Origin of the sequence: Allobosea sp. RAF48 (genome assembly GCF_052114025.1) — a bacterium.
Lineage (GTDB): Bacteria > Pseudomonadota > Alphaproteobacteria > Rhizobiales > Beijerinckiaceae > Allobosea.
Window position 1 is genome coordinate 1 of sequence record NZ_JBFRDZ010000001.1, and the last position, 110,574, is coordinate 110,574.

112 protein-coding genes and 1 pseudogene (1 of these 113 only partly in view) are annotated in these 110,574 nt (G+C 65.7%); 61 read left to right on the forward strand and 52 right to left on the reverse strand.

Annotated elements, in window-relative coordinates:
- Positions 1 to 22 precede the first annotated feature (22 nt).
- Positions 23 to 238 carry a hypothetical protein gene (locus tag AB4Z10_RS00005; protein WP_441468311.1) on the reverse strand — a complete coding sequence of 72 codons (216 nt, stop codon included), beginning with the start codon at positions 236 to 238 and terminating at the stop codon, positions 23 to 25.
- 59 nt (positions 239 to 297) lie between these two features.
- Here AB4Z10_RS00005 and AB4Z10_RS00010 point away from each other — a divergent pair, with 59 nt between their 5' ends.
- The gene (locus AB4Z10_RS00010; protein ID WP_441468312.1) at positions 298 to 549 is read left to right on the forward strand and encodes a hypothetical protein; all 252 of its coding nucleotides are present in this window, start codon (positions 298 to 300) and stop codon (positions 547 to 549) included.
- Positions 550 to 673: 124 nt separating this feature from the next.
- On the opposite strand, the gene AB4Z10_RS00015 is transcribed toward AB4Z10_RS00010, so the two are convergent.
- Both AB4Z10_RS00015 and ku (AB4Z10_RS00020) read right to left on the reverse strand, forming a co-directional pair.
- Positions 674 to 865: a hypothetical protein gene (locus AB4Z10_RS00015; protein WP_441468313.1), complete on the reverse strand. Its 192-nt coding sequence runs from the start codon at positions 863 to 865 to the stop codon at positions 674 to 676.
- 16 nt (positions 866 to 881) lie between these two features.
- Complete coding sequence (ku, locus tag AB4Z10_RS00020; protein WP_441468949.1) at positions 882 to 1,640, reverse strand: non-homologous end joining protein Ku; 759 nt, start codon at positions 1,638 to 1,640, stop codon at positions 882 to 884.
- Between the two features lie 122 nt (positions 1,641 to 1,762).
- On the opposite strand from ku (AB4Z10_RS00020), the gene ku (AB4Z10_RS00025) reads away from it, so the two are divergent.
- From ku (AB4Z10_RS00025) to AB4Z10_RS00040, 4 genes are all read left to right on the forward strand, one after another.
- Positions 1,763 to 2,563, forward strand: coding sequence for a non-homologous end joining protein Ku (gene ku / locus AB4Z10_RS00025; RefSeq protein WP_441468314.1), 801 nt, complete (start codon positions 1,763 to 1,765; stop codon positions 2,561 to 2,563).
- 81 nt (positions 2,564 to 2,644) lie between these two features.
- Positions 2,645 to 2,944, forward strand: a complete 300-nt coding sequence (locus AB4Z10_RS00030; protein WP_441468315.1) for a hypothetical protein — start codon at positions 2,645 to 2,647, stop codon at positions 2,942 to 2,944.
- Between the two features lie 15 nt (positions 2,945 to 2,959).
- A complete protein-coding gene (locus AB4Z10_RS00035; RefSeq protein ID WP_441468316.1) occupies positions 2,960 to 3,496 on the forward strand; it encodes a hypothetical protein in 537 nt (178 codons plus the stop codon).
- An 88-nt stretch (positions 3,497 to 3,584) separates the two neighbouring features.
- Positions 3,585 to 4,088, forward strand: a complete 504-nt coding sequence (locus AB4Z10_RS00040; protein WP_441468317.1) for a YciE/YciF ferroxidase family protein — start codon at positions 3,585 to 3,587, stop codon at positions 4,086 to 4,088.
- A gap of 105 nt (positions 4,089 to 4,193) precedes the next feature.
- Here AB4Z10_RS00040 and AB4Z10_RS00045 read toward each other — a convergent pair whose 3' ends face one another.
- On the reverse strand, positions 4,194 to 4,439 hold the full coding sequence (locus AB4Z10_RS00045) for a hypothetical protein (RefSeq protein ID WP_441468318.1): 246 nt from the start codon (positions 4,437 to 4,439) through the stop codon (positions 4,194 to 4,196).
- A gap of 1,036 nt (positions 4,440 to 5,475) precedes the next feature.
- Here AB4Z10_RS00045 and AB4Z10_RS00050 point away from each other — a divergent pair.
- Positions 5,476 to 5,997 carry a hypothetical protein gene (locus AB4Z10_RS00050; RefSeq protein WP_441468319.1) on the forward strand — a complete coding sequence of 174 codons (522 nt, stop codon included), beginning with the start codon at positions 5,476 to 5,478 and terminating at the stop codon, positions 5,995 to 5,997.
- A gap of 260 nt (positions 5,998 to 6,257) precedes the next feature.
- Here AB4Z10_RS00050 and AB4Z10_RS00055 read toward each other — a convergent pair whose 3' ends face one another.
- Both AB4Z10_RS00055 and AB4Z10_RS00060 read right to left on the reverse strand, forming a co-directional pair.
- Positions 6,258 to 6,578, reverse strand: coding sequence for a hypothetical protein (locus AB4Z10_RS00055; RefSeq protein ID WP_441468320.1), 321 nt, complete (start codon positions 6,576 to 6,578; stop codon positions 6,258 to 6,260).
- Positions 6,571 to 7,086, reverse strand: a complete 516-nt coding sequence (locus tag AB4Z10_RS00060) for a peptidoglycan-binding domain-containing protein (protein WP_441468321.1) — start codon at positions 7,084 to 7,086, stop codon at positions 6,571 to 6,573. Before AB4Z10_RS00060 ends, AB4Z10_RS00055 begins: the two co-directional genes overlap by 8 nt.
- 75 nt (positions 7,087 to 7,161) lie before the next feature.
- Here AB4Z10_RS00060 and AB4Z10_RS00065 point away from each other — a divergent pair, with 75 nt between their 5' ends.
- Both AB4Z10_RS00065 and AB4Z10_RS00070 read left to right on the forward strand, forming a co-directional pair.
- Positions 7,162 to 8,232 (forward strand): acyltransferase family protein, encoded by a 1,071-nt coding sequence (locus AB4Z10_RS00065; RefSeq protein ID WP_441468322.1) that lies wholly within the window; start codon positions 7,162 to 7,164, stop codon positions 8,230 to 8,232.
- A 161-nt stretch (positions 8,233 to 8,393) separates the two neighbouring features.
- Positions 8,394 to 8,591, forward strand: coding sequence for an SGNH/GDSL hydrolase family protein (locus AB4Z10_RS00070; RefSeq protein ID WP_441468323.1), 198 nt, complete (start codon positions 8,394 to 8,396; stop codon positions 8,589 to 8,591).
- 2 nt (positions 8,592 to 8,593) lie between these two features.
- On the opposite strand, the gene AB4Z10_RS00075 is transcribed toward AB4Z10_RS00070, so the two are convergent.
- On the reverse strand, positions 8,594 to 8,989 hold the full coding sequence (locus AB4Z10_RS00075) for an SGNH/GDSL hydrolase family protein (protein ID WP_441468324.1): 396 nt from the start codon (positions 8,987 to 8,989) through the stop codon (positions 8,594 to 8,596).
- Between the two features lie 163 nt (positions 8,990 to 9,152).
- A complete protein-coding gene (locus AB4Z10_RS00080) occupies positions 9,153 to 9,485 on the reverse strand; it encodes a hypothetical protein (RefSeq protein WP_441468325.1) in 333 nt (110 codons plus the stop codon).
- 381 nt (positions 9,486 to 9,866) lie between these two features.
- On the opposite strand from AB4Z10_RS00080, the gene AB4Z10_RS00085 reads away from it, so the two are divergent.
- The 4 genes from AB4Z10_RS00085 (at position 9,867) to AB4Z10_RS00100 (ending at position 11,853) form a co-directional block, all read left to right on the forward strand.
- Entirely contained in the window at positions 9,867 to 10,640 is a 774-nt protein-coding gene (locus AB4Z10_RS00085; protein WP_441468326.1) for a hypothetical protein, read from the forward strand.
- Between the two features lie 28 nt (positions 10,641 to 10,668).
- Positions 10,669 to 10,965, forward strand: coding sequence for a hypothetical protein (locus AB4Z10_RS00090; protein ID WP_441468327.1), 297 nt, complete (start codon positions 10,669 to 10,671; stop codon positions 10,963 to 10,965).
- A gap of 231 nt (positions 10,966 to 11,196) precedes the next feature.
- Entirely contained in the window at positions 11,197 to 11,421 is a 225-nt protein-coding gene (locus tag AB4Z10_RS00095) for a hypothetical protein (RefSeq protein WP_441468328.1), read from the forward strand.
- 204 nt (positions 11,422 to 11,625) lie between these two features.
- A complete protein-coding gene (locus AB4Z10_RS00100; protein WP_441468329.1) occupies positions 11,626 to 11,853 on the forward strand; it encodes a hypothetical protein in 228 nt (75 codons plus the stop codon).
- Positions 11,854 to 12,221: 368 nt separating this feature from the next.
- On the opposite strand, the pseudogene AB4Z10_RS00105 reads toward AB4Z10_RS00100, so the two are convergent.
- Together AB4Z10_RS00105 and AB4Z10_RS00110 are read right to left on the reverse strand one after the other, a co-directional pair.
- Positions 12,222 to 12,458 (reverse strand): annotated as a pseudogene (locus AB4Z10_RS00105) (SOS response-associated peptidase); the annotation flags it as partial.
- 454 nt (positions 12,459 to 12,912) lie between these two features.
- Positions 12,913 to 14,145 (reverse strand): class I SAM-dependent methyltransferase, encoded by a 1,233-nt coding sequence (locus AB4Z10_RS00110; RefSeq protein ID WP_441468950.1) that lies wholly within the window; start codon positions 14,143 to 14,145, stop codon positions 12,913 to 12,915.
- A 53-nt stretch (positions 14,146 to 14,198) separates the two neighbouring features.
- Here AB4Z10_RS00110 and AB4Z10_RS00115 point away from each other — a divergent pair, with 53 nt between their 5' ends.
- From AB4Z10_RS00115 to AB4Z10_RS00130, 4 genes are all read left to right on the forward strand, one after another.
- The gene (locus AB4Z10_RS00115; protein ID WP_441468330.1) at positions 14,199 to 14,576 is read left to right on the forward strand and encodes a DUF7696 family protein; all 378 of its coding nucleotides are present in this window, start codon (positions 14,199 to 14,201) and stop codon (positions 14,574 to 14,576) included.
- Positions 14,577 to 14,746: 170 nt separating this feature from the next.
- Positions 14,747 to 14,959 carry a hypothetical protein gene (locus tag AB4Z10_RS00120; protein ID WP_441468331.1) on the forward strand — a complete coding sequence of 71 codons (213 nt, stop codon included), beginning with the start codon at positions 14,747 to 14,749 and terminating at the stop codon, positions 14,957 to 14,959.
- Positions 14,960 to 15,396: 437 nt separating this feature from the next.
- Complete coding sequence (locus tag AB4Z10_RS00125; RefSeq protein ID WP_441468332.1) at positions 15,397 to 15,606, forward strand: cold-shock protein; 210 nt, start codon at positions 15,397 to 15,399, stop codon at positions 15,604 to 15,606.
- A gap of 116 nt (positions 15,607 to 15,722) precedes the next feature.
- Entirely contained in the window at positions 15,723 to 15,956 is a 234-nt protein-coding gene (locus AB4Z10_RS00130) for a hypothetical protein (protein WP_441468333.1), read from the forward strand.
- A gap of 715 nt (positions 15,957 to 16,671) precedes the next feature.
- Here the strand turns inward: AB4Z10_RS00130 and AB4Z10_RS00135 are convergent.
- Positions 16,672 to 17,166, reverse strand: coding sequence for an outer membrane protein assembly factor BamE (locus tag AB4Z10_RS00135; protein WP_441468334.1), 495 nt, complete (start codon positions 17,164 to 17,166; stop codon positions 16,672 to 16,674).
- Between the two features lie 135 nt (positions 17,167 to 17,301).
- Between AB4Z10_RS00135 and AB4Z10_RS00140 the strand changes: the two genes are divergently transcribed.
- From AB4Z10_RS00140 to sugE, 7 genes are all read left to right on the forward strand, one after another.
- On the forward strand, positions 17,302 to 17,847 hold the full coding sequence (locus AB4Z10_RS00140) for a ubiquinol-cytochrome C chaperone family protein (protein ID WP_441468335.1): 546 nt from the start codon (positions 17,302 to 17,304) through the stop codon (positions 17,845 to 17,847).
- Entirely contained in the window at positions 17,837 to 18,388 is a 552-nt protein-coding gene (locus AB4Z10_RS00145; protein ID WP_441468336.1) for a YceD family protein, read from the forward strand. Before AB4Z10_RS00140 ends, AB4Z10_RS00145 begins: the two co-directional genes overlap by 11 nt.
- Before the next feature lie 114 nt (positions 18,389 to 18,502).
- Positions 18,503 to 19,561 (forward strand): phosphate acyltransferase PlsX, encoded by a 1,059-nt coding sequence (gene plsX, locus AB4Z10_RS00150; RefSeq protein WP_441468337.1) that lies wholly within the window; start codon positions 18,503 to 18,505, stop codon positions 19,559 to 19,561.
- Between the two features lie 12 nt (positions 19,562 to 19,573).
- Entirely contained in the window at positions 19,574 to 20,551 is a 978-nt protein-coding gene (locus tag AB4Z10_RS00155) for a beta-ketoacyl-ACP synthase III (protein ID WP_441468338.1), read from the forward strand.
- 189 nt (positions 20,552 to 20,740) lie between these two features.
- Complete coding sequence (locus tag AB4Z10_RS00160) at positions 20,741 to 21,055, forward strand: integration host factor subunit alpha (protein WP_055726295.1); 315 nt, start codon at positions 20,741 to 20,743, stop codon at positions 21,053 to 21,055.
- Complete coding sequence (locus AB4Z10_RS00165) at positions 21,052 to 21,582, forward strand: MerR family transcriptional regulator (protein ID WP_441468339.1); 531 nt, start codon at positions 21,052 to 21,054, stop codon at positions 21,580 to 21,582. The genes AB4Z10_RS00160 and AB4Z10_RS00165 overlap by 4 nt, the downstream gene beginning before the upstream one ends.
- A gap of 158 nt (positions 21,583 to 21,740) precedes the next feature.
- Positions 21,741 to 22,058 carry a quaternary ammonium compound efflux SMR transporter SugE gene (sugE, locus tag AB4Z10_RS00170; protein WP_441468340.1) on the forward strand — a complete coding sequence of 106 codons (318 nt, stop codon included), beginning with the start codon at positions 21,741 to 21,743 and terminating at the stop codon, positions 22,056 to 22,058.
- Positions 22,059 to 22,067: 9 nt separating this feature from the next.
- Here sugE and AB4Z10_RS00175 read toward each other — a convergent pair whose 3' ends face one another.
- The 3 genes from AB4Z10_RS00175 to AB4Z10_RS00185 all read right to left on the reverse strand — a co-directional run bounded on the left by AB4Z10_RS00175 (position 22,068) and on the right by AB4Z10_RS00185 (position 23,740).
- Complete coding sequence (locus AB4Z10_RS00175) at positions 22,068 to 22,235, reverse strand: hypothetical protein (RefSeq protein WP_441468341.1); 168 nt, start codon at positions 22,233 to 22,235, stop codon at positions 22,068 to 22,070.
- Positions 22,236 to 22,305: 70 nt separating this feature from the next.
- Positions 22,306 to 23,268: a LysR family transcriptional regulator gene (locus tag AB4Z10_RS00180; protein WP_441468342.1), complete on the reverse strand. Its 963-nt coding sequence runs from the start codon at positions 23,266 to 23,268 to the stop codon at positions 22,306 to 22,308.
- Positions 23,269 to 23,314: 46 nt separating this feature from the next.
- The gene (locus AB4Z10_RS00185; protein ID WP_441468343.1) at positions 23,315 to 23,740 is read right to left on the reverse strand and encodes a DoxX family protein; all 426 of its coding nucleotides are present in this window, start codon (positions 23,738 to 23,740) and stop codon (positions 23,315 to 23,317) included.
- Positions 23,741 to 23,931: 191 nt separating this feature from the next.
- Between AB4Z10_RS00185 and AB4Z10_RS00190 the strand changes: the two genes are divergently transcribed.
- Together AB4Z10_RS00190 and AB4Z10_RS00195 are read left to right on the forward strand one after the other, a co-directional pair.
- Positions 23,932 to 24,864, forward strand: a complete 933-nt coding sequence (locus tag AB4Z10_RS00190; RefSeq protein ID WP_441468344.1) for a ring-cleaving dioxygenase — start codon at positions 23,932 to 23,934, stop codon at positions 24,862 to 24,864.
- A gap of 134 nt (positions 24,865 to 24,998) precedes the next feature.
- Complete coding sequence (locus tag AB4Z10_RS00195) at positions 24,999 to 25,622, forward strand: alpha/beta hydrolase (protein ID WP_441468345.1); 624 nt, start codon at positions 24,999 to 25,001, stop codon at positions 25,620 to 25,622.
- Positions 25,623 to 25,918: 296 nt separating this feature from the next.
- Here the strand turns inward: AB4Z10_RS00195 and AB4Z10_RS00200 are convergent, their stop codons facing one another.
- From AB4Z10_RS00200 to AB4Z10_RS00280, 17 genes are all read right to left on the reverse strand, one after another.
- On the reverse strand, positions 25,919 to 26,665 hold the full coding sequence (locus tag AB4Z10_RS00200) for a class I SAM-dependent methyltransferase (protein ID WP_441468346.1): 747 nt from the start codon (positions 26,663 to 26,665) through the stop codon (positions 25,919 to 25,921).
- A 238-nt stretch (positions 26,666 to 26,903) separates the two neighbouring features.
- A complete protein-coding gene (locus AB4Z10_RS00205; RefSeq protein ID WP_441468347.1) occupies positions 26,904 to 27,830 on the reverse strand; it encodes a DMT family transporter in 927 nt (308 codons plus the stop codon).
- A gap of 199 nt (positions 27,831 to 28,029) precedes the next feature.
- The gene (locus tag AB4Z10_RS00210) at positions 28,030 to 30,186 is read right to left on the reverse strand and encodes a sodium-translocating pyrophosphatase (RefSeq protein WP_441468348.1); all 2,157 of its coding nucleotides are present in this window, start codon (positions 30,184 to 30,186) and stop codon (positions 28,030 to 28,032) included.
- A 211-nt stretch (positions 30,187 to 30,397) separates the two neighbouring features.
- Entirely contained in the window at positions 30,398 to 31,198 is an 801-nt protein-coding gene (allE, locus tag AB4Z10_RS00215) for a (S)-ureidoglycine aminohydrolase (RefSeq protein ID WP_441468349.1), read from the reverse strand.
- A 31-nt stretch (positions 31,199 to 31,229) separates the two neighbouring features.
- Positions 31,230 to 32,432 (reverse strand): MFS transporter, encoded by a 1,203-nt coding sequence (locus tag AB4Z10_RS00220; RefSeq protein WP_441468350.1) that lies wholly within the window; start codon positions 32,430 to 32,432, stop codon positions 31,230 to 31,232.
- A gap of 36 nt (positions 32,433 to 32,468) precedes the next feature.
- A complete protein-coding gene (gene thiL, locus AB4Z10_RS00225) occupies positions 32,469 to 33,464 on the reverse strand; it encodes a thiamine-phosphate kinase (RefSeq protein WP_441468351.1) in 996 nt (331 codons plus the stop codon).
- A 151-nt stretch (positions 33,465 to 33,615) separates the two neighbouring features.
- On the reverse strand, positions 33,616 to 34,083 hold the full coding sequence (gene nusB, locus AB4Z10_RS00230) for a transcription antitermination factor NusB (protein WP_441468352.1): 468 nt from the start codon (positions 34,081 to 34,083) through the stop codon (positions 33,616 to 33,618).
- Positions 34,080 to 34,589, reverse strand: a complete 510-nt coding sequence (gene ribH / locus AB4Z10_RS00235; RefSeq protein WP_441468353.1) for a 6,7-dimethyl-8-ribityllumazine synthase — start codon at positions 34,587 to 34,589, stop codon at positions 34,080 to 34,082. Before ribH ends, nusB begins: the two co-directional genes overlap by 4 nt.
- Positions 34,590 to 34,774: 185 nt before the next feature.
- Positions 34,775 to 35,422 (reverse strand): riboflavin synthase, encoded by a 648-nt coding sequence (locus tag AB4Z10_RS00240; RefSeq protein ID WP_441468354.1) that lies wholly within the window; start codon positions 35,420 to 35,422, stop codon positions 34,775 to 34,777.
- The gene (gene ribD, locus AB4Z10_RS00245; protein WP_441468355.1) at positions 35,422 to 36,552 is read right to left on the reverse strand and encodes a bifunctional diaminohydroxyphosphoribosylaminopyrimidine deaminase/5-amino-6-(5-phosphoribosylamino)uracil reductase RibD; all 1,131 of its coding nucleotides are present in this window, start codon (positions 36,550 to 36,552) and stop codon (positions 35,422 to 35,424) included. Before ribD ends, AB4Z10_RS00240 begins: the two co-directional genes overlap by 1 nt.
- Positions 36,545 to 37,039: a transcriptional regulator NrdR gene (nrdR, locus tag AB4Z10_RS00250; protein ID WP_441468356.1), complete on the reverse strand. Its 495-nt coding sequence runs from the start codon at positions 37,037 to 37,039 to the stop codon at positions 36,545 to 36,547. The genes ribD and nrdR overlap by 8 nt, the downstream gene beginning before the upstream one ends.
- 42 nt (positions 37,040 to 37,081) lie before the next feature.
- Positions 37,082 to 38,383 carry a serine hydroxymethyltransferase gene (gene glyA / locus AB4Z10_RS00255; RefSeq protein ID WP_441468357.1) on the reverse strand — a complete coding sequence of 434 codons (1,302 nt, stop codon included), beginning with the start codon at positions 38,381 to 38,383 and terminating at the stop codon, positions 37,082 to 37,084.
- Positions 38,384 to 38,764: 381 nt separating this feature from the next.
- The gene (locus tag AB4Z10_RS00260) at positions 38,765 to 41,635 is read right to left on the reverse strand and encodes an autotransporter domain-containing protein (RefSeq protein WP_441468358.1); all 2,871 of its coding nucleotides are present in this window, start codon (positions 41,633 to 41,635) and stop codon (positions 38,765 to 38,767) included.
- Between the two features lie 250 nt (positions 41,636 to 41,885).
- Positions 41,886 to 43,130 carry a L,D-transpeptidase family protein gene (locus AB4Z10_RS00265; protein ID WP_441468359.1) on the reverse strand — a complete coding sequence of 415 codons (1,245 nt, stop codon included), beginning with the start codon at positions 43,128 to 43,130 and terminating at the stop codon, positions 41,886 to 41,888.
- 299 nt (positions 43,131 to 43,429) lie between these two features.
- Positions 43,430 to 43,942: a transcriptional regulator LdtR gene (gene ldtR / locus AB4Z10_RS00270; protein WP_441468360.1), complete on the reverse strand. Its 513-nt coding sequence runs from the start codon at positions 43,940 to 43,942 to the stop codon at positions 43,430 to 43,432.
- Positions 43,943 to 44,205: 263 nt separating this feature from the next.
- Complete coding sequence (locus AB4Z10_RS00275; protein ID WP_441468361.1) at positions 44,206 to 44,652, reverse strand: DUF6163 family protein; 447 nt, start codon at positions 44,650 to 44,652, stop codon at positions 44,206 to 44,208.
- Complete coding sequence (locus AB4Z10_RS00280; protein WP_441468362.1) at positions 44,649 to 45,704, reverse strand: enoyl-CoA hydratase/isomerase family protein; 1,056 nt, start codon at positions 45,702 to 45,704, stop codon at positions 44,649 to 44,651. The genes AB4Z10_RS00275 and AB4Z10_RS00280 overlap by 4 nt, the downstream gene beginning before the upstream one ends.
- 250 nt (positions 45,705 to 45,954) lie before the next feature.
- On the opposite strand from AB4Z10_RS00280, the gene hemB reads away from it, so the two are divergent.
- The 4 genes from hemB to AB4Z10_RS00300 all read left to right on the forward strand — a co-directional run bounded on the left by hemB (position 45,955) and on the right by AB4Z10_RS00300 (position 50,258).
- Positions 45,955 to 47,013 carry a porphobilinogen synthase gene (gene hemB / locus AB4Z10_RS00285; protein ID WP_441468363.1) on the forward strand — a complete coding sequence of 353 codons (1,059 nt, stop codon included), beginning with the start codon at positions 45,955 to 45,957 and terminating at the stop codon, positions 47,011 to 47,013.
- Between the two features lie 101 nt (positions 47,014 to 47,114).
- Positions 47,115 to 48,455 carry a branched-chain amino acid ABC transporter permease gene (locus AB4Z10_RS00290; protein ID WP_441468364.1) on the forward strand — a complete coding sequence of 447 codons (1,341 nt, stop codon included), beginning with the start codon at positions 47,115 to 47,117 and terminating at the stop codon, positions 48,453 to 48,455.
- A 27-nt stretch (positions 48,456 to 48,482) separates the two neighbouring features.
- The gene (locus AB4Z10_RS00295; RefSeq protein WP_441468365.1) at positions 48,483 to 49,727 is read left to right on the forward strand and encodes a threonine ammonia-lyase; all 1,245 of its coding nucleotides are present in this window, start codon (positions 48,483 to 48,485) and stop codon (positions 49,725 to 49,727) included.
- 57 nt (positions 49,728 to 49,784) lie between these two features.
- A complete protein-coding gene (locus tag AB4Z10_RS00300) occupies positions 49,785 to 50,258 on the forward strand; it encodes an RDD family protein (RefSeq protein WP_441468366.1) in 474 nt (157 codons plus the stop codon).
- Here the strand turns inward: AB4Z10_RS00300 and AB4Z10_RS00305 are convergent, their stop codons facing one another.
- Complete coding sequence (locus tag AB4Z10_RS00305) at positions 50,259 to 51,089, reverse strand: class I SAM-dependent methyltransferase (protein ID WP_441468367.1); 831 nt, start codon at positions 51,087 to 51,089, stop codon at positions 50,259 to 50,261. It lies immediately after the preceding gene.
- 146 nt (positions 51,090 to 51,235) lie between these two features.
- Between AB4Z10_RS00305 and AB4Z10_RS00310 the strand changes: the two genes are divergently transcribed.
- From AB4Z10_RS00310 to AB4Z10_RS00345, 8 genes are all read left to right on the forward strand, one after another.
- The gene (locus AB4Z10_RS00310) at positions 51,236 to 52,000 is read left to right on the forward strand and encodes an arginyltransferase (protein ID WP_441468368.1); all 765 of its coding nucleotides are present in this window, start codon (positions 51,236 to 51,238) and stop codon (positions 51,998 to 52,000) included.
- A gap of 113 nt (positions 52,001 to 52,113) precedes the next feature.
- Entirely contained in the window at positions 52,114 to 52,761 is a 648-nt protein-coding gene (locus AB4Z10_RS00315) for an RraA family protein (protein ID WP_441468369.1), read from the forward strand.
- 155 nt (positions 52,762 to 52,916) lie between these two features.
- Positions 52,917 to 53,231 (forward strand): UxaA family hydrolase, encoded by a 315-nt coding sequence (locus tag AB4Z10_RS00320; protein WP_441468370.1) that lies wholly within the window; start codon positions 52,917 to 52,919, stop codon positions 53,229 to 53,231.
- Positions 53,228 to 54,427: a UxaA family hydrolase gene (locus AB4Z10_RS00325; RefSeq protein ID WP_441468371.1), complete on the forward strand. Its 1,200-nt coding sequence runs from the start codon at positions 53,228 to 53,230 to the stop codon at positions 54,425 to 54,427. Before AB4Z10_RS00320 ends, AB4Z10_RS00325 begins: the two co-directional genes overlap by 4 nt.
- An 82-nt stretch (positions 54,428 to 54,509) precedes the next feature.
- Complete coding sequence (locus tag AB4Z10_RS00330) at positions 54,510 to 54,878, forward strand: hypothetical protein (protein ID WP_441468372.1); 369 nt, start codon at positions 54,510 to 54,512, stop codon at positions 54,876 to 54,878.
- A 34-nt stretch (positions 54,879 to 54,912) separates the two neighbouring features.
- Complete coding sequence (locus tag AB4Z10_RS00335) at positions 54,913 to 56,274, forward strand: PepSY-associated TM helix domain-containing protein (RefSeq protein ID WP_441468373.1); 1,362 nt, start codon at positions 54,913 to 54,915, stop codon at positions 56,272 to 56,274.
- A 151-nt stretch (positions 56,275 to 56,425) separates the two neighbouring features.
- Positions 56,426 to 57,451, forward strand: coding sequence for a DUF2336 domain-containing protein (locus AB4Z10_RS00340; protein ID WP_441468374.1), 1,026 nt, complete (start codon positions 56,426 to 56,428; stop codon positions 57,449 to 57,451).
- Positions 57,452 to 57,541: 90 nt separating this feature from the next.
- On the forward strand, positions 57,542 to 58,135 hold the full coding sequence (locus AB4Z10_RS00345) for an outer membrane protein (protein WP_441468375.1): 594 nt from the start codon (positions 57,542 to 57,544) through the stop codon (positions 58,133 to 58,135).
- 182 nt (positions 58,136 to 58,317) lie between these two features.
- Here the strand turns inward: AB4Z10_RS00345 and parC are convergent, their stop codons facing one another.
- From parC to AB4Z10_RS00360, 3 genes are all read right to left on the reverse strand, one after another.
- Entirely contained in the window at positions 58,318 to 60,564 is a 2,247-nt protein-coding gene (parC, locus tag AB4Z10_RS00350) for a DNA topoisomerase IV subunit A (protein ID WP_441468376.1), read from the reverse strand.
- Positions 60,565 to 60,797: 233 nt separating this feature from the next.
- Positions 60,798 to 61,559, reverse strand: a complete 762-nt coding sequence (gene recO, locus AB4Z10_RS00355; protein ID WP_441468377.1) for a DNA repair protein RecO — start codon at positions 61,557 to 61,559, stop codon at positions 60,798 to 60,800.
- Between the two features lie 139 nt (positions 61,560 to 61,698).
- Positions 61,699 to 62,082, reverse strand: coding sequence for a tautomerase family protein (locus AB4Z10_RS00360; RefSeq protein WP_441468378.1), 384 nt, complete (start codon positions 62,080 to 62,082; stop codon positions 61,699 to 61,701).
- Between AB4Z10_RS00360 and AB4Z10_RS00365 the strand changes: the two genes are divergently transcribed.
- Complete coding sequence (locus AB4Z10_RS00365) at positions 62,081 to 63,043, forward strand: LysR substrate-binding domain-containing protein (RefSeq protein ID WP_441468379.1); 963 nt, start codon at positions 62,081 to 62,083, stop codon at positions 63,041 to 63,043. The two genes, AB4Z10_RS00360 and AB4Z10_RS00365, sit on opposite strands and share 2 nt — an antisense overlap.
- Before the next feature lie 86 nt (positions 63,044 to 63,129).
- Here the strand turns inward: AB4Z10_RS00365 and AB4Z10_RS00370 are convergent, their stop codons facing one another.
- The 3 genes from AB4Z10_RS00370 to AB4Z10_RS00380 all read right to left on the reverse strand — a co-directional run bounded on the left by AB4Z10_RS00370 (position 63,130) and on the right by AB4Z10_RS00380 (position 67,691).
- Positions 63,130 to 65,343 (reverse strand): RelA/SpoT family protein, encoded by a 2,214-nt coding sequence (locus AB4Z10_RS00370; protein ID WP_441468951.1) that lies wholly within the window; start codon positions 65,341 to 65,343, stop codon positions 63,130 to 63,132.
- Between the two features lie 161 nt (positions 65,344 to 65,504).
- Complete coding sequence (gene rpoZ / locus AB4Z10_RS00375; protein ID WP_441468380.1) at positions 65,505 to 65,894, reverse strand: DNA-directed RNA polymerase subunit omega; 390 nt, start codon at positions 65,892 to 65,894, stop codon at positions 65,505 to 65,507.
- A gap of 87 nt (positions 65,895 to 65,981) precedes the next feature.
- Positions 65,982 to 67,691, reverse strand: a complete 1,710-nt coding sequence (locus AB4Z10_RS00380) for an ATP-binding protein (protein ID WP_441468381.1) — start codon at positions 67,689 to 67,691, stop codon at positions 65,982 to 65,984.
- A gap of 238 nt (positions 67,692 to 67,929) precedes the next feature.
- Between AB4Z10_RS00380 and AB4Z10_RS00385 the strand changes: the two genes are divergently transcribed.
- Positions 67,930 to 68,682 carry a pyridoxine 5'-phosphate synthase gene (locus tag AB4Z10_RS00385; protein ID WP_441468382.1) on the forward strand — a complete coding sequence of 251 codons (753 nt, stop codon included), beginning with the start codon at positions 67,930 to 67,932 and terminating at the stop codon, positions 68,680 to 68,682.
- Between the two features lie 52 nt (positions 68,683 to 68,734).
- On the forward strand, positions 68,735 to 69,136 hold the full coding sequence (acpS, locus tag AB4Z10_RS00390) for a holo-ACP synthase (protein ID WP_441468383.1): 402 nt from the start codon (positions 68,735 to 68,737) through the stop codon (positions 69,134 to 69,136).
- 109 nt (positions 69,137 to 69,245) lie between these two features.
- Here the strand turns inward: acpS and aqpZ are convergent, their stop codons facing one another.
- A complete protein-coding gene (gene aqpZ / locus AB4Z10_RS00395) occupies positions 69,246 to 69,971 on the reverse strand; it encodes an aquaporin Z (protein ID WP_441468384.1) in 726 nt (241 codons plus the stop codon).
- Between the two features lie 243 nt (positions 69,972 to 70,214).
- On the opposite strand from aqpZ, the gene lepB reads away from it, so the two are divergent.
- From lepB to AB4Z10_RS00420, 5 genes are all read left to right on the forward strand, one after another.
- The gene (lepB, locus tag AB4Z10_RS00400) at positions 70,215 to 70,982 is read left to right on the forward strand and encodes a signal peptidase I (RefSeq protein WP_441468385.1); all 768 of its coding nucleotides are present in this window, start codon (positions 70,215 to 70,217) and stop codon (positions 70,980 to 70,982) included.
- On the forward strand, positions 70,979 to 71,710 hold the full coding sequence (gene rnc / locus AB4Z10_RS00405) for a ribonuclease III (protein WP_441468386.1): 732 nt from the start codon (positions 70,979 to 70,981) through the stop codon (positions 71,708 to 71,710). The genes lepB and rnc overlap by 4 nt, the downstream gene beginning before the upstream one ends.
- On the forward strand, positions 71,703 to 72,620 hold the full coding sequence (gene era, locus AB4Z10_RS00410; RefSeq protein WP_441468387.1) for a GTPase Era: 918 nt from the start codon (positions 71,703 to 71,705) through the stop codon (positions 72,618 to 72,620). Before rnc ends, era begins: the two co-directional genes overlap by 8 nt.
- 17 nt (positions 72,621 to 72,637) lie before the next feature.
- Positions 72,638 to 73,183 (forward strand): sugar O-acetyltransferase, encoded by a 546-nt coding sequence (locus tag AB4Z10_RS00415; RefSeq protein ID WP_441468388.1) that lies wholly within the window; start codon positions 72,638 to 72,640, stop codon positions 73,181 to 73,183.
- 207 nt (positions 73,184 to 73,390) lie between these two features.
- A complete protein-coding gene (locus AB4Z10_RS00420) occupies positions 73,391 to 74,026 on the forward strand; it encodes a LabA-like NYN domain-containing protein (protein WP_441468389.1) in 636 nt (211 codons plus the stop codon).
- A 42-nt stretch (positions 74,027 to 74,068) separates the two neighbouring features.
- Here AB4Z10_RS00420 and smpB read toward each other — a convergent pair whose 3' ends face one another.
- Genes smpB through dapA form a run of 3 tightly spaced genes read right to left on the reverse strand, consistent with a single transcriptional unit; the run spans position 74,069 to position 76,131 of the window.
- Entirely contained in the window at positions 74,069 to 74,542 is a 474-nt protein-coding gene (gene smpB, locus AB4Z10_RS00425) for an SsrA-binding protein SmpB (RefSeq protein WP_441468390.1), read from the reverse strand.
- Positions 74,539 to 75,186, reverse strand: coding sequence for an FMN-binding negative transcriptional regulator (locus AB4Z10_RS00430; RefSeq protein WP_441468391.1), 648 nt, complete (start codon positions 75,184 to 75,186; stop codon positions 74,539 to 74,541). Before AB4Z10_RS00430 ends, smpB begins: the two co-directional genes overlap by 4 nt.
- Positions 75,187 to 75,237: 51 nt before the next feature.
- Positions 75,238 to 76,131: a 4-hydroxy-tetrahydrodipicolinate synthase gene (dapA, locus tag AB4Z10_RS00435; protein WP_441468392.1), complete on the reverse strand. Its 894-nt coding sequence runs from the start codon at positions 76,129 to 76,131 to the stop codon at positions 75,238 to 75,240.
- 171 nt (positions 76,132 to 76,302) lie between these two features.
- Between dapA and AB4Z10_RS00440 the strand changes: the two genes are divergently transcribed.
- From AB4Z10_RS00440 to AB4Z10_RS00460, 5 genes are all read left to right on the forward strand, one after another.
- On the forward strand, positions 76,303 to 78,381 hold the full coding sequence (locus tag AB4Z10_RS00440; protein WP_441468393.1) for a lytic transglycosylase domain-containing protein: 2,079 nt from the start codon (positions 76,303 to 76,305) through the stop codon (positions 78,379 to 78,381).
- Positions 78,382 to 78,637: 256 nt separating this feature from the next.
- The gene (locus AB4Z10_RS00445) at positions 78,638 to 79,795 is read left to right on the forward strand and encodes an amidohydrolase (protein ID WP_441468394.1); all 1,158 of its coding nucleotides are present in this window, start codon (positions 78,638 to 78,640) and stop codon (positions 79,793 to 79,795) included.
- On the forward strand, positions 79,792 to 81,087 hold the full coding sequence (locus AB4Z10_RS00450) for an MFS transporter (protein ID WP_441468395.1): 1,296 nt from the start codon (positions 79,792 to 79,794) through the stop codon (positions 81,085 to 81,087). Before AB4Z10_RS00445 ends, AB4Z10_RS00450 begins: the two co-directional genes overlap by 4 nt.
- Before the next feature lie 10 nt (positions 81,088 to 81,097).
- On the forward strand, positions 81,098 to 81,526 hold the full coding sequence (locus tag AB4Z10_RS00455) for a MarR family winged helix-turn-helix transcriptional regulator (RefSeq protein WP_441468396.1): 429 nt from the start codon (positions 81,098 to 81,100) through the stop codon (positions 81,524 to 81,526).
- 78 nt (positions 81,527 to 81,604) lie between these two features.
- Positions 81,605 to 82,498 (forward strand): alpha/beta fold hydrolase, encoded by an 894-nt coding sequence (locus AB4Z10_RS00460; protein WP_441468397.1) that lies wholly within the window; start codon positions 81,605 to 81,607, stop codon positions 82,496 to 82,498.
- A gap of 2 nt (positions 82,499 to 82,500) precedes the next feature.
- Here AB4Z10_RS00460 and AB4Z10_RS00465 read toward each other — a convergent pair whose 3' ends face one another.
- The 5 genes from AB4Z10_RS00465 to AB4Z10_RS00485 form a co-directional block, all read right to left on the reverse strand.
- Positions 82,501 to 83,274, reverse strand: a complete 774-nt coding sequence (locus AB4Z10_RS00465) for a hypothetical protein (protein ID WP_441468398.1) — start codon at positions 83,272 to 83,274, stop codon at positions 82,501 to 82,503.
- Positions 83,275 to 83,283: 9 nt separating this feature from the next.
- Positions 83,284 to 85,638, reverse strand: a complete 2,355-nt coding sequence (locus AB4Z10_RS00470) for an OmpA family protein (RefSeq protein WP_441468399.1) — start codon at positions 85,636 to 85,638, stop codon at positions 83,284 to 83,286.
- 271 nt (positions 85,639 to 85,909) lie between these two features.
- The gene (locus AB4Z10_RS00475; RefSeq protein WP_441468400.1) at positions 85,910 to 87,298 is read right to left on the reverse strand and encodes a porin; all 1,389 of its coding nucleotides are present in this window, start codon (positions 87,296 to 87,298) and stop codon (positions 85,910 to 85,912) included.
- A gap of 405 nt (positions 87,299 to 87,703) precedes the next feature.
- A complete protein-coding gene (locus tag AB4Z10_RS00480) occupies positions 87,704 to 92,005 on the reverse strand; it encodes a translocation/assembly module TamB domain-containing protein (RefSeq protein WP_441468401.1) in 4,302 nt (1,433 codons plus the stop codon).
- Positions 92,006 to 92,145: 140 nt separating this feature from the next.
- The gene (locus tag AB4Z10_RS00485; protein ID WP_441468402.1) at positions 92,146 to 94,158 is read right to left on the reverse strand and encodes an autotransporter assembly complex protein TamA; all 2,013 of its coding nucleotides are present in this window, start codon (positions 94,156 to 94,158) and stop codon (positions 92,146 to 92,148) included.
- 267 nt (positions 94,159 to 94,425) lie between these two features.
- Between AB4Z10_RS00485 and AB4Z10_RS00490 the strand changes: the two genes are divergently transcribed.
- A complete protein-coding gene (locus tag AB4Z10_RS00490) occupies positions 94,426 to 95,694 on the forward strand; it encodes a GGDEF domain-containing protein (protein WP_441468403.1) in 1,269 nt (422 codons plus the stop codon).
- 52 nt (positions 95,695 to 95,746) lie between these two features.
- On the opposite strand, the gene AB4Z10_RS00495 is transcribed toward AB4Z10_RS00490, so the two are convergent.
- Positions 95,747 to 96,502: a hypothetical protein gene (locus AB4Z10_RS00495; protein WP_441468404.1), complete on the reverse strand. Its 756-nt coding sequence runs from the start codon at positions 96,500 to 96,502 to the stop codon at positions 95,747 to 95,749.
- Between the two features lie 131 nt (positions 96,503 to 96,633).
- Between AB4Z10_RS00495 and AB4Z10_RS00500 the strand changes: the two genes are divergently transcribed.
- Positions 96,634 to 97,158: a DUF4142 domain-containing protein gene (locus AB4Z10_RS00500; RefSeq protein ID WP_441468405.1), complete on the forward strand. Its 525-nt coding sequence runs from the start codon at positions 96,634 to 96,636 to the stop codon at positions 97,156 to 97,158.
- 18 nt (positions 97,159 to 97,176) lie between these two features.
- Here the strand turns inward: AB4Z10_RS00500 and AB4Z10_RS00505 are convergent, their stop codons facing one another.
- Positions 97,177 to 98,442 carry an alkyl sulfatase dimerization domain-containing protein gene (locus AB4Z10_RS00505; protein ID WP_441468406.1) on the reverse strand — a complete coding sequence of 422 codons (1,266 nt, stop codon included), beginning with the start codon at positions 98,440 to 98,442 and terminating at the stop codon, positions 97,177 to 97,179.
- 270 nt (positions 98,443 to 98,712) lie between these two features.
- Here AB4Z10_RS00505 and AB4Z10_RS00510 point away from each other — a divergent pair, with 270 nt between their 5' ends.
- The 6 genes from AB4Z10_RS00510 (at position 98,713) to AB4Z10_RS00535 (ending at position 104,757) form a co-directional block, all read left to right on the forward strand.
- Positions 98,713 to 99,849 (forward strand): ABC transporter substrate-binding protein, encoded by a 1,137-nt coding sequence (locus AB4Z10_RS00510; RefSeq protein ID WP_441468407.1) that lies wholly within the window; start codon positions 98,713 to 98,715, stop codon positions 99,847 to 99,849.
- Between the two features lie 125 nt (positions 99,850 to 99,974).
- Positions 99,975 to 100,853 (forward strand): branched-chain amino acid ABC transporter permease, encoded by an 879-nt coding sequence (locus tag AB4Z10_RS00515; RefSeq protein WP_441468408.1) that lies wholly within the window; start codon positions 99,975 to 99,977, stop codon positions 100,851 to 100,853.
- A complete protein-coding gene (locus AB4Z10_RS00520; protein ID WP_441468409.1) occupies positions 100,850 to 101,857 on the forward strand; it encodes a branched-chain amino acid ABC transporter permease in 1,008 nt (335 codons plus the stop codon). The genes AB4Z10_RS00515 and AB4Z10_RS00520 overlap by 4 nt, the downstream gene beginning before the upstream one ends.
- A complete protein-coding gene (locus tag AB4Z10_RS00525) occupies positions 101,854 to 102,597 on the forward strand; it encodes an ABC transporter ATP-binding protein (RefSeq protein WP_441468410.1) in 744 nt (247 codons plus the stop codon). Before AB4Z10_RS00520 ends, AB4Z10_RS00525 begins: the two co-directional genes overlap by 4 nt.
- A gap of 100 nt (positions 102,598 to 102,697) precedes the next feature.
- Positions 102,698 to 103,435: an ABC transporter ATP-binding protein gene (locus tag AB4Z10_RS00530; RefSeq protein ID WP_441468411.1), complete on the forward strand. Its 738-nt coding sequence runs from the start codon at positions 102,698 to 102,700 to the stop codon at positions 103,433 to 103,435.
- A gap of 197 nt (positions 103,436 to 103,632) precedes the next feature.
- The gene (locus AB4Z10_RS00535; protein ID WP_441468412.1) at positions 103,633 to 104,757 is read left to right on the forward strand and encodes a zinc-dependent alcohol dehydrogenase family protein; all 1,125 of its coding nucleotides are present in this window, start codon (positions 103,633 to 103,635) and stop codon (positions 104,755 to 104,757) included.
- Here the strand turns inward: AB4Z10_RS00535 and AB4Z10_RS00540 are convergent.
- Positions 104,747 to 105,946 (reverse strand): MFS transporter, encoded by a 1,200-nt coding sequence (locus AB4Z10_RS00540; RefSeq protein ID WP_441468413.1) that lies wholly within the window; start codon positions 105,944 to 105,946, stop codon positions 104,747 to 104,749. The two genes, AB4Z10_RS00535 and AB4Z10_RS00540, sit on opposite strands and share 11 nt — an antisense overlap.
- A gap of 48 nt (positions 105,947 to 105,994) precedes the next feature.
- Between AB4Z10_RS00540 and AB4Z10_RS00545 the strand changes: the two genes are divergently transcribed.
- Positions 105,995 to 106,522 (forward strand): Lrp/AsnC family transcriptional regulator, encoded by a 528-nt coding sequence (locus AB4Z10_RS00545; protein ID WP_441468414.1) that lies wholly within the window; start codon positions 105,995 to 105,997, stop codon positions 106,520 to 106,522.
- A 153-nt stretch (positions 106,523 to 106,675) separates the two neighbouring features.
- On the opposite strand, the gene AB4Z10_RS00550 is transcribed toward AB4Z10_RS00545, so the two are convergent.
- Positions 106,676 to 108,109, reverse strand: coding sequence for an aldehyde dehydrogenase family protein (locus tag AB4Z10_RS00550; protein WP_441468415.1), 1,434 nt, complete (start codon positions 108,107 to 108,109; stop codon positions 106,676 to 106,678).
- A gap of 203 nt (positions 108,110 to 108,312) precedes the next feature.
- Here AB4Z10_RS00550 and AB4Z10_RS00555 point away from each other — a divergent pair, with 203 nt between their 5' ends.
- On the forward strand, positions 108,313 to 109,458 hold the full coding sequence (locus AB4Z10_RS00555; protein ID WP_441468416.1) for a CaiB/BaiF CoA transferase family protein: 1,146 nt from the start codon (positions 108,313 to 108,315) through the stop codon (positions 109,456 to 109,458).
- 10 nt (positions 109,459 to 109,468) lie between these two features.
- On the opposite strand, the gene AB4Z10_RS00560 is transcribed toward AB4Z10_RS00555, so the two are convergent.
- Complete coding sequence (locus AB4Z10_RS00560; RefSeq protein WP_441468952.1) at positions 109,469 to 110,095, reverse strand: glutathione S-transferase family protein; 627 nt, start codon at positions 110,093 to 110,095, stop codon at positions 109,469 to 109,471.
- 112 nt (positions 110,096 to 110,207) lie between these two features.
- Here AB4Z10_RS00560 and AB4Z10_RS00565 point away from each other — a divergent pair, with 112 nt between their 5' ends.
- On the forward strand, positions 110,208 to 110,574 hold the start of the coding sequence (locus AB4Z10_RS00565) for a bifunctional 2',3'-cyclic-nucleotide 2'-phosphodiesterase/3'-nucleotidase (RefSeq protein ID WP_441468417.1). 1,604 nt of this gene lie beyond the right edge of the window; 367 of the gene's 1,971 nt are visible here — the first part of the coding sequence; its start codon is at positions 110,208 to 110,210; its stop codon lies off the right edge, out of view.

Below are 110,574 nucleotides of genomic sequence, written 5' to 3' on the forward strand. Positions count from 1 at the left end.
GGTCGTTCGGCTGTTTCATTGGTCATTCGGGTTCGCGAACAGGCCGCGCTCCCTGTGAGAACAGCCCGCGCAGATACCCGCGCGAGACGGAACGATCGGCGTCGGCGAGCAGAACGTTGAAATCGTGCAGAACTGCCCGTAGCGCGGCCCGCTCGCTGCCGTGCTCAGCAACCAGATCGTTGATTTCGCACTCGATTTCGTTCGCGAAGTCGGTTTCTGGTGCGGGTTCGGGCGACATGGCTTGCGTCCTCGGGTATGAGAACATTATGAGAACAAACCGCGCCTAGGAGTCAAGCCATGAACGTCGACACCTTCTTCCTTCAGCCCTTCAAGACGCATCGGAAGAAGCTCGTCCCGGCTCAGCGCGTCCCGGCGAAAACCAAGCATCACGCGCTGAACGAAGGGGAGCGGTTGGGCCGGACGGCAGAGGGCGTCGCCGTCGTCCATGTGGTCGCGGATGATGAGACCGGCGAAGTCGCGTCGATCGACGTTCTCGCCCGTCACGGGGTCATCCCGGAGGAGTTCGAAGAGCAGATCAGGGCGCTATGAGACACCAAGTCTCACGCTTCGCCGGACCTACATCGGCCATCCACGCCCTGAGGATGACGACAAGTTCTGGACCGTCGTTCACCAACGGGCCCCGGTCGGTGTCGTCGTTCAAGAGCGCGGTCGGTCAGACGAACCGCCGCATTGGGGTTGGGTTATCCACATTCACGCGGGCAAGCACGCCAACGGCATCAGAGCCCACATGGCAGTCGAGGGAGAAGCCGCAACCCGTCAGGCGTGCCTTCCGGCCTTTCGCAAAGCCTTTGAGCGCTACATGATCTTCATCGGCGAAGAAGGGTGGGCCGCCCATGTCGAGCACATGAGGCGGATCGGTACTACCGGAGAGACCAAGGCATACTGACCTTCGGCGGCTCGACCTTCTTCTGGGACTTGATAGTCTTGCCGGCGAGCTTCGCCTTCACCAGTTCGGCGACCGCAGCCTCGTAGCGGTCATCGAAGGTTGAGGGGTCGAACGTTCCCCGTTTGGTGTCGATGATGTGCTTGGCGAGATCCAGCATCTCCTTCTGAATCTTCAGCTTGGGGATGCCGTCGAAGGCGTCCGATGCCGAGCGCACCTCATAGTCGAAGTTGAGAGTATGGGCGACGAGGCCGAGCCCCTGGACCCGGATCAGCAGTGCGCGATAGCGGCGGAACAGCACAGCGTGCGCGAGTGCGCCGACCTTGCTGGCCCGAAGCGCTTCCCTGATCACGGCGAAGGCATCATCGGCAATCTTGCCGTCCGGCGCCAGGTAATAGGGCTTGTCGAAATAGATCGTGTCGATGTCGACACAGGGGATGAACGCGGCGACGGCAAGGGTTTTGTTGCTCTCTGGAACCGCCTTGGCGATTTCCTCGGGCTCAATCTCGACGTAGCGGTCTTTGTCGATCTCGAAGCCCTTGATCTGGTGTTCGCGGTCGACCGGCTCATCCGTGACCGGATCGACGAATTCGCGCCGCACCCGATGGCCGGTATCGCGATTGATCATGTGGAACGAAATGCGCTCCGACGTGCTGGCCCCGGTATAGAGCGCGACCGGGCAGCTGATCTCGCCAAACTTCAGATAGCCTTTCCAGTTCGCCCGCGCCGCGACCATGACACTCACCCATACGCAACAACACGATTCAATGCCGGGCCGCCGCGCATGTTCCCGCCTCGCGGAACGGATTCGTTCGCCCGGCATTGAGTCCGTAGCTTCGTTGCCGGAGTTGCGTTGTCATGGCCGAACGAACCTATTGGAAGGGCTATCTCAAACTGTCGCTGGTGACCTGCCCGGTCGCGATGTCGCCGGCGACATCCGAAAGCGAGAAAGTCCGGTTCCACACACTGAACCGCGAAACCGGCAACCGGATCGTCAGCCGCTACGTTGACTCCGAGAGCGGCAAACCCGTCGAACCCGATCACCAGGCCAAGGGCTATGAAGCCGAAGCCGGCCGTTTCGTCGTCATCGAAGATGAGGAGCTTGAAGCGGTGCGGCTCGACACCGTCCGCACGATCGACATCGACAAGTTCGTGCCGCGCGACTCGATTCCGTGGCTCTATCTCGATAGTCCCCGCTACCTCGTTCAGGACTGCGATGTCGGCGAAGAAGCCTTCTCGGTGATCCGCGACGCTATGACCGCGTCCAAGATGGTCGGCATCTCACGCGTGGTTTTGTATCGCCGGGAGCGCGCGGTCATGCTCGAAGCCCGCGACCGCGGTATTGTGCTCTGGACGCTGCGCTACGGTGACGAGGTCCGCGATGAGAAGGCGTATTTCTCCAGTATTGAGCAGGAGAAGCCTGAGCCCGAACTGCTCGATCTGGCGCAGAAATTCATCAAGTCGAAGACCGCGGACTGGTCGCCGGAGATGGTCAAGGATCCGGTGCAGGAACACCTGCTTAAGCTGATCGCGTCGAAGAAGCGCCGGAAGGGCGCGCGGGTTTCTGCTACTCGCGAGGACGGACGGCCGGCCAATGTCGTCAACCTCTTCGACGCTCTGAAGAAGAGCCTCCAGGCTGACAAGTCGCTTCGGAGCTGAATTCGGACGGAACAGAATCGGCGCTCACCTCGTTCGAAGAGCATTCCGTGGGTCATTCCACGAATTTCGAGGTGTCCAGACATGAAGAAGATCTTGCTCGCGTCGCTGATCGCGGCGACGACCTCCTTTGGTGCGCTCGCTCAGACCGCTACCACTTCGCCAGTACCGTCACCGAAGGGTGATGCGGACAAGAATGCTCCGCTACCTGGCGCGAATAGCTTCACAGAAGGCCAGGCCAAGAGCCGTCTCGAGGCCAACGGCTATTCGCAGGTCGGCCCGCTCACCAAGGACGCCAATGGCGTCTGGAAAGGTAGCGCCACCCACGCCGGATCCAAGGTGAATGTGACCGTCGACTACCGCGGCAACATCACCCGCCAGTAATTTCGGAGAACCTACATGACCCAGACTCTCACGCGTTCCTACGACAGCTACGAGACCGCCCGTACGGTGGTGGAGGCCCTCGAAGCCGGCGGAGTGAGCTCAGCCGACATCAGCGTGGTCGGCCGGCACGCCAAGGCCGACGACAGCAATGCCGGTGAAGGCGCCGGGATCGGCGCGGCGCTCGGCGGGGCGGCTGGCCTGCTCGCGGGCATCGGATTGCTTGCCATTCCCGGGATCGGCCCGGTGGTGGCGGCGGGCTGGCTCGCCTCCACGGCCGCGGGTGCCGCGGCTGGTGGCGTGGCCGGCGGCATCGTCGGGGCCCTGACCAGCGCGGGACACAGCGAAGAAGATGCGCACTACTACGCCGAAACGGTTCGGCGCGGAGGCACAGTGGTTTCGGTACGGGTTGCTGACGAGCACGTTCCTGTGGTCGAGGCTATCCTCGACGGGGCCACGCCGATCGACCGGGATGCCCGCCTTGCCGAATACCGCGCGGCCGGCTGGAATCGGTTCGATGAAACGGCGGCTCCCCACCGTTCCACGGTGATCTGAACAAGGCTGGCCGACCCTCCTGGGAGGGACGGCCAGTCCGCATGAGCGACCAAGCGCTGGGGGATTTTCATACCAGATGGAGAGCGGCATGGGTTGGTTTTCCAAGGATATCGCCACGCTAGACGACCTCTTCGTTCATACCTTGCGGGACGTCTATTACGCCGAGAACCAGATCAAAAAGGCGCTGCCGGATATGGTCGAGAAGGCGACAAGCCCTGAGCTCAAGCGCGGCTTCGAAACGCATCTGCGCGAGACCGAGGGCCAAATCACGCGCCTGAAGGAAGTCTTCCGCCTGCACGGCGTCGAGGAGAAGGGCGTCACCTGTCCCGCGATCGACGGCATCCTCGAAGAGGCCAACGATATCGCGGGTGAGGTCGAGGACAAGCAGGTCCTTGATGCCGCGCTGATTGCAGCAGCCCAGGCGGTCGAACACTACGAGATTACGCGCTATGGCACACTTGTGGCCTGGGCGAAGCAGCTCGGTCGAAACGACTGCGCGTCGCTCCTGAAACAGAACCTCGACGAGGAAGACACCACCGATAAGAAGCTCTCGAAGCTCGCGAACGAGAATATCAACCGCAGGGCTGCTTGACTGTCCGCGCCCTCGCCTTTGTGGCGAGGGCGCCTCTCATCGCCGCAGGCCTGTCGCACATGCTTGGCAATCGTCAGGCGTCGCATTCAAAGCCTTCTTGAGGCATCAGTTCCTCGCGGCCATTACACCGAAAACCAGGCCGGCTAAGGCGGCCCACCCCAACGCTCGAAGGGGGCGTTGCCTTATTTCGTCCTCAAGCAATTGTTGGAGTTCGCTGCCGCGATCCCGCAAAGCTTCAACCATTTCATCGGTATGGATACCGACATTCTGAAGCTCCGATTGAGCTGCTGATGTCGCCAGGCCGGCGACCTCATCGGGTTGCGGCGGTGCTGCTGTCTGCTCCTTGGCCATTGATTTTTCTCCCGAGCTGCAGGCGCTTCTGCTCCGGGTGAGCGGTCCTCAAGCGCAAACGGGCATCGGAATGGATGGTGCACTCCCGCTCGGCGCGGCGTTGGCTGCTCAGGTAGCCAGCGCGAGTGGGTTTCGCATGGGCCTTACGCTCGCGACGATCTGGCTTAGCGGCGGCGCGGAACCGCTTCATCCATCGGCCGTTCATCTCCGGAAGGCCACTTTGGCCAGCACCGTGACGAACCCAAGGGGAGCAACCATGAACCGGCGAGGTTTCCTGAGTGCCCTGATAGGCGGAACCCTTACGAGCGCGGTGGCGGGGACTGCGTATGCGCAGTATTACGTGCCCTCCGAGCCTCCACCCCGTGAGTGGGACGACCGCAGGGACCGCTACGACCGCTACCGTAGGGATCGCTACGAACGTGAGCGGGAATGGGAGAGGGAGCGGAGGCGCCGCTATTATAATCGTCGCTGGCAGGACGACGAAGATGATGATGGCTGATCGGGGCGCCAATAGGTCACTTGCGAGAACCTGCGGAGTTTGCTGTGTTGTGCGGCGTGGAGCAATAAAGGCCCCGCCAGCCTGAGCTGACGGGGCCGATATCATGCGGCGGCAGATTGCCGGTATCGCTCGATGGCCCGCCGTGTCAGGTCATCTTCGTCTTCGTCGACATGCACCAAGGCCGCCAAGATGTAAGCCAGCCGAATACGCTCTTGCTCCTCACACGCGTGGGGAATGATCGATCTGACTTCGTCCCAAGCGGAATCCAAGGCCCCCTGCGCCCGGGCGAGATCAACGGGGTCACTAAGCGATGAGAACGGCATAGATCCCACCTCCGTAAGGATATACCGGACGGGGAAAATTAGCGCGCTGGTACGACATGGCAATGTCAAATCTTAAGCCCAGCCCCCTTTCGGAGGCCAGGCCGGGAACGTCGGCTCCCGACCCGTTGCGGACGCTCGCTGTCTTGTTGATTTGACACGCATCCTGGCAGTGAAATAGCCGTCGGACCTTGATCGTTCGACAGGCTTGGCGTTCATGACGAAATTACTCGCGGCAGCCTTTGCCATGTGTCTGTGGGCTGGTTGCCCCGTTATTGCCGATGTCGTCAATCTCGATGATTTTATTGGCGGAATCGAAAAGGCCGATAGCGAGACTGTGTGCAGAACATCCGCGCCCATGTCCGCCCTTTGGAAAGATGTACGCAATCGGTATGTTCCCGATCCGGGTGCGTCTCCCTCCGCGAGAGTGCAACTTCCCGCGCCCTTCGTGAGAGCATTCGGGAAGGCCGAAGTAGAAAATCGTGACGTTGCCGGCTATCGACGGATCCGTATCCCGCTACGAGGAATCTATCGCGGTCTTCGGACCGAACAACTGACCTTCGACATGGGTATCGAGAACGGGATAAGCGTCGTCTCAATTTTATTTGCTGCTTCAAGGCGAGAGGTTGAAAATGTCCTCGGAACAGATCTTGCTCGTGCAACCCCAACGTCGTTTGGAGAAGTAACGATTGTTAACCGCGGCGAGGCTGCTGAATTGGTTTGCGACCTCTCAACTTAGATCGATTTCGATCAGGAATCGCTCGCATAGGGGCCTTCCTTGGGACTTCTGCCGCACATTCAAGTAGCTCAGTCGGCTCGGTTCCCGATGTTACCTGTCGACCCGTTGCCGACGTTTCGAGCGTCCACTTATGGGGCCGACGCTGGCGATTCCAAATCCCCTCGACATCTCGAAAGCCGATCAACCAGTGGAGGAATATCTACGGAGCCCCTCGTCAGTTCGTCGGCCGCCGGCCAGTGCGCCTCCCGCCCCCGGGCCCGCTAACTCAGGTTGTTGCCCCAGATCATGACCGACAGGGAGAAGGTGATGAGGCCGATGACCGCCAGGATGAACGCGTGACGTCGGATTCCCGCGTCGCTGTGGTTCAAGCCGGTTAGCAGCGTTGCAACCGACCAGAGGCCCGTGAATGCCAGCAGCATCAGGGTGTAGACTGGGCCGGAGAGGTCATAACCGCCCCCTCCGATCGACGGATGTTCCGAAGAGCCGGGGCTGAGGCTCCAAACCAGCACGCCCACGACCACCGCGAAGCCGGCAATCCACGCATAGAATGCCCTGTCTTTCAATTGGTCCTCCTCAGCCATCCGACGGCCCGAAAGTAGATCGAGCCTTTTCGCTTGGCCCGATCTCAACCCAATTCGGAAGTTGGCGCGAACGCAAGCCGCCACCCCGAAGGATGACGGCGCCCACCGGGACCATGCCGGCGCCGACCTCGCGCCGCGCCGTCGCCAGACCATAGGCCAGCGTCTTGTCTCGACCGTCGCCGGTCCTCGTGAAGCCGTCGAGGATGCCCTCGATGCCCTTGACCTGACCGGAGGACAGCGACGTGCCGAACATCGGCGCCTTGCCCGATCGCAGGAAGGCGAAGAACTTTGAACGGTCGATGTCTACGGCCGGCATCGATTGCGGCTTGACCGCGATAGCCGCCATCAGCGCGGCCTCGGTCCTTGGCCCGACGATGCCGTCGACATGCAGGCCGTGCGAAATCTGGAAGGCCTTAACGACGGCCTTCGTCTTCGGGCCGGCGACGCCATCAACAACAAGCGAATAGCCGAGCGCGACCAGCGCCCGCTGCACTGCGGTCGTGTCCATGAAATGCTCCAGGCAAAGAAAAGCCGCCCGGAGGCGGCGTTGGTCGATTGGGTGGGAATGTGCTAAGCGGCCGGGATGCAGGGCCGCCTAGAGAATGTCCAAGCGCTGCGAGGCTTCGCAGCACTAGCCGTCGTCGTGGCCCATCTCGGCGGGCTCTATGCCGTCGACCCCTCTATCCCGAAGATTGAGGTGAGGGCCGGGGTTGCGGGCGTCGATATCTTCTTCGTGCTCAGCGGATTCATCATCGCCTGGATCACGCGCGACGAGGGTTGGTCGGCCAACCCGAGCTTTATCGCTAACCGCTTCTGGCGCGTGTTCCCGCTCTATTGGCTCCTGACGCTGCCCGAGCTGCCGTGGGCTTCCATCATCGCCTATGCGCGCGACGGCTATCTGTTCCCGAACTGGGACTACTATCTGAAATCGGCGCTGCTTATCCCTGCCTTCTCGCCCGGCAGCACGCTCCTTTATCCCGCTCTGAACCCGGGCTGGACGCTATTCTACGAGCTCGCGTTCTATCTGATCTGGTTTGGGCTCATGGTAGGCTCGCGCCGGCAATTGCTCGTTCGGCTGACCGCCGCCCTGCTGGCCCTCTATGCTTCCGGTTGGGTTGCGGCCGAGGAGTCTCCGTGGCGCGCTTTCGCAACGAATTCAGTCCTGTTTGAATTCGCCTTTGGCGTGGCAATCGCCGAGATCACCCTTCGACGAACCCGAGCCTTGATGTCGGCCCCCGTGGCCGTGGCGGCGATCGCTGTGTCGATCCTGGCGATTATCGCGCTCGATCATTTCCTCGATACGAATTACCGCCTTTTGACATTCGGCGTCCCCGCGGCCGCCATCCTCCTGGCTACGCTCGATCTGCAGCGGGCCGGAAAGATCGCCCCTCGCCTCCTATGCTTCATCGGCGATGCCAGCTATGCGATCTATCTCGCTCAGGCCGGCATGATCGCGGCCATCACTAAGCTTCTGGCGCCAACTTCACTGGTGTGGCCCTTGAAGCTGATGCTGATCGCCGGCTCGGCCGTCGCCGTCGGGGTCATCCTGCACTGGGCTTTCGAAAGACCGATCATGGATTGGCGGAAGCGCGTCAGGCGGGGAAGTAGAGTTCCTTCAGAGCCTGACGCGTCCCCGCAAAAGTCGCCCGCTTGATCGCCTTCAAGGACTTCCCGTATTGGGAAAGGCATTCTGTCGCGCTCAGAGCCGTGCTAGTGCCTCTCGGATGAGCGCACGGATTCCCGCGATTGATGGCCTGAGAGGCATCGCAATTCTACTGGTCATCTACCAGCACTTGTTCGCCAGTGCGGCTATGGATGGCGTGCGATCGCGCCTCGGCGACGAAGGCCGGCGGCGAGTGGGTCGACCTGACGCCGGTGCTTATCGACAAGTTTGGCCTGCTTGAGAACGAGAAGACCTATGACGGCATCCACCTGAACGCGGCGGGGTATCGCGCTTGGGTCGAGGTTATCAGGCCGCTTGTCGTGAAGAGCGGCCCCGCTGCTGGCCAGTGACTCTACCCGACGAGCGGCTTCAACGCGCTGACGATGTTCGGCACATGGTACTGCAAAAGCGCCGACAGTGTCGGGTGCACGCCATCCGGCATGTCAGTATAGTTGGCGGCAGGCCACCCCGAGCGGTTGTTGATCAGCCCAACACCCTCTAGGCTCGCCGCCGTCGCGTATTGAGCATAGTAAGAGGCGAGGTTCGGTCGGTCATCAAGCACGGGATTGGTGGTCACCAGAAAGACCGCCATCGGCGGGGCAGCCGTTTTGACCGCCTGCACGATCGCCCGAGTGTTGGCGAGGCTGGTTTCCAGAGACATCGCGTTTCCAGCGAAGCCGTCGTTGATCGCAAATTCGATCAGGGCCGCCTTGGCTCGGGTATTGATGACTCGCTGCACATTAGCCAAGCCCCAAGCCGAGTCGTGCTGGATTCGCCCAGGCTGTACATCCGAACCAACTTGCTGGCACCTGCCTGTAAGCGGTTCTGCACCTGAGGCTGCCACTCTCTAGAAACCTCGCTTGTGGTCAGGCTTGTCCCGAAGCATGCGACGTCGAAGACGCTAAGCGACATCAGTTATACTCGTCCCGGAGATCCTTCCAGCCGTGCGTGTACAAGTTGAGGAAAGCGTTCGTGCCACCATCGCCCGTGTAGATCTGCCGTGAGGCATTGGTGGTGACGTCGATCGTAAATCCGAATTGCGCTTGCCCCCCGACAGGGCGGTGGGACACGACAAAGGGGAACGTCAGGGTGGGGACGCCGCAGTCCGGGTCCCACGCGACGATCGCGCCAACTGAATCACCGGCGGTCATGAAAGCCAGACGGGCCTGGACCTTGATGCCTGCGGGAACGGACAAAGTCCGCAGGCCGATGGCCCCATGAGCTGCCGAGGCGATGTCATTCACAGGCGTCGTTAGTTGGAAGTGGTTGCCGAATTGCCGGAACCCCCTCGACTTGTCGTCGCGAGTAAAATGCGCCGCCTCCGGACATTGGCGCCTGCCCGCATGCAGTCGCAATCGGGCAGGCGATGGGGCCGAAACGTTCGACGAGAACGGCCTGAAGCGACGAGAGACCTATTGACCGCCAGGCCCCGCCCCCGCCCCGAGGGCACGCGCCGTGGCTGAGATGCTCGCCGACGCCCGGAGCCGATCTGGCGGAAAAGGCCAAATGACATGGCCTCGCCGCTTTATCCACGGCGTCGCACCATCCGACCTCCACGGATGGAGCATCGACCACCAATCCCGGTGCGACGGGCGGTCCTCGCGGGGCCGCCCGCTTTCGCCGGATTGACGCAGCGCGACGTCACGCTCCATGAATACGCGCACCGGGTGGCGCTGGAGGGTGAAGTGAGGCTTCTTCTCGCATTGGCGGTCGTGCTTGCGGCATGCGGTCCGGCTGCGGCTGAGAAAGTCCAGGCCGGCAAGCGCGGCGGGTTCTGGTGCGCCGATATTAATGACTTCGAGAAGACGCTGAAGGGCGAATACAAGAATGCCCTCGCGGCGGTCGGCCCTTCTTGCAAGATCATCGATGCGAACGCGACAGTCGAGGCGGATTCGACGGACAAGGGTGGTCGTCTCTTGTACGGCCTTGGCCGGTTTGATGGGAAAACCGCCGTGCCATTCGTGCTCTACCAGGACGATGTCGCTGCCCCGGCGCCGGCACCAGCAACGCCGGCCCGGGCACCTGCCTCGCCTCCCGAAGGGGCCGAGAAACGCACCTATAAGCGTGTCAGCCCGAGAGACGTGCGCAATGCGCCGGACAAATGGCAGGGGCGCGATATCGAATTTGCGAATGTTCAGGTCTATTGGACTGACGATGATGACGTTCGGATCACCGCCAACACCAATGTCATGCTGCTCGCGCGGAGCGTCAGCTCAACCGATGCCCGTTTCCTGCGCAGCGAGTGCAAGACCGAGTTGGAGGCCAGCATGCGCAAATGCCGGGTCACGGCGCGCTTCCGGTTAGATCGCTACAGCGAGGACAAACCAGTCGGGATTTTGAAGCGGACCGTCCTGGTCGCGCGTGACGTCGAGCTGATCCGGGCCGGGAAAAAGCGCTAACCCTCGGAGCGAGTGCTGGCTTGTCGCCATGCTGAAACATGCGACACTTCCAACGAATGTCGGCTTTGTCCTCATTCCAAACTCCAAAGCTGTGTTTCGTTACTCGCTCTGGACACAGAGTCTGCAAGAACTCCGAAATCACGCGCAAGTGAGCTGGTTCGACAATGAACCTCTTCCTCCGCCCGATATGCGCGAAAACCCCTTTCTCGGGCATCTGAACGAGCAGATCGACCACACCGTTCGAGAGGGGTACGATCTGCGTCAGATCGCTCTGTCTGAAATCGCAGAGCGAAAAAGCTGGCAGGCGGAGCTAGCTGTCGATTAGACTGCTCGGAATACTCCTGCGCCGGCCGAATGTCCTTCTGATCACCGCGTCTTCGGGAATAGCCCGAGCTCGGCCGTGCTCCAGGTAAGTGCTACTCGAAATAGTCGATACCAGCCCGCCCGGTACTCTGGCTCCGGCCGTCGACGACCGCCAGCAAGCGGCAACAAGCCCGCCTTTGACTCCGAGGACGCCAGCAGTGGATTGTCACACCTTCGGAACGGGAGAAAACCCATGGCTGAAAGCAATGAGCTTCCCGCAGTTCGGGTAGCCGGATTCCAAGTCTTCCGAGGGCCGGACGCCATCGCAGTTCGCTTCGAATTGATGACAGCGCCGGGCACCAAGGAGTCGGTCACCATCGCACTGACACCGACTGGGGCGCAGGAGTTGGCCAAGCAGCTCGCGCAGGAATCTACTGCCGGAACCACGGGAACAACGCCCGACACCTCGCGCCAGTAGCCACAGCTCCAGTCGAAGTCGTCGATCCCCTTGCGGCCGGCGCCCTGGCGCGGCTTGCTGAGAAGGGCCACCGCTCAAAGGAAGGCCGGCCTTATCGTCTGGCAACCATCCGGGCGCAGGGGAGTAAGGCTCCCGTAAGGACGAGCCCCCATAAACTCCCTCAGCAAGTCCGTTAAACGCAATGCTTTGCGAGGGAGCCTGATCATGAGCGATGACGGCGACAAATCTGTTCCGCTGAACGATGCCGAACTCGACGCCGTTGCGGGAGCCGGCAGCAGGGCCCGGACCACCATCAGCACCTTTAGCATGGTGGGCGGAGCTTTTGTGAAGTTGGCAGGATCGGTGCTTGGAAACGAAGGCATGACCCAACATGGTCGGGAAATGATTGCAGAGGCATCAGCCCGCTTGACCGCGCCCGCCAAAAAAACCTGACGTAGTGAGACTCGTCGGCGTCTGCCGGCTAGCACGGTTTCGCTAGAGGGGACGGCCGCTAGATCGGGCCGCGGCAGCCTCAAAAGCCTCTCTCGCATCAGAGACCGGCAGCTGATCTTTCATCGCAGCCATGCAGGTGGCGACAGCGAGGCGCCAGGCTGTTCGCCGCCTTGCTCGTTCCAACTGAGCAGGAATTCTGCGGCACGCTCGACGTTGGCGACGGCATACCTCACCCCCGCATTCTCGGCCGCGATGTAAACCGGAGGCGTGAACCAGTCGAGCGGCATGCCGCGACTACGCGCTTCGCGGCGAGGATTCCGACAGATCAAGGAGGCCTGCGCCGGCCGCTCAACCTCCGGGTCTCCGCCGTCCATTTTCACACCGCTGGCGACGATGTTCAGCGAGCCATCCGGCAAAGGTCGCTGCGGCGCCCACGCCTGTTCCCACGGCGCCGTCATCCAGGTTTCGCACTCCTCCGGCGTCGTGAGGATGACCGACATCGCCTTGGGATGGATGGCCTTCACCTCGGCATTCGGATCGGTGGTGAGGAAGGCATAGAGATCGGCCGTTACATCGCCCTCCTTCACCTTCCGCACGCTCCTCCACTGCGCGTGCCGGCGAAAACCAAGCACCACGTGCTCAATGAGGGCGAGCGGCTTGGACGGACGACCGAAGGCTTGGCGGTCGTGCATGTGGTCGCGGATGATGAGACAGGCGAAGTCGCGTCGATCGATGTCCTCGCCCGACACGGCGACATTCCGGAGGAGTTCGAAGAGCAGATCAGAGCACGATGAGACCGAACCTCACGCTGCGCCGAACCTACAATGGCCACCCCAGTCCAGCCGACGACGACAGGTTCTGGGGGGTGGATTGCGACGGCAATTACGTCGGCTCCCTCGTCCAGCACTGAGGCCGCTCAGACGAGCCTTCAGAGTGGCAATGGGCCATCCACATGCATGCCGGCCGCTTCGGCAATGGCGCTCGGCGGGTCACTGCGGTTAGCGGACGAGCCCAAAGCCGAGAAGCGGCCCTGCCAGACATCCGCCAAGCCATGGAACGCTATCTTGAGTCCGCGGACTGCTGCTCCCCTCGGCGCAAGCGAGCCTTCTGATGTTCCATGTAGTCGCGCGTTAATGGCACAGCGTCCTGCCGCCTGGCGATCTGCAGTTGGAAAACCACAACATCCTGATGCTCGAAAGCGGCCTGGCTCATCGCCAGGTAGAATTCCCACATGCGGCAGAAGCGCTCGTCATACAGAGCCGCAGCCTCCGCCCTGCGACTCATGAAGCGCTCGCGCCAAGCCTGCAGTGTCTTGGCATAGTGAAGTCGCAGCACCTCAACATCGGTGACGATCAATCCGGCTTTCTCCACCACGGGCACGATTTCCGACAGGGCGGGCAGATACCCGCCTGGGAAGATGTAGCGATTGAGCCAGGGATTGGGATGGTTCGGCCCGTCCGAACAGCCGATGGTGTGAAGCAGCATCACGCCGTCTTCCCGTAGCAGCCGGTGGCAGTTTTCGAAAAACGTTGCGAAGAAGCGCGGGCCGATATGCTCGAACATGCCGACGGAGACAATGCGGTCGAATTCGCCATTCACGTCGCGGTAGTCTTGCAAGGCGAAGCGTGCCCGCTCGCCAGCTCCAGCCTCTTGCGCCCTGCGATTTGCGACTTCGAGCTGCTCGCGCGAAAGCGTTACCCCGAGAGCTTCGCGGGCTTGCGCGACCTCGGTGAGGTAGAGGCAAAGCCCACCCCAGCCGCAGCCGATATCGAGCACGCGATGCTGCGGTTCGATCAGGAGCTTGGCGGCAACATGGCGCTTTTTGGCTAGCTGCGCGGCGTCCGGCGTCTCGAAATAGGCACAGGAATACTGCCAGTCCTGATCGAGGAAGAGCGCATAGAGCCTGTCGTCGAGATCGTAGTGATGGGCGACATTCTCGCGCGACCGGCTTCGGGTGTTGCGTGTCGTCAGATGCCGCAGCAGGAAGCGGCCCCGATCGAGCGCGCCTTCCCACCACCCCGGCGGCTGCTCGCGCGCGCCGGCCAATATCAAGGCGAGGAAGCCGTGAACCGAACCTTCTTCCACGCAAAGGCGCCCATCCATGAACAGCTCTCCAAGCTTCATTTCTGGGTCGGCCAGGAAAGCCACGATCGCGCGGGCATCCATGAAACGGATCGCAACCGGATCGCCGCTGCCGTCCCCGCATCTGAAGCTCCTGCCGTCTGGTCCGGTCACCTTCAATGTGCCGCGCGAGACCAGTTGGGAGAGGACGGAGCGAAGTATAGAATACATTATTGGATCCTGAGCGTCCGCATCAGCGCAAGGAGCATGCACGGCGCCGAACGATGCTATGGCAACTCCCTAACCTGCGCGATAGCGTCGCGGACGGCCAGACCATTTCGGACAGCACGCGAGTCTGCACGGCCGGCGCACGCCCTTCCCGCCTGTTCTCCATCCTCTCCGGCCGCGAGGTGTCCACGTGGCCCGAGCAATGGAAGCACGAGTGTGAAATCCGCTACTTCGCTGGCATGAAGTTCGGCGACTGCAACGAAGCTCTGCACGGCGTGAAGGATGGCCTGCGCGGCATCACGAGCACCGCTCGGCTCGTTGTCGATGACCAGCTACAATATCGGCCCGGAACTCAACCTGCCGTTCAGCGCGGAGGGCGTCGCCGACCTTCCTCAGGATGTGCCAGCGGACCAAACGAACGACTGATCGGTTGAGGAACGCAATATGGGCAAGGAAGCAGGCTCCAATGCCAGGATCAGCTCGAAAATTGAGTCGAGTCCCCGGATTTCATCAACTTGTCCCAGGTCGTTAGGGAGAAGTTCGAGGCCCTGCCGACGGAGGTGAACTTCTTCCGGATGCTGGGGGTCAAAGCGCAGGCACTCTCATGCCTGTCATCGATCTGACCAACGCGATCTTCAAGAATCTGAGGCTGTCCGACTACCACAAGGAGATGTTCGTCCTGCTCGTGGCCGGCGAGATCGAGCCGGAAACGGCACGCGGATTGTTCGAGTCACGGGCTGAAAAGCACGATCTTCTCGCGCCCGATGTCGCTGCGTTCATCGGCTGCCGAAGGGAAGGTTCACGCGGCCGTGCCTGATAAGGTGCCCGGCGCCGCCTAGCGGCCCGGGCCATTCGTCAAGCCCGGAAACGACTTCGCACCGGGCGGCTGTGGACTGGGCGTTTGCCGTTGGACTTGTGCTTGGCTTCTGGGCAGCCAGATAGCGTTGTCCGCCTCGAAGCGCCTGCTGATACCGATCTGAAGCGGCTGAGCATTGATATAATTTTCTCCGAATAAAATCCTCGACAAGGATAATTTAAACCGTTACCCTTGAAAGAAAAATTCGATCATTTGATAATTATCTTGCATTGATCGGCGATCTGGGGTAGGAATTTTTCTATCGAGATTGCTTGGACGGCCGTTGTTATTTTCGCGCTTTGGCGCGGCTCTGATAAACTCCCCCCTTTCGAAATCGTTCTGAACTCGTCGAACATTCTGTCGGCGAGCGACAGGTCTTGCCAAAAGGAGGGTTTCTCATGACCACCGGCACAGTGAAATGGTTTAATTCCACCAAGGGGTTCGGCTTCATTCAGCCTGATGACGGCGGCCAGGATGTGTTCGTGCACATCTCCGCTGTCGAACGCGCTGGAATGCGGGACCTGCAGGAAGGCCAGAAACTTGGATTTGAGGTCGCACGCGACAACAAGTCAGGCAAGATGGCCGCGGAACAGCTCCAGACTGCGTGATTTGGCAATGGTCGCCGCTGACCACGGATGTACTGGCACCAGCGACTACAGCCACTCTAAAGGCCGGGCATTCGCTCGGCCTTTTTGCATTCCATCTGGATCCGAACGGAAACCATGTGATCGAACTCTCGAAGCAGCGCTTGGCCGCTGACAACCAATTCTTGAAGATCCAAACCCGATCGATTTCTCACGCCAGAATCGTCTCCGAAACGGAGAGGCTGATCCAGCAGCGGGCAGACAACATGCTCAGGCAGCGTGGCCTGCGATTGGCCAAGGAGGCTTCCGACAGGCAGGCAGCACTCGCGGCGCAGGTCAGCATGAAAGCGCGGCGGAGGCCCGGCTTCAAGTAGCACCCGACTACGCTCGCCGATCTGAAAATTAAGAGCCCGCCGACGGCCTGAATCGCGATGGCAAAGTGTTTCGCGATCGTCCGTCTTGGCTGTGGGTGGCGAACCACTTCGCTTCAGTCACTGGCCGGCGAAGCTCATATGGCGCCCTCTTGTCGTCCTCGGAAGCATAGTCGAGCACGACGTATTGGGGCCCCGGTGCGCCATCCCGCTGAGCTATGCTCTCGCGGTTCACGAAGTGATCAGCCCGTACGACCTCTCCGGCATCGGTTTGTCGCATATATTCCGGAAAAGAACGCCCGGCAGCACTTCGACATAATTGCCTCGCAAGCCGGCGCGGCGCTGCCCCGCCCACGACCGCTTTGCGGCTGCCATTTTGCCTCAAGCTTTGACGCGGACTGACATCGTCGGATTGGAATCATTTTCTCCGGCTCACCACCAGCGTGCTACTGAACACTTCACACCCTGACGTCGTATAAGGTTCGAATCCTCTCTCCGGCCATAAAACCCCTGATTTTCAGCAGCTTGCAGGACGCCCCCATTCTGTGCGGCGACCGCAGCTGCGCGTTGACGGAGCCGGCTTTGTTCGCTTCTCGCCGAATCCCGCGCTCCGCCGGACCCGAATGGGCCCCTCCTCGGAATCCAGCGTTCCGGCCATAACGAAAAACCCCGCGACCAAGGCCGCGGGGTTTTTCGTGTTTGGAAGCGAAGACCGAACTCAGCTGCCGAGCGGGTTGAACTTGGTAACGCCGCGGAAGAGGTTCYGCAGGAAGCTCTGCTCCTCGCCGCCGGTCGCGGTCGTGCGGCTGATGAAGTCGAAGATCACGCCGTCCTGCAGGCCATAGCGAGCGATGCGCTCCACCTTGAAGCCCTTGTTGAAGTAGATCACCAGCACCTGCTGGTCGATGACCTGCGGATCCTGGAACTGGAAGCGACGCCGCATCGTTTGGCTGATGTAGTAGAAGGTGCGGTTGCCGACGGTCGAGGTCGTCGAAGGCGTGCCGAGGATTTGCAGCACCGACTGGACGTCCATGCCCGGCTTGATCTGCGCGACCAGCCCGTCATCCATCACGAAGCCGCGGGTGAAGGTATCGTTCATGCCGGTCGAGGTGGGCAGCACGAAGCCGCCCGCATCGGGCCCGCAGCCGGCAAGCAAAAGGGAAGAGGTCGCGAGGGCTCCGAGCAGAGCCGTGCGGCGGGTGATGTGGGTCATGCGGGCACGATCCAAGGCAGCACGGCTCGGGAAAACCCCAAGCCGCTTGTCAAAAGGGTGAGGGTTGGCGTAACGCCCGAGGATGGCTTTGGCAAGGCGAGGACGCCCGCATGAATGGCGGGCGGAGGCAAACAGGTGATTTTCGGGTTGTTTGGCAAGCGCGCCCAGCGGCGTGCACCTGTGGATGCGTTGTTCGGGCGCGTCGCCGAAGCGTCGCGCCAGCCTGGCCTGTATCTGGCAGGCGGCATTCCCGACAGCTTCGAGGGCCGTTTCGAATCGCTCGCCCTGCATGTCCTGCTGGTGCTGCGGCGCCTGCGCGAGCTGCCGCCCCCGGCCTCCGAGCTGGCGCAGGAGCTGGTCGACGCCTGCTTCTCCTATCTCGAACTGGGCTTCCGCAATGGCGGCGTCAGCGACATCGCGGTGCCGAAGCGGATGAAAAAGATCGGGCAGATGTTCTATGGCCGCGTCCAGGCCTATGAGGCGGCCCTGGCTGCTCCTGGGGTCGATGCCCTCGCCGAAGTCTTGCGGCGCAATGCCTGCTCGCCGGAGGACGCCCCGTACCTCGCCGCCTATGTCCGCGAGGCGCAGGCAGCCCTCGCGCGCTTCGATCTAACCGCGATTCTCGAGCGCGATACCTTGTTCCCGGCCTTTCCCCATGAGGAGGCTCGCCATGACGCCTGAGCACGCGCCAGCTTCGCCACTGCGCCATCCCATCCGCGTCGAGACGATCCGCCAGCGCGGTACCGAGGTCATGGTCCGAGCCGAGCCGGAGCAGGTCGCCCCGATCGCGCGGCTGCTCGGTCTTGCCTCGCTCGAATCCCTGGAAGCACGCTACCTGCTCTCGCGCAACGGCGACCGGGTGAAGCTCGAAGGCCGGATTGCAGCACGGCTGCATCAGGCCTGCGTCGTCACTCTCGATCCCTTCCCGGTCCAGCTCGACGTCCCGGTGAAGCTCGACTTCGTGCCCGAGGCAGAGGCTGCTGAGCACCGCGCAGAACGGGACGATGCCGAAATCGACATCGAGGTGCTGCTCAACGAGGACGATCCGCCCGAGCCGTTCGTCGACGGCATCATCGACCTGGGCAGCGTCACGCTCGAATTCCTGGCACTGGCGCTCGATTCCTATCCGCGCAAGCCGGGCGTGAGCTTCGAGGCGCCCGCCGGCGAGGCCGGTGCGGAATCGCCTTTTGCTGCCCTCGCGAAACTGAAACGCGGTGACTGAAACGCTCACTGGCCCTTGCGCTTCTTGCGGCATCCGTCCAAGTCGCTATTGTCCGGCCGGCTGTGAGCCGCCCCGGATCGAAGGTCGGCCATTTCCGGGATACGCCAGAACTCCATGACAAGACCGGTTACAATCGCGCTCGATGCGATGGGCGGGGACCACGGCCCCTCCGTCGTCATTCCCGGCGCTGCACTGATGCTGGAGCGCCGCCCGGACGCCCGCTTCGTGATCTTCGGCGATGAGAAGCAGGTGCTGCCGCTGATCGAGCAGCATCCGAAGCTCAAGGCGGTGACGACGTTCCATCACACCGAGGTCTCGGTGAAGATGGATGACAAGCCGAGCCAGGCGCTGCGCTACGGCCGCTACAAATCCTCGATGTGGCGGGCGATCGATGCGACCAAGACCGGCGAGGCCGATGTCACTGTCTCGGCCGGCAATACCGGCGCGCTGATGGCGATGTCGAAGTTCTGCCTGAAGTCGATGCCACAGGTCGATCGGCCGGCGATCGCGGCACTGTGGCCGACCCTGCGCGGGGAGAGCATCGTGCTCGATGTCGGGGCCACCATCGGCGCCGATGCACGCCATCTCGTCGATCTCGCGGTGATGGGTGCGGCGATGGCCCGCGTCGTCTTCGATCTCGACCGGCCAACCGTCGGCCTGCTCAATGTCGGCGTCGAGGAGATCAAGGGCGTCGAGGCGGTGAAGGAGGCCGGCCGCATTCTGCGCGAGAGCAACCTGCCGCACCTCTCCTATCACGGCTTCGTCGAGGGCGACGATCTCGGCAAGGGCACGGTCGACGTCGTGGTCACGGAAGGCTTCACCGGCAATATCGCGCTGAAGACCGCCGAGGGCACCGCCCGGCAGATCGCCTCATACCTGCGCGCGGCGATGAACCGCTCGCTCATGGCCAAGATCGGGTATATCTTTGCGCGCGGCGCCTTTGCAGCCTTGCGCGAAAAGCTCGATCCGCGCAAATCGAACGGCGGCGTCTTTCTGGGGCTCGAAGGCATCGTCATCAAGAGCCATGGCGGCACTGACGCCATCGGCTTCGCCAGCGCCGCCGAACTCGGCTATGAGATGGCGCGAGAAGATCTGATGGCGAAGGTCCGCGAGATGGTCGCCGCAAGCACGCGCCCCGAGCTGCCCGCCGCGCAGCCGGCCGACGCCGAATAGGGAACGGTTTCCTTGTCCATTCTGCGCTCACAAGTCGTCGGCTGCGGCTCCTATTTGCCCGCCCGCGTCGTCACCAATGCCGAGCTCGCCGAACAAGTCGACACCAGCGACGAGTGGATCGTCCAGCGTACCGGCATCCGCCAGCGCCACATCGCCGCCGATGACGAGCCGACATCGGTCATCGGTCTCAAGGCCGCGCAGGCAGCGATCACTGACGCCGGCATCGACCCGTCCGAGATCGACCTGATCATCGTGGCGACGGCCACGCCGGACCACACCTTTCCGGCGACCGCCACCCAGATCCAGGCGGCGCTCGGTATCCATGGCGGCGCGGCTTTCGACGTGCAGGCCGTCTGCTCGGGCTTCGTCTTCGCGCTGGCGACGGCCGACAAGTTCCTGACGACGGGCGGAGCCAGGGCCGCGCTCGTGATCGGCGCCGAGACCTTCTCGCGCATTCTCGACTGGGAAGACCGCGCCACCTGCGTGCTGTTCGGCGACGGTGCCGGCGCCGTGGTGCTCAAGGCGGTGCCCGGCGAAGGCACCCTCGCCGACCGCGGCATCCTGACGACCCATATCCGCTCGGACGGGCGCTACAAGGACAAGCTCTATGTCGATGGCGGCGCGGGCTCGACCAAGACGGTCGGATTCCTGCGCATGGAAGGCAAGGAAGTCTTCCGACACGCGGTGACCAATCTCGCCGAGACCGTGCGCCATACCTTCGCGCAGACGGGCCTTTCCGGCGCCGACATCGACTGGTTCGTGCCGCATCAGGCCAACCGGCGCATCATCGACGCCACGGCCGACAAGCTCGGCATCAGCCACGACCATGTCGTCGTCACCGTCGACCGCCACGGCAATACCTCCGCGGCCTCGATCCCGCTGGCGCTGGCGGAGGCGCATGCCGACGGCCGGATCAAGCCGGGCCAGCTCGTCCTCATCGAGGCGATGGGCGGCGGCTTCACCTGGGGCTCGGCCTTGATCCGCTGGTGACGCTGCGGCAGCAAATTCGCGGAAATTGTCAGATTTCATCGCCAATTTGGGTTGATTCAGGCCAAATCCGGCCCGGCAAGGCTGCTGGAGGATTGACCCGCGCGGCGCGGACGCCTAGCGTCCGCCATCCGTAATGGCGACAGGCCGGCGGTTGCCGCCGATGCCTGCAATACGCCTTGGAGGATATGAATGGCGGGGCAAACGGTCACTCGCGCGGATTTGTGCGAGGCTGTCTACCAAAAGATCGGCCTGTCGCGGACGGAGTCGTCGAAACTCGTCGAAGCCGTGCTCGACGAGATCTGCGATGCCGTCGCGCGCGGCGAAAATGTGAAATTGTCCTCGTTCGGCTCCTTCGTCGTGCGAGACAAAGGCGAGCGAATCGGGCGTAATCCGAAAACGGGCGTTGAAGTGCCGATCGAGCCGCGTCGGGTCATGGTTTTCAAGCCCTCGAACGTGATGAAGGCCCGCATCAACGGGCAGAGTGGCGAGGGTGAGACTGAGTGAATCTGGAGTTCCACGCCGGCGAAACCGAGGCCGAATTGGACACCAAGAGCCCAGATGCCTTCCGAACCATCAGCGAGGTCGCCGAAGACCTCGACATTCCCCAACATGTGCTCCGTTTCTGGGAAACCCGCTTCAGCCAGATCAAGCCGCTGAAGCGCGGCGGCGGACGCCGCTACTACCGGCCTGACGACGTCGCCCTGCTCAAGGGCATCCGGCGCCTGCTCTACGGCGAAGGCTATACGATCAAGGGCCTCCAGCGCATCCTGAAGGAACAGGGGCCGCGCCATGTCCAGGCGATCGGCCGCGGCGCGCCCATCGGCGCCGCCAGCGGAGCGCTTGCTGCGGCCGCGACCGAGCCCCCGTCCGCCATGCCGCCTGACGAGGCGGCCGGCTGGGTGCCGCCGCGTGCGCAGGTCGTGCCGGAAGGGCTCGACGACATCACCGTGCTCACCGCGGTCATGAAGGAGCTCGGCGAGTGCCGACGCATCCTCGAGCGCGCCCTGGAGCCGGCCGCCGACGCTTCCTGAGCAGCACTTGCGATCCAGCCTGAGGCGTTTGCATTCGCGCAGGTGGAGCCGTCCTTGATCACAGCGCCACGAGCCATAGCTTCAAGGCCCGAGGACGACCTCGGACAACTCCCCTATCGGGCACGGACGACCGCGCCCCATCGTCAAGGAGCGCCGGAATGGCTTGGCTCTATCTCTTTGTCGCGGGCCTGTTCGAGGTCGGCTGGGCGATCGGCCTGAAATATACGCAAGGCTTCACCCGGCTGGTGCCGACACTGTTCACGGCGATCAGCATGATCGTCAGCCTCGGGCTTCTCGGCCTGGCATTGAAATCCCTGCCGGTCGGCACTGCCTATGCGGTCTGGACCGGCATCGGAACGATCGGAACGGCGATTCTCGGCATCGTCCTGCTCGGCGAGCCCGCGGCCGTCCTGCGGCTCCTCTGCATCGGCTTGATCGTGGCTGGAATCGTCGGGCTCAAGCTGGTTTCGCCGTGAGGGTCCAACTCAGCGTCGCCAGGCCTCCGGCCAGTAGCCGCCGCGGTCCAGCGCGACGATCAGGATGACGACCGCGAGCGCCACCACGATCGTCATCAGCTTCGCATTCCACGGCACGCCCCGGCCAATCAACCAGATCAGGCTCAAGCCGATGATGAGAGGGATCAGGATCTCCATGTCGGGATCGTAGCCCGCCCAGCGGTCGCGCGGCAATCGCCCACCGCTTTGAAGTGCCCTGCCCCTCCGATCAGGCGCCTGCCTCTGCAATCGGCTCCTTCGGCGGCGGATTGCGCCCGATCGGGAGTTCGCCCTCAATCAGCGGCCGCAGCTTCGCGACCTCGACCGCAAGAAAATCGAGGAACAGCCGGACCCTCGGCGTGTGTCGGAGATCCGGATGGGTGAGCAGCCACAGATCGGCCGAGAGGTCAGGATCGGGCGGCGCCAGCCGCGTCAAGCCCGGGCGGGTGTCGCCGATGAAACAGGGCAGGAAGCTGACACCGATGCCCGCCTCGACCGCTTCCGCGAGCCCCAGCACCGTGTTGAGCTTGTAGACCACGCGCTCGGGCGCAACGTGGCGGGCGAGATAGCGGACTGCGCTGAGCATGGTGAACTGCTCGCCGAGCGAGATCCAGCTGCGCTCCCACAGGCTCTCCACGCCCGGCAGCGCGGCATCGGAAAAATCCGCGGCACGGCCATAGAGCGCCCAGGCGATCCGGGCAGGCTTGCGGCCGATCAGTGTTTCCGGCGGGTTGTCGGTCGCGCGGATCGCGACATCGGCGTCGCGCTTGGACAGATTGGCCGCCTGATTGCCGATCAGCACGTCGAGGCGGATATCCGGGCATTGCCGGAGAAACTGCGCGAAGAGCGGCGTCAGCAGGTCGACCAACAGGGAATCGTTGGTGGCAACGCGCAACTCGCCGGCGGGCTTGATCTCCTGCCCGGCGAGCTTGCGGGCAAAGGCAGTGATGTCGTCGTCGACGCGCCCCGCAAGCTGGACCATCTCCTCGCCGGTCGGCGTCGCGACATAGCCGCTGCGGTGGCGCTCGAACAGCCTGACGCCAAGAGCCTCCTCGATCTGGCCGAGGCGGCGGAAGACGGTGGAGTGATTGACGCCGAGCGCTGCGGCGGCCGCCGGCAGCGCTCGTTTCTCGGCGATAGCCTTGATCAGGCGAAAATCATCCCAGGCCAAGGGTGTCGCGGATTGATTCATCCGCGCACTCTTGGCCAAGCTTTCGGTCCCAGCAAGTGCCGCTTGCTCAGGCAATGGCGGGCTTGGCCTGCCAATCGCTGCGGCCGGACTTCAGCGCCAGCGCGCCATCGCCGATCAGGGCATGAGCGAAGGCGGTGAGCGCCAGGAAAGCAGGGTATTCCCAACCACCATTCGGGGCATTGAAGACCCAGCCGTTCGGGGCGTGGACCGAGAGTGCGCCGAGCAGGATCGGGATCAGCGCCAGCGAGACATAACGGCCGTAGAAGCCGACGAGGATCGCGATGCCACCGAGAAGCTCCGCCAGCATGATCGGCCAGGCGAGGAAGGCGGGCAGGCCGACCTGGCCGAGGAAGCCGGTGAAGCCGGCGGGGGTGAAGATCACGAGCTTGAGATAGGCATGGGCGATGAACATCAGGCCGAGCGCGACGCGCAGGCCAAGAGCGCCATAGGGAGCAAGACGAGAGTCGATCATTGGTGCCTCCTGAAAACGGGACCGGTTGGTCTCGAGGCAGGATTTTGGACAAGCGTGTACGCAAATCAAATTGTAATTTGACGCATCGTACATTGCATCATTGCAATGACATCCCTCTGGCGCTTTTCCGCTTCCGGGCCAATCTTTCGGCCAACAGGGCAACGGCCCACAGTTCACGGAGGATCCAAGCCATGCAGATCAACGGCATTCACCACGTCACCGCCATCGCCGGTCCGGCCCGCCGCAATCTCGATTTCTACAATCGCGTGCTCGGCCTGCGCCTCGTCAAGAAGACGGTGAACTTCGACGATCCCGGCACCTATCATCTCTATTTCGGCGATGCCGATGCGGCGCCGGGCTCGATCCTGACCTTCTTCCCGTGGGAGCATGCCGCTCCCGGCCGGCTCGGCGTAGGCGAGACCCAGGAAACGGTCTTCCGGGTTCCCGAAGGCTCGATCGGCTTCTGGACGCACCGCTTCGTCGAGCTTGGCGTGCCGCATGAGGCTCCGGCCAAGCGCTTCGGCGAAAGCGTACTGAGCTTCCGCGATCCGGACGGGATGAGGCTCGCCCTCGTCGGTCTGCCCGGCGTCGAGAAGGAGCCCGCCTGGTCCGAAGGCGGCATCGCGCCGGAGAACGCCATCCGCGGCTTCCACAGCGTCAGCCTGCTGCTGGCCGATGCGGCCCCGACGGGAGCGATCCTGAGCGATGTCTTCGGCTTCACCGAAGCGGCCCGCGAAGGCACGCTGATCCGCTACAAGGCCAAGGGCACCGCGATCGGCGGCGTGGTCGACCTGCGCGTTGCGGGCGGCTTCCTGCCGGCCCGCCAGGGCGCCGGCTCGGTCCACCACATCGCCTTCCGTGCCGGCGACGATGCCGCGCAGGAGGAGATGGTGCGCCGTCTCGCCGAGAACCACGGCATCCAGACCACGGAGCAGCGCGACCGGAACTACTTCCGCTCCGTCTACTTCCGTGAGCCCGGCCATGTGTTGTTCGAGATCGCGACGGATGTCCCCGGCTTCGCGGTCGACGAGCCGCCCGCCGAGCTCGGCCGGGCACTGAAGCTGCCGGCGGGTCTCGAGGCCCATCGCAAGCAGATCGAGGCGGTGCTGCCGGAGCTTGCCTGACCACACTCTGTCGCCCGGCCATCACCGGCGGGCGGCAGCGGACCACGCGGGCCGGATGGACCGGCCGCACGCCGACCGTTCTGCCCGCCGCTTCGGGGGCAGAACGGCTCCGCTTTACGAAGGGAGAAATGACCATGAGCGACCTGAAGACCGATACGGACTTCATCCACGTCTTCGAGCAAGGCAGCGACCCGGCCCGCAAGCCGCTGCTGCTCTTGCACGGCACCGGCGGCGATGAGCGCGATCTGCTCTCGCTCGGCCGCACGGTTGCGCCGGGGGCGAGCCTGCTCTCGCCACGCGGCAAGGTGCTGGAGGGCGCTGCGCCGCGCTTCTTCCGCCGGCTGGCCGAAGGCGTCTTCGACGAGGCCGACCTGCGCCGCCGCACGGACGAGCTCGCCGATTTCGTCCTTGAGGCGCGGGAGCGCTACGGGCTCCCCGCCCCGATCGCGATCGGCTTCTCGAACGGCGCCAACATCGCGGCGGCGATGCTGCTGCAACGCCCGGAGGTGCTCGCCGGCGCCGCGCTGCTGCGGGCCATGATGCCGTTCACGGACGCGCCGCGCAGCGCCCTCGACGGCAAGCCTGTACTGGTGCTGTCGGGCGCGCTCGATCCGATCGTGCCAGCAGCGAATGCCGAGGGGCTCGCTTGCCAGCTCGAGGACAGCGGCGCGCAGGTCGAGCATCGCGTCCTGCCGGCCGGGCATGGCGTCGGCCAGGCCGATCTCGGCCTGCTGCATGACTGGCTGGCGCAAGTCTGACAAAGGCGGCGGGTTCTCCCGCCGCCGCTTCGACGGATATCGTCAGCCCGTGAGCGGAACGATGATTGCCAAGGCCACGGCAACGACGACGAGGGCGCGCAGCAGCATGGCGCGGTGGCTCGAAAGCGGAATATCCGATGTACGCGACAGAGCGTGCATGACCGACTCCCATCAACGCGACAATGGCTGATGGTGACCTAGCGTTAGGTCGGTTGGCAAGCAGTACCGCCCGGGCAAAGGTGGATAACCGTGTTTTCAGGCTGTTGGCGTCGCCAGAATGACCGCCTGCGGCTGCGTCAGCCTCTGTCCTTGCGGACCACGGCATAGGCGTAGGTCGTGACGAAATTCCAGCCGGTCCGGGCCGCAAGCGCGTTGAAGGCGTGATCGAGCTGCTTCAGGCCGGGCATCCGATCGAAATAGCCATGCCCCCAGAAGCGCTGAATGTGGACGTCGGTGAACCCGGCCCGGTTGAGCATCGGCGTCAACAGCGCCGGATTGCCGCGGCACCAATCATAGAGCGCCGGAAATTTCGGGTCGCCTCCGCCGTCGCGCCGTGTCGGAAAGAGCGCATGAACAATGGCCCGTGACGCCGTCTCAGGCAGGATATGGTTCAGCGCGAAGACCGGCGCCCATAGCGTCGGGAAGAACGCAAGCGCGACACCGCCGGGCGCCAGCAGCGCGTGGATGTTGCGCCAGGCCTGCTCGACGCCGTCGATGTGCTCGAAGACCATGCGCGAGACCATCATGTCGTAGCTTCCGCGCGCGACATCCGGCTCCGAAAGATCGCCGGCAATATCGAAGCATGCCGTCTCCAGGCCCGGGGGCGTCAAGGCAAGCTCACCGGCATCGATATCGTTGACGATGAACTCGATGCCGGCGGCCACCGCCTGTTCCTTGGTGAACAGTGGATCCCGCCCGCCGCCGATCTCGCAGACGCGGCGCAGGCCGAGCTGGCGCGCCAAAGCGAGGATCGTCGGCTCGTAATTGTCCCATGCCCATTGCGAGTGCCAGTCCGGCACAACGCGGTCAAAGTACTCGGCCATGGAGCCCGTTGCGGGCCCGAAAACCTGTGAGGCCGGCTGCAAGCGAGCCGGCGCCATGCTTGCCAGGGACATGCTTGCTTTCGCCTCCGAGTGCCCACGCTTCGGCATCTAAAATGGCCCCGACCTCAGATTCCCGCAATCGTAGCCTTAATCCAGGGTTAACCGAAGGGGCGCCGGTCACCTGCGGGAAGGCCTCTCCGCATGAGGTGTCCCACCCAACGAACGGCACAAGCCGGGTTCAGCGCGGCGTGTCCGCGCGCCGTTCGGGCAATGTCATCGCCACCACTCCGAGCACGACGAGGCCCAGGCCGATCCAGGCCGTGGAACTCAGCCTCTCGCCGAGGACGACGATGCCGATGGCCACGCCGATCGGCACGCGCAGATAGGACACGGCCGTCGTTCCGACCGAACCGAGCGTGCGGATCAGGCGGAAATAGATCGCGAAGGCGAGAGCGGTCGAGAAGACCGAGAGCGCAAGCAGCGCCAGGATCGAATCCTGCGATGGCGCAAGCGTCCAGGGCCGATCGACGACCAGCGCCGCCGGGATCAGCAGGGCTGTGCCGGCCAGCATCGAGCCTGCGGCCGGAAGCAGCGGGTCCATGCCGGCGAAATTTCGTCCGAACAGGGCGGCGCAGGCATAGGCGATGGTCGCCGCGACGATGGCGAGTTGCGGCAAGACCGCATGGCCGAGACCGGAGAATGCATCGACGCCGACGATCAGACTGACGCCTGCGATGCCGGCCACGACTCCGAGTCCCTTGCGCCAATCCGGGCGCTGGCCCGGCTTCAGCACCAGCGAGATCAGGAAGACGAAGACCGGCGTGGTGCCGTTGAGGATCGAGGCGAGGCCAGCATCGACGCTGCGCTCGGCCCAGGCGATCAGGGTAAAGGGTACGACGCTGTTGAGCAGGGCCTGCGTCAGAAAGCGCCGCCAGGCGGTCGCGTCACGCGGCATACGCAAGCCACGAAAGCGAATGACGGCGAGCAGGATCAGGCCTGCGATCAAGGTGCGCGCCGCGATCAGGCTCAGCGGTGGAATCGTCTCCACGCCGATCTTGATGAAGGTGTAGGAACCGCCCCAGAGCGTGGCGAGCAGGAGCAGCAGGGCGAGTTCGGTGCTGCGTTTCGGCATGGCGGCCGGGCTGTCGAGCGCTTGCGTGGACATGGTCTCTCCTCGGGTTGGCGAGACCATGCCAGCAACGCCGCGCGACAGCATGCGGCAACACTACGGTTTCGGCCGTAGGTTCAGAGCGTGATTCAAGCGCCTGTGGAATTGATTCAATCCCACCTGATAAGCCCTTGTCACAAAAGAGGAACCCGCGGCTTTCGCCGCGGGTTCCGTCATTTCACGACGACGCTTCCGATCAGGAATGCGCCAGGATCGCCAGCAGCAGCAGGGCGATGATGTTGGTGATCTTGATCGCCGGGTTCACGGCGGGGCCCGCCGTGTCCTTGTAGGGGTCGCCGACGGTGTCGCCGGTCACCGAGGCCTTATGCGCCTCCGAGCCCTTCATATGGCGCACGCCGTCCTTGTCGACGAAGCCGTCCTCGAAGCTCTTCTTGGCGTTGTCCCAGGCGCCGCCGCCCGACGTCATCGAGATCGCGACGAAGATGCCGGTAACGATGACACCCAGCAGCATGGCACCGACGGCAGCGAAGGCCTGGTTCTTGCCGGCGATGGCGTTGATGACGAAGAAGGTCACGATCGGCGCCAGAACCGGCAGCAGCGAGGGGATGATCATCTCCCTGATCGCTGCCCGCGTCAGCATGTCGACGGCGCGGCCGTAATCCGGCCGGTCCTTGCCCTCCATGATGCCGGGCTTCTCGCGGAACTGCCTGCGCACCTCTTCCACCACCGAACCGGCGGCGCGGCCGACGGCGGTCATGCCCATGCCGCCGAAAAGGAAGGGGATGAGGCCGCCGAGCAGCAGGCCGACGACGACGAAGGGATTCGACAGCGAGAAATCGACGGTGACGCCCTTGAAGTACTGGAAGGTGGTCGCCCCCGCCTTGTTGGCCTCGGCCACGAAGAAATTCAGGTCCGAGGTATAGGCGGCGAACAGCACCAGTGCGCCGAGGCCGGCGGAGCCGATCGCGTAGCCCTTGGTGACGGCCTTGGTGGTGTTGCCGACCGCGTCGAGCGCGTCGGTGGAGTGGCGGACTTCCTTGGGCAGGCCGGCCATCTCGGCAATGCCGCCGGCATTGTCGGTGACCGGGCCGAAGGCATCGAGCGCCACGACCACGCCGGCCAGCGCCAGCATGGCGGTGGTGGCGATGGCGATGCCGAACAGGCCGGCCAGGCCGTAGGCGACGATGATGCCGGCGACGATGACGATAACCGGCGCCGCAGTCGATTCCAGCGAAACCGCGAGGCCCTGGATGACGTTGGTGCCATGGCCGGTGACCGAGGCCTGGGCGATCGAGACGACCGGGCGCTTGCCGGTGCCGGTATAGTATTCGGTGATGACGACGATGCAGAGCGTCACGACAAGGCCGACCAGCGCGCAGCCGAAGAGCTTGCCCGAGGTGAAGCTGACGCCCTGCACGGTGGTGAAGGAGGTCGAGAAGCCGCCGAACATCAGCCAGTTCACGGCCGCAATCGCCCCGATCGAAAGCACGCCGGCGGCAATGAAGCCCTTGTAGAGCGCGCCCATGATCGACTGGTTGGCGCCGAGCTTCACAAAGAAGGTGCCGATGATCGAGGTGACGATGCAGGCCGCGCCGATCGCCATCGGATAGAGCATCATCGTGCCCAGCACCGGCTGGCCGGCGAAGAAGATCGCCGCGAGCACCATGGTCGCGACCAGGGTCACCGCATAGGTCTCGAACAGGTCGGCCGCCATGCCGGCGCAGTCGCCGACATTGTCGCCGACATTGTCCGCGATGGTCGCGGGGTTGCGCGGGTCGTCCTCCGGGATGCCGGCCTCGACCTTGCCGACGAGGTCGGCGCCGACGTCAGCGCCCTTGGTGAAGATGCCGCCGCCGAGACGGGCGAAGATCGAGATCAGCGAGGCGCCGAAGCCCAGCGCCACCAGCGAGTCGATCACCGTGCGGCTGGAAGCCTCGAAGCCGAGATAGGAGGTCAGAACACCGTAGTAGCCGGCGACGCCGAGGAGCGCGAGGCCAGCGACCAGCATGCCCGTGACTGCGCCGGCCTTGAAGGCGACGTCGAGCCCCTCGCCCAGCGACTTCATCGCCGCCTGGGCCGTGCGGACGTTCGCACGCACCGAGACGTTCATGCCGATGAAGCCGGCCGAGCCCGAAAGCACCGCGCCGATCAGGAAGCCGATCGCCACCCATTTGCCCAGAAGCCAGGCGAGCGCGACAAAAAGCACGACGCCGACCATGGAAATCGTGAGATATTGGCGCTTGAGATAGGCTTTCGCGCCTTCGGCCACCGCGCCGGAAATTTCCTGCATGCGCTGGTTGCCGGCATCGCGCTTCATCACGTCGCCATAGGCCCAAATGCCGTAAGCGATGGATAGTGCACTCAATATGATGATGATAAGCAGAGCTGACATTCGATTTCCTGACCTTGAGCTTCCGAGCCGTCGGGAGCGCTGTCGCTCCTCTTGCAGCGTTGGACGTCAGGCAGCGAAAAAACGGGCCCTGAAGACTAAAAGGCCCGCTCCGCGTCGCCAGTGTCAGGCGAATTTGTGGCAAGTTTCGTCGAAGAGCGCAAACGGCGCGCCTAACAAATTTTGTCGGATGTTAGGCGAGCCCTGTCGCAGCTCAGAGCGCGATGTCGCGGTTGACGTTCTTGTAGAGCAGATAGCAGGCGTCGTCGTGGCCGGTCGGATAGAATTGCTGGGGGCAATAACCGCCCATCCAGATGAAATCCTGCGCCCAGATCTCGTGCCATTCTTCGCCGAGCAAGTAGAGCCCCTGCCCTTCCAGCATGTAGAGGCCATGCTCCATCACATGCGTCTCGACTGCCGGGAAGCAGACTCCCGGCTTGAACCACATCAGGTTCATCTCGAAGTCGAACCGCATGTCACCATAGGGCAGCAGGAACTGGAAGCCGCGCCCTTCCTTGCCGGTATGATTCGTCATCGGCACGGCATCCTGGTGCGACAGGATCGGCTCGGGCACGGCGAGGCCTAAGGCCGGCTCGTAGCGCTTGCGGAGCGCAAGGACGCGGGCGGGCTCGCCGCTCTCGTTGCGCAGGGTGAACCGTGTGGCCGGCGGCAGGTAGGCGAAGCCGCCCGCGGCCATTCGCTTCGGCGCCGCTTCCGCGATTCCGAGAGCGACGTCGCCCGACAGGACATAGAAGAAATGCTGGACGCCGTCCTCGCTGAACGCGGCCGGCATGCCGCCGCCCGGCGCGATCTCGAGAACATATTGGGCGAAGGCGGCACCGAGGACAGGTGCGGCGAGAACGCGGACGATGGTGTCCATATATTGCGGCAGGCGGCTGATCAGCACGCCCTCCGGCGGCATGAACGCATAGTTCTGCCGCACGACGCCGCGGTTATGGCCAATCGCTCCCGGCGGTACGCGGCCGGTCGCAGGTGGAAATGCACGATTGGTCATCGAAAACTCCCGGAAGAAAGCGCCTGGCCCCTCAGGCGACGGCCGGACGCTGGAAACGCGCCCAGGCTACCATCGCCAGCGCGATAGCAACCGGCGGGAAGACGAGCCAGTTCACGCTGTCCCAACCGCCATGGCTGAGCAGACCGCCCGCCGAGAACGAGGCGATGGCGACCGAGCCGAAGACGAGGAAGTCGTTCGCCGCCTGCACCTTCACCCGCTCCTCCGGCCGGTAGCAGTCCGTCACCAGTGCGGTCGCACCGATGAAGCCCAAATTCCAGCCGAGACCGAGCAAGATCAGGGCCAGCCAGAAATGTCCGACGCTGAGGCCGGTGAGGCCGACGACGGCGGCAAGTGCCGTCAGCACGAGCCCGACCGAGGTGATCGTGCCCTTGCCGAAGCGGGCGATCAGCCGGCCGGTGAAGAAGCTCGGCCCGAACATCGAGAGCACATGCCACTGGATTCCGAGCGCGGCATCGCCGACCGAATGGCCGCAGGCAACCATGGCCATCGGCGCAGCCGTCATGACGAAGCTCATCAGCCCGTAGGCGACCAGCGAAGCCGTGACCGAGGCGATGAACTTCGGCTGGCGCATGATCTCGCCGAGCGGGCGGCCCCCGCCGGAACGGACGGCCCCAACCCGCGGGGCACGCAGGCGGGAGACGATCAGGATGGCGATCAGCGCCAGAACACCCTGCGCGAGGAAGCTCGCGGCGAAGGGCGCGGAGGGTGTGAGATCGCGCGTCCAGTAGACCGATTGCGGCCCGATAATGCCCGCTGCAAGACCGCCGAACATCACCCAGGAAATGGCGCGGGGCCGAAATTCCTCGCTTGCCGTATCGGCGGCGGCAAAGCGATAGCTCTGGACGAAGGAGCCGTAGAGCCCGCACACGAATGTGCCGAGGCAGAACAGCCAGAACAGGCGCAGCGTCGCACCGCCGGCGGCGAGGCTCGCTCCCGTTGCGCCGACGAGCGCGCCGATCAGATAGCCGCTGCGCCGCCCGATACTGCGCATCACCATCGCTGCCGGGATCACACCGACGGCGATGCCGAGCTGAAGCAGGCTGACCGGCACCGTGGCGAAGGCCTTGTCGGCCACCAGCTGCGCACCGACGATGCCGCCGAGCGAAACGACGATCGCGGGGTTGGCGCCACCCAGCGCCTGCGCCCCGGCTAGGACCAGCGCATTACGTTTTGCGAGCCTGTCGCCATCGAGGACCGGAACATGCTGGTTCATCACAACGCGCCTCGCGGTCGCCGTGACGCGCCGCTGTCAGAAGTGAGAGAAGGAGCCTTGCGCGAAACTGCGCAACCCACCCTTCTCGCGATAGGTCACCACGCCGGCCTCTGCGGTGATCCGCCCGATCGGCGTCAGCGGAAGCATTACCTCCTTCGCCGCCGCAATCAGAGCAGGATATTCCCCTTCCGAGGCCGTACAGAGAATTTCGTAGTCGTCTCCGCCGGTCCAGGCCAGTTCCGCCAGTGCGGGATCGGCCATGACCGCGGCGCGGACCGCCGACGAGAGCGGGACGGCATCGAGAGCGATCTCGGCACCGACACCCGAGGCCTTCAGCAGCTTGGCGAGATCGCCGACAAGACCGTCCGAGACGTCCATCGCGGCCGAAGCGTGGCGCTGCAACGCTTCCGCAAGCGCATGGCGGGACTGCGGATGCAGATAGCGATCGATGAGGAAGGCGCGGTCCTCGGCGCCGAGCGCAGCGACCCAGCCCGGTTGGTCCGGGCCGTGTACCTTCAGGCCAAGCGCGCCGTCTCCAACAGTGCCGGAGACGAGCACCACATGCCCCGGCTTCGCGCCGGAGCGCCTGACCATCCGCCCTGCCGGAACGGTGCCGAAGGCGGTGATCGACAGGGTGAGCGGCCCGGTCGTCGAGACGGTATCGCCGCCAATCAGCGGGCAGCCGGCGGCTTCGGCGATGCGGGCCAGCCCTGCCACGAAGCCGGCAAGCCAGGCTTCAGTCCAGCCGCGCGGCAAGGCGAGCGTCAGGACGAAGCCCTCGGGCTTCGCGCCCTTGGCGGCGAGATCGGAGAGATTGACGGCCAGCGCCTTCCAGCCGATCGTCTCGGGCGGATCGTCGGGGAAGAAGTGCACGCCAGCGACGAGTGCATCGGCCGTCACGACGACCTCATAGCCGCGGCCGGGACGCAACAGCCCGGCATCGTCGAGGAGGCTCAGGCCACCCGGCCCGGCGATCGGCGCGAAATAGCGGGCGATCAGCTCGAACTCGCCAGGGCGCTGATTCTCGGCCATCGTTCAGCCAATCTCCGCATCTGCTCCATGGTCATCCCGGAGCGGCGCAGCAGCGCCGATCCGGGATCCATGCTAAACCTTATCCGGAAGCGCTCCGGCATGGATTCCGGGTCTCGCTTCGGTCGCCCGGGATGACGGTTGGGGTTCGCGTCTACGCCGCCGGAGCGTCGAACTCGTCGGCGCGGAAGTCTCGGGCCATGCGGTCGAGCACGGCATTGACCATGCCGATTTCCTCTCCCGAGTAGAAGGCGCGCGCGACCGCGACGTATTCGGAGATCACGGCCCGAGCCGGCACGTCCTTGCGGAAGGCGAGTTCATAGGCGCCTGCGCGCAGGATGGCACGCACCACGGCCTCGACCCGCTTCAGCGGCCAGTCCTTGGCGAGAAGGTCGTCGACGGTCCGGTCGACCAGGCGCTGCTCGCGGACGACGCCGCCGAGAATGTCGCGGAAGAAGGCGATTTCCGCCTCCGGCAACTCGATCTCCTCGACCTCCTTGCCGATCCAGAAGGCCTCGAACTCGGCCATGGCTTCGACGACACCGCGGCCGCCGATTTCCATCTCGTAGAGCGCCTGCACGACCGAGAGCCGCGCTCCGCGCCGCTTCTCGGCGCGGCTCATTGCGACGGCTCCGCCAGGGAGCGCTTGTAGCGCAGCACGGCGAGCGCCGCTTCCGCAGCGCCGCCACCCTTGTTCATGTCCGAACGGTTGGCGCGGGCCCGAGCCTGCGCCTCGTTCTCGACGGTCAGGATGCCGTTGCCGAGCGGCAGGGCGAAGGCGACCGAGAGATCCATCAGCGCACGCGAGCTTTCGCCGGCGACGATATCGTAATGGCCGGTCTCGCCGCGGATGACGGTGCCGAGCGCGACGACGGCCTCGTAGGGATCGACAGCTTCGTCGGCGGCGCGCAGGCCGATGACGATGGCGGAGGGGATCTCCAGCGCGCCGGGGACGGTGACGACATCGACGCGGCAGCCAGCCTCTTCCAGCACCGCCACGGCGCCGGCCAGCAGCTCATCGGCGAGCTTGTCGTAGAAGCGCGCCTCGACGACGAGGACGCGGGCGCCGTCGATCTCGACGGCCGGAGTTGCGGCCTTGTCGGCCGAGGTCTGCCGGGGTCCGGCCATTTCTTCTATCCTTCTTGCACACGGTCCGGTCGACGCGACCGGGCCGCACAGCCCTCATCACGAGGAGCCATTTCGACAGAAATGGCGTCTCGAAGGATGGTCCAGAGCGGGCTGGATCATCCTTCGAGACGCCGCTTCGCGGTTCCTCAGGATGAGGGCTCGAATTCTTGAGTTGGTGCAGGCTCTTACCCCTGCGGGCGCGCCTCCGCAAGCCGTGCGGCATACCGCGCCATCAGATCGACCTCGACATGAACGGCGTCGCCCTCCTTGCGCTGCCCCCAGGTCGTGACAGCGAAGGAGTGCGGAATCAGCAACACGGTGAAGACGTCATCCTCGACAGTGTTGATGGTGAGCGAGGTGCCGTCGAGGCAGATCGAGCCTTTCGTCGCGATGAAGCGCTCCAGCCCTTGCGGGGCGCGGATGTGAAAGCGGGCGGTCGCTCCCCAGGGCTCGTCGGGGTCGGGCTCGATCGCGTCGATCTTCAGGATGCGGCCGGGGCCGTCGACATGGCCGACGACGAGGTGGCCACCGAGTTCGTCGCCCACCTTGAGCGAGCGCTCGAGATTGACCAGCGTGCCGGGCTCCCACTCGCCGACCAGCGTTTTCGCCAGCGTCTCGGCCGCGGCCTCCACCTGGAAAATGCAGCCGGGCTCGCCATCCGCGCGGGGGCGAAGCGCGGTGACGGTGAGGCAGACGCCGGCGCAGGCGATCGAGGCGCCGATGGCGATGCCTTCCGCCTCATAGGGGCAGGATATGGCGAGACGCTTGAGACTCGGCCCCTTGCGCTCGGCCTCCACGACCTCGCCGATGGCGGTGACGATGCCGGTGAACATCAGCCTCTCCTCACGAAATGCTCGAAACGGTCCTGACCGATCAGCCCGGTCTCGGCAAGGGCGTATAGATCGGGGTCGGCCAGCAGGCCGGCAAGCCCCGGCCGCACGGCAACGATGCCGGGCTGGCCCAGCGTTTTTGGCGAGGTCGAAACGATCACCTCGTCGGCGAGGCCGGCCAAGGCCAGCTTCTCGCCGATACGCGGGCCGCCCTCCGAGAAGACGCGGGTGATGCCGCGCGTGCCGAGCAGCGTCAGCGCCTCGCGCAGATCGAGATGGCCGTCGGCTCCGGCCGAGACCCGCATGACCTCCACGCCGGCCGCGACCAGCGCCTCTTCGGGCTTAACCGGTGCGGTTTCGGCAGCGATCACCCAGACCGCCACCTCGCGCGCCGTGCGGACCAGCTTCGAGGCCAGCGGCAGGCGCAGATGCGTGTCGAGGATGACACGGATCGGCGAGCGCCCGGCCAAACCGGGCAGGCGAACGGTCAGCTGCGGATCATCCGAGAGCACCGAGCTGACGCCGAGCATGATCGCATCGTGATGGGCGCGCTGCAGATGCACCCAGCCGCCCGCGACCGGGCTGGATACGGCGATGGGGGTGCCCCCCTCCCCGCCAGCATAGCCGTCCGCGGTGCGGGCGATCTTGAAGGTCACCATCGGCCGCCCCTGCGTGATGCGCAGGACATGACCGCGATGCGCCCGCTGGGCTTCAGCTTCAAGAACGCCCGTCGTTACCTCGATGCCGGCAGTCCGCAGCAGCGCATGCCCCAAACCCGCGATGAAAGGGTTGGGATCGGACATGGCCGAAACCACGCGCTTCACACCCGACAGGATGGTGTGCTCCACGCAAGGGATGCCGCCCCGCACCGAACGATGCGAGCAGGGTTCGAGCGTCACATAGAGCGTTCCGCCCATCGACGCTGCCCCGGCCCGGGAGAAAGCGTGCGCCTCGCCATGCGGCCGCCCGCCAGGCTGGGTCAGCCCACGCGCGACGACGATAGGCCCATCGGGGGTGTCGCGGGTAACGATGGCGCCGACAGAGGGATTCGGCCAGGTCGCCCCGAGATTGCGGGCGCCATAGGCGAGCGCCTGGCGCATGAAGGCGCGGTCGACCGCGCTGCGGTCAGTCATCGCTGCGTGACTGCGGGGCGGAGACACCCTCCTCCTCGACGGTACCGAGCTGGCCGAGCAGGTCCTCGAAATCCTTGGCCTCGCGGAAGTTCTTGTAGACCGAGGCGAAGCGGACATAGGCGACGTCGTCGAGGCCTTTCAGCCCCTCCATCACCAGTTCGCCGATGGTCGAGCTCGGAATCTCCGCCTCTCCCGAGCTTTCGAGCTGGCGGACGATGCCGTTGACCATGCGCTCGATGCGCTCCGGCGCCACGGGGCGCTTGCGCAGCGCGTGCGCGATCGAGGTTTCGAGCTTGTCGCGGTCGAACGGTGCACGCCGGCCCGAGCGCTTCACCACCGTCAATTCGCGCAGTTGCACCCGCTCGAAGGTGGTGAAGCGGCCGCCGCAATCGGGACAGACCCGGCGGCGGCGGATCGAAGCGTGATCGTCGGTGGGACGTGAGTCCTTCACCTGCGTGTCGAGGGAGCCGCAATAGGGACAGCGCATTCCGGTTCGCCAGCCTTTCTCAGAGCCCCTTCGAAACCATCCTCAGTAGATCGGGAAGCGCGCGGTCAGCGCCTTGACCTTGGCCGACACCGCCTGCTCGACGGCGGCGTTGCCTTCCTCGCCATGGGCGGCAAGGCCGTCCAGCACCTCGGCGATCAGCTCGCCGACCTGCTTGAACTCGGCGATGCCGAAGCCGCGCGACGTCGCAGCAGGGGTGCCAAGGCGGATGCCGGAGGTGGTCATCGGCTTCTCGGGGTCGAAGGGGATGCCGTTCTTGTTGCAGGTGATGTGGGCGCGGCCGAGCGCGGCTTCCGCCGCCTTGCCGGTCAGCTTCTTCGAGCGCAGGTCGACCAGCATCAGGTGGTTGTCGGTGCCGCCGGTGACGAGGTCGAAGCCCTTCGACTTCAGCGTCTCGGCCAGCGCCTTGGCGTTGGCGACGACGGCGTGCGCGTAGGTCTTGAATTCCGGCTGCAGCGCCTCCTGGAACGAAACTGCCTTGGCCGCGATGACATGCATCAGCGGGCCGCCCTGAATGCCGGGGAAGATCGCCGAGTTGATCTTCTTCGCCAGCGCCTCGTCATTGGTCAGGATCATGCCACCACGCGGGCCGCGCAGGGTCTTGTGCGTCGTGGTGGTGACGACATGGGCGTGCGGGAATGGCGAGGGATGCGCGCCGCCGGCGACGAGCCCGGCGAAATGGGCGATGTCGACCATGAAATAGGCGCCGACCTTGTCGCAGATCTCGCGGAAGCGGGCGAAGTCCCAATGGCGGGCATAGGCCGAGCCACCGGCGACGATGACCTTCGGCTTGTGCTCGATGGCGAGGCGCTCCATCGCATCGTAATCGATCATCTGGTCGACGACGCAGACGCCGTAGGAAACCACGTTGAACCACTTGCCGGACTGGTTGACCGGCGCGCCATGGGTCAGGTGCCCGCCGGCGGCGAGGTCGAGGCCCATGAAGGTGTCGCCCGGCTGCATCAGCGCCATGAACACGCCCTGATTGGCCTGCGAGCCGGAATTCGGCTGGACATTGGCGAACTTGCAGTCGAACAGCCGGCAGGCGCGCTCGATAGCGAGCTTCTCGGCGATATCGACGAACTGGCAGCCGCCATAGTAGCGCCGGCCCGGATAGCCCTCGGCGTACTTGTTGGTCATGACAGAGCCCTGCGCCTCGAGCACGGCGCGGGAGACGATGTTCTCCGAGGCGATCAGCTCGATCTCGTCGCGCTGACGACCGAGCTCCAGCTCGATGGCGCGGGCGATCTCCGGATCGGCGTCGGCCAGCGAGGCGCCGAAGAAGGAGTTCGAGAGGTGCTTGTCGGCGGCGGCGTCATGGCTCATGGCGGGGCTCCATCGGCGCTGTATCGTCGCCCACCAACGGCGTGCGACCCTGCGCGGCATGCGGTGCGAAGGCTTTGCGGAATCCGCGCGCGCGATCCCGCTGTCGGGGGTCCCGTAGCACTCGGGGCGCGCCTTTCCAAGCGTGAAGCGGGTGACATGAGCGCGGGCAGCTCAAAAAATCCAAGGCGCCTCCCCCGCCGACCAAGGAGCACGGTCCGGGTCGCGGGGAAGGCCGGCCCGGAACCATATCGGTGAAGACGAACGCCCTGCGACTTTATAGCGTTGCCCTGCTTGGCCGCTGCGGTTCCATCATGAGTCTGCTCGTCGGCGCGCCGGCTTTCGCCGACAAGCCCGAATCGGACAAGACCACCGGGCCGCCCGCTACCAGGTCGCGCGCAATCCCGCCGTTACGGCATGGGCGGTGTCGTCCGCGTTGAGACGGACGTCGTAATCGGCGATGAGCGTCACATTGCGACCGGCCCGCGTCGACAGGCCGATGCCCAGGATCGCGCTATCGCGCGCCACCCGCGCGCCCTGCACGGCGAAGCTTGCCGCCGACGCCCCGATGAAGGCGGTGTCGAGGACGACCGCATCGTCGAGGAATTCGTGCTGCCAGCGGCCGCGCGCCTCGATGGCAATGCGGTTCGCACCAAGGTCGAACTGCCGCGTGAGACGCGCGCCGAGGCTGCCGAGCAGGCTCGATGCCGTTTGCCAGCCGCTGGTCAGGCCGATGCTGCCGGCGCCGGTCTCGGCAAAGCCATCCTGCCGTAGGTAGGTGTAGCGCAGCCCGGCCAGCGGCTCGATCGTCGACCAGCCGAGTTCGACGGCATAGGCCGCCTCGAGCGCGCCGGTGAAGCGGTCGGCGCCGTAATCGGCGTCGGCTCGACGCGAGATGCTGCCGAAGCTGATGCTACGCTGGCTCTCGAGGTCGAGGCGGCCATAGCCGAGGATGCCATCGAGGCGCAGCGGCCCGCTCGCATAGCTGCCGTAGAACGCGCCCTCATAGGCCTTGATACTGCCCTTGCCGGCGAACTGCCGGAAATCGACATCGGTGGTGGACAGACCGAGGCTGAAGCCGAGCAGCAGCGAGGGCATGACCTGCCGATCGAAGCCGCCGGCCACTCCGCCGCCGCTGTAATCGGCTCCGCCGGCGTTGGCATCGCCGCCGAACCTGCCGACGACGCCATAACCACGCAGCCAGGCATTTTGGGAGACCCCAGCCTCGCCCCAGGGTGCAGCCTGGCCGGAGGGCAGCCGCGCCAGCAGCGCCGCAGCCGGGCTGCTAGCCCCGCCCGGCGCATAGGCCATCGCGGTATGCCCCGCCGTCGGCTCGACCTGGCCGGAGCGCAGATCGGTCAGGCGTTGCGCGATCATGCCGCCGAAGGGCGCGAAGCCGCCGAGTGCGATCGTACTGAGGCTGGCATGCGCCGCGCCCGAGAGGCCGGACAGCGCCGCGCGAGCGCCATCGCGCGTGCCGGCGGCCTGGAGCAGAGTGGCCACCCCGCGCAGATCGGCATCGGCGCCGGCAAGGCCGCGCTCCAGAGCGGAGCCGGCAGCGCATTGATTGGCCGAGGCGCAGACGCCGGGTGCGTCGAAGGGCAGCGTGCGGATGTCGAGATGCGCCGTGTTCGGCTCGTAGCGCAGGCTGGCCTGGACAAAGGGTGCCGAGCCGTCGCCGACGGGCCCCTCGACGCCTTCGAAGCGACCGATGAGGCCCTGCCCCGCGGTGATCACCGGCATGGTCAGGAAACGTGGCAATAGTTGCGGGCCGCCGGCCAGCGCCACCTGACCGGCGAGGCTTGCCGTTCCCGTCACGGCGAGACGATTCTGCCCGCCTGTCGTGTCGAACTGCTGGATCAGGAATCCGCCGGCCTGCTGCACATAGCTGCCGTTGACGGTCAGCGTACCGACGCCGCGGTGGTTGCCGGCCCAGACCGCGCCGGCATTGCCGACATCGCCGTTGATGACGCCGGTGCCGGCGAGCGTGCCCGCCGGCGCGACGCTGGTGGCCGAGGCGATGCTGCCCATGACGGTGAGAAAACCGCCCTCGACCCGCGTCGCGCCGGCATAGGCGCTGTGGCCGGTCAGGACGAGCTCGCCGTCGCCGCGTTTGACGAGGCCGCCGGCGCCGACGATGTCGTTCTCGAAGAAGGCGACGCCGCCGGGCTGCTCGACAACGAAATCGCCCCAGTCGAAGCGGCCGGGGCCGAGTACCGCCTTGCCGACATCGAGCAGGCCGTAGCCGAAGATCTCGTCGACGCCCGGCGGCCCGATATCCTTGGCTGTGCCGAGCAGGGTCTGGCGCACCTGGTCGGCGCTGAAGAACGGAAACATCTGCCAGACCAGCGCCGCTGCGCCCGAGACATGTGGCGCGGCGAAGGAAGTGCCGTTGACCTTGGAATAGCCGCCGCTCTTGTTGGCCACGACAATGGGATCGTCGGGATAAGGGTCAGGATACCACCAGTCGCCGCCGCCGGGTGCCGCGAGGCACCAGTTCTTCGCCACACCGCAGCGGTTGGTATAGAACGTCTCATAATCGGGTCCGAGGGCCATAACCGCCAGCCAACCGCGCTCCAACTCCGGGAAGAGATTGGGCAGTCCGGCCTCGGCGCTCGGTTGATTCCGGCCCTCATTCGCTGTGCCCCAGATGCTGAGAATTCCTGCGGCAACAGCGCGCCGATAGGCGGGGATGCCTGACGGATGCTCCGCCTCGTAGCTGCCGCTCGTGAATGCCGTGATCGGGCGTTCATCGCCGTAGCTGTTATTGATGATACGGACGCCGCGCGCCTGCAGATCGGCATAGGCTCTCATCGCGAAAACCGTTTCCGTATATCCCAACTCGACTTCCGCTCCGGCGACGACGAGCGAGGCGCCGGGGGCGACCCCGTGCACGCCCTTGCCGTCACGGTTGGCGGCGATGACCGATGAAACGCTCGTGCCGTGCCCGCCGCGATCGATCGGCTGCGCCGTTTCGGTGGGATAGTCGTAACCTCCGGCATATCGGCCGATGAATTCAGGATGTGCGGCAAAGATCCCGGAATCGATGACTCCGATCAGCACGCCGGCGCCATCGACGCCGCGCGCATAGGCCTTCGCAGAGTTGATATAGTCGAGGCCCCACTGGGCGAGGTATTCCGGTGTGCGCCAGCTCTCGGGATCGGTGAGCGGGCCGCGCGACTGGGCCGCGGCGAGATTCGTCAGAGCCGTCGACAGCAGAAAGGCTGCAACGGTAGGCTTAGCCAGGAAATTCACGCAGCCCCCGAGACATCGGCGCGAGGCTCCACCCTGACGCGCCGGCTAAGAACCTGCCCACAGGCGGCCGGAGGGTCAACGCGAACCAGAAGCCGGCGGCTAGGCCGACAACGCATGGCTTCGGTTAGGGCTGCGGGAACGCCTGGTCCTTTCCGTCATCAGGGTCGCGGTATCCCGCATTGGCTCCGGCCAGCAAAAAGCCCGCCGTTTCCGGCGGGCTTCGTCGTTATCGAGAGCCTAGCTCGGCCGTTCAGATGTCCTGATCGCCCTGCAGGGCCGCGACCGGCGCCGGGCCGAGTCCGTCCTTGTTGTAGATGTCGTCGCGGAACTGCACGCCGCCATCGGCCGTCGCCCAGGCCGTGACATAGACCCAATAGCAGGACACGGGGTCGGAAATGCGGGCGTTGACGCGCTGGCCGGACTGGATCACCTCGTCGATCTTGGCGCGATCCCAGCCGGGGGTATTCTTCAGCAGCCAGGCGACATAGTCGCGCACGTTCTGGACGCGCATGCAGCCCGAGGAGACGAAGCGGTAATCGTCGCCGAAGATGCCCTTAGACGGCGTGTCATGCATGTAGACGCCGTGCGGGCTCGGGATGTTGATGCGTACGAAGCCGAGCGAATTGAAGTCACCGCCCGGATCCTGCCGGAAAGTGTAGCGCGTCGCCTCGTCCGAGTTCCAGTTCACGCTGGCGGGCGAAATCTCGCCGCCGCTCGGCGAGATGATGCGGATCTTGTTCTCGGCGAGGTAATTCGGCTCCTTGCGCATCTTCGGGATCAGGTCCTTGCGGATGATCGAAGCGGGAACCGTCCAGGTCGGGTTGAAATTGACTTCCGGGATCTTGGTCTGCAGCAGCGGCGACTGGCGGTCGATCTTGCCGACGCCGGCAGCGTGACGCGTCGCGACATGGCCGTTCTCGACAGTCTCGACCATCGCAGCCGGGATATTGGCGACGACATAGCGGCCGCCGAGATTGCCGGACCAGCTGCGCAGCCGGACGACGTTGGTCTCGAGCTGGCGGATGCGGCGGTCGATCGGCACGTTGAGGGCAGCGACGGTGGCGCGATTGATCGAACCCGTGGTCGACAGGCCGACGCGCGACTGGAAGCGGCGCACACCCGCCTCGACATAGGAGTCATAGACAGCGCTGTCGCCCGCGGCAGCATCGAGATCGCCGGTGACGATCAGGCGCTGGCGCAGAGCCACCACGCCCGGCCCCTTGGCACCGACGCCCATGCGCTCAGGCAGCTGCACCTGCGGCCAGCCACCCCGGCCGGCGAGGTCGCGGTAAGCGGCGATCGCCGCTTCGGTGGCCTGCAGCGATTCCGGCGAGAGCATCGGCGTCGACGAGCGGAGGACGGCGTTGCGCGGACCCGCATCGTAGCTCTGGCGCCACTCGGCCTGCTGGGCGAGCGCCGGGGCTGCTGCAGCCGTGGCGGCGCCCGACAGCAGGGCCAACACGGTTTCGCGGCGGGTCAGGCTCAGTTGCGACATCTCTTCCCTCATCAAGACTTCACGCATGCAGACTGGCCGCACAAAAACGTCGCCAAAAAGGCGACGTTCGCGCCGGACTGCCGCAATAACCTCATGGCCGATGACGGTGTCCTAGCACGGTTAACGAGGCGTGATGACAGAGGCGAATTTAGGGCATGGCATGGTTTTGCCCGATGCATGGCAACAAAGTCACAGTCGATACTGAAGCCCGCGGCGAGTCGCGCCGGCGCGGCCGGGACTGGCCCCAGCCGCGCAACAGGCAGGCAGATCGGCGAAACGGCCGGTAAGCGACGGATTTCTCAGAGCTTGTAGCGGATCTGGTCGGTCCAGAAGCGCTCCAGGCGCAGCAGCGCATTGTTCATGCGCTCGAAATCATCAGCCGCGATGCCGCCGATCTGCTCGACCGTGCGGACATGCTTGTCGTAGACGCCCTTCACGATATCGTGCACCTCGGTGCCCTTGTCGGTCAGGCTGATCCGGACCGAGCGGCGGTCGATGCGCGAACGGGCATGGTGGAGATAGCCGAGCTCGACCAGCTTCTTCACGTTGTAGGACACGTTCGAGCCGAGATAGTAGCCGCGGGTGCGCAGCTCGCTGGCGGACAGCTCGGCATCGCCGATGTTGTAGAGCAGCAGGGCCTGCACGCTGTTGACGTCATCCCGGCCGCGGCGCTCGAACTCATCCTTGATGACATCGAGAAGCCGGCGATGCAGCCGCTCAACCAGGGTGAGCGACTCAAGATAAAGAGGCTTCACGTTGAGTTCGGCCTCTTTAGTCTTGGCAACATCCAAAGTCTTGACGCTCGCTTTCATGGTATATCTCGCCTGTTGTGTGTCGGCCAGGATTTGTCTCCTGGTCCGCTTCTGAAAAACACCATAAGCGGCGGCGGATGAAAACGAGTTTAAATATCAGGATGAATCAGGGATTTACCCCTTTGGGTGAATCGTAAGTGAAGCCAGAAACGCTTAAGCTAAAGCGATTCTTACCATGACTCGACGCAATCGAAGCGCCGCGCGTCACGCATGGCACACTCCGAGAGCATCGTCCGGGGCGAGATCGCAGCGGCGATCGATCGCTACTCCGCCTCGTTCTCCGCCGCCCACGTCGCGAGGAAATAGACCGCCATCAGCCCGATATAGAGCGCGACCAGCCATGCCGTCATCGGCACGAAGCGCGGGAAGAAGAAGCTCAGCAGCATCTGGCTGATCGCCGCCAGAAGCCAGAGCACGCCTCCCCAGGTCGAGGTGAGCCAAAGACCGACCGCGGCGACGAGGTCGATCACGGCGAAATAGACGATGATGGCCTGATAGCTCAGCAACCGATTTTCGAAGGGCGGCTGAGGATTGCCGGGCAGGCCGAAGATGACCGCCCAGGCGGTCAGCCCCTTGGCGAGCCAGAAGGCCGAGAGCAGCCGCAGGAACCAGACGAGCAGGAGACGCCAGCGCCCCTGCCGCTTTTCTCCGTCCTCGCCGGTCCTCGCACCACGCAGAGCCTCGCCATCGCCACCCAGCCCCAAGCTCAACCCTCCAGCTCGAGTTCGTCAGCGCCGAGCGGCGCGAAATAGGCGTCGATATCGGCCTGCCTGATGGCGTCGAGCGTCGCTGGCTGCCAGTGCGGCGCCTGATCCTTGTCGATCACGACGGCACGCACGCCCTCATAAAAGTCATGGCCGCGCGCGATGCGCGAGACGATGCGGTATTCCGTGCGCATCGCCTCGGCGAAATCGAGACCGGCGCCGCGCCGCATCTGCTCGAAGGCGATGGCGACGCTGGTCGGCGATTTGGTAGCGATGGTCTGCAGCAGCTTGCCGGCGAAGCGGCCGCCGCGGGCAGCGGCCTTGTCCAGGCGCGCGATCACCTCCGGCAGGGTCTCCCCGCCGAAGACATCCGCTATCACCGCGCGCTCGGCCTGCAGGGGCCCCGGCCCCCGCTGGAGACTGAAGGCGGCGAGGATCTCGTCGAGCGCACTACGGCCCGTCAGCGCATCGGCCAGTTCCGCGAACCGCTCGCTCGGCACGCCGTGGGTCGCAAGCCCGACCGTAAGCGCGTCGGCCGCGCCGATCCGCTCGCCCGTCAACGCCAGGAAGCGGCCGAAGCCGTCGGTGAGACGCGGCAGCGCATAAGTCGCGCCGACATCGGGGAAGAAGCCGATGCCGACCTCCGGCATGGCGAAGAGATAGCGGTCACCGGCAATGCGGTGGCTGCCATGCAGCGAGATGCCGACGCCGCCGCCCATCACGATGCCGTCAATCAGCGCGACATAAGGCTTGGGATAGGTCTTGATCCGGTGGTTGAGAATGTACTCCTCGCCCCAGAAGGCGAGCATGTCCTCATATCGCCCGGCCTTGCCGCAATCATGCAGCCAGCGGATATCGCCGCCGGCCGAGAACGCCTTCTCGCTGGTGCTGATGACGACGATGCGGGTGACCTGCGGATCGTTCTCCCAGGCGTCGAGCGCGCGGGCGAGCTCGCGGACCATGCCGAGGCTCAGAGCGTTCAGCGCCTTCGGCCGATTGAGCACCACGACGCCAGCGGCGCCGCGGATCTCGCAGATGATCTCCTGGTCCTGCGTCATGGTCCGATCCTGCTTCCGTGGGCAGCGGTTCTGGAAGGCGGGGACAGGCTTGTCAACGCGACGGAACGGCAGGTGCGGCTTGGCCCCGCTGCACTGCCATATCCCCGCTCGGCCTGCATGACGCTGGCAGCAGCCTTGCGACCAAGCGCCCTGTTTTGGAATGGTTCCGATGTGATATGTAAACGGCCTGCCGACATCGCCCGTTCGACGAATGCCGGGCCGTTTTTGTTCACCGCTTGAGGCACAGTTCATGGAATCCCGGGTCGTGCGGCCTTTCCCCGCTCCTCAGTCGCATCCGGACGAGGCGCACGGCGCTTCGTGGCTCGGGCTCACCCGCCGGATGCGCCGCAACCGCAAGGCCGAATGGTCCCGCCGGCTGATGCGCGAGTCGGCGCTGACGACCGACGACCTGATCTGGCCGATCTTCCTGATGGACTCGCCCGAGGCCCGCTCGCCGGTCGAATGGATGCCCGGCGTCGACCGGCTGAACATCGAGGAGGCCGTGCGGCAGGCTGCCGAGGCCGCGGCGCTCGGCATTCCAGCGATCGCGCCCTTCCCCTATGTCGAAAAGGCGCTGCGCGACCCGACCGGCTCGGAAGCGCTCAACACGAGCAACCTGATGTGCCGCGCTGTGCGCGCCATCAAGGCGGAGGTGCCGCAGATCGGCATCATCTGCGACGCCGCACTCGACCCCTACACCTCCCACGGCCATGACGGCGTCATGGACGGCGAGCGCATCCTCAACGACGCCAGCGTCGCCATCCTCGTCCAGCAGGCCCAGGCGCTCGCCGATGCCGGCGCCGACGTCATTGCCCCCTCCGATATGATGGACGGACGCGTCGCAGCGATCCGCGCTGCCCTCGACGGCGATGGCCATGAGGAGGTGCAGATCATGGCCTATGCGGCGAAGTACGCGTCCGCATTCTACGGCCCCTTCCGCGACGCCATCGGCACCAACGCCACGCTGGTCGGCGACAAGCGCACCTACCAGATGGATCCGGCGAATACCGACGAGGCGATCGCCGAGGTGATGCTCGACCTCGAAGAAGGCGCCGACATGGTGATGATTAAGCCCGGCCTGCCCTATCTCGACGTGGTGGCGCGGGTGAAGGACCATTTCCGCGTGCCTACCTTCGCCTATCAGGTCTCCGGCGAGTACGCGATGATCATGGCGGCAGCGAACAATGGCTGGCTCGACGGCGAAAAGGCGATGCTGGAGAGCCTGCTCGCCTTCAAGCGTGCGGGCGCCGACGGCGTCCTGACCTATTTCGCGCCGCGCGTCGCGAAGAAGCTCAAGGCTGCTGGCTGAGGCCGGACGCTTCGGGAGAATGCTCAGGCTCGACCCGAGCATTCTCAAAACAACGACGGTGCGGTTTCCTTGCCCCGGCAGCGGCGCTACCGTCGCACGGCATGCGCCCGCTCATCCTGCCGATTCTGGCTGTTGTCCTGCTCGCCCTCGCGGGGTGCGGCGCGGATTTCGACACCGAACAGATGCGGCTCTGCCGGCAGGCGATCCCGCCGCTCAATCCGCCGAATGCCCGGATCGAGATCGAGCGCGCCACGAAGGGGCCGGTGCCGCGGGCGCTGAGGCTGTTGTACCGCGTGCAGCTCGGCGACGATATCTCGCGCCATCGCAGCATCGACTGCCTCTTCGCCGGGGAAGGCGGCGGACCCGGCCGCGGCGCCCTGATCGGCATCGCCTCCGACGGGCGCCCGATGGCCGATGCCAGCTTCTACCTGCTGCGACGCTTCTATCTCGAGGACCGGGCCGAGCCACCGCCTGACCCAGCCGCCCCCACCGCCGAGAACCTGCCGGCGATCCCGCGTTCGGTTGCCTACGGTTTCCAGCAGGGGCTGAGCGCCCTGCCCTCGGCGGCGATCTACAGCCTGCTCGCCGCAGCCTATGCCCTCGTCTACGGGCTGACCGGGCGGATCATCCTGAGCTTCGGCGAGTTCGCGGCGCTCGGCGCGCTCGCCTCCGTAGTCGGCGTGGCGCTGCTGCTCTCGCTCGCGATCTCGACGCCGCTTTCGGGGCTCGTGGTCGCCTTCATCGTGGCGATCCTCGTTTGCGCCCTGCACGGCTTCGCCATGGGCCGCTTCGTGCTGCGTCACCTCGAGCGCGCCAGCGGCCAGCAGACACTCATCGCCACGATCGGGCTCGCGATCGCGATGTCCGAATATCTCAGGCTGGTGCAAGGCCCGGAATTGCGCTGGCTGCCACCGGTGTTCAACAGCCCGATTCCCCTGGCCCATTCCGGGACCTTCATCGTGACCTTGAACCCGCTGGCGCTGGCGCTTGCCATCCTCGGGCTCGGCGTCACGCTCGGCCTCGTCGCGCTGATCCGGCGCACGGCCTATGGCCGGGCCTGGCGGGCCGTCTCGGACGATGCGCGAACTGCGGCGCTGTTCGGTGTCGATGCACGCGCCGTCCATGACGTCGCCGTCGTCATCGCCTGCGCCGTCTGCGGTATGGCCGGGGTCATCGTGACCGCGATCTATGGCGGCATGGGCTTCGCCGGCGGCTTCTCCCTGGGCCTCAAGGCGCTCGTTGCCGCCATTCTCGGCGGTATCGGCTCGGTCAGCGGCGCGGCGCTGGGCGGTCTCTGCATCGCCATATTCGAAGCCGCGTGGTCGGCGACATTGCCGATCGAACAGCGTGATCTCGCCGTCTACTCCCTGCTGGCCGTTGTACTGATCTTGCGCCCCGGCGGCTTCTTCGGCGATGCCGACCTGACACCGCGGCAGGTTTGACGACATGACACCGGGATGGAGCGCATCATGAGCGAAGCCTTCGCCATCACCCCCGAGGATATCGACGCGGCTGCAAGCCGCATCGAAGGACATGTGCTGCGCACGCCGCTGGTGCCCGCGCCGCGCCTGTCCGAGCTGACCGGCGCGACCGTGCTGGTGAAGTACGAGAACATGCAGGCGACCGCGTCGTTCAAGGAGCGGGGAGCGGTCAACAAGCTGCTGACGCTCAGCGAGAGCGAGCGGGCACGCGGCGTCATCGCCATGTCGGCCGGCAACCACGCCCAGGCGGTGGCGTACCATGCCAAGCGCTTCGGCATTCCGGCGACGATCGTGATGCCCGAGACGACACCGCTGGTGAAGGTCGAGAACACCCGCGCCCATGGCGCCCGTGTCGTGCTCCACGGCGAGACGCTCTTCGAATCCAGCCAGAAGGCGCACGAGCTTGCAGGCGCCGAGCAACTCGTCTTCGTCCACCCCTATGACGATGCTGCGGTCATGGCGGGCCAGGGCACGGTGGCGCGCGAGATGCTGGCCGACGAACCCGATCTCGACGTGCTGGTCATTCCGATCGGCGGCGGCGGCCTCATGGCCGGCAACGCCGTTGCCGCCAAGGCGATCAAGCCCGGGATCGAACTCATCGGCGTGGAGGCCGATCTCTATCCCTCCTTCTTCAACGCCGTGTACGCCCAGAACCGGCCGATCGGCGGGCCGACGCTGGCCGAGGGCATCGCAGTCAAGACGGTCGGCCAGCTCACCCTGCCGGTAATCTCCAGCCTGGTCGGCGACATCGTCCTCGTCGGCGAAGACCTGATCGAGCGAGCGGTCAACGCCTATGCCAGCCTGCAGCACAGCCTCGCGGAAGGCGCCGGCGCCGCCGGCCTCGCCGCCATGCTGAAGGACCCGCAGCGCTATGCCGGGCGCAAGGTCGGGCTCGTGCTCTGCGGCGGTAATATCGACACCCGCCTGCTGGCTGCGATCATGGTGCGCGAACTCGAACGCGAGGACCGCATCGTCGCCTTCCGACTCACCAGCAACGACAGGCCCGGCCTGCTCGGCAAGATTGCGAGCCTGCTCGGCAACGAAGGCGCCAATATCCTCGAAGTCAGCCATGGACGCTTGTTTCTCGACGTGCCGGCCAAAGGGGTTTCGCTCGACGTCACCGTGGAGACGCGGGGCGAAGCGCATTCGCGCGCGATCGAGGACATGCTTGCGAAAAACGGCTTCGCGCCACGGCGAATCCTGCCACGCGGCCTTGCGGAACCGACGCGCTGATCAAACATATCCGTCCGGGCGACGCATCCCGCGCGCCGATAGAGGATTGAAGTCTCGATGAGCGATACCCGCTACAGCCAGCCGCCGATCACGGCTCTGGAGCAGCGCCCGTACCAGAACGTCAGCGGCGTTCTCGGGTCTCGCCTGTTCGCCTGGCTCGTCGATATCTTCGTGCTGTTCTTCCTCGGCTGGCTGGTCGTCTTCCTGCTGGCCGTGCTCGGCATCGTGACCTTCGGCGCGACATGGCTGCTCATCCCGATCGCGACGGTTGCAACCGCACTCGGCTATGCGGCGCTGACGATCGGCGGCCGGCGCGGGTCTACCTGGGGCATGCGCATCGCGGGCTTGAGGGTCGAGACCATCGGTGGCGGCCGGCCGGATGGCCTGACGGCGGCCGTGCACGCGCTGCTTTTCTACGTTGCCGCCGGCACCTTCCTGCTCTGGCTCGTCGACGTCGCCTGCGGCTTCGCCCGTGCCGACCGGCGCATGGGCCATGACCTCCTGACCGGGCTGGTCGTCGTCCGGGCCTGATCAGAAGCGAAAGCGCAGCAGGCGTGCCATCTGCGACAGCGCGGGAATCCATCCGAACATCTGGATGGTCGCCCGCGCCGTGAGCGACATCCGCGCGACCTGTCGTAGATCATACCCGTTCGCGCCGTAGCCCGTGAGCTCCTGAACGAGTTCGAGCCGGGGCAGTCGCTGCATCAACTCCCGGGGATCATCAAGTGACCAGTGCAGTGTCGCGCCGGTCGAGCGGATGGCAGGCTGCCAGGCGATCAGCGTGAGGCCCAGGCGGCTATAGGCATCGAAGACAAATTCGCCGCCGGGGACGTGCCCCATCAGCCGCGCCAGCAGAAGCACCACCTCTTCCTCGGGCAGGTAGGGCAACAGGCCCTCGGCAATGATGAGAGCCGGCCGATCCCGCGGCACTGCCTCAATCCAGCCCGGCTCGATCACCGACGATCCCAGCAGCGTGCAATTCTCGCGGGCCGGGTAGAGGCGCTTCCGCAACGCGATCACATCGGGATAGTCGACGTCGAACCAGCGAATACTGGCGGGAAGCTCGAGCCGGAAGACGCGCGCATCGAGCCCGCAGCCGAGATGCAGCACCGTCGCCTTGGGGTGCCGGGCGATGAAATCCCGTGCCCAGCCATCGATGACATGCGCCCGCAAGGCGACGCCGACCATCAAATCGCGATCGATCCCGAGCCGCGCGAAGTCGTAGTCGATCCGCTCCATCGCCTCCGCGGCGAAGCGATCCTTCAGGAGCGAGTCGGGCAAACGGCTCTCGCCTGCCTTCGCGCAGAGCGTGATCAGGAGCGTTTCCTTCACTCCTCTTAGCGCCACCTTCTCACCGGGCATCTCACGCTCCCGAGGCCGATCCGTCCTCTGTGCAGTCGACGCCGGGAAGTTGTCGGCAGCAAGATCGCGCCACATGCCGCCTCGCGCTTGTTGCCGCCGCCACCGATGCTACATTGAAGGGCGCAGCTTTTCCGGAGCCCGCCCACGTGACGCGCCCATTGCGGGACGCCCCGCAATTCTATCTCACTTCCCCGACCGCGTGTCCCTATCTGCCGGGACGCGAGGAGCGGAAGGTATTTACGCACCTGGTCGGGTCCCGGGCGCGCGAGCTCAACGATGTGCTGTCGCAGGGCGGCTTCCGCCGTTCGCAGAGCATCGCCTACCGCCCTGCCTGCGAGACGTGCCGGGCTTGCATCTCCGTCCGGATCTGCGTCGACGACTTCCGCTATTCGCGCGGCTTCCGCCGGGTTCTGGCGCGCAACAGCGACCTGATCGGCGAAGTGCGGCCGCCGCAGCCGCGCTCCGAGCACTATTCGCTCTTCCGCGCCTATCTCGACGAACGCCATCCGGATGGCGGCATGGCGACGATGTCGGCACTCGACTTCGCGATGATGGTCGAGGATACCCATGTCGAGACGCATCTCGTCGAATACCGCCGGCGCGGTCCCGATTCGGGCTTCACCGGCCGCGGCGACGGCGACCTCTTCGCCATGGCGCTGACCGACAAGCTGAGCGACGGGCTCTCCATGGTCTACTCGGTCTATGATCCGAGCCTGGAACTGCGCTCGCTCGGCACCTTCATGGTGCTGGACCATATCGCTCGCGCCCGGCGCCTCGGCCTGCCCTTTGTCTATCTCGGCTATTGGGTCGAAGGCTCGCCGAAGATGGCCTACAAGGCCCGCTTCCTGCCGCAGGAGCGCCTGATGCCGCAGGGCTGGGAGCGCGTCGACCGGAACGATTCAACCGATTGAAACGCATCAGCGACGCGCGGAAAACGCGCTTGCCGCACCTTGCTCCGCCCGACACTCTAGCGACAACGGCCATGGCAGAAGAGCCACGCGAGAGGGGCCGATCCGGAGGAATGATGAGCCAGGAACTGACCGACAGGCTGGAGCGCTGCTATACCGGCATCATCCACGACACGATGCGGGCGATGGGCCTGAAGGATTTCGTGCTGCCCCCGGAACTGCGCCCGCTCCTGCCCGGCCAGAAGCTTGCGGGACCCGCCTTCACCGTCGAGGGCAAGACCGGCGAGTTCGACGCGCATGAGACGCTGCTCGGCTGGACCGGCCTGCTCTCCGCTGCCAAGCCCGGCCATGTCTGGGTCTGCCAGCCGAACACCGACGAGATCGCGCTGATGGGCGAGCTCTCGGCCGAGACGCTGAAGAACAAGGGCGTGCGTGGCTGCGTCATCGACGGGCTTTCGCGCGACACCGAGTTCATGGTCGAGATGGGCTTCCAGGCCTATTTCAAGGCCTATACGCCGCGCGACATCGTCGGCGTCTGGCTGCCCAAGGCGGTCGACGAACCCATCAAGATCGGCGATGTCTGGGTCCGGCCCGGCGACTACATCCTGGCCGACCGCGACGGCGTCGTCCGCATCCCCGTCGAGATCATCGAGGAGGTTCTGGAGAAGTCGGAAACGGCAATCTCGGCCGAAAACAAGGTCCGCAACGCGATCCTCGCCGGAACCGACCCGCAGCAGGCCTATCTGCAGTACGGCAAATTCTGAGACGCTCCACCCGCGCCGTCATCCCGGGCGGGGCGAAGCGGAGACCCGGGATACATTCCGGGAGCGCTTGCGAATGATGTTCAGGCATGGATCCCGGATCGGCGTCGCCAAGGCGGCTCGTCCGGGATGACAGCCGGAGGGAAGGAAACAGGGCCATGACCCACGACCCGCGCCTCATCCTGCTCGATCCGCGCGACAACGTCCTGGTCGCGCGGGTGCGGCTGAAAGCCGGCGACAGCGTCGAAACCGGCTCCGGTCCAGCAGCGCTCGACCGCGACATCGCGCTCGCCCACAAGATCGCCCGCCGCGCCATCGCCGCCGGCGAGAAGATCCTGAAATACGGCGCGCCGATCGGTGTCGCGACCGAGGCGATCGCCGCCGGCGCGCATGTCCATGTCCACAACATGCGCAGCGACTACACGCCGACCTACCATCTCGAAGACGAGCGCAATGCGGGGGCCTCGGCATGAGCGAAATGCGCGGCTATATCCGCTCCGACGGGCGCAAGGGCATCCGCAACACCGTCGCGGTCGCCTATCTCGTCGAATGCGCCCACCATGTCGCTGTTGAGATCGCGCTGCCCTGGCGCGAGCAAGGCGTCCACGCCATCGGCTTTCCCGGATGCTATCCGAACCCCTATGCCGAGCGGATGATGGAGCAGCTCTGCACGCATCCGAATGTCGGAGCGGTGCTGCTGGTCTCGCTGGGATGCGAGAGCTTCAATAAATACGCGCTGGAGCGGGCGATCCGCGCCACCGGCCGGCCGGTGAAAACGATCATCATCCAGAGCACGGGCGGCACCCGCTCCTCGATCCGCGAGGGCCGCGCCTGGGTCGAGGAGCAGCGCATCGCGCTCGACGCGCAGGAAACCGTGCCGATGGCGGTTTCCGAGCTCGTGATCGGGACGGTCTGCGGCGGCTCGGACGGCACCTCCGGGATCACCGGCAATCCGGCGGCGGGACGCGCCTTCGACCAGCTCATCTCGGAGGGCGCCGCCTGCATCTTCGAGGAAACCGGCGAGCTGATCGGCTGCGAGCACATCATGGCGGCGCGCGCAGTGACGCCGGAGCTCGGCGCCGAACTGGAGAAATCCGTCGCCAAAGCGGCGCGCTACTATGCGACGCTGGGCTATGGCTCCTTCGCCGCCGGCAATGCCGAGGGTGGCCTCTCGACCATCGAGGAGAAGTCGATGGGCGCCTATGCCAAATCGGGGGCTTCGCCGATCTCCGGCCTGATCAAGCCCGGCGACGTGCCGCCGCATGGCGGGCTCTATCTGCTCGATGTCGTGCCGGACGGCGAGGTGCGTTTCGGCTTCCCCAACATCAACGACAACGCCGAGATCGCCGAACTGATCGCCTGCGGCGCGCATTGCGTGCTGTTCGTGACGGGCAGAGGCTCGGTCGTCGGCTCGGCGATATCGCCGGTCGTGAAGATCTGCGCCAATCCCGAGACCTATCGCCGGATGTCCGAGGATATGGACGTCGATGCCGGACGCATCCTCGAGGGCCACGCCAGCCTCGACGAAGTCGGCCAGGAGATCCGCAACCTCGTCGTCTCGCTCGGCCAGGGCGGCAAGACGAAGTCCGAGGAACTCGGCCATCAGGAATTCATCCTGACCTACAAGAGCTTCGAACCGCTGGGCCCGGCCTGCCTGCCGGCAGCCTGAAGCTTAGGCGCGTCACGGTGCACGCTTCCGCCGCCGAGGCGGATCGGCTAAGCCCCTTCGCATGAAGGGGATGGCGGGACGAGTGAACTGGCACAGGAGCGCGCTCGCGCTGCTGGCGGTCTATGTCCTCGTCCTGCAGACGACGCTCGCGGCGCTAGCCGCCGGGCTTTCGGCCCAGCCTTCGCCCACGCTTCTCCACCCGCTTTGCGCGCCCGGGCGGACTGCTCCCGCCGAGCCCGGATCGGATGGCGGCGGCGCCAAGCTACCCGACTGCTGCGCGAGCCTGTGCCTCTCGGCTGCGATCGCCCTGCCGCCGCCGACGGCGCTCTTTGCGATTGCCCAGCGAGAGCCGGCGTCGCACATCGCCGCCGCGCGGCCGGCAGCTCCCGCCACGCTTCCCGCAGCGCATGGCTACCCGCTCGGCGCCCGCGCTCCCCCTTCCCCGGTCTGAAGCCCTTTCCCTTCAGCTCAGACCAGGATTTTCCATGACAACCGTCTCCACGGCTGCCGCCGCGCCCGAGCGCGCGGACCGGCGCGCCGCCTCGCTCTACCGCGCCGTCTGGCGCTGGCACTTCTATGCCGGCCTGATCACCCTGCCCTTCCTCATCCTGCTGGCCGTGACGGGCGGCCTCTACCTTTTCCGGGCCGAGATCGACGGCCTGATCCATCGCGACGTCAAACAGGTCGAGGCCCGCACGACGGGCGAGCGGCCGCCCAGCGAGATCGTCGCGCAGGCCGTGAGAGCCTTTGCCGGCCAGCCCGTGAAATATGTGCCGCCGGAGACCGCGACCGCTTCGGCAGAAGTCACCATCCGCGGTGCGGGCGGGGCGCGGATGGTCGTCTATGTCGACCCCTATGAGGGGCGCGTGCTGGGCCAGATCCCGGATCGCGGCACGGTGATGTGGGTGATCCGCCAGTTGCACAGCCTTGCCTATTTCGGGCCGGTCGCGAACGGCGTCATCGAGATCGTCGGCGGCTGGGCGATCCTGCTCGTGCTGACCGGCCTCTATCTGTGGTGGCCGCGCAAGCAGAACGGCGGTGTCGTCACCGTGCGCGGCAAGCCGCGACAGCGCGTGTTCTGGCGGGACCTGCACGCGGTCACCGGGCTCATTGCCGGCGGCTTTATCCTGTTCCTCGCCATCACCGGCATGCCCTGGTCGGTGCTTTGGGGAGCCAAGGTCAATCAATGGGCCAATGGGCACAATTTCGGCTATCCGGCCGGCGTCCGTGTCGCCGTACCGATGTCGGACGAGCACCTCGCCCATGCCGGCACGACCTCGTGGTCGCTGGAACAGGCCAGGGTCCCGGAATCGGCGGCAGCCGACGGCAAGCCGATCGACCTCGACGCGGCGGTCGCAGCCTTCGACCGCCTCGGCCTGAAGCGGGGCTATGCCATCAACTTCCCGAGCGGGCCGAGCGGCGTCTATACCGGCTCGGTCTATCCGAAGGACATGGCCTTCCAGCGGGTGGTCCATCTCGACCAATATAGCGGCAAGCCGCTGATCGACATGAGCTATGCCGATTACGGCCCGCTCGGCAAAGCGCTGGAATGGGGCATCAACGTTCATATGGGCCAGGAATTCGGTCTGGCGAACCAGTTGTTGATGCTCGCGGTCTGCCTTGCGATCATCCTGCTTGCGGTCTCGGCTCTGGTGATGTGGTGGAAGCGGCGGCCACGGGGCTCGCTCGGCGTCCCGCCATTGCCGGCGGAGAAGGCGACGCTGCGGATCGTCCTCGGCCTGCTCGCGATCGGGGGACTCATCTTCCCGCTGGTGGGGTTGTCTCTGATCGCGATGGCCCTGGCCGATCATCTCCTGACCAGGAATTCGCAATTGATACGCGCATAATCCGACAAACTCGCCGATCGATAAGGGCGCATGTCACCTGCAAGATGGCGGGGCGCTCCGCCCCGCTGTCCAGAAAAAGAACCTGTTGCCTTAAGAGTAAATCAAGCTGGTTCGGGCATGGTCTGGCCGCTACTTTGCCGTGGGGGCCTTCATGTTGCGTAACCTGACCCGGATGCCGGCCGACATGTCGTCGGATTCGCGCCGGCAGTTGCTTCATGCGGTCACGGATCTGTTCCTCCTCGATCAGGAACCGAGCGAGACCGTCAAGGAACACTACGGGGAGATCGCGACGACATCGCTCAGCCACCTCGGCGACGATGAGCGCAAGGGCTATGCCGACCGCGTGGCGAGCATGCCGACCCTGCCGAACAATGTCGCTGTTACCCTCGGCAGCGACAGCAACGCCGAGGTCGCCCGGCTCGTGCTGGTCCTCTCGCCGGTCTTGACCGACACCGATCTTGCGGCCATCGCCGTCACCCAGTCGCAGCAGCACCTTGTCGCCATCGCGGAGCGTGCGCGGCTTTCCGAAGGCGTCACCGACATCCTGGTCGAGCGTGGCGACCAGAAGGTGCTGCACACGGTCAGCGCCAACGAAGGCGCGGCCTTCTCCGACCGTGGCTTCGATCGGCTGCTCGAGCGCGGCCAGGGCGACGCCGATATCACCGGCGCACTGGCCCGCCGCTCGGACCTTGCGCCGAACCGTGCCCAGCGCGTCCTGCGGATCGTCGAGCAGTTCGCGGAAGGGGCGGCACCCGGTGCGAGCGCAACGCAGGAGGCCGCCTCCCTCGCCCGCCAGGCGCGCCAGCAACGCCTCGAGGTCAAGCTCCTGATCTCGGACCTCGCCGCAAAGGTCCGCGAGGTCGACGACGTGCTGACCATGCTGGCCGACGAAGATCGTGCCTATCATCTCGCCCAGGTCCTGGCGCAGATCGCCGATATCACGATCGAGCAGGCGCTGCGCGTGCTGATGCAGCGCGATGCCAGCGGCATCGCCGTCACCTGCCGCTCGCTCGGGATCGGCACCACGGCTTTCCGCGCCATCCTGCAATTGCGCGCGCGGCGGCTCTACTTCTCCTCCCGTGACATCGACGACGATGTCGACGCCTATGCCAAGCTGGACCTTGCGACCGCCGAGCGGACGCTGCGCTTCCTCAAGCTTCGGACGAAGATCGCCTGAGCGACCCGTGGCCACGCCACAAAACCGCGACATTCACCCCGCCTCATGCTAGCTTCCCGCAGGGCGCTTCTGCGCGAGGATGGCTTCGACGTGAGATTTCCGCTTCTTTCGGCTGCGGCGCTTTCGGTTCTTTTCGCGGGTGCGGCGCAGGCACAGACCTTTCTGCCCCTCACTGGTTTCGCCGCCCTGCCGTCCTTCGCCTGGGACGAGCCGATGATCTCGCCGCGATGGGAGGGCTCCTACGCCCGCATCTCCTCGGGCTTCCAGGTCACGAGCTCGAAGCATATGCGCACCAGCGCCGGGCCGACATTCGGTCTTGAGGCCGGGACGATGCGGCGCGAGGGCAACTTCGTCTACGGCATCGTCGGCGCGATCGACTATGCCCCGGCAATCGGCGGTTACGGCTATCCGGGCTTCGGCAATACGGCCTACACGCGCGACTTCGCGGGCGCCTTCCAGGTCAAGACCGGCGTGCTGGTGACGCCCGACGTGCTGCTCTACACCAAGGTCGGCATGTCGGCCGCCAACGAAAGCTGGCGCTACGGGGCGACGCCATTCTCGGCGCCCTTCAGCCAGAGCGAGATCGCCGTGCGGCCCGAGGCCCGCGCCGGCGTGGAATGGGCCGTGACCGACAAGATCACGCTCAGCCTCGAAGCCGGCATTCTCGGTCGTCCCATCCGCTGAGAGCTTGATTCAAGCCGCTGCGCATTTGATTCCGCATCCGGGCATAAGCCATTGAGTCTTGCGTCATCCTCGGGCGTAGCGGAGCGCCGACCCGAGAATTTCCTACAGGATGGGCGCCAGAGCGCCCGACGCCCGAGATGCTCGGGACAAGCCCGAGCATGACGCCTCGTCCTATCCCGAGGCTACCCCCCGAAAGTATTGCTCTTCGGGAAGCCCTTGGGCGGAAGGCGCCCGGCCTCGGCGCGGTGGCCCAGCCACTCCATGAGATCGGCCTGCGGCACGGTCCAGGTGCGGCCGGAGGTATCGAGCCAGGTCAGGCCGTCGGCGAGGTTGAAGGTCTTCGCGTCGGATAGGCCGCCATCCTTGTAGCGCTGCAGGCGCACGCCCTTGCCGCGGCCCATCTCCGCCACTTCCGAGATCGGGAAGCAGAGCAGCTTGCGGTTCTGGCCGATGATCGCGACATGATCGCCATCGGCCGGCACCGCCAGCATGGCCACCGTCGCGCCGTCGACATTCAGAACCTGCCGCCCCTTGCGGGTATTGGCGACGACATCGTCGGCGGGGGCGACGAAGCCACGGCCCTCGTTCGTCACCATCAGCAGCTTCGAGGCCGGCTTGTAGGCGAAAGCGGAGACGATTTCGGCTGTCTCCTCCAATTCGATCATCAGCCGGATCGGATCGCCGAAACCACGCCCGCCCGGCAGTTTCGAGGCGTCGAGCGTGAAGACCTTGCCGTTCGAGGCGAGCACCAGAACCTTCGCAGTTGTCTCGGTGAAGAACGCCATCTGGAGCGCATCGTCGCCCTTGAAGGAGAAGCTGGAGCGATCCTGCACATGGCCCTTCAGAGCGCGGATCCAGCCCTTCTTCGAGATCACGACCGTGATCGGCTCACGCTCGACCATGGCCTGGGTCAGGTCGATATCGGCGGTATCCGGCATGTCCGCGAACTCGGTGCGGCGCTTGCCGATCGCCGTCTCCGGGCCGAAAGCCTTCTTCACCTGTCGGATGTCCCAGGCGATCGTCTTCCACTGGGTCGCCTCCGAAGCGAGCAACTCCTCGATCTGCCCCTTTTCCTTGGTGAGTTCGTCGAGCTCGGTCTTGAGCTGCATTTCCTCGAGCTTGCGCAGGGCGCGCAGGCGCGTGTCGAGGATGGCGTTGGCCTGGACCTCGGTGAGGTCGAAGACCTTCATCAGCTCGATCTTCGGCTCGTCCTCCTCGCGGATGATTTTGATCACCCGGTCGAGGTCGAGATAGACGATCAGCAGGCCGCGCAGGATTTCGAGGCGCTTCTCGATCTGGCCGAGTCGGAAGCGCGAACGCCGCTGCAAAACTTCGCGGCGATGGTCGAGCCAGGCGCGCAGCGCCTCGGCGAGGCCGAGCACGCGCGGCACGAGACCGCCGGTCAGCACGTTCATGTTCATCGGAATGCGCGATTCCAGCTCGGAGAGCTTGAACAGCGATTCCATCATCAGGTTGGCGTCGACGTTGCGGGCGCGCGGCTCGATGACGACGCGGATGTCTTCCGCGGATTCGTCGCGCAGATCCGCGACCAAAGGCAGCTTCTTGTCGTTGAGCAGCTCGGCGATCTTCTCGATCAGCCGGCCCTTCGAGACCATGTAGGGGATCTCGGTGACCACCGCGAGCCAGGTGCCGCGGCCCTGATCCTCGACATGCCAGCGTGCGCGGGTGCGGAAGGCGCCGCGGCCGGTGCGGTAGGTCTCCGCCATCGAGGCGCGGGTCTCGACGATGATGCCGCCGGTCGGGAAATCCGGGCCGGGCACGAAGGTCATCAACTGCTCGGAGGAGGTCTCCGGGTGCTGGATCAAATAGAGCGCGGCGTCGCAGAGCTCGGCGGCATTGTGCGGCGGGATCGAGGTCGCCATGCCCACGGCGATGCCCTGCGAGCCGTTGGCGAGCAGGTTCGGGAAGGCCGCCGGGAGCACGACCGGCTCCTCGTCCTCGCCATTATAGGTCTCGCGGAAATCGACCGCGTCCTCGTCGATGCCGTCGAGGAGGAGGCGCGCGACCTCGGTCATGCGCGCTTCGGTGTAACGATAGGCGGCGGCGTTATCGCCGTCGATATTGCCGAAATTGCCCTGCCCGTCGACCAGCGGATAGCGCTGCGCGAAATCCTGCGCGAGGCGCACCAGCGCGTCATAGACCGACTGGTCGCCATGCGGGTGGAACTTACCGATGACGTCGCCGACGATACGGGCGCATTTCTTGTGGACCTGGCCCGGATCGAGCCGGAGCAGCCGCATGGCATGCAGGATGCGGCGGTGGACGGGCTTCAGCCCGTCGCGCGCATCCGGCAGGGCGCGATGCATGATGGTGGAGAGCGCATAGGCGAGGTAGCGCTCCTCGAGCGCCGATTTCAGATCGATGCGCTCGGCTTCATCCTCCGGCGGCGGATCGACCGGTTTGCCCATACGTCTTCAGCCCTCGTCTTGTCGCAAACTCGCGTAGTCCCGATCCCGTCGCATTCGGGCGGTACGACCGATGCGAAAAACGTGATCGATTCTCAAAGCTCGGAGCATCGCTCCACGCGAAAAACCGGTACCCACTTTTTCGCGCAATGCTCTATGGCACAGTGCGAATCGCCCCGCCAGAACAATGCAGGTACGCAGCCATGCGTGCAAACGCCCGGGCCGGTATTTTGCGCTCAATCGGTGGATGAATCCGGGGTGGGTGAATTCGCCGCAATGCGCGTGGCCAGCTCCACCAGCCGCGCCCGCTCCGGCGGCTCGCGCAGGCCGCGCGGCTCGTAGAGGTGACGGCGCAGGAAATACCCCGTCAAGGCGAAACCGGCCAGAAGCTCGGCCGAGGATGGCTCGCGCCCGCCCTGCCCCTCGACGAGGAAGGCCGGCAATGCCAGCAACCGGTCGAGATAGGGCTGCGCTGCCCGCCGGCTGACGGCCTTGCCCGATTTCGGCGAAACATGGCTGAGATCGTCGGGGGAGCCGGTCACGACGCAGCGCGCCAGATCAAGTCCGAAGCCCAGTTCCGACAGCATGGCGAGTTCAAAGCGCACGACCAGCGGCGGCGTAAGGCGCAGTTCGTCGAGATGGGCGATGAGGACGGCGAGGCCTTCGTAGAGGCCGGGATGCGGGTCCCGCTCCGGCAGAAGCCGCAGCAGCCCGGCGATCGTGCCCAGCCCGTAGAGCGCGACCGGTGCCGCCATCAGCCGCGCCGCATGCGAGGTCAAAAGCTCGACCTTGTACTCGCCAAGATGCTCGTCGAGCCGGGCGCGCCAGGTCAGAGAGATGTGATTGCCGGGTTGCAGCTGCGGCTGGGCCTTCTGCGAACGCCCGCCCCTGACGAGGCCGAGATGGCGGCCATGGTCACGCGTCATCACCTCGAGGATCACGGCGCTTTCGCCGTGGGCCTTGAGGCCGATGATCGTGCCCTCGTCCGTCCATTCCATGGAGACAGGATTTAGGCCAGCCCGGCGCGGGAAGAAACCACGTCATGGTCGGGCTTGACCCGACCATCTCGGAAGCCAGCGAGCGGGTCACGAGATTCTCGGGTCGCCGGAGTGCGGCGCCCGAGAATGACGGCAGGCCTCACGCCACGTACTGGGCGATCCCGCCGCCAAAGGACCAGTCCTCGCGCTTGACCTCGACGAGGTTGATGAAGATGTCGTCGGGCTTCAGACCGGGTTCGCGGGCCAGGTTCGCCGCGATGGCGGCATAGAGCTTCTTCTTCTGCGTGACACCACGGGTGTTGGCGACGGTGATCTGGATGATGACCAGACCCACGCTGCGATTGAAGCCGAAATAGTTGGCATCGAAGACGAACTCGTCGGCGTCATGTTGATGCACGACGGCGAAGAGGTCCTTCTCCGGCACCTCGAAGGTTTCGCGCAACGCCCTGTAGACGCCGTCGACGATCGCGGCGGGTTCGGAGGCTGGACGGCCGCGCCGCATCGAAATCCGGATCAGAGGCATGGTTCTCTCCATCAGCGGCGGCGTTCAGCCGCGGGTCGATGACAGGAATCTAGCGTTGATCCACAAAACAATAAACCGTATCATTATTGATATCATAAATATGGATTTTCAATCTATGAGCCACCCTGCCCTCGATGTGGAAGCGGTTGCGGCCTTCCTCCAGGCGGCCGAGCTATCAAGCTTCACCCGTGCGGCACAGGCGCTCGGCTCGACGCAATCTCTGGTCAGCACGCGGATCAAGCGGCTGGAGACAACACTCGGGAAACTCCTGCTGCAGCGGCATCCGCGGCTGGTAAGGCTCACTTCCGAGGGTGAGCGTTTCCTGCCGGCCGCCCGCGCATTTCTTGTTGCCCACAACCGAGCGCTCGCGACGTTCAGCGAGGCAATGGAACGCATCGCCATTGGCATCAGTGAGCAGGCCGCAGGCGCCGATGTTCCAGCGCTACTCGCGCGACTGGCTGCGCACGACCCCGGTCTTGTCGTCAATCTGCGCATCGAGCCGTCGAGCCAACTGGAAACGGCCTATGAGGCGGGCGATCTCGATGCGGTCCTCACCCGCAGGATCGGCGCCGGCAAGACCGGCGAGGTTCTGCGCGAGGATAGCCTTGGCTGGTTCGCCTCCCCCGCTTTGACGCGTCAGCACGACGCGCCGTTGCCGCTCATCAATCTCGTCGCCGAATGCCGCTTGCGGCAGCACGCAATCAACGCGCTCGACCGGCACGCTATCGACTGGCGCGAAGCCTTCATCGGAGGCGGGATGGCTGCCGTACAGGCTGCGCTTGCGGGCGGCCTCGGGGTCGCGGCCCTGGCATCCCGGATCGCCCCGCCGGGCGCCGTCGATATCGGTACGGATTGGGGGCTACCTTCGCTCGGGCGCTCGCCGATCGTGCTGCGCAGCAATGCCGCGACCGTACGCGGCCGCGCCTTCGTGCGGGAGCTGGCGGCCGCATTCCGCGGCTAGAGCCCGCTGATCTCGCACGGAAACACGCCGCCATTCCGGGCCAGGGCCCGGAGTGACGGTGGATCTCCGCTAAAGACCGCGCGCCCCTAGCCGACCACGCGCTCGACGCGGCTGATCACGCGCTTCTCACGCAGCTCGCTGATGATCGCCGAGAGGTGCTTCAGGTCCCAAACGGTGAGGTCGATCGTGACATCGGTGAAGTCCGGGTTAGGACGATTCATCGAGACCGAGTCGATATTGCCGTCATGCTCGGCAATCGTCGTGGTGATCTGGGCGAGCGAGCCGGGCTCGTTCAGCGACTTCAGCGCAATGCGGGCGGGGAAACGCTGCGGCACCTTGTCGTCGAGATCCCAGCGCACATCGAGCCAGCGCTCGGGCTCGTTGTCGAAGGCGGCGAGCGCCGGCGACTGGATCGGGTAGATCGTCACGCCCTCGCCCGGCGTCAGGATGCCGACGATGCGATCGCCCGGCACCGCACCGCCCTGCGGAGCGAAGCGCACCGGCAGGTCGCGGCCGAGGCCACGGATCGGGATGGCGCTGTCGGAAGGCCCCTCGCCCGGAAGCTTGAACTTGAGATTCTCGCCCTGGCGCAGTTCGAACCAACCCTTGCCGCTGGCCGTAGCGCCAGGCTTGGTCTCGGTCGAAGCGCGCTTCTCCGGCTCGAGATCGGGATAGACCGCCTTCACGACATCGCCGGAATACATCTCGCCGCGACCGACGGCGGCGAGCACGTCATCGACCGTGTTGCGGGCGAGGCGCCTGAGCGCAGCCTTGAGCTTGTCGTCGGAGAAAGCGCGCTCGGCGCGGGAGAAGGCGCGCTCGAGGATCTGGCGACCCAGACCGGCATATTGCCGGCGCACGGCGGCGCGCGTGGCGCGCCGGATGGCGGCGCGCGCCTTGCCGGTGACGACGAGCGATTCCCAGGCGGCCGGCGGCGCCTGCCCCTCGGCGCGGGTGATCTCGACCTCGTCGCCGTTCTGCAACTCGGTCAGGAGCGGCGCGATGCGGCCGTTGATCTTGGCGCCGACGGCGCTGTTGCCGACATCGGTATGGACGGCATAGGCGAAGTCGATCGGCGTCGCGCCGCGCGGCAGGGCGATGAGCCGGCCCTTCGGCGTGAAGCAGAAGACCTGATCGTGGAAGAGCTCGAGCTTGGTGTGCTCGAGAAACTCCTCGGGGCTGTCGCCCTCGTTCAGCAGATCGACGGTGCGGCGCAGCCACTGATAAGCGCGGCTCTCGTCGCCGAGCTGGGTCGGCTCGCCGGGCCGGCCATCCTTGTAGTGCGCATGCGCGGCGATGCCGTATTCGGCGATGCGGTCCATGGTGTCGGTGCGGATCTGCAATTCGACGCGGCTATGACCCGGGCCGACCACGGTGGTGTGGATCGAGCGGTAGTCGTTCTGCTTCGGCGTCGAGATGTAGTCCTTGTAGCGGCCCGGCACCATCGGCCAGGTCATGTGGACGATGCCGAGCACGCGGTAACAGTCCTCCGGCTTCTCGACGATGACGCGGAAGCCGAAGATATCCGAGAGCTGCTCGAAGGAGACCGACTTCCGCTCCATCTTCTTCCAGATCGAATAGGGGCGCTTGCGCCGACCGGAGACCTGGGCCTGGATGCCGCTGGCGGCGAGCTTCTCCTTCAGATCGCGCTCGATCTCGCCGATCACCTTGCCCTCACGCTCGGTGACCTCCTCCAGCCGCTTGGTCACGGTGGCGTGAGCTTCCGGCTTGATGTGGCGGAAGGAGAGCTCCTCCAGCTCCTCGCGCAACTCCTGCATGCCCATGCGGCCGGCGAGCGGCGCGTAGATCTCGATCGTCTCCTCGGCGATGCGCAGCCGCTTCTCCGGGGGGACGAAATGCAGCGTGCGCATGTTGTGCAGGCGGTCGGCGAGCTTGACCAGCAGCACGCGGACATCGTCGGCGATGGCGAGCAGGAGTTTGCGGAAATTCTCGCCCTGCGCCGCCTTCTTGGAGACGAGGTCGAGCTTCTTGATCTTGGTGAGGCCGTCGACGAGCCGGCGGATATCCGGCCCGAACATGCTCTCGATCTCTTCCAGCGTCGCGGCCGTGTCCTCGACCGTATCGTGCAGCACCGCGGCGACGATGGTGGCATCGTCGAGCTTGAGATCCGTCAGGATCGCCGCGACTTCGAGCGGGTGAGCGAAGAAAGGGTCGCCGGAGGCGCGCTTCTGCGTACCGTGCGCGCGCATGGCATAGACATAGGCCCGGTTGAGCAGGTCCTCGTCGGTATTCGGATTGTAGCTCCTGACCCGGTCAACGAGCTCGTACTGCCGCATTATGCCCATGCGGGCCTCTGCCTCGACATTCTCTTGTTGCAACTCATGATTATTTGCACAGGCTTGGGCGGCAGCAAGGCGTTTTCCGGATGGCGGGCATGAAAAAGCCCGGCATTGCCGGGCTTTAACTTCAAACTATGAACAATCGATTCACGCCGCGACGATCAGTCCTCGTCGTCGGCGCTCTCGGTCGGCGGAACGAGGCCGTCGAGGCCGCGCAGCAGGTCCTCTTCGCTCATCCGGTCGAACTGGATCTCGCTGTCGGGGGTGGCCGCAGTTGCGGGGTTGGCGAGCAGCGGGACGGTCTCCTGCTCCGGCTCATCGACCTCAACATGCTTCTGCAGCGAGTGGATCAGGTCTTCCTTGAGATCCTCGGGCTTCAGCTTCTCCTCGGCAATCTCGCGGAGCGCAACGACAGGGTTCTTGTCGTTGTCGCGCGCAACGAGGATCGACGAGCCCGACTGGATCATCCGCGCGCGGTGGCTGGCGAGCAGCACCAGCTCGAAGCGGTTCTCGACCTTGTCGATGCAGTCTTCAACGGTAACGCGAGCCATGGGCGGCTTCTTCCGATCTCAGCGATGCAGGGAATAGGTTGAGCAGGGCCTTACAGCCAAAGCCTCCGGGATGCAAGAAATTCGCGCTCAGGCCCGCATGCGCCGGACCATGTCGTCGAGGGTTGGCTCCAGCCGGCCGCCGCCCTCCACCGCGCGTCCGCCCATCGCCGGCAGCTCATGCGGCTTCAGCTCGGCGAAGCGCATCCGCATCGTGGTCGCAACGCCTTCGCCGAAGGCGATCGCCTCGCGGTTGCCGATCGAGGAGAGGAAATTGATCGTGCTGGCAGAGGCGTCGGAGATCGCCGAGCGGATGATCTGCTGGTCGCGCTCGTTGGCCAGCCGCATCGCAAAGACGGTCGAACACTGCGACAGGATCGTCGGGTCGAGCTCGCCCGGGCGCTGAGTGACCACGCCGAGATAGGCGCCGTATTTGCGCCCTTCCTTGGCGATGCGCGCGATCGCCTGGCGGGTGGGCGCGAAGCCGAGCGCCTGGTCCGATGGCACATAGCGATGCGCCTCTTCGCAGAGCACGAGGACCTCGCAAGCACCCTGGCTGGCCATGGCGAGATCGAAGGCGAGCCGCGACAGCACCGAGGCGACGGCATTGACCACCTCGCCCGGCAGGCCGCCGAGCTGGAAGGCGGTGATCGGCCGGCCATGCATGGGAATGCGGAAGATCTGCCCCAGGATCGGCGCCACCGTCTCGTACATATTGGCGCGGCCGAACATGAAGCGGTAGCGCGGATCGGCATGGAGCGATTCCAGCCGCACCTTCAGCGAGCGCAGCGCCGGCCTCGGCCAACGCTGCTCGTGCAGGCCGATCATTTCGTCGATAACGGCAAAGGCGTCCTTCAGGCGGTAAGGCGTCGATGCATCGACACCGCCCGTGGGCGGCGCCGGCTCCGGGCCGCTGCGCCCGACGCCGAGATCGAGCGGGCGCTTGAGCAGGCTCGATCCGAGGTCACGCGCCAGTTCCTGGCCACTCGGAACACGGTAGCGGCTTCGGGCCGCCGCAATGACCTCCCGCAGGATATCAGGCTCGTCGTCCAACGCAGGCCGGCCGCGGAAGACGATATCGGCGAACTCTTCCTGCTTGAACATCCAGAACGGCAGGTCGAGCGCGTCACCATCGATGGTGAGGGCGAGATCCGGAAAGGCGACAGAGTATTCATTGTGCGGATCAAGAATCAGCACGCGCAGGCGCGGGCGCGCGGCAACGGCACGGCGCAGCAACAGCGAAACGGCGCTCGACTTGCCGACACCTGTCGTGCCGACGAGAGCGAAATGGCGCGAGAGCATGTCCTGGATGCTGACGGTCGCCGGGATACTGGCATCCTGCGTGACGTGGCCGATCTCGGCACCTTTCCGGTCGCCAAGGTCGTGGACGAGTGCGAGATCGCCGGCCCTGATGCGGTGAGCGACGGCGCCGATCGGCGGATAGCCGGTAATGCCGCTCTGGAAGCGCATCGAGCCGTCCGATTTCTCAAGAACCTCGCCCAGAAACTCGACCTCGACCTGGATCGGGTTCTCGCCATCGGTCCAGGCCGGTTCGACCGCGTGCAGCTTGTAGACCAGGGCCACGATGCGGCTCTGACCGAGATTGATCGAGACCATGCGGCCGATCGCCCAAGCGTCGCTCGCCTGCCAGTTCCCGGTCGAGACTGCGCTCAGGATGGTGGCGCGCGAGCCGTCACAGGCGATGACTCGCCCGAGCGCACGCTCCGGCGGCTGACCGGCATTGCGACGGTCCGGCGTGATGTCCGTATGGAAGGCCGCGTTGTTCAAGGGGAGTTGCATAAATCCCACTCGCTCAATCTAAGGTTTAGTAAATTTAAGTCTTGATGTTACAGCGCGCCGGTTACGATTACCTTCACGGAGAACAAACAACCATTTGCGGTTATCAAATAGCAAACCGCCCTCGCCCCCGCGGACGGCCTTACAGATCACAAATCGTGAGGCCGGCATCACAATCCCTGCATTGAGCCGATGCCGTGCTTTCGTCTAAGCACGGGTAGCTACAAAGAGGGCTTGCACCATGGCCGAAGGGCTGCGTCTCGGCATCAACATCGACCATGTCGCCACGGTGAGGAATGCGCGCGGCGGCATCCTGCCCGATCCGGTCCGCGCCGCCCATCTCGCCATCGCCGCCGGAGCCGACGGGATCACCGCCCATCTCCGCGAGGATCGCCGCCATATCCGCGACGCCGACATGGAACGGCTCGCCGCCGAGCTGACCAAGCCGCTCAATTTCGAGATGGCCGCCACCGACGAGATGATCGCGCTGGCTGAGCGGCTGAAGCCGCACGCAGCCTGCCTCGTCCCGGAGAAGCGCGAGGAACGCACGACCGAGGGCGGGCTCGACGTCGTTGGCCAGGAAGCACAGCTTGCGCCGCGCATCGCCCGGCTGAAGGCGGCCGGATGCCGCGTCTCGCTCTTCATCGAGCCGGACGAGGCACCGATCGCGATGGCTGCCAAGCTCGGCGCCCCCGTCGTCGAACTTCACACCGGCAGCTGGTGCCATGCGGTTGCGGATGGCGAGACGGCCAGGGCGGAAGCCGAGTTCCAGCGGCTGGCCAACGGTGCCGCCCATGCGGCCAAGCTCGGGCTTGAAGTCCATGCCGGACACGGGCTCGACTACGACACGGCCCACAAGCTTGCCGGTGTTCAGGCCTTCGTCGAATTCAACATCGGTCACTTCCTGATCGGCGAAGCGATTTTCGTCGGGCTGGAGACAGCGATCCGCCGGATTCGGCAGGCGATGGACGAAGGGCGCGGCGCCGGGCGCTGACCGCGCAGGAAACCGGTTTCCACTTTCTCGGCCGATGCTCTAAACGCGGAGCATGATCCTCGGCATCGGCTCCGACCTCTGCGACATCCGCCGCATCGAGCGCTCCCTCGAACGCTTCGGCGAACGCTTCACCCAGCGCGTCTTCACCGATGGCGAGCGGACGAAATCCGACCGCCGCGCCACCCGCGCGGCCTCTTATGCCCGCCGCTTCGCTGCCAAGGAAGCCTGCTCGAAAGCGCTGGGCACCGGCATGCGGGCCGGCGTTTTCTGGCGCGACATGGAGGTGGTCAACCTGCCGGGCGGGCGCCCGACGATGCGGTTGACGGGCGGCGCGCTGGAGCGCGTGAAGGCCATGACGCCTGCAGGCTTCGAGGCGATCGTCCATGTCTCGCTGACGGACGATCCGCCGCTGGCGCAGGCCTTCGTCGTGATCGAGGCCCGGCCGGTCGCCTGAGACGGAACCGGCAGTCGTCGGGATCGGAACCGCCATCGTCCATTCCGAGCTCACGCCTTTCGGCGCGCGCCCGGAGAAGGACAGTGGCGGTCCCGGCTTTCGACCGGACCTATTCGGCCGGCTGGGTGCCGCTGACGACGCCCTGCGGCTCATCGCTCAGCCAACGATAGATGACGCCGCCAAGCACGCCGCCGATCAGCGGAGCGACCCAGAAGAGCCAGAGCTGGCCGAGCGCCCAGCCGCCGACGAACAGTGCCGGGCCGGTGCTGCGGGCCGGGTTCACGGAGGTGTTCGTCACGGGGATGCTGACGAGATGGATCAGGCACAGGCCGAGGCCGATGGCGAGCGGCGCGAAGCCTGCCGGAGCCTTGCCGTGGGTCGACCCCATGATGATGAACAGGAACATCATCGTCATCACGACTTCCATGAGGAAGGCCGAGACGAGATTGTACTTTCCGGGTGAGTGTTCGCCGTAACCGTTCGAGGCGAAACCGTTGGCGAGGTCGAAACCAGGCGCGCCGCGGGCGATCAGGTAGAGAACGGCCGCGGCCACGATCGCGCCGACCACCTGCGCGACGATGTAAGGAACGACCTGCCCCGCCGGGAAGCGACCGCCCGCCGCGAGCCCGACCGTCACGGCCGGGTTGAGGTGGCAACCGGAAACATGGCCGATGGCGTAGGCCATCGTCACGACGGTGAGGCCGAAAGCGAGCGAAACGCCGAGCAACCCGATGCCGACATTTGGAAAACCTGCAGCGATGACCGCGCTGCCGCAACCCGCAAAAGTCAACCAGAACGTGCCAATGGCTTCGGCGACATATTTCTTCGTGCTCATGGTGATTCCCCCAAAGGTCGGAAACAAGCGAATGCTGTTCGTGAAACACGATATCGTCAACGCATCGAAGTGGGTATTCGCCCTGCGAATTCGGCCCAGCTCCCGCCGTTTTCTCGCATTGTAATTGTTGTGATCATGTATTCGCCATCCGCCAGCGTCATCCCTCCGGACTGCTCTTGCGCGTTGTCGCAGACGCGATAGTCGGCTAGACCGCGCTGGATCGCAGTCCCAGGAGCCCCCCGCGTGGCCAACGAAGTCGAAAGCAAGAACAAGACGGCCAAGGACGAGGGCGGCGTCTTCGAGACGATCAAGGTCGTCGTCCAGGCGCTCCTCATCGCGTTGGTCATCCGCACCCTGCTGTTCCAGCCCTTCAACATCCCTTCGGGCTCGCTGATCCCGACGCTGCTGATCGGCGACTATCTCTTCGTGTCCAAGTACACCTACGGCTATTCCAAGCACTCGATCCCGTTCAGCCCGCCGCTGTTCTCGGGGCGCATCTGGGCCGCCGAGCCCAAGCGCGGCGACATCGCCGTCTTCAAGCTGCCGACCGACAACTCGACCGATTACATCAAGCGCGTCATCGGCCTGCCCGGCGACCGCATCCAGATGATCGACGGCATCCTGCACATCAACAACCAGCCGGTGAAGCGCGAGCGCATCGCCGACTATGTAACCAGCGACAATTGGGGCCGCAGCGTTCCGGTGATCCGCTATATCGAAACGCTGCCGAACGGCGTCCGCCACGAGATCATCGAGCGCGAAGGCGACACCGGCACCTTCGACAACACGCAGGTCTTCGTCGTTCCGCCCGGTCATTTCTTCATGATGGGCGACAACCGCGACAACTCGCTCGACTCGCGCGACCGCAGCGTCGGCTATGTGCCGTTCGAGAACTTTGTCGGCCGGGCCGAGATCATCTTCTTCTCGATAGAGGACGGCGCCTCGGCCTGGAAGATCTGGGAATGGCCCTATACGGTTCGCTGGAACCGTCTGTTCAGCACCATCAAGTGAGCAAAAGCAGCGAAACCGCGCGTAAGGCGCCGGACACAGCGCGGCTCGAAGCCGCGCTGGAGCACGATTTCAGCGACAAGTCCCTGCTGACGACGGCGCTCACCCATATGAGCGCCGAGGAATCGCGGCTGGCGAGCTATCAGCGCCTCGAATTCCTCGGCGACCGCGTGCTCGGCCTGTCGATCGCCGACATGCTGTTCCGGCGCTACCCACAATCCGAGGAAGGCAATCTTTCGCGCCGCCTCGCCGATCTCGTGCGCAAGGAGACCTGCGCCGAGGTGGCGCAAGGCTGGAATCTCGGGCAGTTCATGCGGCTAGGCGATGGCGAGATCCAGGGCGGCGCCCGCAAGAACAAGGCGATCCTGGCCGATGCCTGCGAGGCGGTCATCGGCGCGGTCTTCATCGACGGCGGCTACGAGGCCGCCCGCGCCCTGGTCGAGCGCGCCTTCGGCGAACGGCTGATAAAGCCGGTACGCCCTTTGCGCGACGCCAAGACCGCACTGCAGGAATGGGCTCAAGGCAAGGGCTATCCGACGCCCACCTACAGCGAGCGCGGACGTTCGGGGCCGGACCACGCACCGGTCTTCGTCGTGGCGGCAAAGATCACCGGGCTCGCGGACTCCGAGGCGCGCGGCCCCTCCAAGCGGCTGGCCGAGCAGTCGGCGGCCGAAGCTTTCCTGCGGCGTGAAGGCCTGTGGAACGACAACCCGGAAGGCGACAATGTCTGAAACCGATCAACCCACGCGCTGCGGCTTCGTCGCGCTGATCGGCGCGCCGAATGCCGGCAAGTCGACGCTGCTCAACCAACTCGTCGGCGCCAAGGTCTCGATCGTCTCTCGCAAGGTGCAGACGACGCGCACACAGGTGCGCGGCATCGCCCTGTCCGGCCCGGCGCAGGTCATCTTCGTCGACACGCCCGGCATCTTCGCACCCAAGCGCCGGCTCGACCGCGCCATGGTGACGAGCGCCTGGGGCGGCGCGACCGACGCCGACCTGATCGGCGTGCTGATCGACGTCGCCCGTTTCGATCATGAAGAGAATACCGCTCTGCTGGAGAAGCTCGCCGAGCTGAAGCAGCCGAAGTTCCTGATCCTCAACAAGATCGACACGGTGGCGAAGGAGAAGCTGCTCGAGATCACCACCAAGGTGAACGAGCGGGGGCAGTTCGAAGCCACCTTCATGGTCGCGGCGCTGACCGGCTACGGCGTCAAGGACATCCTGACCTGGCTGGAGAAGCGGCTGCCGCCCGGCCCCTGGCTCTATCCTGAAGACCAGATCTCGGATGCTCCCTTGCGCTTCCTCGCGGCCGAGATCACCCGCGAGAAGATCTTCGAGCGGCTGCACGACGAATTGCCCTACCGCTCTACGGTCGAGACCGAGAGCTGGCAGCAGAAGCCGGATGGCTCGGTCAGGATCGAGCAGACGATCTATGTCGAGCGCGAGGGGCAGCGGAAGATTGTGCTCGGTGAAGGCGGCCAGACGATCAAGGCGATCGGCCAGAGGGCTCGCGCCGAAATCGCCGAGGCAGCCGAGGCCAAGGTCCACCTCTTCCTGTTCGTGAAGGTCCGCGAGAACTGGAGCGACGACCCGGAGCGCTACCGCGAGATGGGGCTGGAGTTCCCCAAGGGCAAAGGCTGAGCACGCGGAAGACGGCGATGCGCAGCGAGAAGGAGAAGATGCTGGCGGGCGAGCTCTACCGCGCCGACAGCCCGGAGCTCATCGCCGACAACCGCCGCATCAGCGCCTGGATGGAGCGCTTCAACGCCACCACGGCCGCGCCTGAGCAAAGGCTCGCGTTGATGCAGGAGGCGTTCCGCCATGTCGGGCGGGACGTCACCATCCGCCCGCCCTTCCATTGCGACTATGGCTACAACATCAGCCTCGGCGACAATGTCTTCCTGAACTTCAACTGCGTCATCCTGGATGTCGTCGCCGTGACGATCGGTGACGGCACGCAGATCGGCCCCGGCGTCCAGATCCTCACCGCCGATCACCCGCGCGACCCGGCCCGGCGCCGTCAGATGCTGGAACTCGGACGCCCGGTCAGCATCGGGCACAATGTCTGGATCGGCGGCGGCGCGATCATCCTGCCGGGAGTCACGATCGGGGACGATGCGATCATCGGCGCGGGCAGCGTGGTCACGCGCGACGTGCCCGCTGGTCGCACGGCAGTGGGCAATCCGGCGCGGCTGCGGCCTTGACGCCGCGACATAACCCATCCGGCGGCCGAGACCATTCGTCAGCACGATCGTAGGACGGTGGGTAGCCTCACCGCGACGCTACTGAGCTGCGTCAAGACGCCACGCCCTTGTTTGAAGCCTGTCAAATTTCATTCATGAAAGACATTGTTCAAACGCCTTTTGCTTCCATCTCTAATAATTGAAGTCATTTGAGCAGGAGTGATTGCCATGAACGGCGCACCGCGCATCGCGCTTTTCATCGACGGCGCCAATCTCTACGCGACCTCGAAGCAGCTCGGCTTCGACATGGATTACCGCCGCCTGCTGCGGGAGTTCCAGAGTCGCGGCAATCTGATCCGCGCCTTCTATTTCACCACCCTCGTCGAAAGCGAGGAGTACTCCTCGATCCGTCCGCTGGTCGACTGGCTAGACTACAACGGCTACCGCGTCATCACCAAGGCAGCCAAGGAGTTCACCGACGCCACGGGCCGGCGGCGCGTGAAGGGGAATATGGACATCGAGCTCGCGATCGAGATGCTCGAGCTCGCGCCACATCTCGACCAGATCTATCTGTTCTCCGGTGACGGCGACTTCCGCCCGCTGGTCGAGGCAGTGCAGCGCAAGGGCGTCAAGGTCTCCGTCGTCTCGACGATCTCGACCAATCCGCCGATGGTTTCGGACGAGCTGCGCCGGCAATGCGACGAGTTCCTCGACCTCGCCCAGCTCATGCAGAAGGTCGGGCGCGATCCGTCCGAGCGCAGCCCCCGCAGCACCGCGCCCGGCGGCGGCCCAGCCGCACCGGGCAACCCCGCTCTGGAACGGCGCTACGGTATCCGGCAGGGCGATGAGCCGGTGGAAGGGTGAGTTCCATGGCAAGGTGTGGCGCGGGCGCCTATTGAATAGGCCTCACCCACCGGTCTTCAAGAGCCGCTGCTTGTCGCGGTTCCAGTCGCGGGTCTTCTCGGTTTCGCGCTTGTCGTGGAGCTTCTTGCCCTTGCCGAGGCCGAGCTCGACCTTCGCCCTGCCTTTGTCGTTGAAATAGACCTTGAGCGGGATCAGAGCCATGCCCTCGCGCTGGACCGCGCCCATCAGCTTGTTGATCTCGCGCCGGTGGAGCAGGAGCTTGCGCGGCCGGCGAACCTCATGGTTGAAGCGGTTCGCCTCCAAATATTCCGGGATATAGGCGTTGAACAGGAAGAGCTCCTCGCCCATCGGGCCAGCATAGCTCTCGCCGATCGTCGCCTTGCCGCCACGGAGCGACTTGATCTCGGTGCCCTGCAGAGCGATGCCCGCCTCCAGTGTCTCCTTGATCTCGTAATTGAAGCGCGCCTTGCGGTTGTCGGCGGCGAGCCGGTAGCGGGCGGGATCAGGCTTCTTCATGCAGTTCCACTGAATCCATGTTTTTTCACCAGCGAGGCCATCGCCTGTGCGTCCGTTTCAGGATCGGCGCTCAGGCCGTTGAGGACGCCGAGCTTGTCGTCCTCCCGCCGGTTCTGGCTGAGTTTGAACTTGCCGATGATCGAGGCGATCTCGATCTCGACGCCGACGATACCGCGCGCCTGTGCCGCGATGAAAGGCTCCGGCGCGTCCGAGACCGCCCATGGCTCGGCGCGAGGCGCCTCCTGCTGCTGCGTCAGCGACTCGAGCTGGGCGCGCAGCCAGGCAGGATCCTCGATCACGCGGGCGGGGCCGCGGACCTGCACCGTGACGTAGTTCCAGGTCGGCACGACCTTCCCGGTCTCCCGCTTGGTCGCATACCAGGCCGGCGTGACGTAGCGCTCGACGCCAGTGAAGATGACCAGCGTCTCCGCCCCGGCCGCGATCGCCTTCCACTGCGCATTGGGACGCGCGAGATGGGCGCGCAGCACGCCGTTCTCGCCCTCATCGGCATGAAGGATGAAGGGAACGGGGTTGGCGATCAGCCCGCCCTCGCCCACTGTCACCAGCGACGCGAGCGGATGCTGCCGGATGACAGCGTGGAGCTGCGCGCGGTCCTCGACCTTGAAGTGACTGGGCTCGTACATCCCGGAATTCCCTGACGTCGGCCGGGAAGACCGGTCGAACGCAATCCTTACTTAGGCATTCAACAGCCCGGCGAAAACCATGGCCTCGCGGATGACCTTGCCCGTGGCCGGCGTCACCGGCAGCAGCGGCAGGCGGACTTCCTCCTCGATACGGCCGAGCAGCGTGAGCCCATGCTTGGCACCGGCCAGCCCCGGCTCCTTGAAGATGGCGTCATGGAGCGGCACGAGACGATCCTGCACCTTCAGCGCCTTGGCGAAATCGCCCTTCAGCGTGGCGTCCATCAGATCGGCGCAGAGGCGCGGCGCGACATTGGCGACGACCGAGATGCAGCCGTGGCCGCCGGCAGCCATGTAGGCCAGCGCCGTCATGTCCTCGCCCGAGAGCTGGATGAAGTCCGGCCCCATGGCGTGGCGCTGCTGCGAGACGCGAGCGAGATTGGCAGTCGCATCCTTCACGCCCGCGATGTTCTTGAGCTCATAGAGCCGCGTCATCGTCTCGACCGACATGTCCACCACCGAGCGCGGCGGGATGTTGTAGATGATGATCGGGATGCCGACCGCATCGTTCACCGCCTTGAAGTGCTGGTACATGCCCTCCTGGGTGGGCTTGTTGTAGTAGGGCGTCACCACAAGGACGGCGTCGGCGCCGGCCTTTTCCGCGTGAACGGCCAGGTCGATCGCCTCGATCGTGTTGTTGGAGCCGGCGCCGGCGATCACCGGAACGCGGCCCTTGGCCTGATCGACGACGATCTCGACCACTCGCTTGTGCTCGTCATGGGAGAGCGTCGGGCTCTCGCCGGTGGTGCCGACGGGGACGAGGCCGGTCGAACCGCTCGCGATCTGCCATTCGACCAGCGCGCGCAGCGCCTCCTCATCGACCTTGCCGGCTTTGAAGGGGGTGACCAGAGCGGGCATCGAGCCGGTAAAGGCAATGTGCTTGGTCATGGGGCAGATCCTGAAGCGAAACACGGGTTGTCGGGCCGCCACACATAAACCGTCGTTTGGTCAAGGCAAAGCCGGCAATGCATGAAAATCCGTGGCCTCATAGTTAAGCCTTCATAAACCCCCTTCCGCGACCATCATTCCCCGATGCCTGCCCCAGGATGGAGACCCGCCATGGCCTCGCCTGCTGCCGCGAGGAGACTAGTCGGCCTGCTGTTGCCTGCGTTGCTCTCCGCCTCGACGACACAGGCGGGCGATGACGGCATGCTGGCGAGTCAGCGCAAGCTCGCCATGATCGGCGACGTCGAGACCACGGGCGCACTGCTGCCCTATCCACCCTCCGCCCTGCGCGCCGAGGATGCAATCAATCTGGACGCCGTGAAGGGTGCCATCGCCGCCTATCGCCGCGGCGCGCTCGGTGACGGCGATGAGCTTGCAGCGCGGATCGAGGACCGCGCCGTCCGCACGCTGCTCGAATGGGTGGCGATCCACTCCAATGCAGGCACCGTATCGTTCACGCGCATCGACGGCTTCCTGCGCGAGCATCCGAACTATCCCGCAACGACCCGTTTTCGACGCCGCGCCGAAGAGGCGCTGATCGCCGAGAAGAAGAGCCCGCTCGTCGTCCGTGCGTTCTTTCACGGCCAGCAGCCGGTGTCGCCAGCCGGGCGGATCGCGCTTGCGCTCGCACTCAAGGACGAGGGACGAACCGAAGAGGCCGTGGCTCTCGTGCGCCAGAGCTGGCGCAAGGACCCGTTCGGGCAAGCGCTGGAGAAGATCGTCCTCAAGGAATTCGAGACGGCGCTGACGAAGGACGACCATCGCCTGCGTACCGAGCGCTTTCTGTTCAAGGACAACGACGCGGCGGCTTTGCGCAATGCTGCCCGCGTCTCAGCCGATTATGTCGTGTTGGCGAGGGCGCGGCTTGCCAGCGCCGGAGCGCGCCGGCCGATCTCCGAGAAGCAGATCGCGGCCGTGCCGACCTCCGTCCGCAGCGACGTCTCCTTCGCCTTCCTGCAGGCACAGCAAGCGCGCCGTGGCGACAAGCTCGACGATGCCGCGAAGGCTCTCGCCAACGTCCCGCGCGATCCAGCGCTGCTCGGGGATGGCGACGGCTGGTGGGAGGAGCGGCGCATCATTTCCCGCAAGCTCCTCGATGCCGGCCAGCCGGCGAAAGCCTATGAAGTCGCGGCCGGCCATGGTGCCGAGGACCCGGCCCAGCGCATCGAAGCCGAGTGGCACGCCGGCTTCATCGCACTCCGCTTCCTGAAGAAGCCGGATGTGGCGCTGAAGCATTTCGATGCGGCAGGCGCCATCGGCGAAACGCCGATCTCGGTGGCACGCGCCGCCTATTGGCGGGGTCGCGCCTATGAGGAGTTGGGCCAAGCCGAGGAAGCGAAAGCGGCCTTCGGCAAGGCGGCCGAGCAGCCTGTCGCCTATTACGGCCAGCTCGCACGGGCGAAACTGGGGCTGGACCGCTTGCCGCTCCGGAGCACCTCCGCTGTGGCCCTTGAGGGGTTGCCCGGCCATCATGGCGTGCGGCTGCTCTACCGCATCGGCGAGCGCGACCTCGCCACGCTGATGCTGAACGATCTGGCACAGCGCCTGCACACCACCGAAGCGCTGGAAGCGATTGCGGCCATCGCCCAGCGCGAGACGGATGCCCGCGCGCTCGTCGGCATCGGCAAGGCGGCGCTGCAGCGCGGTTTCCCGCTCGACATGGCTGCCTATCCGGTCAACGGCATCCCGGAGTTCGACGTGCTCGGCGACCCGATGGAGCGCGCCATCGTCCATGCCATCGCCCGGCAGGAAAGTGCCTTCGACCCCGCCGCCATGTCCCATGCCGGGGCACGTGGGCTGATGCAGATGATGCCTGCGACCGCGCGCGAGACGGCGCGGCGCGCCGGCCTGCCCTTCGACTGGCAGAAGCTCGGGCAGGACCCGCTCTATGCGGCACAGATGGGCGCGGCCCATCTCAACGACCTGCTGAAGGAGTGGCGCGGTTCCTACATCCTCACCTTCGCGGCCTACAACGCCGGCTCTCCGAACGTGAAGAAATGGATCGCTGCCTATGGTGATCCACGCGACCCTGAGGTCGATGCCGTCGACTGGGTCGAGCGCATTCCCTTCTCCGAGACGCGCAACTACGTCCAGCGCGTGATGGAGAATTTGCAGGTCTATCGCGAGCGCCTGAACCAGCGCACCGCCTACCTCATCGACTACGACCTGAAGCGCGGCGGCAAGCGCGACTGAGTCTTGCAGCGCCGGAACTGTGTCATCCCGGACAAGCGGCGACGCCGCGCCAATCCGGGATCCACGGCTGAGCCTTTCCGGCAAACGCGCCGGCATGGATCCCGGGTCTCCGCTTCGCTGCGCCCGGGATGACGACGCGGTTCCGTGCCGTATGTCTCGTTCGCGCCCGAGATTTGCCGGCACGGCAATGATATTATCTGAACGTTGCAATATTTGAAACTTTCAAATACCCATTGCCTTCAGCGGAGGAACTTCGATGCTGCAGGACATTGCCGATTTCGCGCCGACGCTTCAGGCTTGGCGCCGCGACCTTCACGCCCATCCCGAGATCGCCTTCCAGGAGTTCCGGACATCGGACTTCGTCGCACAGACGCTCTCCTCCTTCGGCGTCGAGGTTCATCGCGGACTGGGCGGCACCGGCCTCGTCGGCGTCATCAAGGGCGCGGCGGAGGGGCCGACCATCGGACTGCGCGCCGACATGGACGCRCTGCCGATGGGTGAGGAGACGGGGCTCGACTATCGCTCGAGCACGGAAGGCCAATTCCATGGCTGCGGCCATGACGGACATACGGTGATGCTGCTGGCGGCCGCGCGTCACATTGCGGCCAATCCTCCCAAGCGCGGCAAGGTGCATCTGATCTTCCAGCCGGCCGAAGAGATCGGCCAGGGCGCCGAGCGCATGATCGCCGACGGGCTGTTCGAGCGTTTCCCCTGCTCGGAAGTCTACGCGCTGCACACCATCCCGCTCTATGAGGAAGGCACGGCCGCAGTCCGCCCCGGCCCGACGCTGAGCGGAACGACGGTCTTCGAGATCCGGATCGACGGCGTCGGCGGTCATGGCGCGGCGCCCCATACCACGGTCGATCCGCTCCAGGTCGCGGCGCGGCTCGCGAACGAGATCTCCTCGATCGTCGGGCGCCATGTCGACCCAATGGAGCCCGCCGTCATCAGCCTGGGCCGTCTCTGCGCTGGCACCGCGGCCAACATCATCCCGGCCTCGGCCGAACTCAGCGGCACGATCCGCACCTATGACCCGGCGACGGAGGCGCGGATCGTCGAGAAGCTCGACGCGGTCTGCCGCGGTTTCGCGGAGATGTCGGGCTGCACGATCACCTGCACGAAGAAGGCGAGCTGTCCGCCCTGCCTCAACGACCCACGCGCGGCAGCCACCGCGGCTGCGGCCGCCGGAGTTGTTCTCCGCGAGGCGAAGGTTAGAACCGACCTGAAGCCCCTGCCCTTCTCCGACGACTTCGCGCTGATGCTGCGTCAGTGGCCCGGCGCCTACATCTTTCTCGGCCAGCCCGGCGCGATGTGCCACCACCCGACCTTCGATTTCGACGACCGCCTGCTCCCGATCGGCGCCAGCATCCTGTGCCGGATCGTCGAGCGTCAGACGCAAGGAACCAGCGCATGACCGCCGCGGCTATCCAAGCCGGACAAGCGCGCTCCCCCGCAATGGTCCGCCGCGCCGTGATCTCCTCGGTGATCGGCAACGGCCTCGAATGGTATGACTTCCTCGTCTACGGCTTCTTCGCCACCATCATCTCGCAGGTCTTCTTCCCGAGCTCGGACCCGCTTGTCTCGGCGCTGTTGACGGCAGCGACCTTCGCGATCTCCTTCCTGGTGCGGCCGATCGGCGGCGTGCTGCTCTCGACCTATGCCGATCGCTTCGGCCGCAAGCCGATCCTGACGGTGATGATCCTGATCATGGGGTTCTCGACCGTGCTGATCGGCCTGACGCCGAGCTATGCGACGATCGGCATCCTCGCGCCGATCTTCGTCATCATCGCCCGCATCCTGCAGGGGATCTCGGTTGGCGCCGAATTCGCCTCGGCCACGGCGATGCTGGTCGAATACGCTCCGCCCGGCCGCAAGATGACCTATGGCAGCTTCCAGATGTGCTCGCAGGCGCTAGCGCTCGCGCTCGCGGCCTTCTCCGGCTACGCGCTGGCGACCCTGCTCACGCCGGAGGCGCTGCAAGGCTGGGGCTGGCGCATTCCCTTCCTGCTGGGATCGCTGATCACGCCGCTCGGCTTCTATATCCGCCGCTTCGTCGACGAATCTCCCGAATACGAGAGGCAGGGCGGCAGCAACGCCGGCCGCACGCCGTTCCACGCCGTGCTGGCCGAGCATCGCAACGCCCTGCTGCGCTGCTTCGGCCTCATGATCCCCGGCACCGCTTCGAATTATGTCTGGTTCATCTTCCTGCCCGGCTATGTCGTGCGGCAGCTGAAGCTGCCCTTCACCAGCGCGATGCTGAGCTCGCTCATCGGCGGCATCCTGCTGTTCATCTTCGTGCCGATCATGGGCTATCTCGCCGACCGCTGGAGCCCGCGCCGCATCTGGCTTCTGGGCATGCTCAGCTTCTCGCTGCTCTCCTATCCTCTGCTGGCCTATGTCGTGGCGGAGCCGAGCTTCGAGCGGCTGCTGCTGGTCCAGGCGATCTGCGCGCTCCCGATCGCCGCGATCTGGGCGCCCACCCCGGGCCTGCTCGCCGGCATGTTCCCGACGGATGTCCGCTCGACGGGGATGTCGGTCGCCTACAACGTGGTCGTGCTGTTGTTTGGCGGGCTGGCGCCCTTCACGCTGACCTGGTTGGTGGCGAAGACCGGCTCGGACCTGATGCCGGCGCACTATCTGCTGGCCTGCGCAGCGCTCTCGCTGATTGCGCTCACGCTGGCGGGCCGGCAGAGCAAGAAGCGCTGACGAGCTGACGATGCCACCGCGCGACACCTTCCTGACCTTCCGGCTGGATCAGTTGAGCCAGACCGCGATGGCGAAGGCGTCGCAGGTCTACAAGGGGCAGCTCGGCCTCAACATCCGCGAGCTGCGTGTGATCCGCGCCATCGGGGACGCGCCGGGGCTGTCGTCCCGCGCACTCTCGGAAGCGACCTTCATCGAGCAGACGCTGATCTCCAAGCATCTTCGCAAGCTGGTGGACGAAGGCCATGTCCACCGCCAGCTCGAAAGCGCCGATGCCCGAAAGGTCTCCCTCCATCTCACGCCGAAGGGCGAAGCCATCAGGCGGGAGGCGGACAGGCTCGGCGAAGAGATGGAGCACGATTTCCTGTCCGTACTGACGCCGGAAGAACTCGATGTCTTCAACCGATGCCTCGCCAAACTGCGGCGTTGGGGAGCGGCCTGACGGCCAGCCGTGAAACCCGGCTTCCACCCCTGCCATCGGCGTGGTTAGGTGCCTCCAGCCCTCCGCCTCGAGTCCCTTATGACCACGGATACCGCCTTCACCTCCCGCTTCGTCAGCGCCCGCGACGGGTTGAAGCTGCATTTGCGCGACTATGGCCCGCTCGAAGCGACCGCGCTGCCTGTCGTCTGCCTGCCGGGCTTCGCGCGCACGGCGGCCGATTTCCACGAGCTGGCATTGGCTCTCGCGCAGGACGAAACCAAGCCGCGGCGCGTGCTCGCCCTCGACTATCGCGGCCGCGGGCTCTCGGACTACGACCGCAACTGGAAGAACTACGATATCCGCATCGAACTCGACGACGTGATGCAGGTCCTGGTCGCGATGGGCATCGATGAGGCGATCTTCATCGGCACCTCGCGCGGTGGGCTTCTGACGATGGCGCTGGCGGCGGCACGTCCGGCCGTTATTCGCGGCGCTGTCCTCAACGATGTCGGCCCGGTGATCGACGCGCGCGGCCTGCTGCGCATCCGCGGCTATGTCGGCAAGCTGCCGGTGCCGCGCAGCTTCTCGGAAGGCGCCGAGATCCTGAAGCGGCTCTCCGATCAGCACTTCCCGGCGCTCAGCGAGGCTGAATGGGAGATCATGGCCCGCCGCACCTGGACGGATCGCGACGGCCCGCTCAAGCCAGACTACGATACCAGGCTCATGAAGGTTTTGGAGGAGCTCGATCTCGAAACGCCGCTGCCGGTACTCTGGACCTATTTCGACGGGCTCAAAGCGGTGCCGCTGCTGGCGATCCGCGGCGCGAACTCCGATCTGCTGGCCGAGAAGACCCTGCAGGACATGGCCGAGCGCCATCCCGATTGCGAGGTCTACAGCGTGCCCGGACAAGGCCATGCCCCGCTGCTGGGCTCGAAGGACATGGCCCGGCGCATCGGCAAGCTGATCGCGCGGGCCGAGCGCCGAGCAGCCTGAATTCAGGGTTTCGGCGGCTCCGCCTTGGCTTCGCCAGAAATATCCGCGACGTTGCTCTGCCCGAACGATCCGTCGTCGCGCGACGTCTCCACCTGTCCGGCCTTGGCGCGAGCGGCAAACTCGGTATCCGCCCCCGTTGCCAGCACCTTCGCCTGGCCAACCCAGTCTTCACGCTCGATGCGACCGGGAAAGGCCAGGTAGCTGCCGACCCATTCGATATTGTCGGGCGTCCAGGCCGCGATCTGCTCGAAATGCCAGATGCCGAGACCGTGCAAGCGGCCTTCGTTCTGCCGGCCGACGCCCTTGATCAGCTTCAGATCGTCCGCTTTGCCGCCGCGAGCCGCTCCCCGACCGGTGGGCCGCCGGCCGGGCAGATCCGCTTCGTTCTCGACTGGCGGAAGCGCATCGGTGGGTACCTCCCGAGCCGTTTTTGACGGATTTTCCACCGGCGCAGCAATTGTGAACGGCTGCGCTCTGCGCGCGGGAGCCCCAACTGCACTCACAGCTGCCGACCTGGGGAGCAAACTGGCGCAGACGCAGCCCGCCCAGTACGCAGCAATGAACAGCAGAGCGGTCTCCACCCATGTCGCGACGGCACCGTTGAGCCATTGGAACCAGGCCAAGGCTGCACCGACGGCCCAGAGCACGGCGACAACGGTCCAGGCGCCGTTCCACAGCCGGACCTTACCGCCAGCATGGCTGATCCAGCCCATGGCGAGGCCCAGGCCAAAGGCGGCGAGCAGGAACCAGACGAATTGGCTGGCGAGATAGAGCATGTCCGCCTCCTACTTCGCCACTGTGAACTGGACGCGGCGATTCATCGCCTTGGCTTCCGGCTTATCGTAGGGCGCGATCGGACGCGTGCTGCCATAGGCCTTGACCGTGAGCTTCCCCGGATCAATCCCGCGCCGCGCAAGCTCGTCGCGCACACGCAGAGCCCGCCGAAGCGACAGATCCATATTGTCGAAGCCGCGCCACTCGCCATCGCGATTGGCATGCCCCTCGATAGTGACCTGAGAGCCCGGGCACTTCTGGAGGATCGCCGTCGCCTCGCCGATCACCCGCTCGGTCGTCGCGTCGAGTTCTACGGCCGAGGTTCCTTGCCCGAACAGCACAGTATTGCGCGTGGTCAGGCCGTCGAGATCGTTCTGACAGCTTGCCGGCGGGTCGACGACGCAACCGGTCTGACGCAGGCTGATCACGGCATCGGCCTTGAAGCCCGGTGGCAGGCCAGAGGCGGCGCTGGTCTCGACCTCGCTCCTGATCAATTCGCGGCAGGTCAGTCCGCGGATGCTAACGAGATCATCTTCGACAGAAGCGGAGCCGAGATCCAGCCGGAGCAGATCGGTGAGGACAACCCGCGCCGCAGCACCGAAACCGGCCGGTGCCCCCGGCACGACGACCGCCCCATCATCGAGCCGATCCTTCAGCGGGGAATCGGCAACGAGCGAACGGAGAGCAGCACGCGTCATTTCGTCAGGAAGAAAACCGGTCAGGCGCAGGCCGGTACGATCCGCCGACAACCCCAGCCGATAAGGCCGAACCGCGACGCTGTCCGGCAGAGACTCCATGGTGAGCCCTGCCGGAGCACCTCGGGCAAGGAGATCGTGCAGCTCTCCGAGAGCCGCGGCGTCCGCAACCTCGCCGGCCACGACAAAGGCCTTGTCGTGGATCCTCACCGATCCCGCCTTCAGCTTCGACAGGACCTCAAGCGCGAAGGACAGCGACGCCGGGATGTCGAGTTCGGTGTGCAATACAGGCTCGACCCTCATGTGGTCGTCGAGCGCCGTTTCCCCGAACAGGCGCCGCGCCACGGCCGTTACATTGGCGCGCTCGGCTTCACTCGGCAGAACTCCGCCGAGAGAGACACGCCCGTCCGCGCGTCTTGCGTTCCATTCGAGCTGCACCGGAGTTGTCGCTGGCTGCACGCTTGTCGGATCAGCGACCGGAGCGGAAGGCGTCGCCGGTAGCGTGGCGGGCCCGGAATCGAGGGGTGCGGTGGAAGCAGAGGTGGGGTGAGCGGGTGCCGGAGCTGCCGGCAGCACATCCTTCAGGATCGGGCCCGGCACCTCGGGCGGCGGCACAACGACAGGGGCCGGCGGCGGCTCCGGAGGACAGTCGATCTCGACCCGCGCGACCGAATCGGGGCCGTCCAGCTGTGCGATCTGCAGGCGCAGTGCCTGGCAGGCCTCATAGTTGTCCGGTCCCTTGCCGGAGAGCGTATAGACATCCCCGCTGAGCTCGGCTCTGCCTTCCCGAAGCCGGGCAAGGTCCGCAGCGGCCCGCGCGATTTTCTCGAGGAACGCGGACGGCGCGCCGTCTCCTGGCTGCAGTTCATCGCGCAGCGCCACCGCCGCCCCGAAGGCACGCTGCACCGCCTGGAAGAGCTGCCTGTGAATCTCGTCGTTCGGATAGAATCCTCGCAGGACGAGCTCATTGTCGGCACGGTGCTCGGCGCTCCAGCGATAGGGTGTGACGGTCGGAGGCTCCAGATCGCACTTCACTGCCTGGAAGCCGGGCCGGGCCAACTGCACCATAGCGGCCTCGAGAGCGCGGAACGCATCGGGTGTCACGGCCTTCCCCTCGATGCAGAAGCGGCTGTCGTCGAGCGCGATCCGTCCGGAAGCCAGCTTCGGCAGTTCGGCGATCATCGCAGCGGTCATCGCCGCGAAGCCGTCCGGCGCGCCGAATGCGATAGTCTGACGATCGTCGATCCGCAGGCCGGGCAGTGCAGCGCCTGCTGCAACGAGATTGGCGGTCGCCGTCTCGATATCTGGGACGAAGCCGCCGAGCGTAACGCTATCCGAGAGCCGGCCCGCGAACCATGAATAGGGCTTCTGCGCAACGACCTGCGACAGACCGCCCAGCGCCCGGCGGACGCCGAATTCGGCGCGCAGATGCGCCATGGCGCGGGTGGCGCCGTCGGTCGACAGGACCTCCCCGGAAATCGTGACGTCTCGGCCCTCGACCTGTGCCACGATAGGACGGGCGCCCGGGGCTTGGCCGGCCTCTGCGGCAACGGCTCGCACCGCGCGCTCGCCGACATCCTGCTCGATGGCCGCGTCGAGCCCGACATTCCCGGCGCCCCAAAGCAGGACCAGTGGAATCAGACCCCAGAACCAGCGCGCCGGCTGCGACATGTCACGCCCCCCTTCACCTGCACTGGTCAATGCTCAGCCCCAGGCATCCGACAACCGCGACCGGTCCATTCTATCAATAATTTACCTGACGATCCGCAGGCTTTTGTTTCAACCGCGGGCTTGCACCGAACCGTCCAGGTCGCCGACGCGAACGGTGCCTCCCTCGGATCCGGCTGGACCGGGACCGCCCGTCAACCGCGGCGTTCTCAAGCCACCGGCAATAAAAAAGCCCCGGGTTTCCCCGGGGCTTCCGACTGAGATCGGAGACCGATCAGAAGTCGCGCTGGATGCGGAAGCGGCCAGCAACGGTGTCGTCGGACTTGATACCGAGCACGCCGCTGCGGACGTTGGCGTTGCTGACGACGCCGACCGGCGAATTGACGTCGAGATGCGAGTAGAGCACTTCGACACCGATATCCAGACCGGAGACCGGCGACCAGATCAGAGCGCCAGCGAGCAGGAACTCCTTCGGGTCCGCCGAACGAGCGAAGACACCGTTGAACGCAGTCGCGTTGACGTCGTTGTACTTGAACTTCAGCTCAGAGTACGACGCGCTGATCTCGGTGCGGATCGTCGGGGTGAAGAAGTGGCGGAACGCCGCAACAAGCGACCAGCCGGTCGAGTTGTTGATGTTGCCGGTGATCGGGTTGATCGAGGCATCGGCGAGCGTGAGGGAGCCAACGCGGCCGAGGCCGAGGCTGGCCGGGGACCAACCGAGGTAGCCGAGGGCGCCGTCAGCATAGGCAGCCTGCAGCCACAGAGCGTCGCCAGCGGCGAGCATCGGCAGGTTGATCTTCACGCCGCCCTGGATGGCCCAGACCATCTCATCGCCGTTGACCGCGGTGATATTGGTCGCGGTGGCGTAGCTACGCTGACCGACCATACCGGACAGCTGAGCGGAGCCCCAACCCTGATCGACGCGCAGCGAGGCGACGAGATCGGGGAAGTTCTGACCCTGAGCGGTAACGGCAATACCGCCAACGCCGGGGGTGAGCGGGTTGAAGATTGCGCCCGCGAGCTCGCGGCCCGAGGTGCCCGAGGTGCGGTCTTCAGCCGAGATCGTGGCCGAGAAGCCCGAACCGAAGGTCGCGGTGTAGGCCAACAGGTTGACGCGCGAGTCAGCCGTACGGATCGAAGCGAAGTTCAGGTCCGAAGCGTAGAAGTCGAAGAACGACTGAGCGCGACCAGCGGTGATCGGGCCGAACTGCACGAACGCCAGATCGACCAGCGAGCCGGTCGAGGTCGACGACGGGCCACGGACGAGGCCGGGGACGGTCGAACCAACGTTGAACGGGGTGACGGCGCCCTGGTTGTAGATGCCGGTGTTGTTGGTCAGCTCGTAGCGGATGAAGGTGCGCAGGGTGCCGTAGGCGGTCTGCGTGCGGACGTCGACGTTCAGACGACCACGGGCGCGGGTGCCGTAAGCATCCTGGAAGTCGCTGTAACGCGTGCCGATGGCGTACTCGGCGCGAACGCGGCCCGAGATGCGCAGGCAGGAGTCAGTGCCCGGGATGTAGAAGAAGCCAGCACCGTAGGCAGTGCAGACGCGAACGTACTCGACCGGAGCGGCCTTCCGCGAGGGAAGATCGGCGGCCTGAGCCCCGGCGACCGCGGCGATGCCGGCGGCGGAACCGAGGAGGAGGCTCTTAACGAGCTTCATTTGGTAACCTCCAAAAGAGTTTCGAGACCCTCGGGCTTCAGCCTGCCCCCCGCCCCAGACTTTCAGCCTGATCGCAGAACCTGCCTATTCCCGGTCTTTCGCCCGCGTCACCGACCTATTTCGGAGGCGAGGACGAAAAACAGCGACCGGGAACGTCCCGACGCATTTCCACCATACGAAACCGCCCTCGCCGATCAACCAGGATCAGCCGCCAAGGGCTGTGCATGGGATGCTTTGAAATCCGGTGTTGCAGACGAGCCACGCTTTGAGGCTCGAAATTTACGAACCATTAACCCCGCGGGCGCCGTCAGGCCGGTTTTGAACAGATCCAAAGGGGAATCATGAAGCTCCGGAGCCGCTCCGGCTACGAATCTTGGCGCATGCGATTCCCCCGGCGCCGGACGGTCAGTATTCCCACTCGGCGCCGATTCCGACGGCCGCGCTGCCGTCAGCTCCCGTTTCAGCCTGGAGCTTCAAGCGCTTCGTCACGTCGACGCCGACCGAGATCCCGCTGTCCTCGGGCTTCGCCCCGACCTTCACACCGACGGAGACGTTGTCGCTGATGTAGCGCGAGGCGCCGACGGTCGGGCCACCGGCGCCCATCTGGATATCGAGATTGTCGACGCCGAGCGACTTGCGCAGCCGCTCGAAGGTGTCATCCCCACCGCCGCCGGCGAACTGGGCAGCAGCCTGGGCGAGCTGGAGCGCCTGGAAGGGGGAGAGAGAGCCGGAGGCGCGGGCAAAGAGCAGCCGCGACAACACCTCATCCTGCGGCAGCTCGGGCTGCGAGGTGAAGGAGAAGCTCGGCTGGTCAGCCGGGCCGCTGACGGTGATCCTGGCCGTCACGTCGCCCGCGCTGGTCTCGGCGACGAAATCCAGCTCGGGAATCAACCCTCCTGCGAATGTGAGTCTGCCGCGGCTGAAGTCGAGGCGCTGCGTGAGCACGCTAAGGCGGCCGCGCCGCAATTCGAAGCCGCCATTGAGGACCGGCGCGGAAGATGTGCCGCCGACGCGGATCTCGCCGCCGAGTTCGGCATCGATGCCGCGCCCGCGGATGAAGACGCGGCTGGGAGCCGACACCGTCAGCGCAAGCGCCGCATCGAAAGCGGGACCTGCCCGCCCGCGGCCGCGCGCCTCCCGAGCCCGACGCTCTGCGGCGAGCCTGGCGGCGGCGGTCCCGCGTGCATTGATGTGCTTGATGCCATCGACCGGCCGAAGCGAAGCCGGCAACCGGTCGGGAACCGAGACCTCGAGCGATGCGATATCGATCCGCCCGCCGATCCGGGGGCGCTGCGCCAGCGGGCCGCTGATCTCGAGATCCATCCCTGCAACCGCGGTGACAAGCCCGCTGGAGACGAGCTGGGCGCGGTCGCCGCGGATGCGGATATTGCCCGGGAAGCCCGCAGCCGGGTCCACCTTGACCTGGCCGCTGGCCGAGATCGTGCCGCCATTGGGCGCACGCGCCGAAGCGCGTTCGATCGTCAGATTGTCGCCATTCGCCGCGACGCGGACCTCAATGTTGTTGAGCCGGATCCCCTGCAGCGCATCCGTAAAGCTGCCGTTCGACAAGGTGGCGTTGCCGCTGAGGCGCGGTGCGGACGCCGTGCCGCCGGCACGCATGTCCACGGCGACGCTGCCGGTCACACGTTGCCCGTTCACGGCCAGCATCGGATTGGCGAGCACGGCGTCGACGCGGCCTTGCGCGGCCAGATCGAGCGGTCCGGCCGCGTTCAGAGGCGCAGTCCCGCGCAATGTCAGGCTGGCGCCCCGGCCGGCATTCACCGTGGCGGAAACGCTGGTCGCATCGCCCTTGAAAGCCCCCTCACCCGTGATCTCGACCGGCGGCAAACCGGCCTGACGCGTCTCGGGCGTCACGAGCTGGGCGATCCTCAGCTTCCAGGGGCCGGCGAGATCGCCCGGCTTGCCCTTGACCTGCGCCTCGGCGTTCAGGGTGCCGGAGAGATTCAGATTGGGCGATGCGATGCGGGCGGCCGCGAGCGGCACGTCGCGGGCCGTGAAGCGCAGATCGAGCGCCTCGCCGGCCCGGCCATCGAGCGTCACCCTGCCCTTGTCGATCATCAGAGCGAGGTTGGCGATCTCGACGCCCGAGGCCGGGAAGCTCAGCGAAGCCGGGTTGGCGAGCGTAATCGCCCTGCCGTCGCGGCGGGCATCGAATGAGGCAATCTCCAGCTTCAACGGTTCGCCGGGCACCAGCCGGCCTGCGCCCTTCAGGGCAAAGCCGCGCGCATTCGCGCTCAGCGTGAAGACGCTGGCGTCGGATGCGCCTTTCGAGTCGAAGCGGATGGCACTGATCGTCTCGCCGGCGGCGACCGCGCGGTCGATGGCCACGGCCGCGTCGAGCATCGGCCGGCCATAGATGTCGCGGGCGCCGAGCTTGGCATCAAGCTTGTCGATGGAGACAGACGGCCCGACGAGACGCGAGCCGCGCGCCGTCAGGTCGACATCCTGTCGCCCATCTGGCGTAGCGAGGATGATGTCCGCATCGAGCTGGCCGCCCAGCTTGGCCAGCGCCAGCGCCGAAAGGTCGTCGAGATTGCGCGCGGCCAGCGTCAGCCGACCGGCGGCGCGGCTCGCCGGATCGAGCGTGAGACCGCCGTTCAGCCGGACCGAACCGATCGAAAGGTCGAGTGTCGAGAGGTTCCAACCGTCGTCGGGCTGGCGCGCGAGCTCGATCCGGCCGGTCGCCGGCTTGGCATCGACTTCACCGGTGAGCGCGACGCTGGCGTTCAGCGCTCCCTGCAGGTCCTTCACGACAGCATCGATCGTCAGGCGTGGGATCGGCCGGGCGAGAGCGGTCGCGTTTGCGACGGCGATCCGCGCGGTGGCATCGAGTCTGTTCTGCGGGCCGGTGATCTCGGCAGTGATGTCGCCGCGACCGGAGAGGCGCGGATCGGCGCGCTTGAGATCAGGCAGCGCAAGCGCCAGCTTCAAGCTGGATTGCTGCCGACCGAGCGAACCATCGGCGGTGAAGGCGGCATGCTGCCCGGCCACACGCAGGCCGTTCACCGTGTAGTCGCCAGCGAGCGCATTGACGCGCCCGGCAAGGGTGAGATTGCCCGCCAGCAACCGGTCCACGACGGCGGCGCCGGTGGCGAGACGCTCGGCCTTGCCGTCGAGCGTGGCGGTGTAGTTGTTGAGGCGCGGCGTCGCGTCGAGATCGGCGGTGACCTCCGCCCTCCCCCCGAGTGGACGCCCGGCAAGTCCGCTGAACCGCGAAAGATCAGGCAGGACGGCCTTGAGTTTGCCGAGCACGCGCGCCTGGCCGAGCTTACCCTTGTAATCCAGCTCGACGCCGGAGAGGGCCAGCTTCAACGTCTCGAAATCGGCGGTGCCATCGTCCTGCGCGGTGCCGCGCAGCGTGAAGGCGACTTTGTCGCCCACCGCCCGCGCCAGCGCCTTGTCGGTCAGCGCGATCCCGCTGGCTTCGCCGTCGGAGGTCAGCGCGATACGGGTGCCCGGCTCGCCGATGGTGCCGGTCGGCGTCGCGTTGAAGGTCAGCCCGACCTTGCCGAACCGGCCGGCCGGCATGTTGGCGTCCTGCGCATCCAGGGTCGCGACCACGGTCGGGCCGGCGACAGGACCGCGGATCGTCGCGTCGAAAGCCAGTTTGCCGATCTCGGCGCCGGAGGCGACAGTCCGGCCATCTGCATTTGGGCGCGACGCGGCGCTGACGCGGATATCGAGCGTCTTGTCGGCGTTGTAGCGGCCGAGCACGTCCAGCCGCGCGAGCGCGGAGACCAAGGCGAGACTACGGATGTCGACGCCGCCGTCGTCCCGGAAGCCGACCGCGCCGTCGAGGCGGGTCGAACCGGCAAAGACGGGAGCAACCGGCGCAGGCATCAGTCCTTCGATGCGCGCATCGAGCGCAAGCGCGAGTTGGCGCTCGATACCGGCCCGGTTGAGCGTCGCCGAGCCCTCCGCGCCAATCGTCGGCCCCGCGGTGAAGGTCAGGTTCGAACGGAAGGAATCGAGTGGCCCGTCGCCGTTGAGATCGAGCTTGACCGGCGGCTCGCCCGGCAGGCCCGCGACCTTCGAGATCAATCCACCGGCCGGCTCGTCGAGCTTGGCAGCGAGCTGGAGGCGCGTCGTCTGCGGGACGAAGGCGAGATTGACGTTGAAGGTGCCGCCCATGTCGAGGCGGCGCGCCTCGAATTTGAGGTCGAGCCCTTCGCTCGGTGGGCCCAGCGATGCCGAGCCGGTCGCGCCGAGGCGCGCGGCGGCACCGAGAACCGGCTCGCCCAAAGCCAGTTCGTTGAGCTGGAAGGCGCGCAGGATCACCTTCAGCGGCAGCTCCGGCAGGATCGGCTCGTTGCTCGGCGCAGCACCGGCCGGTTGCCGGGCGGGCCTGCGCAGGAGTTCCAGCTTGCCGATCTCGAGGCGGTCGACATCGAGGCGGCGCAGCAGCAAGGCGCTGCGGGTCCAGATCAGGCGGACACGATCGAGACGCAGCCAGACGCCGTCACGGTCGGAGAGAACGATGTCGCGAATCTCGACATCGGAGGAAAGCGCGCCATTGACCTCGCCGATCGAGACCTGGCTGGTGTCGCTGGAAAGCGCCTTGGAAATGAGATCGGCGACGATGCCGCGGTCGCTCTGGGCATTCTGCGCGAGACCGCCGAAATGGGCGGAGACGAGAAAGCCCGCCGTAAGGAGGGCGAAAAGCCCCGCCACCCTGCGAGCCCTCATCCTGAGGAGCCGCGAAGCGGTTTCTCGAAGATTGGCCCAGGAGGTTCCCGAGCCCGCGGGAGTGCCCTTCGAGACGCGCCTAGCGACGCTCCTCAGGACGAGGGCTTTCATATCGGCGAGGTGGGTCAGGAGCCGGCGCATCAGAAGGCCTGCCCGATGCTGACATAGAGCGCGACCGGCTTGTCGCCCTTGCGCGGATTGAGCGGCGCGGCGACATCGACGCGGATCGGGCCGATGCCGGTGTAATAGCGCAGGCCCAGGCCTGCGGCCATCTGCAACGGCTGCTTCCCGTCCGGGAAGGTCGACTCGTAAGCCGTTCCGGCATCGAAGAAGGGCACGATGCCGATCGTATCGGTGAGCTTGATGCGCGCCTCGGCCGAAAACTCGAACAGGCTCCGCCCGCCGACGACCTGGTTCAGCGGCCCCAAGGGCGCGATGCTGCGATAAGCGTAACCGCGCACGGAGCCGCCGCCGCCGGCATAGAAGAGCCGTGTTGCCGGAATTTCGTTGAGGCTCGCGCCCGCGACCGAGCCGAAGCCGATGCGGCCGGCCAGGACATAGCGGGCATCTTCGTCGAGCGCGTAGTACGCGGAGACGGCCGCCTTGGTCTGGTAGATGCCGACGGTCGAGCCGAGGAAGGCCGGATAGGCGGCAAAGGATGCAGCCGCCCGGAAGCCGCGGGTCGGATCGAGCGGGCTGTCGGTCGAATCGTATTTCACCGAGAGCGGGATGCCGACCAGCGTATATGTCACCTGGCCGAGCACGTCGCTGGTCTGGCCGCGTTCCACTTCGAGGCCGGCCTGGACCGAGAAGGTGTCGCTGAAGCGACGCATGATCGCGGTGGTGACATTGGCGTAGCGCGCCGTGTAGCCGCCATAGCGGCTGGTGCCGACGCGCTCGCGCGTCGCGAAGCCATCGAGCAGCCAATCATAGCGGCTGCCGCCCAATGCCGGCTTGAGGAAACTGAAGCCGAAGCGCCCGCCGATATCGGATTCCTCGAAATCCCCGAAGCTCCTGATCTTGGTGCCGTCAATGCGCGGCACCAGGAAGATGCTGCCTTCGAGCCGCAGCCGCTCGGCCCCGCCGAACAGATTGCGGTGCTCCCAATAGGTCTTCACCGTCGGGCCATCGATGGTCGAATAGCGGGCCGAGAACCCGAACAGGCGCTTCGGCCGCTCGGTGATGTCGACGAAGATCGGCAAGTTGCCGGCACGGTCCAGCTTGTCGCCCTCGCGAATGCGGACGGAACCGACAGCGGGAATCTTCGCGATCGAGCGGCGCGTGTCGGCCAGCGCCTTGGGCGAATAGGGATCGCCGGGCTCGAGATAGATGAAGGATCGCACGACCGCGGGCGGAATCTCGTCGGTCTGACCGACCGTGATGTCGCCGAAGCCGGCCAGAGGGCCGGGATCGAGGACGTAGGTGACGTCCATGATGCCGGTGGCATGATCGACGACCGGCCTGAGTTCGACCATTTTGGCGAGCGGGCGCGACTGAGCACGCATATAGTCGACCAACGCCGCCTGTGCGCCACGCAGCGCAGCCGAGGTCGCGGGCTCGCCCTCCTTCAGCTTCGAGACCTTGAGCGGGTTTGCGATCGCGGGCGGGCCGGGCTCGTCGCGCTCGACCACGTCGATCTTGCGCAGGCCAAAGACCTTGCCGGGCCGGACCCTGATGGTGATCGGCACCGCATCGCGATTGCGATGCGCCTCCAGCGCCCGGATCAACGTCGCGTTCGGCTCCACCCCGAGCGTCAGCGAAACGCCGTCGACGACCATGGCGACGTCGGCATTGAAATAGCCCTGCGACCAGAGCGCGTCGACGAGCGGGTTGAAATCGGCGGCCATGCGGCGCGCCAGCGTCTCGCCATCGGGCGGCGCATCCTGGCGCAGCCGATACAGCAGCGAAGCGTCCTGCAGGGTACGCGTCAGCGTCTTGGCATTTTCGGCGTCGCCGAGATCGAAGTCGAGCTTGTAGGGCAGGCTCGACGCGCTCGCTGCCGGCGGCTCGTCCTTCTTGGTGAAGAGGCCGAACACGTCCAGCGACGAAAGGTCGAAAGCCCGGGCGGATTCAGCCTGCAGGCCCAGCAGTGTGGCAAACGCACAGCCGCCGCTCAGCGCGACAGCATGCCCTGCCCTACGCCACAACCGCATCCACCCTCCAAGCCACGCCGCCACACAATCGAAACCGTCTCCGATACCCGCCGTCATCATAAGGCGGGAGCGAGCATGCGCAATGCTCAAGGATCTGTAATCCTTCGGACTGCCCGCCGGATTCGAAAGAGCCTGTCGTGAAAAGCCTAAGCATTGGTTTTCAAGAGCCCGAAGGTTAATAGCTGAAACTCACCACCGTTCCCGGGTGCGCTATCGGGCTGAACACCGTTGATCCCTCGTTAGAACGAACTGCGATAGACCCTCAGCATGCCCGGCACCATCCTGCTGTTCACGCAAGCCCTGATCTATTTCGGCGTCATGGCCGCGCTGTTCCGGCTGCGCCACCTGATGGGGCTCGGCGCCTTCCTATGCGCGCTCGGCGTGATGCACTTTCTGGAGACCTATCTCGCCGCGGTCTTCTTCATAGAGCTGCCCTTCGGCCTGCTCTCGCCGGGTTCGACCGTGCTGTTCTCGGGCAAGCTCGCAATCATCCTGCTCTTCTACATCCGGGAAGACGCCGAGACGGTGCGGCAGCCGATCTACGGACTGCTGATCGGCAATTTCCTGATGGTCGCGCTGGTGGCGACCCTGCGGCTCTATGGCCCGCCGGTCACGCTGCCCGGCTACAATCCGGACCTCGTCCTGATCGACCAGATGGGCGCGCTGATGGTCTGGGGCACGACGCTGCTCTTCATCGATTCCATCGCGCTGATCCTGCTCTATGAGAGGCTGCGCCTGCTGCTGCCGCGATCGCTGGTGCTGCGCTCCTGCCTGAGCCTGGCCATCATCCTGACCTTCGATCAGGTCGGCTTCTTCATTGGACTGCATATGGTGACCGGCACGCCGCTCGGCGCGCTGTTCGGCGGCTGGGTGGCCAAGATGGGCGCCGCCGCGACCTATGCCATGCTGATGGGCCTCTATCTCAACCTGTTCGAACGCCGGACGCCGGAACTCGCGCCGCAGCCGCTTTCGGACATCTTCCACAAGCTGACCTACCGGCACAAATACGAGGAACTGCTCGGCAAGAGCGGCCGCGACGCCCTGACCGGTGCCCTGACCCGGGAGCGCTTCGAGACGCTCGGCCAGACCATTCTGGCGCGCAGCATCGCGGCACAACGGCCCGTCAGCCTCGCGATCCTCGATGTCGATCATTTCAAGAGCATCAATGACCGCTACGGCCATGTCGTCGGCGACGAGGTGCTCCGGCGCGTCGTGGACTGCCTGCGCGGGGAAATCCGCGGCGACGATCTCATCTTCCGCTATGGCGGCGAGGAATTCGTCGTGCTTTGCGAGAACATGTCGCATCCTGCGGCCCTGGCTTCCGCCGAGCGGATGAGGGTCGCCGTCCACCGCACCCTGGCCCAGGAATTTGCGGCGGCCCCGACGATCAGCATCGGCGTAGCCACCTTCCCCGACGATGCCAAGGATATTCGCGGCCTCGTCGCCCATGCCGATGTGCATCTCTACGAAGCCAAGCGGCAGGGGCGTGACCGCGTCGTCGGCAACGAGACGGCGCCGCTGGTGCAGGAGGCCTAGCGCCTGCCGAAGAGAATGCGGCGGCCGCCTGCGCGCCCGCCGCTCTCGTTTCTTACCGGAGCGTCAGAGAAACAGTCGCCAGCGGCGAGAGCTTCGTCACGACCTCGCCCTTGCCGGGCGAGAGCACGCCGCCGCAGAGGCTGCCGGTGGTGATGATCTGCCCCGCGCGCAGGCTGCCGAGGTTGTCCTGCTGGCGATTGGCCCAGGCCAGGAAGGGCACCATCGGATCGCCATTGCCGTGGACGGCGGGCTGATCATAGATCATCACGCCGTTGAGCGAGATGAAGCAGCCCAGACCGGTGAGGTCATCGAGCGTCTTGATGTCGACCTCCGGGCCGAGGACGTAGCCGCCATGGCCCATCGCGTCGGCGAGCCAGAGCGGGAAGGCGACCTTGCCATGCCAGTTGGCGAGGCGGCTCTCGACGATCTCGATGCCGAGATAGGCCTTGTCGCAGCAGGCGAGCAGCTCGGCCCGCGAATAGGGTTGGGCCGGACGGAAAGGCACGTCGCGCGCTAGCCGGAGCGCAAGTTCGATCTCGACGCGCAGCTCGGCCCCGATCGCGCCCTCATAGACATCGCCAGCTGCGAGGTAGGGGCCGGGCATCAGGCCGGCGACCGGCGTGCCGTCCTCGGCGATGCCGACCTTCCAGCCGGCTTCCGGCAGGTTGAGTGCCCCGCCGACTGCCGCCTGCGTCACATGACCATCAGCAAGCGTCTCAGGAATCGGCAGACTCGCCGTCTCGATCAGGGAGCGCTCGCGGCGGGCCCTTATGAGCGCATCGCGCACAGTCTCGACAGTGGTCGGCATGGAGTTCCCTCAGCGTCCGGCAGGGCAAAGCGCCTTTGCCCTGCTAGCGCAGCGCCCGGAATGGGACAAGGCGCGCGGCCGTGAGGCACCCATGCGATGGAACCTGCGGCCTTCTTCCCGGTTGCCGAAACATGATTTCGAAGCATCACCGTTTTCCGGGGGCGTCGGTGCTCGGCCTGGCCGCGCTGGCCCTGCTCTCGACCGGAGCCGTTCGTGCCCAGGAGGCAATTCCCGCGCAGGACTTCGTCACGCAAACAGCGGTCGCCAACATGTTCGGCGTGGAGTCGGCGACGCTCGCCCTGCACAAGAGCAGTTCCCCGGCGATCAAGGATTTCGCCCATCGCCTCGCGGATGACCAGGCGGCGGCGACCAGCAGCCTGCGTCGCATCATCGCCAAGCGCTCCGACATCGCCCTGCCCGACCGTCCGGACGGCAAGCATCTCGACCTGCTGCGCGATCTCGCCGATAGGCAGGGCGCCGATTTCGACAGGGCCTATGTCGATGCCCAGCGCAGCGCGCACCACGAATCGACCGTCTTGATGGAACGCTATGCCGGCGAGGGTACCGACCCCGAACTCAAGAGTTTCGCCGCCCAGACGCTGCCGGTGTTCCGCGAGCTCGAACGGAAGGCGAGAGAACTCCCGGCTGCGCCATAGAACGGCCCGGCCTGGCCCTCAGGCCTTCGACCGCCGGGCGGCCTCGCGCTCGTAGACTGCCAGGAAGGCCTTTCCCATCAAGGAGCTTTCCGTCCCGATCAGCGTCCGCAGCACGTCGGCCCGGATCGCCTGAATCGGATCGTCGTCCGGCACGGCGGCGCCAGCGAGTTCGGCGAGTTCGACGGCCAGCCGTGCCTGCCCCTGCCCGGCGAGAGCAAGAGCCCGCTCGGCCAATTTGTCCGCACCGCCGGCGAGCCCGGCCAGCTCCGATGCCAGCTCTGTGGTTCGAGCCGGTTTGAGATGCGCCGCATTGATATCGAACCAGCCCGCATAGAGGTGATAGATGCCACGGACGAGGAACTCCGGGTCGTCGTATTTCGCGAGGAGATAGGGCTTCGCGAGATACGCCTCCGGTACTTTGACCCCGTGCAGGATCTCGTCGAGCGTCGCGCCCCGGTTCAGCAGCGCGAGCGTCTCACGCACGAGATGCTCGAGTGCCTCCGCACCATCGCGGAGCATCTGCCCTGCCCGCTCCGCGCCGAAGACCACCGGCCCGTGCCCGGGGATCAGGACAACCGGCGCGAGCAGCTCCATCCGTCGCAAGGCAGAGGCCCATTCGGCGGCATAACGCTGGACCTTTCGCGGATTGCCGGCATTGGGGAATACCCAGATCACAAAGTCGCCACTCGCCAAAACCCGGCGCTCGGGCAACCAGACGAAGGTGGCGTCGTCCGTCTCGCCCCGGCCATGGAAGAGCTCGATCCGCTCTCCGCCGATCGCCAGCAACAGCCTGTCGTCATAGACCTCGTCCGGCCGCCGCTGGCCGATCGGATAGACATAGCCCGGCTTGTCGAATTGCTGGCCCTGGACGAGGCTGTTGAAGCCGTGGGTGTCCTCGTAGCGCTGCATGCGCCGCGCGACATTGCGGTGAGCGACGATCCGCGGGCGCGGAAGCCCGCGCCTGTCGGCCTCCTCGTCGATGACGGTGATGCCGCTGGTATGGTCGATATGGCCATGGGTGAAGATGACGGTGTGGATGGGGGAGTCGTCCCAGGAGCGCACGATATCGAGCGTCTGCTGCGCCGTCTCCGGCTTCGCAGTGTCGATCAGCACCAGCCCCTCGCTGGTCCGCATCGCTGTCACGCTGCCGCAGAAATAGGTCGTATGGACCGTGATGATGTTCTCCGCGACATGAGTGATGGCGCCGTGCGAAACCGCTGCGGTCCATTTCTCCATCGCGGCGCTGCCATTCCAGAGCTGCTCGAACAGCGCGTCCTGATTCATTCGAACATCTCCGCAATCCCGCTGCCTTGCCGGTATAGGTCACATATCGCGGCGGCCTCATCAAACGGATCGCCGCCAGCCGATGTCAGTGGCGCGCTCGACCGGACGGCTCGCGTCGCCAGCGCTTCGCCCCTCTGGACATCCCGGCCCAAAGCCGCGCAATAAGCGAATGCTTGCGCTGCGTCAGGGCTCGCCCTGCCCAGCAACGCGAGACGCTCTCGTCGATGGAACGAGCCGGCGAAGAAAAAACGGCTTGGGAGGAATGTGGATATGAAATCGCTCTGGGTCATGGCCGCCGCGCTCGGCGCCGCCCTCAGCCTGCCCGCACAGGCGCAGGACAAGGTCAAGCTGGTCGACGTCATCGAATTGTCGGGTGCGGGCGCCGCCGCCGGCACCAACTGGAAGAACGGCGCAGATATGGCCGCCGCCGACATCAACGCGAAGGGCGGCATCCTCGGCAAGCAGGTCGAGATCGTCCATTACGACACGCAGACCAACCCCGGAAACACCCGCGCCGCCGTGCAGCGTGGCATCGACGAAGGCGCCTATGCGATCCTCGGCCCGATCTTCTCCGGCCCGATCGGCGCTTCCATGCAGATCTCGCAGCGCGCCGAAGTCGCCCAGATCGTCGGCGGCGAGGCGGCGGGTTTCACCCGGCAGGGCAACCCCTACATCTTCCGCACCTCGATCAGCCAGGCGGCTGCGATGCCGAAGATCGCCAAGTACATGAAGGACACGCTCAAGGCCGGTTCGATCGCCCTGGTCTGGGTCAACAACGACTTCGGCAAGGGCGGGCGCGACACCATCCTGCCCGAGCTCGAGAAGGCCGGCATCAAGGTCGCCGCCGACGTCTCGACCGAGCAGGGCCAGGCCGATTTCACCGCCGATGCGATCAAGGTGAAGAACGCCAATGCTGATGCCGTCTTCGTCTATCTGAACGAGGAGGAGAGCGCCCGCTTCCTGCGCGCCGCCAAGCAGCAGGGCATCACCAAGCCGATGATCGGCGAGACGACGCTGCTCGGCGCCAAGGTGCTGGAACTCGCGGGCGACGCCGCCAACGGCGCCAAGGGCCATGTCGGCCTCTCGACGGATGCGCCGATCCCTGCCTTGCAGGAGTTCGGCAAGCGCTATCGCGAGAAGTACGGCTTCTCCTCGGACCATAACGGCATCAAGGGCTACATGGCCGTCTTCATGGTGAAATGGGCGACCGAGAAGCAGAAGAAGTTCGACCCGAAGGGGCTGGCCGCCACGCTTCGCGGCGCGACCATCAAGGCGAGCGAGGAGCCGGGCATCCTGATCGACACCGTCATCGAGCAGAACGGCGATCTCGACCGCGAGAGCTTCCTCGCCGAGGTGGTGAACGGCAAGCAGGTGATCAACACCACCCTGCCGAAGATCAACCCGTAAAGTCCGAACGTCATTCCCGGGCGACGCGAAGCGCCGACCCGGGAATCTCATGACGAGAAGGCTGGTTTCCGAAATGGCCGGGTCAAGCCCGGCCGTGACGCCAGTTGCCCGAGATAAAATCAGCCATGGCCGAATTCGTCGCCTATCTCATCGCCGGCATCGCCACGGGTGCGATCTACGCGCTCGCCGCGATCGGCTTCACGCTGGTCTGGCAGACCTCGCAGACGATCAACTTCGCGCAGGGCGAATTCGTCATGCTGCCGGCCGTGCTGATCCTGCTCGCGGTCAAGCTCTTCGGCCTGCCGCTCTGGGCCGGCGGCCTGATCGGCATCGCGGTCTTCCTGCTGATCTTCGGCGCCGGCTTCAAGCTCGTCGTCGTCGACCCGATGATCAAGCACGGTGTGCTGCCGCTCGCCATCGCCACCATGGCGCTGTCGATCATCATGAAGGAAGGCGCCAAGGACGGCTTCTCGGCGGAAGCGCAGAGCTTCCCGTCGCTTGTGCCGACGGACATGATCAACCTGCTGGGCGCATCGATCTCGCTGCAGCATGTCGCCATCATCGTCGTCGCCTTCGCGGCCATCGGCCTGCTGCAATGGTTCGTCGGCGGCACCAAACTCGGCCGGCAGATGCAGGCGACGGCGCAGAACCCGACGGTTGCGCGCATCCTCGGGATCCCTGTGGAGCGGATGGTGCTGCTCACCTTCCTGCTCAACGCCGCGCTCGCCGTCGTCGCCTCGCTGCTGATCTCGCCGATCTATCTGGCGAAGTTCTCGAACGGCGAGACCATCGGCCTCTTCGCCTTCATTGCCGCCATCGTCGGCGGCTTCAACCAGGTGCGCGGCGCGCTCGTCGGCGGCCTCCTGATCGGCGTCGCGGACTCGCTCGCCGCGGCTTATGTCTCGTCGCAGTATCGCCTGGCCGTGCCGCTGGTGCTGCTGGTCGCCATCATCCTGATCAAGCCGGAGGGACTGATGGGCCGCAAGGAGGAGCGCCGCATATGAGCGCCCCTGCCCTGCAAACCTCCGCCGCTTCGCCGCGCCGCCCCGCCCGCCGGATCGACGCTGCGCTGATCGCACTCGTCCTCGGTGCCGTCATCCTCTGGTTCGCGCCGGTTGGCATGGGCCGCTACGGCACCTATGTGCTCTCGCTCTGGCTGGTGATGAGCATCGGCGTGATGGGGCTCAACCTGACGCTCGGCTATGCCGGCCAGAGCTCGCTGGCACAGGCCGCGTTCATGGGGCTCGGCGCCTATGCCACCGCGATCCTGACGACGAAATACGGGGTGAGCTGGTACGCGGCCTTCGGCCTCTCGGGCCTGTTGACCTTCACTGTGGGCATCCTGCTCGGCTTCCCGGCGCTGCGTGTCCGCACGCATTACCTCGCCTTCGTGACACTCGCCTTCTCGACGTTGATCTGGCTCGTGCTGCGCAACGAGCAATGGCTGACCGGCGGCGTCTTCGGCATCTCCAACATCAACCGGCCCGAGTTCTTCGGCATCAAGCTGTTCGGCGCGCTGGAATTCCACCGCTTCGTCGTCGTCGTCACGCTGATCCTGTCACTGGCGCTCTGGTGGCTGATCCGCAGCCCCTGGGGCCGCGCCTTCACGGCGCTGCGTGAGAACCCGGTCCGGGCCGCGAGCCTCGGCGTCGATACCCGGGCCTACACGCTCCTCGCCTTCGCGATCGGCTCGGCCTATGGCGGCTTTGCCGGTTCGCTCTATGCACCGCTGGTCGAGTTCATCGACCCCTCCCCGTTCTCGCTGTCGCAGAGCCTGTTCCTGCTGCTGATGGTGGTGGCGGGCGGCGCGGGCTATCTCTTCGGGCCCTTCGTCGGCGCGCTGCTCGGCGTCGTGCTGCCGGAGTGGCTGCGCTTCGCCGGCTCGCTCTACCTCATCATCTTCGCGACGATCGTTCTGGCGCTGCTGATCGTCTGCCCGCAGGGCGTCAGCGGTCTCCTCGAGCGCGGCTGGGCGGCAATGCGGCGCAAGACGGGAGGGGCGCCATGAATCCGGTCCTCGAAGTCCACGACCTGCACAAGGCCTTCGGTGGCATCAAGGCCGTCGATGGCGTCTCCTTTTCGGTGAAGGAGGGCGAGATCCTCGGCATCATCGGGCCGAATGGCTGCGGCAAGTCGACCCTGTTCAACTGCATTCTCGGCCAGCTCGAACCGACGCAAGGCGCGGTGAAGCTCGACGGGCTGGATGTCACCAATATGCGCCCCTCCGCGCTCAACCGCCTCGGCGTCAGCCGCACCTTCCAGCTCCTGCAGGTCTTTCCCGAACTGTCGGTGCGCGAGAACCTGATCCTCGCCGGGCAGGAGCATCAGGGCTCCATGCTCGGCCGCCTCTTCGGCGCGCGCGATGCGGGGCTGTCGGAAAAGGCCGAACAGATGATCGGCTTCTTCAAGCTCGGCCATCTCGCCGAGGCCAAGGCCGGCGGGCTCTCCTATGGCCAGCAGAAGCTGCTCGACGCGGCGATGGCCTTCATGGCCGGGCCGCGCCTCGTGCTGCTCGACGAGCCGGCGGGCGGCGTCAACTTGACCATGCTGGGCGACCTGAAGGAGCGGCTGCGCGCCATCAACGCCGAACAGGGCGCGACCTTCGTGGTGATCGAGCACAACATGGACTTCGTGATGAGCCTGTGCTCGCGCGTGATCGTGCTGGCCGAAGGCAAGATGCTGGCCGAGGGCACGCCGGCCGAAATCCGCGCCAACCCGGCCGTGATCGAAGCCTATCTGGGGCACTAGGGAACGTCATGCTCGGGCTTGACCCGGGCATCTCCTGCAAGAGATTCTCGGGTCTGCGCTGCGCTTCGCCCGAGAATGACGCGGAAGAGGGCGACAAGGAATGACCACCCCCATCCTCGAACTCGACGGCGTGGTCGGCGGCTATGGCGCCATGACCATCCTGAACGGCACCAGCTTTGCGGTGAAGCGCGGCGCCATCACCACCGTCATCGGGCCGAACGGCGCCGGCAAATCGACCGTGTTCAAGGCGATCTTCGGCCTGCTTAAGCTGCGCGAAGGCCGCATCCGCTTCGACGGGCGCGACATCACCGGCTGGAACCAGCGGAAGCTCCTCGAAGCCGGCATCTGCTATGTCCCGCAGGGCCGCAACATCTTCCCGGAGCTTTCGGTGCGTCACAATATCGAGCTCGGCGCCGTCGCCGCCGGATCCGGCATCACCGACATGCCGCGGCGGCTGGAGGCGGCGCTCGACCGCTTCCCGGCTCTCAGGCGCAAGGCCGACGCGCAGGCCTCGACGCTGTCGGGCGGCGAGCAGAAGCAGCTCGAGATCGTGCGCGGCCTGCTGCTCGACCCCAAGCTCGTGCTGATCGACGAGCCCTCGATCGGCCTCTCGCCACTGATGGTGCAGGAGACCTTCGGCATCCTGAAGGACCTGCGCGCCAAGGGCGTCTCGATCCTGATGGTCGAGCAGAACGCCCGCTCGGCGCTGGAAATCTCCGACGAGGGGCTGGTGCTCGAACTCGGCCGCACGCGCATGCAGGGGCCGGCCGCGGAGATCCTGGCCGACCCGCGCATCGGCCAGCTCTTCCTCGGCGGCACATTGAGCGAAGTGGCCTGAGCCGCGCCCGAACACCCTCCCCGTCATTGCGAGCGCAGCGAAGCAATCCAGGGAGACCGGGTTGAACCGTTTGACCCAGTCACCTGGATTGCTTCGTCGCTTTCGCTCCTCGCAATGACGGGGAGGAGGCTCGCCTTTGACAGCGCTGCCCTCTCCTGTCGGGATAGGGCCTGATCACGAGACCGGAGCCTGCGCCCATGAAGATTCGCGCCGCCGTCCTGAACGCGAGCCCGGTTGCGGCTCCGTATGCGCAAAGCCGCCCGCTGCGGATCGAAGAGCTCGACCTCGCCCCGCCCGGCCGCGACGAGGTGCTGGTCAGGGTCCGCGCCGCGGGCCTGTGCCATTCCGATCTCTCGGTCATCGACGGCAACCGCCCTCGCCCCGTGCCGATGGTGCTCGGCCATGAGGCGGCAGGAGAGGTCGTCGAGACCGGCGAAGACGTAGACGATCTCAAGCCCGGCGACCGGGTGGTGATGGTGTTCGTGCCCTCCTGCGGGCATTGCGCACCCTGCGCCGAGGGGCGCCCCGCCCTGTGCGAGCCCGGCAACGCCGCCAACGGGCGTGGTGAGATGCTGGGCGGCGGTCGCAGGCTCTCGGTCCATGGGCAACCGGTGCATCACCATATCGGCGTCTCCGCCTTTGCCGAGCATGCGGTGATCTCGCGCCGCTCGCTGGTCAAGGTCGAGGCCGATATCCCGCATGAGATCGCCGCCCTGTTCGGCTGCGCGGTGCTGACCGGGGTCGGCGCGGCCGTGAACACGGCGCGGATCAAGGCCGGCGAGACGGTCGCGGTGGTCGGGCTCGGCGGCGTTGGGCTTTCGGCCCTGCTCGGCGCCATCGCCTGCGGCGCCTCGCGCGTCGTCGCCGTCGATCTCGCGCAGGACAAGCTCGATCTCGCGCTGGCGCTGGGCGCGACCGATGCGTTCAATGCCGCAGCTCCGGACGTCATCGAGACGATCAAGCAGGCGACGAAGGGCGGCGTCGATCACGGGCTGGAAATGGCGGGCTCCGTCAAGGCGCTCGACCTCGCCTACCAGATTACCAAACGCGGCGGCACGACGACGACGGCCGGCCTCGCCAACCCAACCCATACGCTCTCGCTCTCGCCGGTGAGGCTGGTCGCGGAGGAGCGGACGCTGAAGGGATCTTACGTGGGCTCATGCGTGCCCTCGCGCGACATCCCGCGCTTCATCGAGCTCTACCAGCGCGGGCGGCTGGCGGTGGACAAGCTCTGGACCAGTTCGGGCAGCCTCGACGAGATCAACGAGGGCTTCGATGCGCTGAACGAGGGCCGGACGATCCGGCACATCGTCAGGATGTGACGCGGCGCGCGGCGTTGGGTCGGGCCAGGCTGGCCGAGATCGCTGCCAGCAGCATCAGGCCCGCCGCCGCGACCGGCAGGGTGGCGAAACCAGCCGCCGTGTAGAGCGAGCCGAACGAGGCCGTGCCGATGAAGAGCGCAAGATAGGTCACGCCGCTGTTGAGGCCCATCACGGCGCCGCGACGAGCGGGATCGAGGGCGCCGAGGCGCATGATCAGCACGTTCAGCGCGAAATGGTTGGCGAGGCCCCAGAGGAAGACCGCTGCCAGCATCGACACATAGCTGCCGCTCGCCGCGCCGATGCCGAGATAGACGCACCCCACCGCCAGGAACATCGCCGGCAGGAAGCGCCCGGCATCGAAGCGGTCGATCAGCCCGTCGAGGAAAGCAGCCGCGCCGAAGCCGAGGCCATAGGTCAGCGCGAGCAGGCCGTTGGCGCTGAGCGAGAGACCGAGCGTGCGATGCAGATGGTCGCCGATATAGGCGTAGACGCCGTAGAAGGACGCCATGAAGCCGGCGCAGGCGATCAGCAGCGGCACCACGCCGGGCACGCGCAGTGCCGCGAGCGGAGAGGACGTCTTGGCCGAGGCAGGCAAACCCTGCAGCTTCATCGCCTGTGCGACCAGAAGCGCGAGTGCACCGGCAGCGGCGGCGAACGCATAAACGAAGCGCCAGCCGACGCTATCGGCCATCACCGCCGACAGCGAGACGCCCGCGACCATGCTCAGCGTCCAGCCTGAGAGCACGATGCCGATCGTGTCGCTCTCGCGCCCGGCCGGCGCGACCGCCGCCGCGAGCGTGTAGATCGACGGCAGCGCGACGCCCGCGGCGAGACCCGCCGCGAACTGGGCGCCGACCAGCATCGGCACGGCCGGCGCGGCGGCGCTGGCAGCCAGCGCGAGGGTGAAGAGGCCGAGCGCCACGCGCAACGTCAGCCCCGCGCCGAAGCGGTCGATCAGGCGTCCCAGCAGGATGGCGGCAAGCGCGGTGCCGATACCGAACGCGCCGGAGGCGGTCATCACGGCAGGTGTCTCGCGACCGAAACTCTCCGCCACCTGCGGCGCGATCGGCCCGAGCACGAGCGAATTCGAGCCGATGACAGCGATGCAGACACACAGCGCATAAGCCGCGGCCGGGATCCGAGCCGTCGGCAAAGCTGCACCAGAAGAGCGTTGATTGAAATTCGGCATAAGGTCAGAATGGCCGAACATCATTCGTGTTCAATTGGATTCAGAGCGATGGATAAAAAAACAGATGGCGTTCGGCGCGAACGCGCCACGGAGCGCTCGCTCGATGCGATGGACCGAAAGCTGTTAGCCGTTCTGGTCGAGGATGCGACGGAGAGCTATGCCCGCATCGGCGAGCGCGTCGGGCTTTCGCCCCCGGCCGCTCACGAGCGGATCAAGCGGCTGAAGCAATCGGGCGCGATCCGGCAGGTCGCAGCGCTGATCGAGCCGGCGGCGACCGGCAAGACCCTGCTCGCCTTCGTGCATGTCGACACCACCGGCTGGGGCAAGACGCCCGCCCTGATGGCGATCCGCGAGCATCCGGAGGTGGAGGAAATCCATTCCGTCGCCGGCGACACCTGCATGCTGCTGAAGGTCAGGACCGAGAGCACCCACGCGCTCGAAGGGTTGCTCGGGCGGCTCTACGACACGCCCGGTGTCAAGGCGACACGGAGCTATGTCGTTCTCTCGACCTATCTGGAACGGCCGGTGCAGCCCGGCGTGACGGCGAACTGGCCGAAGCCGTCTGCAGCTGAGTAGAACACCTCCTCCAGGCCGGTCATCCCGGGCGAGCGGAGAAAGCTCCGGGATCCATGCCTGAGCGCTTCCGAGGAAGGTTCAGGCATGGATCCCGGATCGGCGCCGCCAGGGGCGGCTTGTCCGGGATGACATGCAGTGAGGAGTGGAACTCCCTCAGCCGTGCTTGTGCACGATGGTCTTGGTCACCGCGAATTCCTCGAGCGCGATGAAGCCCTTCTCGCGACCATGGCCGCTCTTGCCGGTGCCGCCGAAGGGCAATTCGATCCCGCCGCCGGCACCATAGCCGTTGATGAAGACCTGGCCGGCGCGGACGCGCTTCGAGACGCGCTGCTGGCGCCCGCCATCCTTGGTCCAGACCGCCGCGACGAGGCCGTAATCCGTGCCGTTGGCGGCTTTGATCGCATCCTCCTCGTCGTCGAAGGGGAAGGCGGCGAGGACGGGGCCGAAGACTTCGTCCTGCTCCAGCCGGTTGCCGCGCGGCACGGGGCCGAACAGCGTCGGCTGGACGTAGAAGCCGCCATTCGGCACGCCCTGCGCGATCTGCCCCTGCGCGATCACCGGAATGCCGGCCTCGCGGCTCTGGTCGATGAAGCTCTGGACGCGGCCGCGCTGCTTGGCGTTGATCACCGGGCCGCAATCGAGGTCCATCTCCGGCGTGCCGGCCTGCAGCTTCGAGAACTGCTTGGCGACGGCAGAGACGACGTCGTCATAGATCGACTTCTGCACCAGCAGGCGGCTGCCGGCCGAGCAGGTCTGCCCGGTGTTCTGGACGATCGCCTTGCAGGCAATCGGCACCAGCGCGTCGAGATCGGCGTCCTCGAAGACGATCTGGGGGGACTTGCCGCCCAGTTCCAGCGTGCAGGGGATGAGATGCTCCGCGCAGGCGTGCTGCACCATCTTGCCGACCTCGGGCGAGCCGGTGAAGGACATGAAGCCGATGCCGTGATGCGAGGAGAGCGCAGCGCCCGCCTCATGGCCGCGGCCGGCAACGATGTTGATCGCGCCATCGGGGAAGCCGACCTCGCTAGCGAGCTCGGCGAGGCGGAAGGCGGTCGCGCAGGCGTCCTCCGCCGGCTTGAGCACCACGGCATTGCCCATGGCGAGCGAGGCGGTGAGCGAGCGGCCGATCATCTGCGCCGGATAGTTCCAGGGCAGGATATGGCCGGTGACGCCGTGCGGCTCGTGAATGACGCTGACGCTGTAGCCGTTCAGGAAGGGGATGACGTGGCCGTGCACCTTGTCGGCCGCGCCGCCATAGAACTCGAAATAGCGGATGGTGGCGTCGATATCGGCGCGGGCCTGGCTCATGGGCTTGCCGGTGTCGCGGGCTTCCAGCCCGGCGAGTTCGTCAAAGTGATCCTGCACCTTGAGCGCGAGCTTCGAGATCAGGCGCCCGCGCTCGGCTGCGGTGAGCTTGCCCCAGGCACCGTCGAAGGCGGCCCGAGCGGCCAAGACGGCGGCGTCGATGTCGGCGGCGTTGCCACAGGCGATGCGGGCGAATTCCTCGCCGGTGGCCGGGTTGAGCTTCGCGATGGTTTCGCCCGTCTGGCCAGCGACATAGCGGCCATTGATGAAATGTTGATTCATGTTCGTTCCCGATCGCTCTGGCCGAAGGCGCCGCCCCGGCGGAATCGGGCGCAAGCTGCCGGTTGGCGGCCTCCGGCGCAAGTCGGCGGCAGGCCGAGGCACCCCGCAACCGGCGCAGGGCCGGCCGGCGATGGCCGATTTGACAGGGCCGCGAGGCGCCGGTCTCCTCACGGCGCAATCGAAGGATGGAGTCTGGTTCGGCAATGACGCAGGCACTCGAGGGAATCGTTGTGGTCGCGCTGGAGCAGGCCGTGGCCGCGCCCATCGCGACCTGCAAGCTCGCGGATGCCGGGGCGCGCGTGATCAAGCTCGAACGGCCCGAGGGCGATTTCGCGCGCGGCTATGACGGCTTCGCCAAGGGGCAATCCTCCTATTTCGTCTGGATCAACCGGGGCAAGGAATCCTGCCGCGTCGACCTGCGACGGCCAGAGGATCTGGCGCTGGTCGAGGCGATGATCGCCTCCGCCGACATCTTCATCCAGAATCTCGCTCCGGGTGCCGCCGACCGGCTCGGCCTCGGCAGCGCCACGCTCCGCCAGCGTCACCCACGGCTGATCACCTGCGACATCTCAGGCTATGCGCCGGGCACGCAGCATGAGCGGCGCAAGGCCTACGACCTCCTGATCCAGGCCGAGTCCGGGCTCGCGGGGATCACCGGCACGGCCGATTCCGGCCCTTCGCGCATCGGCATCTCGATCGCCGACATCGCCACGGGTCAGGCAGCCTATGCCGCCATCCTGGAGGCGCTGCTGCGGCGGGCCCGCACCGGCGAGGGTTCCGCGATCGCGCTGTCGCTCTTCGACACGCTGGCGGAGCTGATGAACGTGCCCTACATCACCCGCCGGCATGGCGGGATCGAGCCGCTCCGCATCGGCCTCGCCCACCCCTCGATCGCGCCTTACGGCGTGTTCAAGCTCCTTGACGGCGAGGTGCTGATCTCGATCCAGAGCGAGCGGGAATGGCTCGTTTTCGCCCGCGACGTGCTGGAGAGCCCTGAGCTTGCGAGCGATCCGCGCTATGCTTCCAACGTCCTCCGGGCCGGGTCTCGCGCCGCGCTCGACGGCGAGGTGCAGACCCGCCTCGGCCGGCGCCGCTTCGCGGACGTCTCCGCCGCGCTCGACCGGCATGCAATCGCCTATGGCACGGTTTCGACCGTGGGCGGCCTGATCGCGCATCCGGCGGCCACGCCGGTGCCGGTGCCGACGCCGAACGGTCCGGTCGAAATGCTGGCACCGCCGGTCCTGATCGACGGCAAGCGCGTCGCGATGCGACCAGTTCCGGCGCTCGGCGAGCACGATGCGGCGTTGCGCGCGGAATTCGCGGGCGCCGTCACAGCGAGCGCCATCTGACCCGCCGCTTTCAAGCGGGCGGGGCAAAGGACTGGGAAACCTCGCGAAACACCGGCAATGCTTCGAGCGCCGCAGCATGCGCTCCCAACGCCGGTACATCCGCCTCATCGACAAAACCCGGATGCGCCTCCCTGATGAAGCGCAGCGAGACCGCGACGGCGATGTCGGCATGGCTCATCGAACCGCCGAACCAATAGGGAGAAGTCCGGCCTGCGCGGTCGCGCTCGAGTGCAGCGAGCGCCGAGATGATCTGGCAGCGGCAACGATCCGCCCAGACGGCCGAGACTTCCTCGTGAAGCCGCAACTCGTAGAACAAGCTGACGGCCTTCTCGGCTGCGCCCATGGCGAGCGCGACGACAGCCAGAATGTGGCGACGCCTCGGACCGGCGCGCGGGCAAAGAGCGCGGTCCTCCCCGGCCAGTTCATCGAGGCAGTCGATGATGCTGACGCTGTCGAACAGGACCTCGCCGTCGTCGAGCACCAGCGTGGGCACCCGCATCAGCGGATTGAAGGCGCGGACCCGGTCGCCTTCTCCGAAGACGGACCAGGGCCGATGCTCGAAGGCGAGGCCATAGAGCGCCAGCGCGATGCCGACGCGGCGCACGAAAGGCGAGTCGTACTGGCCGATCAGGATCATGGCGGGCCTCATTCATCATGTTCCGAAACAGCGGCGGGCCTGCATCTTTCCCCTGTCATGGGCTTGCCGCAATGCTACCGTCCTCCTCCGTTGCGCGAAGCGGGAGCAGGACATGGCACAGGGTCGTCGAGCGCGAGGTCATCATCTCAACCGGCGCGAGACGCTGAAAGCCGGAGCCGCGATTATCGCGAGCGCCGCCCTGCCCGCAGCCGCCCAGACGCCCGCGCGGCTCAAGCTGCGAGTGCTCGAAACCACCGATCTCCACGTCAATGTCGTGCCTTACGACTATTTCCGCGACGGGCCTGACGACACAGTCGGCCTCGCCAAGACCGCCAGCCTGATCAAGGTGGCGCAGGCCGAGGCGAAGAACAGCCTGCTCTTCGACAACGGAGATTTCCTGCAAGGCTCCTCGCTCGGAGACTACATCGCCTACAAGAAGGGGCTGAAGGCCGGCGAGACCCATCCGATGCTCGCCGCGA

Bases quoted from the DNA above. Each gene is read 5' to 3' on its own strand.
- AB4Z10_RS00530 (WP_441468411.1), top strand. From the start codon at position 102,698: ATGACCACCCCCATCCTCGAACTCGACGGCGTGGTCGGCGGCTATGGC.
- AB4Z10_RS00110 (WP_441468950.1), bottom strand. From the start codon at position 14,145: ATGTATTCTATACTTCGCTCCGTCCTCTCCCAACTGGTCTCGCGCGGC.
- AB4Z10_RS00555 (WP_441468416.1), top strand. From the start codon at position 108,313: ATGACGCAGGCACTCGAGGGAATCGTTGTGGTCGCGCTGGAGCAGGCC.
- rpoZ (WP_441468380.1), bottom strand. From the start codon at position 65,894: ATGGCTCGCGTTACCGTTGAAGACTGCATCGACAAGGTCGAGAACCGC.
- AB4Z10_RS00525 (WP_441468410.1), top strand. From the start codon at position 101,854: ATGAATCCGGTCCTCGAAGTCCACGACCTGCACAAGGCCTTCGGTGGC.
- parC (WP_441468376.1), bottom strand. From the start codon at position 60,564: ATGGGCAAACCGGTCGATCCGCCGCCGGAGGATGAAGCCGAGCGCATC.
- AB4Z10_RS00415 (WP_441468388.1), top strand. From the start codon at position 72,638: ATGCGCAGCGAGAAGGAGAAGATGCTGGCGGGCGAGCTCTACCGCGCC.
- AB4Z10_RS00365 (WP_441468379.1), top strand. From the start codon at position 62,081: ATGGTTCTCTCCATCAGCGGCGGCGTTCAGCCGCGGGTCGATGACAGG.
- AB4Z10_RS00065 (WP_441468322.1), top strand. From the start codon at position 7,162: ATGCAGGGCCGCCTAGAGAATGTCCAAGCGCTGCGAGGCTTCGCAGCA.
- AB4Z10_RS00545 (WP_441468414.1), top strand. From the start codon at position 105,995: ATGGATAAAAAAACAGATGGCGTTCGGCGCGAACGCGCCACGGAGCGC.
- AB4Z10_RS00550 (WP_441468415.1), bottom strand. From the start codon at position 108,109: ATGAATCAACATTTCATCAATGGCCGCTATGTCGCTGGCCAGACGGGC.
- AB4Z10_RS00540 (WP_441468413.1), bottom strand. From the start codon at position 105,946: ATGCCGAATTTCAATCAACGCTCTTCTGGTGCAGCTTTGCCGACGGCT.
- AB4Z10_RS00520 (WP_441468409.1), top strand. From the start codon at position 100,850: ATGAGCGCCCCTGCCCTGCAAACCTCCGCCGCTTCGCCGCGCCGCCCC.
- sugE (WP_441468340.1), top strand. From the start codon at position 21,741: ATGGCTTGGCTCTATCTCTTTGTCGCGGGCCTGTTCGAGGTCGGCTGG.
- AB4Z10_RS00070 (WP_441468323.1), top strand. From the start codon at position 8,394: ATGGCGTGCGATCGCGCCTCGGCGACGAAGGCCGGCGGCGAGTGGGTC.
- AB4Z10_RS00340 (WP_441468374.1), top strand. From the start codon at position 56,426: ATGTTGCGTAACCTGACCCGGATGCCGGCCGACATGTCGTCGGATTCG.
- AB4Z10_RS00360 (WP_441468378.1), bottom strand. From the start codon at position 62,082: ATGCCTCTGATCCGGATTTCGATGCGGCGCGGCCGTCCAGCCTCCGAA.
- AB4Z10_RS00500 (WP_441468405.1), top strand. From the start codon at position 96,634: ATGATTTCGAAGCATCACCGTTTTCCGGGGGCGTCGGTGCTCGGCCTG.
- ribD (WP_441468355.1), bottom strand. From the start codon at position 36,552: ATGACTGACCGCAGCGCGGTCGACCGCGCCTTCATGCGCCAGGCGCTC.
- AB4Z10_RS00465 (WP_441468398.1), bottom strand. From the start codon at position 83,274: ATGCTCTATCTCGCCAGCCAATTCGTCTGGTTCCTGCTCGCCGCCTTT.
- AB4Z10_RS00420 (WP_441468389.1), top strand. From the start codon at position 73,391: ATGAACGGCGCACCGCGCATCGCGCTTTTCATCGACGGCGCCAATCTC.
- AB4Z10_RS00050 (WP_441468319.1), top strand. From the start codon at position 5,476: ATGACGAAATTACTCGCGGCAGCCTTTGCCATGTGTCTGTGGGCTGGT.
- AB4Z10_RS00490 (WP_441468403.1), top strand. From the start codon at position 94,426: ATGCCCGGCACCATCCTGCTGTTCACGCAAGCCCTGATCTATTTCGGC.
- AB4Z10_RS00090 (WP_441468327.1), top strand. From the start codon at position 10,669: ATGCTGAAACATGCGACACTTCCAACGAATGTCGGCTTTGTCCTCATT.
- glyA (WP_441468357.1), bottom strand. From the start codon at position 38,383: ATGAGCCATGACGCCGCCGCCGACAAGCACCTCTCGAACTCCTTCTTC.
- AB4Z10_RS00480 (WP_441468401.1), bottom strand. From the start codon at position 92,005: ATGAGGGCTCGCAGGGTGGCGGGGCTTTTCGCCCTCCTTACGGCGGGC.
- AB4Z10_RS00325 (WP_441468371.1), top strand. From the start codon at position 53,228: ATGAGCGAAATGCGCGGCTATATCCGCTCCGACGGGCGCAAGGGCATC.
- AB4Z10_RS00380 (WP_441468381.1), bottom strand. From the start codon at position 67,691: ATGCAACTCCCCTTGAACAACGCGGCCTTCCATACGGACATCACGCCG.
- AB4Z10_RS00160 (WP_055726295.1), top strand. From the start codon at position 20,741: ATGGCGGGGCAAACGGTCACTCGCGCGGATTTGTGCGAGGCTGTCTAC.
- AB4Z10_RS00385 (WP_441468382.1), top strand. From the start codon at position 67,930: ATGGCCGAAGGGCTGCGTCTCGGCATCAACATCGACCATGTCGCCACG.
- hemB (WP_441468363.1), top strand. From the start codon at position 45,955: ATGGAATCCCGGGTCGTGCGGCCTTTCCCCGCTCCTCAGTCGCATCCG.
- nusB (WP_441468352.1), bottom strand. From the start codon at position 34,083: ATGAGCCGCGCCGAGAAGCGGCGCGGAGCGCGGCTCTCGGTCGTGCAG.
- AB4Z10_RS00120 (WP_441468331.1), top strand. From the start codon at position 14,747: ATGCCTGTCATCGATCTGACCAACGCGATCTTCAAGAATCTGAGGCTG.
- AB4Z10_RS00010 (WP_441468312.1), top strand. From the start codon at position 298: ATGAACGTCGACACCTTCTTCCTTCAGCCCTTCAAGACGCATCGGAAG.
- AB4Z10_RS00195 (WP_441468345.1), top strand. From the start codon at position 24,999: ATGAGCGACCTGAAGACCGATACGGACTTCATCCACGTCTTCGAGCAA.
- AB4Z10_RS00180 (WP_441468342.1), bottom strand. From the start codon at position 23,268: ATGAATCAATCCGCGACACCCTTGGCCTGGGATGATTTTCGCCTGATC.
- dapA (WP_441468392.1), bottom strand. From the start codon at position 76,131: ATGACCAAGCACATTGCCTTTACCGGCTCGATGCCCGCTCTGGTCACC.
- AB4Z10_RS00535 (WP_441468412.1), top strand. From the start codon at position 103,633: ATGAAGATTCGCGCCGCCGTCCTGAACGCGAGCCCGGTTGCGGCTCCG.
- AB4Z10_RS00175 (WP_441468341.1), bottom strand. From the start codon at position 22,235: ATGGAGATCCTGATCCCTCTCATCATCGGCTTGAGCCTGATCTGGTTG.
- AB4Z10_RS00505 (WP_441468406.1), bottom strand. From the start codon at position 98,442: ATGAATCAGGACGCGCTGTTCGAGCAGCTCTGGAATGGCAGCGCCGCG.
- nrdR (WP_441468356.1), bottom strand. From the start codon at position 37,039: ATGCGCTGTCCCTATTGCGGCTCCCTCGACACGCAGGTGAAGGACTCA.
- AB4Z10_RS00280 (WP_441468362.1), bottom strand. From the start codon at position 45,704: ATGACGCAGGACCAGGAGATCATCTGCGAGATCCGCGGCGCCGCTGGC.
- AB4Z10_RS00055 (WP_441468320.1), bottom strand. From the start codon at position 6,578: ATGGCTGAGGAGGACCAATTGAAAGACAGGGCATTCTATGCGTGGATT.
- AB4Z10_RS00240 (WP_441468354.1), bottom strand. From the start codon at position 35,422: ATGTTCACCGGCATCGTCACCGCCATCGGCGAGGTCGTGGAGGCCGAG.
- era (WP_441468387.1), top strand. From the start codon at position 71,703: ATGTCTGAAACCGATCAACCCACGCGCTGCGGCTTCGTCGCGCTGATC.
- ldtR (WP_441468360.1), bottom strand. From the start codon at position 43,942: ATGAAAGCGAGCGTCAAGACTTTGGATGTTGCCAAGACTAAAGAGGCC.
- ribH (WP_441468353.1), bottom strand. From the start codon at position 34,589: ATGGCCGGACCCCGGCAGACCTCGGCCGACAAGGCCGCAACTCCGGCC.
- AB4Z10_RS00290 (WP_441468364.1), top strand. From the start codon at position 47,115: ATGCGCCCGCTCATCCTGCCGATTCTGGCTGTTGTCCTGCTCGCCCTC.
- aqpZ (WP_441468384.1), bottom strand. From the start codon at position 69,971: ATGAGCACGAAGAAATATGTCGCCGAAGCCATTGGCACGTTCTGGTTG.
- AB4Z10_RS00295 (WP_441468365.1), top strand. From the start codon at position 48,483: ATGAGCGAAGCCTTCGCCATCACCCCCGAGGATATCGACGCGGCTGCA.
- AB4Z10_RS00430 (WP_441468391.1), bottom strand. From the start codon at position 75,186: ATGTACGAGCCCAGTCACTTCAAGGTCGAGGACCGCGCGCAGCTCCAC.
- AB4Z10_RS00495 (WP_441468404.1), bottom strand. From the start codon at position 96,502: ATGCCGACCACTGTCGAGACTGTGCGCGATGCGCTCATAAGGGCCCGC.
- AB4Z10_RS00450 (WP_441468395.1), top strand. From the start codon at position 79,792: ATGACCGCCGCGGCTATCCAAGCCGGACAAGCGCGCTCCCCCGCAATG.
- AB4Z10_RS00040 (WP_441468317.1), top strand. From the start codon at position 3,585: ATGGGTTGGTTTTCCAAGGATATCGCCACGCTAGACGACCTCTTCGTT.
- AB4Z10_RS00510 (WP_441468407.1), top strand. From the start codon at position 98,713: ATGAAATCGCTCTGGGTCATGGCCGCCGCGCTCGGCGCCGCCCTCAGC.
- AB4Z10_RS00300 (WP_441468366.1), top strand. From the start codon at position 49,785: ATGAGCGATACCCGCTACAGCCAGCCGCCGATCACGGCTCTGGAGCAG.
- AB4Z10_RS00335 (WP_441468373.1), top strand. From the start codon at position 54,913: ATGACAACCGTCTCCACGGCTGCCGCCGCGCCCGAGCGCGCGGACCGG.
- ku (WP_441468949.1), bottom strand. From the start codon at position 1,640: ATGGTCGCGGCGCGGGCGAACTGGAAAGGCTATCTGAAGTTTGGCGAG.
- AB4Z10_RS00315 (WP_441468369.1), top strand. From the start codon at position 52,114: ATGAGCCAGGAACTGACCGACAGGCTGGAGCGCTGCTATACCGGCATC.
- plsX (WP_441468337.1), top strand. From the start codon at position 18,503: ATGACAAGACCGGTTACAATCGCGCTCGATGCGATGGGCGGGGACCAC.
- AB4Z10_RS00485 (WP_441468402.1), bottom strand. From the start codon at position 94,158: ATGCGGTTGTGGCGTAGGGCAGGGCATGCTGTCGCGCTGAGCGGCGGC.
- allE (WP_441468349.1), bottom strand. From the start codon at position 31,198: ATGACCAATCGTGCATTTCCACCTGCGACCGGCCGCGTACCGCCGGGA.
- smpB (WP_441468390.1), bottom strand. From the start codon at position 74,542: ATGAAGAAGCCTGATCCCGCCCGCTACCGGCTCGCCGCCGACAACCGC.
- AB4Z10_RS00115 (WP_441468330.1), top strand. From the start codon at position 14,199: ATGCTATGGCAACTCCCTAACCTGCGCGATAGCGTCGCGGACGGCCAG.
- AB4Z10_RS00100 (WP_441468329.1), top strand. From the start codon at position 11,626: ATGAGCGATGACGGCGACAAATCTGTTCCGCTGAACGATGCCGAACTC.
- AB4Z10_RS00210 (WP_441468348.1), bottom strand. From the start codon at position 30,186: ATGTCAGCTCTGCTTATCATCATCATATTGAGTGCACTATCCATCGCT.
- AB4Z10_RS00190 (WP_441468344.1), top strand. From the start codon at position 23,932: ATGCAGATCAACGGCATTCACCACGTCACCGCCATCGCCGGTCCGGCC.
- AB4Z10_RS00455 (WP_441468396.1), top strand. From the start codon at position 81,098: ATGCCACCGCGCGACACCTTCCTGACCTTCCGGCTGGATCAGTTGAGC.
- AB4Z10_RS00320 (WP_441468370.1), top strand. From the start codon at position 52,917: ATGACCCACGACCCGCGCCTCATCCTGCTCGATCCGCGCGACAACGTC.
- AB4Z10_RS00460 (WP_441468397.1), top strand. From the start codon at position 81,605: ATGACCACGGATACCGCCTTCACCTCCCGCTTCGTCAGCGCCCGCGAC.
- AB4Z10_RS00475 (WP_441468400.1), bottom strand. From the start codon at position 87,298: ATGAAGCTCGTTAAGAGCCTCCTCCTCGGTTCCGCCGCCGGCATCGCC.
- AB4Z10_RS00125 (WP_441468332.1), top strand. From the start codon at position 15,397: ATGACCACCGGCACAGTGAAATGGTTTAATTCCACCAAGGGGTTCGGC.
- acpS (WP_441468383.1), top strand. From the start codon at position 68,735: ATGATCCTCGGCATCGGCTCCGACCTCTGCGACATCCGCCGCATCGAG.
- AB4Z10_RS00060 (WP_441468321.1), bottom strand. From the start codon at position 7,086: ATGGACACGACCGCAGTGCAGCGGGCGCTGGTCGCGCTCGGCTATTCG.
- AB4Z10_RS00045 (WP_441468318.1), bottom strand. From the start codon at position 4,439: ATGGCCAAGGAGCAGACAGCAGCACCGCCGCAACCCGATGAGGTCGCC.
- AB4Z10_RS00185 (WP_441468343.1), bottom strand. From the start codon at position 23,740: ATGATCGACTCTCGTCTTGCTCCCTATGGCGCTCTTGGCCTGCGCGTC.
- ku (WP_441468314.1), top strand. From the start codon at position 1,763: ATGGCCGAACGAACCTATTGGAAGGGCTATCTCAAACTGTCGCTGGTG.
- AB4Z10_RS00005 (WP_441468311.1), bottom strand. From the start codon at position 238: ATGTCGCCCGAACCCGCACCAGAAACCGACTTCGCGAACGAAATCGAG.
- AB4Z10_RS00560 (WP_441468952.1), bottom strand. From the start codon at position 110,095: ATGATCCTGATCGGCCAGTACGACTCGCCTTTCGTGCGCCGCGTCGGC.
- AB4Z10_RS00030 (WP_441468315.1), top strand. From the start codon at position 2,645: ATGAAGAAGATCTTGCTCGCGTCGCTGATCGCGGCGACGACCTCCTTT.
- AB4Z10_RS00145 (WP_441468336.1), top strand. From the start codon at position 17,837: ATGACGCCTGAGCACGCGCCAGCTTCGCCACTGCGCCATCCCATCCGC.
- AB4Z10_RS00035 (WP_441468316.1), top strand. From the start codon at position 2,960: ATGACCCAGACTCTCACGCGTTCCTACGACAGCTACGAGACCGCCCGT.
- AB4Z10_RS00305 (WP_441468367.1), bottom strand. From the start codon at position 51,089: ATGCCCGGTGAGAAGGTGGCGCTAAGAGGAGTGAAGGAAACGCTCCTG.
- AB4Z10_RS00205 (WP_441468347.1), bottom strand. From the start codon at position 27,830: ATGTCCACGCAAGCGCTCGACAGCCCGGCCGCCATGCCGAAACGCAGC.
- AB4Z10_RS00095 (WP_441468328.1), top strand. From the start codon at position 11,197: ATGGCTGAAAGCAATGAGCTTCCCGCAGTTCGGGTAGCCGGATTCCAA.
- AB4Z10_RS00515 (WP_441468408.1), top strand. From the start codon at position 99,975: ATGGCCGAATTCGTCGCCTATCTCATCGCCGGCATCGCCACGGGTGCG.
- AB4Z10_RS00470 (WP_441468399.1), bottom strand. From the start codon at position 85,638: ATGTCGCAGCCGGCGCGCTGGTTCTGGGGTCTGATTCCACTGGTCCTG.
- AB4Z10_RS00265 (WP_441468359.1), bottom strand. From the start codon at position 43,130: ATGTCGCAACTGAGCCTGACCCGCCGCGAAACCGTGTTGGCCCTGCTG.
- AB4Z10_RS00220 (WP_441468350.1), bottom strand. From the start codon at position 32,432: ATGAACCAGCATGTTCCGGTCCTCGATGGCGACAGGCTCGCAAAACGT.
- AB4Z10_RS00440 (WP_441468393.1), top strand. From the start codon at position 76,303: ATGGCCTCGCCTGCTGCCGCGAGGAGACTAGTCGGCCTGCTGTTGCCT.
- AB4Z10_RS00200 (WP_441468346.1), bottom strand. From the start codon at position 26,665: ATGGCCGAGTACTTTGACCGCGTTGTGCCGGACTGGCACTCGCAATGG.
- recO (WP_441468377.1), bottom strand. From the start codon at position 61,559: ATGGAATGGACGGACGAGGGCACGATCATCGGCCTCAAGGCCCACGGC.
- thiL (WP_441468351.1), bottom strand. From the start codon at position 33,464: ATGGCCGAGAATCAGCGCCCTGGCGAGTTCGAGCTGATCGCCCGCTAT.